This window comes from Bacillus sp. FSL K6-6540, from assembly GCF_038007545.1.
Window position 1 is genome coordinate 4,073,602 of sequence record NZ_JBBOXH010000001.1, and the last position, 115,343, is coordinate 4,188,944.

Genomic DNA, 115,343 nt, shown 5'->3' on the forward strand with positions numbered 1-115,343 from the left:
CGCGAAGCGCCATCGGCATGGAAGCCTTGGTCAGCTTTCGCAGCACGGCCGCCCGCATATCCGTTTTGGCCCGGGCAGCCATCTTCAAACCGATTCGTCCATTGCCATACGACAGCAGCGTACGCGCAGCCATGACGCCCAGCAGAATAACAAGAATGACGGCAACCGACGACAACGAAGCACGCTGCACAAATATCTTCTCCACCGATTCCGCGAGCAGCACGGCCTGGCCCACGATGGCGGCACCGAGCGCAAGCGACACGCCCCCCAGGAGAACAAGGGGTTTTCTTTGCGCCGACATTTGCTGGGAGATCAGTCCCGTTTTTTTCTTCATGATGACGCCCCTCCTTTAAGGCCGACCTCTGTATGTGATTTCACAACGCATCGGTTTATTTTTTGCCTTTTACATAATCCGCATCAAACAGGAATAGCCTGAAGACCAGGATAAGGGACGGAATCAGCAGACACAGTCCGCCGATAAAGGCGATCACCAGCGCAACGCCCATCGACTCATGCGTGGCACCGCTTTGAATGGTAATATACGGATCCAGAATATACGGATATTGTCCGATGCCATAAGCAAAAAAAGCACAGAAAAACTGAAGCATCACGCAAATAAAGGCCAGTCCGTAGCGCCGCCCGCTGTATAGAAGCCATACGGATATCATGAAAAAACCAACGGAAAGCGCCAGCAGCCACCATAAGTCCATCATGTTTTGAAAATGCCGCTCATTATGTTGAGAGAGATAAATGAATGCCGTTAGCGCGGCAATGATGGTTGGCATGCTCCAGAACAGGGCATAGGTCCGCATCAGCTTGAGCGCAGGCTGGTCGTCCGCCCGGGAAGCGTAATAAGACAAGAACGAACCACTGATAAACAGCACCGATACAATGGCCAATGCGACGATGCTCCACGACAACGGGCTTGTCATCAGCGACAAGTACTCTAAAGAAACGGCCCCGCCTTCCTCCACGATAAAGCCGCCCTCGGAAAGGGTCAGTGCCACCGACAACGATGCCGGGATCAGCAATCCCGTGGCCCCGTATAAAAACAGATACACGATGTTTTCTTTGGAGCCGTAGTTCTCAAACGCGTAAAAGGACCCGCGAATGGCCAGCAGAATGACGGCGATGCTTCCCGGCACAAGCAGCGCAGAACCATAATAATAGGCCGTATCGGGAAAAAAACCGACGATGCCAACGAAGAAAAAGACAAAGAACACATTCGTGATCTCCCAGACCGGCGACAAATAACGAGAGATCAAACGATTGAGCAGATGGTCCTGCTTCGTCAAGCGGGCATAGAAGGCAAAAAATCCGGCGCCGTAATCGATGGAGGCCACGATCAAATAGCCGTACAAAAACAGCCAAAGCACGGAGATGCCTATCAACTCGTAACTGATCATAACGGCTCACCCTTTTTCCATGGAATGAATTTGCTTCTCTTTGGACAGTTCTTCAAGCTCGGCTTCTGCCGGCTTGTTACGGAATAAGCGCCGCAGCACAAAAATACACATGACGCCCAGCACGATATACAGAAGGAGGAAAAGGAAAAAGAGAACCCTCACATTCGGCGAGGAGGTGGCAGCTTCCTCAACCCGCATGTATCCGCGGATAATCCACGGCTGTCTACCGACTTCGGCATAGAACCAGCCCAGCTCTACCCCTAAGAACGCCAGCGGCGCGCTAAGAACAATGGCCCGAAGCAGCCACTTGTTGAGCTCGTTCCGTTTCTTCCACATCACGAACAAGAAATACAAGAACGCAACGCCGAGCATCACAAAGCCGATGCCGGCCATCATATCAAACAAATAATGCACGAGCAGCGGAGGTCGCTCATCGAGCGGAAACTCCTCCAGCCCCTTCACCTCGGCATTAAAGTCGCCAAAGGCCAGGAAGCTGAGCGCCTTCGGAATGTGAAGAGCCCCCATGACCTTCTGCTCGGCGTTCAGCCATCCCAACAGGATCAAATCCGCGCCGCGTTCCGTTTCAAAATGCCACTCTGCGGCCGCCAGCTTCTCCGGTTGATGCTCCGCCAAAAACTTTGCGGACATATCGCCGGCAATAGTGGTCAGCAAACTGAAGACCAGCACCGCGCCCATCATCAGCTTCAACGCTTTTTTGTAATACGCCGACGCTCCTTTTCTGAGGATAATATAAGCCGCAATGCCCGCCAGCAGGGCTGCCCCCGTCAAGTAGGCCGAGGATAATACATGGAACACCTTGGAGGGCGTTGCTGCATTAAACATCGCCTGCAGCGGATCAACCGCCGTAAAGTGACCGGCTTCCATAACAAAGCCGTCAGGCTGATTCATAAAACCGTTCACCGACGTGATAAAAAATGCGGACATGCTTGCGCCGGCTACAATGGGTAACGTTAGCAGCCAGTGAACATACGGATTGCGGAAGCGATCCCACGTGTACAAATAAATGCCGAGGAAAATGGCTTCAAAAAAGAAAGCAAAAACCTCCATGAATAATGGAAGAGCGATCATGTTTCCTGCCAACTGCATAAAGTTCGGCCATACCAATGCCAGCTGCAGGGCAATCGCCGTTCCGGTTACGACGCCGACGGCCACGGAAATGACAAATCCTCTCGTCCATCTCTTGGCCATAAGAATGTAGTGTGAATCCTTCTTTCGTATGCCGACGAATTCGGCAATTGCAATCATTAATGGAACACCGACGCCGACCGTGGCGAATATGACATGAAATGCCAAGGTCAACCCTGTTAACCATCTGCTCCACAGCACCGTATCTACGACCATGCCAGAATGTCTCCTTTCAAACGCAATTCATTCGAATCGGGTCAAACCCTAACCTATACTTACCCGATATTCAAAGGCTATTATAACGAAGCATGATCACAAATGAATCACGACTGCGCTCCGTTCATGAAAGGATCGAATCTTTCTGACATCTCGGTGAAAAACAAGAAAACCACTCGTTCGAGCCATTGCATTGTCAGACGATACATGGTATTCGCGGCAGTGGTATATAACCGAAAAAGAACCCCATTTCTAGCCCACATGAGCGGGTCAAGAAACCGGGTTCTTACAGGTACAATTTTATTCGAGATGACGGATAACCATCCATCTGTTGGTATTGCAAATTCATCCTTGAGCGGCTTCTTGTTTCTGTGAGCGCTTAGCCTGTAACAATGCAAAGGTTATGAGTATAAATGCTGCGAGTGCCAGCATCGGTATGGTCAACCAACCGAACCAATTCAAGTAGTCGTCTATACAGGACACCGGCCCGCATGCTGCCGCGCTCAGATCGTGCGGAAGTTTTTGGATGACGATATGGTATGTCGATATCCCTCCCCCAATGAGAATCAGTGGCAGGACGTACGGCACGATATCTGTCTTTTGCCGGTACGCTGCGATTCCCAGCACAATGACTAATGGATACATGAAAATTCTTTGGTACCAGCATAAGACGCAAGGCGTAAAATGCCAAACTTCACTTAGAAACAAACTTCCTGTAGTGGCCACTGTGGCGACCGTCCATGCAAAAAACAACCAAACTCCGGTTTTGTTCATGGTTTCAAACTTCTTCCCTTCTATTGGTGTTTCGGCATCATATCGAAATGAACGTGATGACATTTCTCATTCTCGCTTAATTATAAATATAATAAAATGGCTCCTTTGGGCTATAAGCTGCTCTGGCCAGCTTGTTCTGTGAATGGACACATCATGTTAACGTATCAAGTAAACCAGCGAATAAAAAAAAGATTTTGCCGCTAATAGGGACAAAATCTTTTTTAGTTTGTACACTCCATTGAAGAATACCCACTTTGCATGTTCTATGCTTTTGTTACATACCTATGAGGGAAACTTATGCTTTCAGGTGAAGGAAGGGATAGAATGAAGACCAGATGGGGGATTGCTCTGCTGCTGATCTGCACGATCGCGGCCATCCTGATGTTTCGACAGGTTCAGGATCGTACTCCAACGGAGGATCTTTATACCGATGGACAGCTGCGTATGGAAATACAAACCGTTTCGTCTGCTGCTGAACCCATGCAGGAAACCGTTTTTGAGCTATTCGTGACCGAGCTTCCCGAGAAGCCGATTACCGATGCTGACATTGAACTCCACATCGCGATGCCGGATATGTTTTGCGGGGTGTTCCCCGCAGAGATCGTCGAATCCAAGCCAGGCGTTTACAGCGCGACGGCAATCCCTGTGATGCAAGGCCTCTGGGAGGCCGAAGCCGTTCTGCGTTGGGAAGATCGCCATGTCAAAGTAAGGACGTTGTTCAAAGTTCGCTGAGCTCCTCTTACCATAGCCACGGGTGAATGCCCGGTATCCAGCCATTGGCGCTTAGTCCTTTTAAAATAGACAGGATTCCCATCAGGAAAGCTAAAAATCCGCCGAATTTGCGCATGCCCCTGCGCCATTTTTTCGTCAGGCTGCCGGCAGACATCGCCACCACGAACAGGATCGGAAATGTCGCAAGTCCAAACACCAGCATAATCATAATACCTTCCAGGCCGGATCCGGATGCCGCTGCATTCATCTGCATCGCATAGGTTAAGCCGCATGGAAGAAAACCAAGCAGAATGCCGGTTAAAAAAGTCGCAAGCATCTCATAACGCTGACCAAGCCGTGCCAATTTATTCTGAAAAAATGGATGTCTCGGCAGATGAGCGTTATATATGGGCAATGTGTAGCGGCGAAAGGTCCACAGCAGAATGAGCATTCCTCCAATGATGCTGGCTGCTCCTTGGAAGCCGACAAAGCTGCCGGCCACATCCAGGAAGGAGCCCACCACTCCCATAAAACCGCCAATGGCCATGTAGGTGATAACTCTGCCCGCATTGTAGGCCAACACGGATTTCAGCGGAGAGCTTTGGTTTCCAAGTGCCAGAGAAGACACGATTCCCCCGCACATGACCAGACAATGCGGCGCCCCCATTAATCCTGCCAATGCCACTAACGGTAATCCGCTTCCGGTCAAGGCCATGCTCTCGCCCCCCGTTTTCCCCACAGCTGGAGCCGCAGCGAGTTACCGACAACCAGCAGCGAGCTTGCCGCCATTCCAATGCATGCGATGCGCGGGTCCAAATAACCGAATGCAGCCAAAGGTACGGTCAGGACGTTATACAATAGTGCAAAGAGTAGATTCTGATGAACATTCCGCATCGTATAACGACTCCAGGTGTAGGCTTCCGGAATTAGGGACAGCCTGCTTCCGATCAGGACGACGTCTCCTGCCTGTTTGGCTGCATCCGTTCCGCCGCCCATGGCGATGCCGACATCGGCCGCGGCCAGCGCAGCCGCATCATTGATGCCGTCGCCGACCATGGCCACGGAACGACCTTGCTGCTGGAGCTCGCGTATGAACGCAAGCTTCTGTTCAGGAAGCATGCCGGCGCGTACCAGCTCAATGCCTGTCGCGGAAGCCACGGTCAGCGCCGTTCGCTCCTCATCGCCAGTTACCATCCACACTTCGGCTTTTTGCTTCAGTTCTTGCACGACGCCTCGCGCATCCCGTCTGAGTTTGTCAGCCATATCAAACGTACCGATACATGTCCCGTTCATGGCTATATAAAGTCTTATATGACCGGAGGCCGCTTCCTGATGTAATCCAAACCTTTTATCCTCCGAAAAGCGAATGCCCATTTCCTCCAGCCATTTCCGGTTCCCCACGCATACGTTGTTTCCTTCCACATCGCCTTCCATTCCCTTTCCCGGCCGTTCGTGGAACGAGGCTGCTTCCGGAATGAGGACCTGTTGGTCTTTCGCCGCTTTCACAATGGCTTGCGCCAGTGGATGCATGGACAGAGAAGCTAGAGCCGAGGTCAAGCGAAGTACATCGGCGTCACGTTGTCCGGCCGCTTGGATGGCAACAAGCTGCGGCAAGCCTTCGGTCAGCGTTCCCGTCTTATCCAGCAATACGACATCGATTTGCCGCAACCTTTCCAGGGAGCGCGCCTCTTTGAACAGAATGCCCTTTTGGGCAGATGATCCGGTTGCAATCAGGATGGAAATCGGGGTTGCCAGTCCAAGCGCACAGGGGCAGGCGACCAGTAAAACAGATAACGCGTGACGCATTGCGGTTTCAGAGAGATCAGGGCCATGGGAAAACAATAGCCATCCTGCAAATGTTACCGCCGCACAGCCCAGCATAACCGGTACAAAAACCGCCGCAATGCGGTCAACCGTTCTTTGAATGGCCGGTTTGCTCTGCTGCGCGGCTTCGATCAGTGCAATCATCTGGGAAAGTCGGGTTTCCTTATGCTTCTTATCGACCATGATATGCAGACTCCCGACCAAACAACGGGTTCCGGCATATACGCGGTCTCCGCTGCATTTGGTCACCGCCGTGCTTTCGCCTGTCATCATCGATTCATCCGCATCCGCCGTTCCCGAATGAACCACACCGTCAACGGATATCCATTCTCCGCTCTTCACCACAATGCGGTCCCCTGTTTGTACCTGATCTGCCGTAATCCATTCTTCGCCATGCTGTCGCAATACCCGAACCAGCTTCACCTGAAGCGAATATAAGGCACTCAGTTGTTTCAGCGCTTTTCCCCTGGCCATGGTCTCTAGCCACTTGCCTAACAAAACCACGGTCATAATCATGGCAATCGTATCGAAATACAGGGTGGGGTGAGAGGAATCGTGTGCGGCATGAAACATCGCGTAGTGGCTGTAGAAGTAAGCTACGGACGTGCTGATGGCAACCAAGGTATCCATGTTAGCGCTGCGATGGATGAAGGCTTGATAAGCGCCGTAATAAAATGGATAGCCCACGCCAAACTGAAGAAACGTCGCAATAAGTAATTGAAACATGGGCTCCATGAATACATTCGGCGTCCATGGTTGAAACCACATGAAAATATGGGCCAGCATCGCCCACAAAAGCGGAATGGACAAACACGCAGCGATCGCGAAACGGGTGCGATAGGCGCGAGTTTCGGCTTCTATTCCTGCTTGGGGATGCGAGAGCTTGCCCGTTGCCTTATAGCCGAGCTTTGCAATTTTGGCGGTGATCGCCTGCATTCCAATTTCCCTCGGTTCGTAGTGAACGGTAGCCCGAGACAAAGCCAAACTGACATGAACAGCTTGAACCCCCTTCTCCTTGCGAAGCGCTTTTTCGATTCGGGTTGCGCAAGCCGCGCATGTCATACCACTTACTTGTAATTGCTCCAGTTTCATATTCGCTCACCTCCGGCGCTCGTTCATGGGATCGCTCGTCCATAAATTGTATGAAGGTGTTCGAATATTAAGAATAGCTATAAAGAGCCATCCAGCTTCACTAAAATGGCTGCATCCGGAAAAAAGAAAAAACCCCCTTTTTTCAAGGGGATTTTCTAAGGGCTGCTATTTTTCTGCTACCGCCAAAACGTTGTACAGTTTGCCTTATCCAGCATATTAAACTCGATCATTCTCTCCAGCAATGAGAAATCAACCGGACGATCCCACCGAATGCGGACAAGCTCCTTGGTGTGATCATAGCCGGCCTGGACGATTTCATCCGAAAATTGATGTATCCCTGCCTTTTCAGGGGCAACCGCCAAGTGAGGTTTGGCTACGCTAAAGCCAATGATAAATGTGCCGTGGTCGGTGAACATTGGCTGATTCCACGCCATTTTCGGCATCAGATTCGGAAATTTCTCAGCGACCCACCCCAAAACTTCTTCGGTTCTCGCCCGATGCTGCGGGTTATCGATTTTCGCTAAAAAATCTGCAAAAACCTCCATGTTGTATCCTCCTTCTATAAATGACGCCAGCTTATGTGGCGATCATGCATAAGCTATTCACTATCCACGATTTCTCTGTTATTCATGGATTCCGCTCTCTACGATCAGTACATTCAATTGCTAATATCCAAAAAAAGCATCCTTTTTGATATTCCGCTTGGACACATTCTTACTTTGCAAGTACGCAGTAACCGACTCTACCATGGACTTCGGTCCCGCAACCAAATACTTGCCATGTCCCTTATGCCGGGCGATGAACTTGTCGATTTCCTGATCTAAATCATTTCTTGAATCAAGATAAGATACCTGGATCGAAGGATGATTAGCGATTGCATCAAGTTCATCTTTATACAGATAGGACTTCTTGCTATCTAAATAGAGAAGGTGTATGGGTTTCAACTCACCATTCCCGGCTGCCGCCTGCTTTAAGATGGACCGAAAAGGCGTCATTCCGATTCCGGCCGCGATCAGGAGCGAGGGGCTCTCAGGATCCAAATGAAAGGACCCTACAGGACCGCCCATTTTCAAATGCATGCCTGGTTTTAATTCCAGCAGCGCCCTTTTGAAATCGCTTGGGTTGTCCCCGATGCGCGTTGTTATGTTAACAACGTTCTCTGTGGGAACAGAACTGATGCTGAATGGCTTTGTAGCATTCTTCATGGTTTTATGCGTAATGCTGAATAAACCGTATTGCCCTGCTTTCCATGTTAAATCGTGTCCTTTTTCGAATGAAAAAGTGTACACATCTTCCGATTCTTTGCTGCTCGCTATAAATATCAATTCCCGCTTTTGGAATATGGATAGAAAATCTTTAATAAAACCCATGATCTCACCCCTCGTTACATCAAGTATCTTCCCGTAATCGACTGCTCCGCTAGAGTGATCTGCGCCGGCGTGCCCTCGAACACCACTTGTCCGCCCTTGCTGCCTCCGTCCGGTCCCATGTCGATGATCCAGTCCGCTTGGCTGATCACCTCGAGGTTATGCTCGATGACAATTACCGTATTGCCTGCGTCCACAAGACGGTTCATGATCTCCAGCAGGTGGCCGATATCCGACATATGCAGACCGGTGGTCGGCTCGTCCATCACGTAAATGCTGCCTTTCTTATGCAGCTCGCTTGCCAGCTTGATGCGCTGGCACTCCCCGCCCGAGAGCGTGCTGAGCGGCTGGCCGAGCGTAATATAGTTCAATCCCACATCGCTCATGGCCTGAAGCTTGCGAACAACCTCTTTGAGTTCAAAAAAGTCCAGTGCCTGCTCCACCGTCATCTCCAGCACTTCGGCAATCGACTTGCCGTTCAGTTTGTACTCGAGTACCTCATCCTTGAAGCGTCTCCCCCCGCACACATCGCATGGCAGCTTTACGCTGTCGAGGAAGGAAAGGTCCGTATACAATACGCCAAGCCCTTGGCAGTTCTCGCAGGCTCCCTTCGAGTTGAAGCTGAACAAACCCTGGTTCACCTTGTTCGCCGAAGCAAATGCTTTACGAACATCATCCATTATGCCCGTGTACGTGGCTGGATTCGAGCGCGTGGATACGCCTACCGCCGATTGATCGATGACGATTGCATCCGGATGCTGGCTGAGAAATACTTCGTTGATCAGGGTGCTTTTGCCCGAGCCGGCGACACCCGTAACAACGGTCAGCACTCCGGTCGGAATATCGACGCTCACGTTCATTAGATTGTGCAGTGTGGCATCCTTGATGGGCAGCTTGCCGGATGGCTGCCTGCAGTCGTGCTTCAACTGGAGCGGCCGCTTCATATGGGTCCCTGTTAAAGTAGCAGACTCCAGAAGTCCGGAGTAGCTTCCCTCATATACGATGGTACCGCCGCGGCTGCCGGCGTAAGGCCCAACGTCGACGATATGGTCCGCCACCTTGATCACATCGGGATCATGCTCAACGACAATCACGGTGTTGCCCTTGTCGCGCAGCTTCTGAAGCAGTTCATTTAACCTGTGTACATCGCGGGGATGCAAGCCAACGCTGGGCTCGTCGAAGATGTAAGTGACATCCACGAGGCTGCCGCTCAGATGCTTGACCATTTTGACGCGCTGCGACTCGCCGCCCGATAAGGTATCCGTCTCGCGGTCCAGCGTCAAGTAATCCAAGCCGATATCCAGCAGATGCTGCAGACGCTCCGTTAACGATTTGATGATCGGTCCCGCGATCGGATCATCGATCTCGCGTATAACGCGGATCAGTTGGCCCACTTCCATGGCGGACATCTCCGCAATGTGGAGTCCATTGATTTTGCAGCTTAGCGCCGCTTGGCTGAGTCTTGCGCCAAGGCAGCTGGGGCACGGACCCTCCGTGATAAATGGCATCACGGCTTTCTGCGTGCGTTCGGACTTCGTTTTCACATCCTGCTTGATGTATTTGTTGGTGAACTTCTCAATGACGCCTTCCACCGTAATGTTCGTTGCCTTACCGGCGAAATCCATCTTCACTTTTCTTGCCTTGGCATACAGGAGATGCTCCAATTCCTCATCGGAATAATCGCTCAGCTTTTTGTCCGGATCAAAATCACCCGATTGCAGTATCATGTTCCACTCCCAGCCGTTCACCGAATAGTCCGGCAGCATCAACGCGCCTTCATTTAGCGACTTGGTCATGTCCACCGCCTTGCTCATGTCGACGCCAAGCTTGCGACCGATTCCGTTGCATTCCGGGCACATGCCTTGCGGATCGTTGAAGGAGAATAGATGCGCGGGTCCGATATGGGGCTGACCCACTCGGGAGAATAAAAGACGGAGAATGGGAGAAATATCGGTAATGGTGCCCATCGTGGAATGGGAGCCGCCGCCAAGCCGCTTCTGATCCACGATAACAGCCATGCTCAGATTCTCGATTGCGTCCGTATCCGGCTGGGGAACACGGGGCAGGAACGTACGAACGAACATGCTGAAGTTCTCATTCAGCAGCCGCGTGGATTCTGCGGCGATCGTATCGAAGACAATCGACGATTTGCCGGATCCGGATACACCGGTGAAGATCGTGATCTTCCGCTTGGGAATGCGCAGGGATACGTTCTTAAGATTGTTTTCCCTCGCACCCGAGAGCACGATATACTCCTGATTTGTTTCGCTCATGCATAACATCCTTCCGATATGGGTGATTTAAGCAATTTTTCAAATGAATCGTCCAAGACTTAAACCGGCTGCAAGCAGCATGCAGCCGGTTATATCGATGGGGGCCAGCAGGGTTCGATCAACGTCCTCTATTCATTTAGCGCTTGGGAGAGGAACGTAATATGGATGCGGTTAATCTGACAATGCCTTTTCAAGCTTGGCGACCCATGCACTCCATCCATGCTTAGCCCCCTCGAGCCCATGAACGTTGGAAAATCCGATTTGTTCGAGATGGAGGTTAACCTTTCCGCCTCCTAAATCCTGAAGCGTCAAGGTAACCGTATGTCTTTCCTCACCGGTGGCCCAGGTATAGGATAGAAGATTCGGCTCGTCCACGATAAGCACTTCGCCTTCAACAATCCCATCCCACCATTCTGATGGCTCATGGCGAAACTGAAATCGGTGCCCTACGACGGGTTTAAAATCATTTTCCGTGATCCACTTGGCAAGCTGGTTTGAATCCGTGATGGCTAACCACAGCTTCTCGATCGATGTCTTGAACGGAAAATCCATAGACAGTGTTAAGCTCATTCATCTTCCTCCTCTAATAGCTGGCTTAAACGCAGCATGTTGGCATTCCAGTACTTGTTGTAAAAAGCCACCCAATCTTGAACTTCTCGGAGTGGCGAGGCGTTAAGCCTGAAACGCGTTTCTCTGCCGACTTTTCGGTCATGTACCAGATCGGCTTCCTTAAGTATTGTTAAATGCTTGGACACCGCAGTACGGCCCATGGGAAACTGTGCCGTTAGCTCATGCAGCGGCAGCTCATCAGCTTCCGCCAACAGATGGATCAGCTGGCGCCTGGTCGGGTCTGCAATGGCGTTAAACACATCGCGAGACTGGTAGTTCTCGTTCACAACACCCTCTCCTCCATATTACTGCCGAGGGACAGCCGTTCATTTTCCATCCCTACAGAGTGCGGCCCTGCGGACGAGCGTTCGCGGGGCGAGTCCTTGCGAATCGAAGCAGAAAATAAACGGCAAACTTAAAGCCCTTATCCTGCCACGCGTCCATGAAATGGAGTTGTGTCCGTCTGATCAAAGTGTAACCCTATCATGGATAAGCTGTTCCTCGGTGCTGAATTTCTACTTTTTCGATATTTTCAATAATCGGACACCATTTAGTGACATTTTGATTATAGGTCACCATTTGGTGTCATGTCAATCCATCGGGCTCGGGATTTTTATGATCGGAAAAGTATAAAACGAGGCAGTGGAATTCGATTCCACTGCCTCGTTTACTTAGGTCAACCTAAAGCGGATCAGGTTGAGTGTGCCTTTTATTCGAGGGGGCAAACCAACCGAGAAGGGCGATCGCGACCAAGACCCCGTAGAAAACGACGGTCCAGCCTGTGCTGTGCGGGAAATGATGAGCCAACACGCCAATATCTTCATGGGCCAGGGTGATCACAGCGAGCTTGACGCCGACCCATGCCACGATGGCATATGCCGTGGTCTCCAGTGCCGGCCGTTGAGCAAGCAGCTTCACAAACCACGTGGCCGCGAATTTGATCAGGACAAGCCCTGCGATCCCGCCAAGCACGACAACCAGGAATTGTCCTCCGTCCATCCCGCCGAAATCCGGTAGCGGCGAATCCGGGAGGCCCAGTGCCAGAGCCACAGCAGCAAGAATGGAATCAATCGCAAACGCGAGATCCGCAACCGCAATCTTTCCAACGGTCGGCCAAAAGCCTTTTCCCGCGGCATCTTTCTTTATGTCCTCGCGAATATTTTTGTTTTCCTTGCCGAAACGGGCTTTGATGATGTGCTTTAATCCGAGGTATAGGAGATAAGCCGCTCCAATCGCCTGTATTTGCCAGACGTTCGCGATAAACGATATCGCAAACAGGGCGGCGAAGCGAAATACAAAGGCCATGATGATTCCGTAATTGATGGCTTTCTTCTTTTGTTCCTCCGGTAAGTGCTTCGCGATGACCGCCAGCACAAGGGCATTATCCGCCGATAATAAACCTTCCAAACCGATAAGAATCAGTAATGCCCAGGCATACTCCAACCAAAGTGATTCCAACGGTACTTCCCCTCTCTTATGTTAGAATGTTCAGGACCCATTTGTTGCTTTCAAGCTCCACGTTTCAGCTAATGAATTTTGATTGCACCGCTGCTCCCTGTCGTTATTACGTTGTCAAGTAATGTCTCGTTTCATTCATTAGGCATCATAATAAAAAAAATTGTATAGGTTATGCTATTTTGAAACAAAACGCTTCGCATTATTCGGCGGTCCATAACATCAAACCACATTTTGGGCTGATGGTAACATCACTTGATCGAACATGGATCGATATGCTCGGGGGTCAAATCAGGGCCGGGATCTGCTTCATTATAATAACTACACCCAATGGCTAATAACTACAGCCGGCCTTTGGGCCGGCTGCTGTACATCGATTGATATCATCAAAGGATACTGGAATCATGTTCTACAAAACCCATGGACCTCTCTCATTATGGTTATCTTTCACTAGCGCTTACTTGACAGTAGCGTTGAATCCTTGGGCTCTTTTGATTTCATTTTAATGCCCAACAGGATGAAGATGACATATATTACGATCGCAACCGAATCGACTACCGTGTCCGTTAATGACGAAACATTTTGAACTGCCGTTATGCCTAAAATGACCATCAGTCGTACGATCAGCAGCGATACAATCATCCATGCAACGGCCTGGATTTTCGATCCTTCGCCTTGGAATGCCATGCAAATGAACGCGATACCGAAGACCAGATTCTCCGCTGTGATGATATGCCAGACATACGTGAATATGATCTCGGAATCCAAGGCGATCTCGCTCGCGTGAAGTGTCGGCAGTACAGCGGATTGCCCGTTCCAAGCATGCGTAATGGCAAATAGTACGGCAAGGATACCGGCAATTAAATAATATGGATTCTTAATCTTCATGTCCAAGACATCCCTCCTCGGATATTCCATTCTCCTTCCTGCGAATCGTTTGGTAAATCTCGCGAACGAACGCTGCCAGCCGCCGGTCGCTTTCATGATTAAGGTCCCTTAGCGTTTCAGCTGCTAACTCAAGCAATTGACTGACCTTTTCCAGATGAGCAATCTTCTCGCGCGTTTCCGCATTCTTGGCATCAAGGAACGAAGCTACCTTCAGGCATTCTGCTGGGTCAACCTCCTCCATGCCGTGGAATCGAAACTTCCCCTTGATTTCGTTCAGCGACAAGTCAGCAAACTGTAGGATTTGAATATTCATCAAATCCATGAGGTCCCTCCTCGAATACCTGCGGTACCGATTGTCTTCCCGGGCCGGCGATACGATTCCAATTCGGTCATAGTAGCGAAGTGTATCCTTGGGAATTCCAAGGATCTGCGAAACTTCTTGTATTGAATATAATGGTTTCATGCATTCAAAATAACATTGGAGTAAACTCCAGTGTCAAGTCACTTTTTTACGAGTTCACCATTACCTTATGTCATATCTAATCTAGACTTACTAGTGCAACCATGATCAGAAGTACAAATAACTACGTGGAAAGGATTGTTGAGGATAAAAAAGACTGCCGGTACCTTTCACCGGGCAGTCTTTTGATTTCCAAGTAGTATGCTCTCCAACCTATTCGCTGGACAGTTCCTTGAGCGATTTGATTTTACCATGGGGATGCTGTTCTTGCTTACGCGACTTCCAGGCAGCTTCTTTCCTTCTCTTCTGGTGAGCCATGACAGATATCCTCCTTTGGAAACAGAGATGTATACTACCATCTTATATTGTCATTCCCCGGCTTGGTTCATTCATGAAAATAGGATGCACAACACCACGCGTTCTACTCGCGCGAAGCCCAAGACCTTCAAGGCATTGAGAAGCTCGAATCGAATTGCTCATCTCTCAATTCCTGCTTGGTCCTTTAAACGCATGTCCTACGCTGCTTGTTCCGTTTATAATGGAATAAGGACAACCCGCCGTTACCGGAAGAACGTATGCAACCCGCACTCGAATGAAAGGAGCAATCATGGACAACAAACAAATGCGCATGTTGAAAAAGCTGTATCACCATACCAATTACAACTATGACCGGGAGCGTGAGGTAAGCGTATATAATACAGAAACACTTACTGCGGCAAAGCAGGAGCTGCTGGAGGCCAGCAGATGGGTCGCAAACGATCCGCAGTATATTCGGCATGACGAAATCTTGGGCCGACTGATCGAGCTGCGTTCGAACGTTCGCTTGACCTGGTCCAGCATTGGCAATGCCTTTGTTGCAGGGGTGGGTGGAAGCTGGCCCCGAGGCATATCCACGCTGGCCAGTTATCACGCCATGATTCATGCACGCCCCCACGCTTACCAGGAACCCGAATGGCTTCGGGCTTGCAAGGTCTGTGGCTTCAGCCACAGCCATGAAGGATGGGACAATCTGTCTTACATACGTTACGAGATGCATTTGGGCAACAATTACAGCGGATCAAGCTTCGGCGCATACGTGGATATGGCCGAGTTGGTCGAACTGCTGGAGCAAGAGCCCGTTGAGGCAACGGACAATGACAAGCACGCCTTCAGACAGCTGCTGCAGAGCTTGGACCGGGCCGAGGCTGGCGAAACGCCAGGGCAGTATGAGAAGCGGTTAACCGGCGAAAAAATCTTGAAGGGTCACGCGGGCATTCGCCGTGGCATGCTCCAGGCGCTAGCTAGGGTGGGCGTGCTCCCCAACCGCATCCTGGAGCTCGCTCCGGACCGCTGGACGGACACAGCAACAATCATCCATGCCGAGTTTGCACTGGACAACACCAAGGGCCGTTCCGACATGGAGATGCCTTGGGCTGGCTGGCAAGGCAGCATGGGCGTCGATTGGAACAAAGCCCGCGCGATTTTCGGCGATTGGGTTTGAATGATCGAGACAGGAGGTTTCCTATTAATCGCTGCAGGAAACCTCCTTTTTGATCATGGCGACTTCTGTCCCGTATGATCCATCGATGATAAAACGGTTTGTGGCTTTTAGTTATTTAAAATAGGCATTTCACCCAGCAGTTTCTTCAAATAGATAGAATCCCATGGCAGATGCTCCGTGATCCCTAAACCCACGACATCGGTCTCTTCAGACAGTTCCTTCAGCAGATGAAGCAGCTGCGGCAATTGCATGGTTCCCTGTGGAGATAAATTGAAGGGTTCTTCAGGATTGGCGAACAGCAAAGACCTGAATGCCTTGGGATCAAGCACGTCCAGATCGAGGTGAATGGCCAGGTGCTTAATTCCGCGTTCTTTAATCCACGCTTTAATAGGCGCAGTACTGTTCTTCAACTCCTCGGTGCCAGCAGTTCGAATGCCCAGCCTCTGAATCATGTCTGTGTCCTGCTCCGCAAAACCGATGCCTAGCTTTTGGAATCCTTCCGAGATCACCTTGGCTTCTTGTTCGGTAGGCGTTGCTAATCCTGCAATAAAGACGTTCTCGGGTTTTAGAGGGATGTTCACATGTTTGGCAAACTCCTCATCCCCTTCTCCCAACAGATTCCCAAGCGGTACCGTATGCCCGTTGTCATAGCCTACATACCTCACCAAATCACTGTGAGCATCGATCCAGATTAAACCTAACTCTCCGTCGTATCGTTCGTTCAAATAGGCAAAAGGAGCTTGTTCGACCAAGCAATCACCGCCAAACATGACAATGCGATCCGGCTTATGTGCATGGATAAGATGATGAGCCGCCTTTAACTGTTCGAGCAGCTGTGTTCTGCCATTCATACCGTTCTCGTTTACAAGAGGCGTTCCATCATAGGTTTGGACGGGAACATGGATAAGGGGTTGATCATTATCCGGAGCCAGCCAAGCAAGCAGTTCGGCTCCAAAAGAGTAGTTGGGGTTGTTCCCCCCTTGCCATTGCGGCATTAACAGGCGTATCGTTTTCGTTTTTTTAGTCATGCTGTTGTCTCCTTTACTTCAAAGTAAGGTTAGTATAGACTGAGCACAAATAAAAAAGTAGTACGCACTTATTTGAAAGGTACTACCCGAAAGGATAGTGTAAATATGAGCATGGCTGAATTTAAAGGTAAAGTTAAGAATATTCAAGATACGCCTTTTGGTTATACGGTGTCCGTGATCGGCGGCAAATGGAAAATGGTCATTATCTACCTTCTTGCAGAAAACCAAACGGTCCGCTTCAATGATCTGAAGAGACAGATCGGCGCCATTACTTACAAAACATTGAGTTCGCAGCTTAAGGAATTGGAGGCGGATGGACTCGTGAAACGGAAAGAATACCCTCAAGTCCCCCCTAAAGTCGAGTATAGCCTCACGGATAAAGCGGTAACGCTATTACCCGTTTTGGAAGGGTTATGCGAATGGGGAGTAAAGAATCAATACGATTAAAATCGGAACGGCTGGCTCCTTGACTACGCTCCGCGAACGACCCGAAACCCTTGATCCGGGCCAAAGCCATTGGCATCGAATTTGCCTCGGAACGAGATCTCGTTGTTGCTGACGTCGCCGATCCAGCCGCCGCCCTTCACCACCCGAAAGATGCCGCTCTGGCTGTTCGAGTCGCCGTACCAGTCCCAGCACCACTCCCTAACGTTGCCTGACATATCGTATATGCCTAACTCGTTGGGCTTCTGGGTGCCGATCGATTTGGTTTGATTATGGTTGTTCTCGATGATGGGCCAGTTCCAATCTCCGGATAAGTACTGATCTCCGGCGTTTCTCCAATACCATGCAACCTCGTCGGCATTATGGCTTCCGCTGTATGCGTAACCCTTGCTCGCCTGGCCACCGCTTGCAGCATATTCCCACTCCGCTTCAGTAGGCAGCCGGTAGCCGTCAGCTCCCTCATTGATCGTTACGGTCCATTTGATATGATCATTATCATTCTTATTATTTGCGTCTTTTTCATCCTTGTGGATGTTGTAATACGGTTCGAATCCTTCCTGTATGCTTCTTCGATTGCAGTACTCCACAACGTCATACCAACTCACCATTTCAACCGGCAATTGATCCCCTACGAATTCCGAGGGATTGCTCCCCATGACTTCCTCCCACTCTTTTTGAGTGACCTCATATTTGCCGATATAAAAGCTCGATACCGACACGCTTTGTCCAGCGTAGTTGGACTTGTTGTTCTTAATAGGCCCACCTTCTACGAACACAAGATCTTCCTTCTTATCAGGTTTATCCTGCGAACAAGCACCGATCACAAGCATTGCTGCTATAAAAAGAAACAAGCATAGCTTTCTCATGGATAGATCTCCTTTAAGCTGATAGAAGAACCGATAGAACCGATAAGTCATGCCCCGGTTCGCAACTCGCCTCCGGCAACGTCGAAGGCCGCTGCTCAAACAGAGAACGGCCTGCAACGCATCCGGATAACGGATTGGTTAGGATGACGGCTTACTTATGATTGATGGTTGATTACCACACCGTTACGTTGGAGCTCCCGCTGCTTTGATAGCCCTCTGTCGCTAACACCTGGTAAGACCAGCTGCTTCCCAGATTCATTCCTTTGCTTGCCCATGCGTTCACGTGGTTGCTGAACGTGATGCTGGAGTTTACGCCTGTAGCTCTCTTCGATTGCCGAACGCTCCAATACTGGGCAAATGTTTGTGTGCCGTCAATCGAGGGCGCGTTGTATCGCATTTGACAGCGGTTACATAAAAATTAACAAATTAAATATGATGTATAGATTATCTTGGTAATTATAGTAAGTAATGGGTTACTCCGGATATTCAGTGATAACTTGCCTCTAACCTTGCCGATAACATAAACAAAAAAAGCCGCGTTTCCCGCGACTTATGCATACTTATATTTTGTCCCTATTCGATTGAGCTCGATTCTTCTTAATGCAGACTTGCCTAACACCTTACATATTTGCGTTTAAATCCGATCTTCCCTCTCTCGATCTCTTTTTGAATATTGTCGGAAGCCAGCAGGATGCTGCTCTTCTTCTTGTCCCTTTTGATTTCGACTGGGCCGACGGCCTTCGCGATTTCTACCGCCTTATCATGGCTTGGCAAATAAGAAACCCCTACGGTGTATATAAAATTGTTCATCGCGGATTTCGTTCGTTCAGGGGAGTCGTGGATCGTGTTTTTCACCTGTTCGAGCATGCTCTCGATCTTGACGGTATCAAATGCAGCGTCCGCACGATTACCCAAAAGCCAGCAGTAGCAGCTCCAGCCTGCCGACATTTTAAGCTCTTCACCGCTAGCGATCCACTTATCGGCAACTGTTTGAGCAATTTCTGTTTCGGCCAAAGTCACGGCAACCACATAATCTGACAGCATATAAAAATAGGCACGATCTATCCAACGATCGAAATCTGCTTCCGTCATGATCATGGGGTCTGCAATAATGCCGGCAAAATACATCGCATCATAGTTGCCGGTGGCGTAAAGCTGCTCTGTTAAAGGTTGATTTTTCTTGATTTTCTTTGCTAACGGCTTCATTGCGCCAGTAGCAACCCCAAAAAGCGGCTCGTGTGCACCATTGCTCATATAGGTTTTTTTAATCCGTTCCTTGCCGAGTGCCTCCAGTTCCTGCATAACCACGTCGAATTCCAATATAATCCACTTCCTTTTTTGTACAGTATTCATTAGTAAATCACGTAGATATCCGGGTAAGGATGGAAATATATTAATTACGAAAAATTATATCATAAGTCGGCTTGTGCAGCCTTACAACCAAAGTTAACCATGATGCGTCCTTTCTCTTTGAACCCCCCCCCGCTTCTCCTTATGGTGGACTGAGCCCATCTTCATTGACAGGTATAGCCGTCAATGCTAGAATTCAACGTATCATTGATGAGGAGGCTTGTGATCTATGTTACATTCCATGCGGATAAGATAAGCTGGCCATAAAAAGCGGATTTTCCAACCACGAATGTGGGCTTTTTTTGAGCTGCTTATTTCCTGCGTGTGTAGACATGGATTGCGACACGGTTAGCTTTTTTGCTATGCCTTTGTATCGCCATCTTCTCTCGTTATTCATGCAGATTTAAGCCCCATTGTGGACTCGAATCTGTATTTTTTATTGCCAAAAAACAGCCGGACAATAAAAAATACAGGGAGAATGGACATGATACAACAAAATTGGAAGCGAAATTTCTTTACGATCTGGGCAGGTCAGGCGGTTTCACTAATTACGAGCGCCGTCCTTCAAATGGCTATCATTTGGCACCTAACCGAGACTACAGGATCAGCTATGGTGCTTTCCATGGCAACCATGGTAGGTTTTTTGCCTCAAGCCGTTTTGGGAACCATGATCGGTGTTTTGGTTGACCGATGGAATCGGAAATTGGTTATGATCGGTGCAGACCTTATGGTAGCAGCCGCTGGTGCTGCCTTGGCCATGGTCGCATTCTTCATCGATCTACCAGTATGGGTCGTAATGATCGTGTTATTTGTCCGTAGTATCGGAACGGCTTTTCACACGCCTGCTTTGAGTGCCGTAACGCCTTTGCTGGTACCGGAAGATCAATTAACGAAATGCGCTGGGTACAGCCAATCGGTACAATCTGTGAGTTATATTCTAAGCCCAGCTATTGGAGCTTTCCTATATGCAACATGGGAATTAAACGCCATTATTGCCATGGATGTATTAGGTGCATTGATTGCCAGCTCCACCGTGGCCATGGTTGCTATCCCGACGCAAGTTACGGCGGTCGAAGATGTTAAAGGTAAATTTTTCGAGGAAGTAAAAGAAGGATTTCGTATTTTCCGGGAATCCAAGGGGTTGTTTGCATTGCTCTGGATTGGTGCGCTGTATATGTTTGTCTTTATGCCAATCAACGCATTGTTTCCCTTAATGAGCATGAGCTATTTCGGCGGGACGGCAACCCACGCTTCGATCGTAGAAATCGTCTTTGCTCTTGGAATGTTGATTGGCAGCTTGTTGCTTAGTGTTTGGGGCGGCTTCAAGAACCGAGCGATGAGCATCATTTTTTCCATATCGTTGATGGGAATTGCTTTGTTCATTTCCGGCCTGCTGCCGATCCACGGCTTCCTGATCTTCGTTCTGTGCAGCGCATTGATGGGCTTTTCAAGCCCGTTTTACAATGGTGTACAGATGGCCCTGATTCAAGAGAAAATTCAACCTGAGTATTTAGGGCGTGTATTCGGCTTATTGGGCAGCATGATGTCCTTCGCCATGCCGATCGGATTAATCGTGTCGGGTATATTTGCTGATCGAATTGGAATTCATACGTGGTTTATGTTATCTGGGCTATGCATCATAGGAATTGCAGTTCTATGCGTGCTGCTTCCATCTATCCGAAATTTAGACAAATAAATATGAAATGAGGCAAATTCTTATGAGATCCATCCATTGGTTCTTCTTTATTTAAACCTCTCTTCTTTAATCGCAGGCGATCCTGCGAACAGAAACTGCGATTTTTGAAGGAGGAATCCATATGGGATTTTTGATAAAAGCAAAAGATATGGTTGTGGAATATTCGGGGCGCGATGTACTGGACATTGATGGACTGGAGCTTTACGACTATGACCGAATCGGTCTCGTAGGCGCGAACGGAGCAGGTAAAAGCACACTGCTAAAAGCCTTGCTGGGGGAAATTCCTTTGTCCCAAGGTACTGTCATTCGGGAAGGCAACTTCCGTTATATTCCCCAATTGGATGATGTCATTGTACAGGAGATTCAAGATTACGCTTTAATCGGCAAGCTGGGAATTGAGAGCTGTGAAGCGGAATATATGAGCGGCGGTGAAGAAACACGGCTAAAAATAGCACAGGCCCTCTCCGGAGAGGTGCACGGAATTTTTGCCGATGAACCGACGAGCCACCTGGATCGGGATGGCATAGACTTTCTGGTCCACCAGCTTAAATATTACTCCGGCGCCTTACTCATCATCAGTCACGACCGTTATTTCCTTGACCAGGTCGTCGACAAGATCTGGGAGTTGAATGAGGGGAAAATCACGGAGTACTGGGGCGGTTATTCCGATTACCTGCGCCATAAGGAAGAGGAGCGGCATAGTCAGGCTGCAAAATATAAGCAATTTACTGCGGAACGGGAGCGGCTGGAGAAAGCCATTACCGAAAAGCTTAGCCAGGCTCGAAAAGTGGATCAAAAGGCTAAGGGCGCTTCACGAAAAAACAGCTCCGAAGGCGGCGGCCGCCTGGCTCATCAAAAATCGACGGGCAGCAAACAGAAAAAGCTCCATAATGCCGCTAAAAATATGGAGCATCGAATCGAGGCACTTGGTGAGGTGAAACCTCCTGAAGCCATGCGATCCATTCGTTTTCGGCAAAGCAAAGCTTTGGAGCTTCATCATCCGTTTCCGATTACAGGGAAAGACATTTGCAAACAGTTTGAGGGCAAGGAAATTTTCGAGGAGGCCACCTTCCAGTTTCCATTGGGCGCCAAGATCGCGGTCACCGGCGCGAATGGATCCGGGAAAACGACGCTTTTCAAAATGATACTCCATCGTGAGCATGGTATTTCCGTATCCCCTAAAGCGGAAATCGGCTATTTTGCCCAAACGGGTTACAAATTTGACCGTGATCAAGGGGTTATGGAGTTCATGTTGGAAGACAGTGATTATGAAGTGCCGGACATCCGAGCCGTTCTGGCATCGATGGGATTTTCTCAACAGGACGTAAGAAAGTCTTTATCCGTGTTGAGCGGCGGAGAAATCATGAAATTGCAGCTTGCCAAAATGCTGTTAGGACGGTACAACATCCTGCTGATGGATGAACCCAGCAATTTTCTGGATCTTCCTGCGGTGGAAGCGCTGGAACAATTGATGAAGCACTATGCGGGAACGATCATATTCATATCGCACGATGTCCGTTTGATCGAGAATGTAGCCGATACCGTATATGTAATCGAGGACAAAAAAATCATTCAGAGGGCTTAATCACCGTTCGGGTCTTCAAGCGGATGATAGGGTATGTTGTTTCGCTGTGTAAACCGTTTGGCTTAGGGCAGCCTTTTATGGCGGGCCCTAAGCCTTTTTGCGTTTAATTAGGATGCTCCATTTTTATTCCAGCTGGTCTTCGTCCATTCGATATTCTAAAATATCTCCGGGCTGACATTCCAAAGCCTTGCAAATCGCCTCTAAAGTCGATAATCGAATCGCTTTTGCCTTTCCGTTCTTCAATATGGAGAGATTGGCCATCGTGATTCCAACCTTCTCCGAAAGCTCCGTAACGCTCATTTTTCGTTTAGCCAGCATCACATCGATATTGATTATTATGGCCATGTCGTTTCACCTCAGATTATTAAGTCGTTTTCCGATTTGATATCGATAGCTTCTTGTAACAGTCTTTGAAGGACGGCGGCAAAAACGGCAATCACCATGGAGGCGAAAATCAAGACCAATCCGATCAAGATGATGCCCGGGGCATCGTCTTTCTCCGCGACAAGATAGAATAGCGGCAGGCCAACCACGAACAAGCTGCTGATTGTGATTGCACAGTATTTTATAATTTTTAAAGCTCGTACAGACCATTCCGAGAACGCCTTGTTCTTATCAATATAACTTAAAAGCTTAAAGGCTTGATACAGCGCATAGTAAAACGGGATCGCCGCGGCATAAAAATCGATGAATACGAGATATTTAATATAACTCATATCCGGATACAGCTCGGCAGCAAAATTCGCGATCTCCGGCACCAAAAAGATGCACAAAGCAAGAATCGGAATACCGATAAGAATAACAGCCACCTTTAAAAAGAGCGTTGAAACTTGTTTCATCAAGAGCACCTCACTTCGATATTTTCATTTTTGACTTTAACATATAATTTATCGATTTACAATAAATCATTATTGTTTTTAATTATATTATTGCTGTTACACGATTTTATTCTGCAAAAGAAAAAAAAGCATTCTTCATTAAGAAGAATGCTTTCATCCACAAGATGTTACCGGAACAGGGATTCAAAGACGCCTGAAGCGAAATCGCTCACGATTTTATACTCCTTGCCGTATCTTTTATGCTTGCTCGAATGGTTATAAATCCGTATATGGTCTGGACTATAAACGACTATTGTAAAGGTCGGGCCGTATTCGGTACTCAACCGGATCTCATATTCGTCGCCGCTGTGATCCCTTACGCTGTTCTTACGCAGTTTGAGTTCCGAGAAGCCGTTCACGATGCGATCAATCTCCGCTTGATCCGTCATTTTCATCTGCTGCTCGTTCGGGCGGTTCCGGTTTCTTACAATGTCCAGCTCACGGATCGAGCCGGAATCCTTCAGCTGATCAAGGACCAACTCCTTGAACGAGGTGCGGTTTTGACTTGCCGAATATGCCGTCGCGCTAAGCAGGATCAGGACGCAAATTGCCAAAAAGACATACCAAAAGCGCTTGCTCATCCGCATCTCCTCCCTCGTGGTAAGTCATTAAATGACAAGATTGTTTTCGAGTGTCTCGGCAGCTTCTTCCATAACTATACCAAAATACTAGGCATATCGTTAGGCAAAACGACTCTAAAAAATGGCTCATGATAAGCAGTTGTTGAACCCGTGCGTTTCATTGCGATGCCTCATGCCGAGTTGCAATACCATTGTGGTGCTCTATAGGAAAAAACAAAATAACAGACGGAGGGAAGTCGTAAGACTTCGCCCCCGCCTGTTAGAAGATGTGAATTGCACTCCTGCAACCGAAATAAATAGCCGTATCTCCAGTTAAAAGCATGATCTGTCGAAGTATCAATTTACTCCGGCGTTCCTTGGGTCACGCCATGGATATAGGTGAGCCAAGGGGTATCCAAGGCTCCTTGTCCCGGGTTATAGGTGAAAAAGTACTCGACGGTGTCCCCTTGCTTCAGATTGTTTACAGGGTAAGTATAGTTGCCGTTCCCCGTTGGGGTCATGGCTACGTTCAGCTGCCCGCCGTTATTGATCTTGTAATGCAGATCGGCAAAGGTAGCGCCGTTGATATAGAACAGCAGGTCATTGCCGATTTTTTTCAGTCCCCTCACCTCATCGCCGATGACAATCACGGTGGATGGCGCCGGTACCACCGTGATCGTGGAAGAAGCGGTTTTCTGGCCGTCGACGGTCGTAGCCGTAACGGTTGCCGTACCCGGAGCGAGCCCCGTCACGACGCCTTCCTGGCTCACAGAGGCAGCACTCGCACCCGAAACGGTCCAAGTCACCTGCTTATTCGTTGCATTGGAGGGCGCTATGCCGGCGTTTAACTGAAGACTCTGACCCACTTCCACCTGTGCGGTGGTTGGATTCAGCGTGACGCCGGTAACCGGCACATTTCCGGGATTTCCGCTGCCATTTTCTTTATAAACCCGCACATAATCGACCTGCATCGTAGCAGGAATATCGGACGGATTCGGGGAAATGCCGCCGTCAAAATTTCCGCCCAGCGCCAGATTCATGATGAGGTAGAAAGGCTGATCGAAAGGTGCGTTCGGATTGTTTGGCGCGGCCAAGGAGTACCATTGTTCATTCGTCACTTTGAAGAAAAACTTGCCATCCACATACCATTTGATGTTGTCCTCTTCCCATACGACGGAATAGACATGATAATCATTGTTGATGTTCTGCCCTTCCGGAAAATGGTATTCCCCAGAAATATGTTGGTTCGCCGGCCATGTTCCACCGAAGTGTACGGCACCGCTCGTCGAACCAGGCAATCTCCCTCTTGCTTCCATCACGTCGATTTCGCCGGATGCTGCCCATGTTCCGTAAGGGCTGTCTTGCGGCAGCATCCATAGTGCCGGCCATACGCCATTGCCTGTCGGCAGTTTGGCACGGAAGTCGACTCGTCCGTACTTCAAGGTAAAATGATTCTTCGTGTTAATCTTACCGGAGGAATATTGGGCATACCGGTTTGGATCCTGCGGAAAAGACTTAGGATCATTCAATGCGCGGATGTTCAGCTTCCCGTCCTGCACGAACACATTTTGCGCACTATCGGTATAATGCTGCAGCTCCGCATTGCCCCAGCCCCAGGTGTTAGGATCATCATTAAGATAATAACCTTGTTCATAGTTCCATTTGCTTGTGTCCAATGTCGTGCCACTAAATTCATCCTGCCAAATGAGATTCATGCCTTGGATGGCCGGGTCGCTTGGTGTCCCGATCGCAATATCCTCTTGGTCGCTTACATCCGGACGAGGAGCATCCGGATTGCCGATCAACGTGTAGTTGACGTAATTGCTGCCCACGCTGCCTCCCTTTTGTCCGTTCAGTGGATAGCCGATCCGGATCTGCATATCTTCCTGGATGGGCTGAAACCACAGGCCATAAATATAATCGGCCCAATATCCCCATTGATTCGCATCGGACATGTTGTTATAACCATTGGCAGCGTATGTAAATCCGCTCTGGCCGGAATTCCCCAGCTCAACCCACTGCCCGTTGATGTTAATCTGGTATACGAAATTATCAAGCTCCTTGCCTATCGGCGCTCCCCCGTCAATCTTAGGCAGCGGAATGCCGATAGAACCGTTAGCATCTGCCGTAAAGGTCGTTCCCTCATAAGGCGTAATGACATACGAATTTCGTACGGCTTCATTAAAAGTGATGGTATACACGACGTTAACTCCGGACGTTTTCGATTCCAATTTGACGTGGATCGACTCCGTTACGGTAAACCAATACCCGCCGCCTCCGTCCGTGAATTGTCCGAAGTTTTGGTCATAGATCCAGCCGCTTGCAGCGTTGTTGTCGATGTCAATCCAAGCACTGCTGTTAACAGGCTTCACATACACCTTCAAATCATCAGCGACGGCTGCATAGGTCACGGCCGGATCGTTATTGAACGTAGGGTAGGTAAAACCGGCGCCCCCCGTAAAGCTTGCAGTAATCTGCGGCCCTTGGGTCGGCGTCATGGCCGTGATCGTGGTTTTGTTAATGTTCTGAAACACCAGCCTGTAATCCAGGGTAACCCCATTCGCTTTCGAGTACAGCTGAATCTCCGTCGTTGCAGAAAGCGTGAACCAATAACCTGTAAATCCTCCGTCGCTCCAATGTCCCCAATTCTGATTATAAATAAAGCTGCTCACACTATCGATATCGACCCAGCTGCCGCCCACTTTCACTTTGACGCCCACGTCTTGGGCTACATCATTCCAAGTAGCTGCGCCTCCGTTGAATATGGGCATAACAAAGCCATAGCTGGCCTGTCCGACTCCTGTTTTGGAGATGACCGGTCCGTCAGCCGCCGAAAAGTAATCCATCGAGGTCACCGTAGTATCTGCTGCCTCGACCTTCGAAGCTGGCCATAATCCGACACTAGCCAGCATGACAACCGCGAAGAACAAACTCAATCCCTTTTGCAAGTACCGCCTTTCCGTCGCGTAAGATCTCTTCATGAATACCCTCCCTTGTTCATATTGTGTGCTCTCAGCAATAGCACCTGCAGGAAAACGCTTACAGCTGAGGACGTCTTCATTCTATCGAATTCCTAATCTGATGAATAGGTTCCATATTTAGGGTAAGGTCTCAATATTTTGGATAACCCAAATGCAAAGACTTGGCTACTGTCAGAAATTCGCGAATCATGGTGCGTAGAGTTATTTTCCATACGACAATGAACAGAAGGCTGCCTCTTCGGCAGCCTTCTGTCTTTTGGATTAGTTGACATAATATTAATTGGGTAAACTTTAAAGCTCATGATCGCCTGATATCAATTCCCTCATTTTTCTTGCCCTAATAGAAAAAGGAGCTGTAGACCTAATGCTCATCAGCTCCTTTTTCTTGTAGCACCAACTTTGTGGTTATCATGTGGAGGACGCAAACAATTACGTCCCTTGTTTCGCTTGCTTGCTCAAAATTCGGTTCACTTTCTCGGCGCTCAGCCACATGAAGATGAGGAAGGCAAGGACAACGGAAGGGAACAATCCGATGCTTGTCTGCGAAGCGACCAATCCAAACATGGGGGGAAGCAGCGTGGTCCCCGTATAGGCGACGGCCATTTGATAACCCATCAGCTTGGCCGAATGTTCTTTTCCGAACCGAGAAGGCGTTTCATGAAGAAGTCCAGGATAAATGGGCGCAAGGCCAAGTCCAATCAGCATAAATCCCGTCAGAGAAAAGGAAGCACTAAGAGGTAGCACAAGGATAATCCCACCTAGAATGGTGATGAGCTGTCCATAGCGGATCAACAGACGATTGCCAACCTTCAGCGTGATAAAGCCGGTAATCAGTCTTCCTAGCGTAATACCTCCGTAATATAAAGAAATCCATATGGCAGCCGTATCGGCTGAAATATGTTTAGCACCGACAAGGTAACTAGCTCCCCACAACCCCACCGTGGTTTCGACTCCACAATAGAATAAAAATGCCGTAAGCGTTGGTTTAACGCCTCTGATTCGAAATATGCCTGCTTTTACGATCTGCTCCTGTTGGCGCTTTTCATTATCGACTACATTTTCGGTTTGCGGCCGGTCAATCTCCTGCATTGCTGCGACGCGTTTCCATAAAGGGAGCGTAATGAGCAAAATGATTACGAGCGAGAACTGGATTATGGATACAGCTGTATATCCGCTTCTCCAAGAATTATGATCTGCAATGTAAGAGGACATAATAATGGGCCCCATTGTTGCCCCGACACCCCAAAAGCAATGTAACCAGTTCATATGATGCGCCTTATAATTCTCAGCAACATAATGATTCAAAGCGGCATCCACAGCACCCGCCCCTAATCCCAGTGGAATGGCCAGAACGACAAGCCATGCCATAGAGGGAGCCAAGGAGAAACCAAGCAGTGCTCCTGCAGTCAGGAAGCAACTGAACAGGGTGATTCTCCCTGTTCCTAACCGCTTTATCATAGAGCCGCTTGCCAGACTAGAAACAATGGTTCCTCCTGCAATAACCATGGACACGATGCCTGCAGAGCCGACGGAAGACCCAATGTCGGGCCATATCACCGGCCAGGCCGATCCAAGTAAAGAATCGGGTAGTCCCAAACTAATAAAAGCCAGATAAATGATAATCAAAAACCAGGTTGCCAAGTGTACACCTTCTCCCATTATAAATGCATCGTCTTCACTAAATAAACTATCTTTATAAAGTGTATTTATTTAATATGCAGCAGCATCTTTTTTTTGTCAAGATTCTAGACGCAAAAAACCCCGGAATTTCAATTCCGAGGGTTCCGGTCAACTGCAAGATCAAGGGTCGGTTCCAATTCTTGCAGGGTTAGCCAGCGCATGCCTGCTTCAAAGTCCTCTTGAAACGTCTGCTTCAACACCACTTCAGGATAAGAAGGCATGGGATGTTGAAGCCGATAAGTTTCCCAAGCCTGAGACCAGGCATCTGCCTCCATTCGGTATTGATATATCACGATTTTGTCAGGTGCCAGGACGGCATTAACAGTATGTATGATTTTACACACAGCTTGCACAAACTTCTCCGTTGTCATCTCTTGATTCCAATCCAGTCCAATGGGCAGAAATTTGATCTCGCCCGACATGCCGTTCTTCCCTTTAACGATCCTCCCATCGAGATAAATAGCTAGGCCAGGCGGATATTTCATAGGAAAGTACATGCCTAGCACGCACTGGTCACCTTCCAAATCCTCCTTCATCGAATAACCGCTAATGGCTGCATTCACATCATTCTCGACCATTACGGGCAGCCCGAATTGAGATTCGATCTCTTCAATCATGCGAAACCCGGTTAATTCTCGATGACTGCTTACCGTAATTTCTCCATTGACGGCCTGTCCCGGAATGCCGATGCCAATCACCTTGATGGAGGGATAAAGCCCAATGTAATGCTCAATGATTTCATAGAAGCGCTGTCGATCGAATACAGGCATGGTGTACTCTTCTTTAGCCAACAGATCATTTTCCAAATTGACGACCGTTGCCGAGATCAGCTCTTCTCCCTGTTTCTCCTTCAAATAAACGACAAGAGCCAGGCTGAAATTATAATTATATCTATAGGTAAGCGCGGGCCTCCCGCCGTTGGACGGAACGATATCGTCTTCAAACAATTCCCCAAGCTCATACAGCTCCTTGACCAACGAATTCACCGTAACCACACTCAGCTTGGTCAATGAGGCCAATTGGGGCTTCGTCGCCGTTTCTACTCGCTTCATGGCTTTGCGGACAATATTTAAATTGATTTCTTTCATTAAGTTAGCGTTTGCTTTTTTCATAAGCCCCCCCTGCACACATGTATCATCTTAATCTATGTTATCCCTATGATATACTACTTTACCTGGTATACAAAACGGCATAATTATGCGTTAAGAACAAAAAAACCGCATATGTCATGCGGCTTTCATGTTACTGAGATGAGATCCGGTAAATTAATTCGGTGAGGCTTCTTCCTGCGGCAGCGGCATTCCCGCTTCAACCAATCGCTTATTGCGCATGAAGAAAACCGTAAGCACGAGCATGAACAATCCGGTACCGACCAGCAGCCATTCGATTTTGACCACGTCGGCAAGCGGACCGAATATCAGCATCCCGATGGGCATCATGGAAGTCGAAATCATCCCGAAGACACCGAATATACGCCCCAGATAATTTTCATCCACCTTCTCCTGCAGCATGACAGTCGTTGGCGTATTAAATATGGGCATCGCTACTCCGAATACAGCCATGATGGCCAAATAAATCCAGAAAACAGGCACAATGCCGAGCGCAAACGTGGACACGGCCATGACGAAGCTGGCTATAGCCATCGTGTACACTTTATTATTAAAGCCGCCCCAGGAAGCAATGATCCCCCCTCCAGCCATCATGCCGACGGAAAACGCGATTTCGATTGCCGTCAAGCGCCATACATCGTCCCCGAAGCTGCGGGTAACCTGCAGCGGGGTCAGAAAGGCTGCAGGCGCCATAAGCACGAAAAAAAAGGCGAAGAAGATAAAAAACGACTTGAGAAAAGCAATGCTGTTTAATGTAGACCAAGCCCTCTTTGAAGTCGTCCAGATAACCCGTGCTTTGCGTGTCCGACGCCTTTTTGTGCAGCGGGATTTTGAGAAAGACAAACAATGTAAAGATCGCGATCGCAGCCGTAACGACGTCGATAAAAAAAATCGCTTCGATCGTTGCTACGGTGAGCAATCCCGCGCTGACGATGGGCGCTACGAACATGATCAGCGCTTGTAGGCTGCCGTTAATACCGTTTACTTTCGTCAGCTTATCTTGCGGCACGATTTGAGGCAATATGGCTCCGACCGCTGGAGTCTGAATGCCGGCCCCGAGCGCGCGTACGGCGGAAATGATAAACAGCAGCCAAACCGCCTGATAGCCAAGCATAAACGTAATGGCCAACATCAGCGTAACCACCGCGATCATAGAATCCGCGATCATAATGAGCGTTTTACGGTTGAAGCGGTCCGCCCATACCCCGGCAAAAGGCGACAGCAGGAACGTCGGAATGAATCCGCAAATAATATACAGCGTCATCATGATGCCCGACTGCGTCGTCAGCGTAATGTGCCACATAATGGCATATTGAACCAAGGCAGACCCGAACAGCGAGAGTGTTTGGCTGCTTAAAAAGAGAATGATGTTCCTTTTCCAATGGATTTTCTGGGCATCTTCGGTTTCTGACATCGTCCCACCCTTTCGTATGATCTCGCTCACGCGAATTACACTCATTATACCGTTTAACGTTAGGCGACATTTCTTTTTAATTGCTCATTATGGATTATCTACGATCCATATATCCTACAGAATATTTCTAAGTTATCCTATAAAACGCTTGATGAAAACATGTATCGCCTTTTCTTATTTGCTGCCGCGCTCCACCTTGCGTTCCGTCAGAAAGTAGAGCAATGCCAAGGCCGGAAAAAGAACGCCTAGCCACATCGCCGCTTTCCAGCCGCCCATAGCGTATGCCCATCCCCCTGCTGCGGAGCCTATGGCCCCGCCGGCAAAAAAGATCGCCATATACAAGCCGTTCAGCCGGCTCCGTACCTCGGCTCCCAAAGTGAAGATCGCGCGTTGTCCCAACACCAAATTGGCGGACACACCCATATCCAGCAGGATGGCGGCAAGTACCAGGATCACGATAGAGAGCAGAGAACCGCCGGCAAACACAATCGGCAAAAGTCCGGATAGTATCACCAGCACGATGGCAATTCCGGTTGCGGGCCGGATCAGACCCTTATCCGCAAAGCGGCCGGCAAGCGGTGCGGCGGCCGCGCCTGATACTCCAGCCAAAGCAAACAACGCAACGCCTGCAGAGGAAAAGTGATACAGCGGACTTGTTAATACAAGCGGAACCGTTGTCCAGAACAGGCTGAACATCCCGAACAGAAAAGCGTGATACAGCGCCCTGCGACGTAGTATCGGCGTCGTTTTCAGCAGCCCCAGCATGGATGTGATGATTGCAGGGTATTTATCGGTTGTTTGCGGCTTCCTTGCCGGCAGTACTTTGATCAAAACCAGAGCCAGCACGAAGAGAATGGCGGATGACATCATAAAGATAGCGTGCCAGCCGAAGTAATTTTCCACCAAACTCGAAACCGGACGGGCCAGCATGATTCCTAACAACAGTCCGCTCATGACATTACCGACATTGCGTCCTCTCGTCTCCTCCGGGGAGAGATGCGCTGCATAAGGGACCAGGATCTGGGCCGCAACGGACCCCACGCCGATAAACAAGGAGGCGGCAAGAAACAGAGCGGCGTTTCGGGCTGCGGCGGCAAAGATTAAGACGACGGCCGTCAGCATCAGCAGCGTAACCACCAGTTTGCGATTTTCAAGCAAATCTCCCAAAGGAACGATGAACAGCAAGCCGATCCCGTAACCGATTTGGGTCAGCGTGACGATAACTCCTGCGGCTCCTGAAGATAATCCTATAGATGAACTGATCGACTCAACTAAAGGCTGCGTATAGTAAAGATTGGCAACGATCAAGCCGCACGCAACAGCAAGAATCAGCATAATCCAGGGGGACGCGGAAATCTCCAACTTGCCCTTTGCATTTCCATTAACATTCATGAGAAGCACTCCTTTTATAAAAATGATAGTGTAACTATATTGGAACGTTCATTCCAATATGGGAATACGTTCCCTCTCCGTGCTTAAGCAAGGGGGATTTAATCGGAATGATCGTTCCAGAATGATGAAAAAAAGCTCTACAGCGACTCGATAACGGCGTTCATCATGCCGCGGACTTTATCGCTGTCGCTTTGGATCCTGGCCATCACGTTGATGCTGTGATTGAGATTAAGCAGCAGGAACGATAACATTTTTATGTCTTTCTCGGGGGAAATTTCACCCGTTTCCTGTCCCTTTTTTAATTTCTCGTAGAACAACTGCTCGAGCTCCGTAAAGCTCTGGCGAATCGTATTCTGCAAGGGCTCATCCATGGCATCCAGACCCACGGAAGCGTTCGTAATCAGACATCCGTTCGGGTAAGCTTCACCGTGCGTCGCAAACGCGTTCGTGATATGCAGTTCAAAATATTGGCGGATCCCGGCGATCGCAGAAGGGGCATGGTTCATCAGATCGCGTTTTTTTTGCGACATTTTTTTGTATTGCTGGATGGCCTCATAATAAAGCGTTTGTTTATCCTGAAATGTTTCGTACATGCTGGACCTGCTTAATTCCATCGCTTGCAATAAATCCGGTATGCTTGCCCCCTCGTACCCTTTCTCCCAAAAAACGATCATCGCTTTGCGAAGCACCTGCTCACGGTCAAATTCTTTGGTCCGTCCCATTCATACCTCCTCCTTCTCAACACGAGTATAGACTATTTGGAACGAACATTCCAGTATTTTTTCAATCACTTATTTTCACCGTACCTCCATTCGAAGCAAAATAGATGGGGTTTGTCACTACCGCCATCGACATGCCATCCGCCTGTCCGAACTGTCGCCAAACCTCTGCCCGTAAGAAGCTTCTATGCTTAGCGTCAAACGTTAGTATAACTTCACCTTCCGAGTCCACAGCAATCTCTTCCTCAAGACCCCGCTCGCTGTACAGGCAAATCAGATCGCCCGCCATTACATCATCCAGTTGAACGACCACCTCGCCGGATTGCTCATATGGCACTTCATCTCCAATGCCGTAGTCACCGCACTGAAGGTTGGCAAAAGGGCCTTCAGGCGAATTGGTAATCACGACGCGGCCTTCCTTAATACCGTTCAGGACGCCCTCCACCGTTTTTGCATCGGTCCAGACCCATACGCATGGCATCGCATGCTTCACATTGGAATCCGGTCGATGCACATCGCTTCCGCCTACGGCTACCAGCCGTCTCCCTGCGACAAGCTGTTCCTGCCACCAAGAAAGCGCGCGTCTGTTGTGCTCTCTCCATGGCCCGTTCCAGATTTCTACCCCGTCGTAATCCACATCGAAATCCCACTCCCACGGGCAGTGATCACAGTGCGTATGGTTCAGCACAATCTTGGCCCCCCGCTCGCGGGCGACTCGAAACTTCTCGTGAACATCGGATATTCCCGATACTCGAAAATCATCCATGGGGCTCGTCACGCCAAGGAAATTACTATGACCATAATTCGTCGTAAACTCCGTACCCGGTATCATAAGCACCGAGGTCCCGCGCGGATAAGCAAAATTCTGGCTGCTCGTATTATGATCGGTCATGGCCAAAAAATCGCAGCCCAGGCTTTCCATGATGGCCGCATTTTCTTCCAACGTATAAGACCCGTCGCTATGAACGCTATGCGTGTGAAGATCTCCCTTCAGCCACCGCCATGCTTTGTAGGTAAACTCGATTTCGATCGTGACCAAGCAACCCTCAGCGGGCACCTTGTAGGCATTATGGAGAATAGCCCACTCTCCTGGGGCGAGCCGTCCGGGCAGATAACCCGGGGTGGCTGTATTGAGACCGATATTGAATTCCTGACGAGCCCCTCCACTCCAGCCTCTTACTCTCTCAGCGTCACGTATCCCTAGATCAATGACCGCTTTGGCGGTGTCGCCGCCATGGGAATCCACCTGATAGCTTACGTGGATTTCTTCGACATCCGGTGGCATTTGGAACGGAATTTCAATGTACGAGCTTTGTTCCGAATGCTCAATGTATCTTTTGTAAACCGATGTGGTCCTCCGCTCGATTTGTTGTGTCATATTGCTTCCTCCTCTTCTCTGCCTATTCTTTATTTGCGCCGACAAACATTCCTTTGACAAAATACTTTTGCACATACGGATAGATGATGATGAGCGGGAGCAAGGCAATGACAATCCCCGCCATTCGGACATTGGTCGTGATCATGAAATTGCTCGAGGTCGAATCGGTATCGACGATGAGCGATTTCAGCGCGATTTGCAGCGTATATTTGGACGAGTCGTTGATATAAAGGACGGCCGGCGTGAATTGGTTCCAGCGACTGACGAACTCAAACAGCGTAACCGTTGCCAGTCCTGCGCTCGCAAGCGGCAAGTACATCGTAAAGAAGATCCGAGGATCTCCGGCTCCGTCAATCCGGGCAGATTCCGACATTTCGTAAGGAACGCTCAAAAAGAAATTTCGCATGAGGATGACACTGAATCCGGATACGAAACCTGAAAGTATTAATGAGGACAGCGTGTTAAGGAGTCCTAAATCCTGATTCACGATATAGAGCGGTATCATGATGGCCTCGCTTGGAATCATCATCGTTAGCAGGATCGCGGATAACATCCACTTTTTACCGGGAAGTCCTTTCTGTATCAGGACATAGCCCGCCATGGAACTTAGGAAGACATGACCTAAGGTACCGACAACGGTCACAATGACATTGTTCGTAAAAGGCAAATAAAGCTTCATGCGGTTCCATACGGTGGAGAATCCCTCGAGGCTGAATTCCTTGGGCCAGAATACGATCCCCGGCTGCATGGAAGCAAAATTGGATGAGAATGCAAGCGCGAGTGTATTTATGAACGGAATAACCATGGTCAAAACGAGCAGAAGGAGGAACAGAACATTGATCGTATCAAACAAACGGCCAGGCAAGCTAAATTTATTCGTTGATTTCATATACCGACTCACCCTTCATCGTAGCGGATCACCGCTCTTGTTACATACGTCAGCGTGAATGTTGCCAAAATCACCAGGAAGCCGGCCGCCGTTGCTGGTCCAACGCTAAATTCCAATATCCCTTTTTGATAGGTGTACATCATTATGACGTCAACTTTCTTGGCAATGGCGCCATTACTCATCACGAATATTTGATCGAACAAACGCAGGATCCCCAATACATTTAACATGATGACCACTTTCATGGTGGAACGAAGCATCGGAACGGTGACGTAACGGACCTTCTGCCAACGACTGGCGCCGTCCATGCTAGCAGCCTCATACAACGAGGGATTAATGTTCACGATGGCGGCCAGGTACATAATGCAGGTATATCCCATCTCCTTCCAACCTGAAGTAAGGATCATGACGATGCGGGCATAACGATCCGAAGAGAGGAACCCGACCGACTGGCCGCCGAATAGCTGAATGATCTGGTTCACGATGCCTGTATCCGGAGACAACAGCAGAATCCACATCCCGCCTACGACCACCCAAGAGAATAAATGAGGTAAATAGACAATCATCTGGGTCATTTTTTTGAACCAGGCGGAAGCCACTTCATTTAAGGAGAGCGCAAGAATCAGCGGCAAAAAGAAGTTGATGATAAAGCCTCCCGCGCCGATCACGATCGTATTTTGAAAAACTTCCCAAAACACCGGATCCTTCAGTACCCTCAGATAGTTATCGAAACCGATAAAGGGCCGGTCTCCGATCAGCCGGTAATCTTGAAAGCTGATGGCAAGTCCCCGGGCCAGCGGATAAAAGGAAAAGATGAGGAAATAGGCCAGGATGGGAAGCATCATAAAATATAAGGTTTTGTATTTGAATATGGCTTTCACGGAAATTCACCACCATGATCGAAAAATAAAGAGGGAGCGGCGTGATCACCGCCCCCTGCTCTTAAAGCTTTAATCGATATACCCGCCGGCTTTAAGTGCTTCCCGCATTTTCTTTACGGCGTCGGCTGCCGGCATCTCGCCCATGATCGCTTTGAAGGAATGTTCATTGATGATCTTCTCGGCATCTGCCCAATGGGAAGGCGTTAATTCCAAAGCAGCGTATTGATCGACGAGATCCTGCGCTTCCTGCACGCCCGGCAGTTTACCGAAAGGCGCTTCGACATTACGGTTGTACCAGAAAGGAACGCCATGGTCGGAAGCATGCTCTTTGCCGGTTTGCGTCAGCGTAAACTTGCCGTTGTCAACCGTGTAATCCACATCCTTGATGCCTAAGCTGCCAAGGGTTATCCCTTCCTCGGAATGCCACCATTCAATGAATTCGAAAGCTGTTTTCGGATGCTCCGCATTAACGGGTATAACCCATACGTCCGGATCGCCCCTGCGCAGCATGTGGTTGCCGTTCGCATCGGCTGCACCCGGCAAGCCCTTCGCTTCGAATTCCGTATTCGGGTCTTGTTCATGGCGCGTGTTGTTCAGCATGCCGACCCAAGCGTCCCAATACGTAATCATTCCGACGCGGTCAGCAAGGAACAGGTCGCGCATTTTACCGGTGTCATTCGTGGTGAAGTTCGGATCCAGAATACCTTCCTCAAACAGCATGTTCAGCCATTCATAAACCGGGATGGCCGCATCCGTGGAATACGGAACGTCCAGCTTGCCGTCAGCGGTTTCGACATATCGCTGTTTCAGGCCTGCGGCGCTGAAGAAGCCCTGCAGTTCGTACATGCCGGCCGTGCTGAGTCCGTACGTGTCTTTTTTGCCGTTGCCGTCCGGATCTTGTTCGGTGAAAGCTTTGAGGACGTTGTAGTAATCGTCCAGCGTTTCAGGCTCGGGCAGGTTTAATTTGTCCAGCCAGTCCTTGCGAACGATCGGCATCGTTCCTCCTTGGTACTTGGTGAACACGCCGTAGATCTCGCCATCCTTCGTCTTGACTTGTTCCCACTCCTTGGCGGGAATGACATTGGGATCCGAAAGCACCTTGGAGCCGTTCACTTGATCGGTCAACGGTGTAAGAATTCCTTGATCCATGAACGTGGACATTTTCTCTTTGCTGATCTGCAGCAGATCGAACTTTTCCCCGGAAGCGATGGCTGCCAGCAGCTTCTGGTCATAGTCGGCAGCCGGCTTGTTCATCGTAACCTTGATGCCGGTTAGACGCTCGATTTCCTGCTCGAACTGCGTATTCTCTTCAGGCGTTTTGCCGCCGATGACACCCGTCATGATTTTGAGCGTACGTTCTTCAGCATTCGATGCAGCTTGGGACGCGGCATTGCCGCCTTCCTGTGTACTACTGCTGCCTGCGTTCGGGGAACAACCCGCAAGCAGCCCGCCGAACAGAGATACAGCCATGATTGCACTCATGATCTTGATTCTTTTTACCAAGCTAACCACTCCTTCATTGTCGTTAAGAAAGAAATTTGCAGGATTCCCTCACAACCAGCTGCGCGGGTATGATGATTTGCCTGTGGATACGTTTATCGCTTATTTTCTCGAACAACAGCTTGGCTGCTTCCGCTCCGAGCGTCTCTGCCGACAATTCCACGGATGTCAGCTTTGGATTCATATCCTGTGCCAGAATAGCATCATTGCTGAGAGCGATGACCGATAGCTGTTCGGGTACCTCGATATCCAGCTCCCTGGCAGCCCTCAGCACGCCAAGCGCCACTCGATCCGTATCCGTTATGACTGCCGTATAATTCATGTTTCCATAAGTGTTCATGATGGACATATATCCGTATTCCGTGCCGTTGGCATGCAGCTTGTGGTCATAGTACATTACATACTCTTCAGGCATCGGCAGGCCGTGTTGGCTATAAGCCTCCGCCAAGCCAAGCTTTCGATCAAAGGACACGGTCATATCGGAGGATGCATTCAGGAAGAGAACAGTTTGATGTCCGCTCCGGAGCAAATAATCTCCAACCGTTTGAGCCACGTTTGTATTGTTGTTATCTACGTAACTGATCGTATCGTCATAAGGATCCGACCGCCCCACCAGCACTAAAGGAGTGCCCATCATCAGGTACCGTTGAATTCGCAAATCATTTTTTCGCGGGTTGAGCAGAATGACGCCATCGACAGGATCCTGCGAATATAAAGTGGGATCCTCCTGCTCGGGCAAGGTGTCCAGAACTAGGCGGTACCCTTGCTTGGAGCATTCCTGGATCACACCGTTAATCAACTGAGTATCGAATGCCGTCATCGTCCCATCAGGCGGGAGAGGTATCTTGAGGCCGATGCTCATCGTCCTCTTGATCGCCAGGCTTCGGGCCAGGTGATTCGGGAAATATCCCAGCTCTTGGGCTACCTCTAATACCCGCTCCGTCACTTGTTGGCTGATCGGCCTTTTTTTGCTGAACACACTGGACACGGTTCCCTTGGATACTCCAGCCATCCTGGCAACGTCATCAATGGTAGCCATCTATCGTTGTTCCTTTCTCTAGCAGAATCTGATGGATTGCTGGATCATTAAACCGGTTTAATAACCCTACGTGATTGATTTTAAAAAAGAATAATTGAATAGAATGCAGGTTTATGTTAATTGAAAATTAAATCTTAGGAATGAAACTCGTTTCTTTTTGGCAAACCAAAAAAGCCGCCTATCAGGCGACTTGATATGCACGTATATGATAGAAAAGCTATCCCTACTGAGCTCAATTACCGTTAAAGTTTATCCTTCCCGTGCATCTCCTAGGCTTTCTTTGAGCGCATCGCTTTACATTGAGCAATGCTTTGATCGTTCATGAGTTTGAGGTATTCGTCTGACTCTACGGCGTAGATTGCGACTTTCCCTTCAGCGTCATGATGAATCCCCCAGCCATAGCGCTTGCCTAAGGACGAGGTTCGGAGACAAGGCTGCCCTTTCGAAAAAAACTTCTCGCGAGCGGCTGCTCTTTCCGTTTCCGGAATCTGATTACGCTCGGCAAACACTTCGAACAACACATCTTCTTGCGTGTATCGGTAAGGGTGGTTCGACAGCAGCTCATACTGAATCACCGGTATGGTCTTAGACTCGCCTTTATCCTGATAAGTTTCCTAATGTCCTGGAATGAATAACAGCCTCAATCCGTCCTTCCGGGAAATTGAGACTGTTATGTTATTGAGGCAAAAGAATCCGAATCTCATTCACCCGTATAATATCTAATCAAAGCCTGCGTGCCTTTATCCTCAAGCCCCTTCTCGGCCAGCTGGCTGTACAGCGATTCGGCTAGGGACAAGCCCGGCGTAACCAAGTTCATCGCCTTAGCGGATTCCAGCGCGATTCCCATATCCTTGATGAAATGCTTGATATAGAATCCCGGCTCCAGATTCCCGGCAATCATGCGCGGAGCCAAATTGCTAAGCGACCAGCTGCCCGCCGCTCCGCTCTCGATGCTCTTGAGCACGGTTTCGGGATCCAGCCCGGCGCTCTCCGCATAGGCCATCGCCTCGCAGACTCCCATCATGTTAGAGGCAATGGCGATCTGGTTGCACATCTTCGTATGCTGTCCGGCGCCGGCTTGCCCTTGATGGACGATATTGCTTCCCATCGTCGACAGCAGCGGCTGCACCGCCTTGACGTCTCCCTCTTCCCCGCCGATCATGATGGACAGCCTCGCCTCACGTGCCCCCACGTCACCGCCAGAGACCGGAGCATCCATGGCATGGAGCCCTTTCGACGAGGCGGCTTCATAAATGCGGCGGGCAAGCAGCGGACTGGACGTCGTCATATCGATCAGATATGCCCCTTCCCTGGCATGCGCCACCAGCCCGTCCGGCTCCAAATAGAGTTCCTCGACATCCTTCGGGTAGCCCACCATCGTAATGATTACGTCGCAGGCCTGCGCCAGCTTGGCCGGGGTATCGTGCCATACGGCGCCGTCCGCCACCAGCCGCTCCGCCTTGGAGGCGGTTCGCGTGTAAACGTGCAGCGGGTAGCCGGCTTTCCGGATATGCCCTGCCATGCTGTGGCCCATTACGCCCAAGCCGATAAACCCTACGGTCGTTTGAATCGGTGCGATTGTCATCATGTGATCCTCTCCTTTTATTCTATATAAGCCTGAGTCTGTAAAAGCAGTTTTCCTATCTTACCGACAGCCGATACTGCCGTGGAGACATCTGTAGGAATCGCTGAAAGGCCCGGTTCAGGTTTCGTTCGGAATAACCGACGATTTCAGCAATCTCCGTGACCGTGTAATCCGTATCCTTGAGCAGCTGTTTCGCCTTCTGCACTTTGAAGTTCATGACGTATTCAACAAAGGATATGCCCATCTCCTTCTTGAACAGCCGGCTGAGATACGACGGGCTCACCCCCACCAGCTCGGCACAGTCCGCCAGTGAATGAGCACCATCGGGATGACGGCAGATATGGTTACATACCCGCTGAACGATCAGGCGGGTGGATCGGGTGCGCAAGTCATGGCTGATTTCCTGGTACAGCGGGAACAGCACGCCGATGAACCAGTCATGCATTTCGCGGGAGGTCTGGTTCTCCTTCAGCTGGTCGAACAGGTTACCCCCCAGCAGCTCCAGCACGCCGGGACCTTTCTCCTCCATCGACTGGACTATGGCCGAGAGCAGCACGTAATAGCTCTGGGAGGTCACGTTGTACGATTCCGACACCCGAATACGCCGGGAAAATTCATGAAGCGACGCCTCGGCCTGCGAAAGATCCCCGTTCCACAAATATTCGATCATCTCCGATTCGATATCCTTCGGATACATGAACACGGGATTACGCTCAATGCGGATCATGTCTTCATAAAACAGTACGGTATCGGCATCATGGAACAGGCGATATTGCAGAGCAAGCTGCGCCTCCTTATAGGATTCTGCCGCCCGGGGCAATGTTCCAGTATTGCCGATGCCGATGGACGCGGAAAAAGAAAGATAGCGCGCCAGGGACTGGCTGACGGATTCCGCATAACATGCGAGGAGGCTGCGGAACTCCTGGGAGGAAGCCCCGGGCTCTCCCGGCCTCAGGATCGCCGCCGCTTCACGATCCTCCCGGTCCACCACGTAGCCCTCCAGCTGCCGGTTGTTTGCCAGCAGCTCGGACATGACGTTTTTGACCGCAAACACGATGACCGGACCTTCGTTAGGCAAGAATCGTTTTTTCACCGGATTCTCGACTTTCACCACCATCGTGGCATATGGTCCGCTCATCGGGATCTTGTGCTTCGCGCACCCCTCCTCCAGTGTGCCGGACCGCCATGAGCTTCCGGACAGCAGCAAACGCTGCAGAAACCGTTCCCGTAAATCCGGTTGAATTTTTCGAATGTAGCTGTTCAGGGATTCCGCCTGCTCGTTTAAGTAGCTGAGGGAGGAGCGGATGTATTCGATTTCATTCTCTTTGACGGAGCTCTCCGCCCCGCTCCTGCCGTTTCTTCTCAAATGCTCCCCGTAACGGAGGAGCTGCTGAATCGGATTGTACGCGATTTTGGACGAGAACCAGGTGAGCAATACCGCGATCAGCATGAAGACGGTCACCGACATGACGATCAGGACGCGGATCCACCTCAATTGCTCGATCATCTCCCGCTCCGGCATCCGGGACACGTATAGACGGCCCATAGACGTCTTGTAAAAGGCGATCAGTTCCTTGCCGTCCTCTCCGGTCATCACGTCATGGCTGGACGTTTCCCCGCTCTCTACCAAAGATCCCAAAATGGGGTCTTCATCCGCGGTTTTGCCGATCTCGCTGCGTCCATCCGTATGCAGCAGGACCCGGCGATCGGAGTCCAGAATGGCCAGCGACTGCTCCTCCAGGGAAAGGGAGTAATTGTTCAAAAGGCTGCGAAGCGATTCCTCTTTCACGTGTATGAGGATGGTGCCTCTCGGTTGGCCCTGCACCATAACGGGAAGATGGCGGACGTAAGAGACGTATCCGTTCTCCGACGACTTCGGGAGGTGCATCCACCTCGCTCCCCCTTCCCTCGCCAGGGCTTGCTCAATATCTTCTTTCCCTTTATACCCGTCCAGGTGGACCAGGCCATAGGAATGCGACAGCAGCAGCCGGTGACGAACATCGTAAAACAGGATGTCTTCGATCAGGTTATTGGTATTTTTGTGCAGTTGAAACAGCTTGAGCATATCCAATTGCTGCATGTAGTCCGTCTCATATTCGGGATTTTCCAGCGCGCTGCGAATCAGCGGACCGCTGGCAAGCTGAAGCGATTCATGCTCGATGCTTGTTATGATATTTTCGACGCGGTCCTTCAGCTGCATCAAGGAAGCCATATTATTTTCCTGGAACTGGACCGTCAGCTTTTTCATGGAGAAATGATAGTACGCGCTTCCGGCTAGGATCACCGGAATTACGGCCGACAGACATCCGAGCCAAATCAGACGCTTCAGATAGCGGTTCGCGGAGAACCAGCGGAGGAACGATGCCTGAATATGCTGCCAAAGAGACTTCACGATTTATCACCTCCGGTTCCCGCGGCAGGAACTGCCCTGCGGATCACTGTGCCATCCGCAACTCTCTACGGATGATCCTACACCTGTTATACTTCGTCCTCCCGCTTCCTCTATCCTTCCCCAACAGCGTTAACGGTGGGATTCAGCGGGATCCGAATGCACTCCCAAACCTCCAGCCGCGGCAGGGTGAAGTTCAATTCGTCGTTCGCTGCGAATCCTTCTATACAGCCTCCGCCGATCAACATCTCCAGTTTAAAGCCGCTCCCTGTAGGCCATCTAGTCCCCGGTCTCAGCCGGACCTCGATGTCGTGCAGAGGCAGCGCCACTGCAAGCGGCCGGCGGCCGGCTCCGTTCACGAAGTGGAGCAGCAGATCACTGCCGCTTCGGAACAGGGTCGTCTGCAGTCCGGGATACGAAGTCGTTACAGACAGCAGCGGCCTCCCGTCAAGCAGGTGGTCAATCGCGTTAGCCAGCAGCATCTCATGCTCGGGCAGCCTGAATTCGCGGAGCAGTTCGCCCAGCGAGAACGCGAAGTACATGGCGCGGCCCGCTCCCCACGAATGCTCCAAAGCCAGCGGCAGATCGGTGCGGGAAACGGGCAGCGAAGCCCGCTCCGGCGGCGCCCCCACGCTTACCGGCGGAGAAAACGGCGGTACGAGCGTCGCCAGTACCCGAACCGCTTCACTGTGCGGCTGAACATAAGCGACATGGCCGCGGTGAGCGATCAGCGCCGTCGTATCCATTCCCTGCTGAAGCGGGTTGATCTCGCACGGCAGCTCCTGAAACCGCAAATAGGAGGCAATCAGGTATTCGCTTTTGAAGGCTTCCTCCGAAATGCCGAGCAGGTCATGGAGCGGCTTGACGTCGGCATCGGCTGCAGTGGAAGGAAGTGTCCCTTCCGTTAGCAGTTGTCCCCCACCATGTACGTACGAACGCAAGTCGTGGATCAAGGACGGGGTATATTCCGTTCCTTCGGGAATCAATACAACGCGGTAGCGGTCCAACTCCCAATCCTTCCTGCTCTGGGGAAGCAGCACGTCAAACGGGATTTGCCGGTTGATCATCGTTTCGGCCCAACTCTGCGCCTCGCCGCGCTCGTTCCAGAGCAGGGCGGTTTCCGCAGCCGATACGGCTCCGTCCATATAGGCATCCAGCTTGGCGGCATGATGATTCAGCTCGGCTACGGTTTTCAAAATCCGCTTGTCTTCGATCGTATCGGGTATGCCCGTGACGGAGTGCCAGATCTGACCGCCGTTGGCCGGAATTTGAGCCAGCCAGAAGCGGTATTCCGCTACCGGAAGCCCGGTATGGCGCCAGTCCATGCCCGGGCAGGAATGCACGATGCCAAACGGAGCCGGCCTGCCCGGAACCGACCGCCCCACCTTGATGCTGAGAGCCGGCTTCCAGAATTCAGGGATCAAGGCATGGCCGAGCGAGAGTACGTCCTGCGGCTCCGTACACAGCATATCAGTGATCTGAACGCGCTTCGACAGATTGTCGCGGTGGAGGTTATAGTATAGAATCATGGGCACCTCCGGCCTCTCCTGCTTGATCAGGTCATGCATCGCTTTCATATTGTCATCGAAACATCCTGCAGCAAAATCCGGCTCCAGCTCCTGCGGGGAGTCCGGGAGGTCCTTGCCGTACCGTTCCGCGTATTTACGCCTGCATCGCTCGCATCGGCAGAACACATAACCGGGGTTATTAAAAAAAATGCCATCGATCGGATACCGCGACAGCGCTTCGCGGAGCACCGGAGCGGCAACATCCGCATTGCGGTAGCCGCCGTTGATGCAGGTGGACATCAAGAGCGGCCACGGTCCGGGCCGTTCAGCCCCGATGATCTCCGGGCGGCCGCCCTCCTTGCGGACGAACCATTCCGGCCTTCGGAGGTACACGCTGTCATCTGCTTTGCTGAAATCGAACCGGGCAATAAATCGAAGCTCTTCAAGGTGGCAGGCCGTGATCAGTTCCCCGAGCAAATCGCGCCCCTCCGGGAGATATCCGTTCACGGTATGGTACGGAACCTGCGTGTCATACCAGGCATATATGCCGCCTGTATTGAAGACCATCGCATTCGCCCCCATCTCCTTCAGCTGCGCGGCAAGCCGGGGCGGGTCGATGCAGGCGGTATCCTGGACTTGCATATTGGGCTGGATGACGCGCAGCGGCTTGTGCCACCAGAAGCGTTCCTCATTAACCTTCGTCATTGCCTTACCTCCTTCTCATTTCAAACTGGCAACAAACGGGCGATTCGCTAGGCGGAGACAGCCGGTTTGAACAGAGGCTTCAACGATGCTGTCTCCTCCCGTTCTTCAACATATTCGCTCCAGAATGCGAGACCGCCCGAGCCGACTGTCCGTTACTCCCCGTTGAACTGCTTGTATGCTTCGGCCATTTGTTGGTACGCTTCCTGAATGTCCGGCTGGTTGTTCAGCTGATCAACGTATGCGCGGAACTCCTCCATTGGAATATGCCCGACGATAGCCTTTGTCACCATGGAAGCATATTCGTCGCTGTATTTAGGCCATGTGCTGCGCCAGCCCTCGGACGTGATGACGCGATAGTGGTCGATTTTTCCGATCTCGTCGTAATTTTCCACCTCTTTGATTTTGGCATCGTTAAAGGCTTTATCTCCGGAAGCGCTGATCACCTTGCCCCACTTGGCATAAGCCAGTACGCCCGCTCCCTTGCTCGTCGTATTGACTTCTTTGACCCCTTGTTCCGTCAGCACCTTCTGCCCGTCCTTTTCGGTGTAATGGACGCCTTCAATGCCGTAATAGGCAAAATCGGTCATTTCCTGGGACGCCGTCTGGTCGAAATATTTGAGCAGCTGCTTCACCTTCTCCTCCGGCACCTTCTTGGAGATGTAGAACCCGCCGGCTACGCCGGTTTCCAGGCCGACCGCATAATCCCCTTTCGGTCCCTTCAAGGTCACGTTCAGGATTTTGGCATCAGGCTGACCGGACTTCTTCATCGCCTGCTCCCATTCATGATCCCACCAGATCGGACGTCCATAGGAAGCGGCGCGGTTCGTCTTGAAGAGCTCCTCCGCCTGGCTTTCCTTCATGACCGCGTATTCCTTGGACATCAGGCCGTCCGCGTACAGTCCGCGCAGCCATTCCACCATCTCGATGTACTGAGGCGTAAGGGACGGGCTCATTAGCCCGCCATCATCGGTATAGGTCGGATTGTATACGCCGAAGCCGGCCTGGAATGATGCGGGCGGGTTATTGATATATAGGAGACCTACCGTATCCTTCTTCCCGTTGCCGTCCATATCGGCATCGACGATCTTCTTCAACGCTTCTTTATATTCGTCGAAATCGGTAGGGATCGGAATGTCCAGCTGCTTCAGCCAGTCCTCTCTTATTTTCAACCCGCCGTCGATCCTGGACCGGGACCGCGGCACCGCATAGATGCTCCCCTCCACCGACAAATATTTCAGTGCATCCGGGGCGAGATTGCTTTTCAGGTTCGGATACTCGCTGAGATCCCCGAGGAACGGCGTCAAATCCCAAAACGCGCCGTTCTGGATCGCCGTAATCAGCGTGGGGCGGATCGGATTTTGATAGGCCACGACTTCGGGCAGATCGCCGGAGGCCAGCAGCAAATCCAGCTTCGTGTCCAGATCGCCCGACGGCACCCATTCCACGTCCAGCTTGACGTTGGTGCGGCGCTCCCATTCCTTCCAATAGTCATTGTTCATGTCGGGGATCTCGTTATAGAGCCCGGCAAACATTTTGATTGTCATCGGCTTGCCGTCATTGCCTTCTGCTTCCGATCCTCCGGCGTTCTGCGGTTTCTCGCCGGCCTGCCCCCCGCAGCCTGCCAGCATGACGACGGCCATGAGGGCCGCGAGCCAGAGCTTCCAGCTGCTATGCGAGCTTCCCTTCTTCGATGTGTTTTTCATGTAAACCCCTCCTTATGGATGCTCATCATCCATGTATTGTTCTTGAAGCAGAGTTCTATCTCCTTCCCGCCAATTTGCGGTAGGATAACGCTTTCAATCCTACCGGCTGCATATCCGATGCACAGGGCATCGATGCGCCGTTTCCTTCCTCAACCCTTAATCGACCCGAGCATCACCCCTTTGGCAAAATGCTTTTGCAGAAATGGGTAAACAACCAAGATCGGTACCATCGCTAGTACAATTGAGGCCATCCGGATGGTCTCTTGCGGCACCACGTTTTCGTCGCTTGCCCCGGCCTGGGCCACCGCCACCGAATTGGAATCGATGACCAGCGTTTTAATCAACAGCTGAAGCGTCCACTTGCTGGAATCCGATAAGTAAATCAAGGCGTTAAAATAGGCGTTCCAATGCCCGACCGCAAAGAACAGGGTGAAGGTGGCGATCGCCGGCATCGACAGCGGGATTATCATTCGCAAAAACACGCCCATATCCGAGCAGCCGTCCATTTTCGCGGAATCCTCCAATTCGGATGGAAGCGAATCCAAGAAGCTTTTGATAACGATCAAGCTCCAGGCGTTGGTCAGGCCCGGCCAGATCATGGACCAGTAGGAATTCAACAGGCCTAGTTCCTTGACCAGCAAGTAGTTGGGCACGATACCCGGGCTGAACACCAGCGTGAAGATGACGAGCCCCATTACCCAGCGATTCCCGGGCATGGACCGTTTCGTCAGCGCGTAGGCCATCGTAAAGGAAACGACGATGTTGAGCGCGGTACCGACAACCGTAATGAAAACGGTGCTTTTAAACGCATTCATAAAGCTGTTGGTCGATAGAATGTACTTGTAGGACTCCAAGGACCACTGCTCGGGAAACAAATAAAATTTAAGCGGAACATAGACCTCGGGATCCGTAAAGGAAACGCTGAACACGTATAGAAACGGAAACAAGCATGCGACCGAGAACAAGGTGATTAGACTGTAGTTGATCCAATCGAACAAGCTTAGCCCTTTTTTTCGGATAACGAAGCTCACGCGGAATTCCTCCTTTCGTTTAGCATAATGAGTATTCGGCAGACGCCTTTGGTGGCTTAATAAATGCCTTCATGGCCGAGCCGCTTTACGATTTTGTCGGCGGCCACGATCAGGACGAGCCCCACCAGCCCCTTGAACATGCCGACCGTCACCCCTATGCTGATTTTCCCTTGAAGAATGCCGTGCGTGTAGGAGTACGTATCGAACACCTCCGCCACCGAGCGCACCAGCGGATTCATCATCAGCAAAATCTGCTCGAAGCCAGTGTCCGCCATGCTGCCCAGCCGAAGAATAAGCAAAATGATGATCGTTGGCCGGATGGCCGGAAGCGTGATATGCCAGATCTGGCGGAACCTGCCCGCCCCGTCCACGACGGCGGCTTCGTAACGCTGGGGATCCACGCTCGCCATGGCCGCCAGGAAGATAATCGTTCCCCATCCGGCCTCCTTCCACATGCTTTGCGCGGTCAGAAGTCCCCAGAAGTAATTGGGATTGGACAGAAAGGAAACGGTATCCCTGCCGCTTTCGGCAATGAGTTTATTGACGATCCCCACGTCCGTCGACAACAGAAAGAACGTCATGCTGGCCACGACGACCCACGACAGGAAATGAGGCAGGTAAACTATGGACTGGTTCAGGCGCTTAAAGCTCTCATGCCGGATTTCATTCAGCATCAGGGCCAGCAGTATTGGGAGCGGAAAATGGAAGATCAGCGCGATCATATTGATCGCAAACGTGTTCCGCAACATAATATAGAAGTTGGAGCTCGAGAACAGATCCGCAAAGTGCTTAAATCCAGCCCATTCGCTTCCGGCAAAGCCAAGAAACGGATTATAATCTTTGAAGGCCAGAAGCAGCCCCCACATCGGAGCGATTTTGAACAGCAAGAAGAAGAGCAGCCCGGGCAACAGCAGCAAATAAATGATGCGGTGCTTGACGATGCGGGACGCGAGACTGCCCGGGCGAAGCGTTAGGCCCGGCTTGATGACCCTGCCGGCCCCTTGGGCAGGTATAGCAGATTTAGGCTTTGGCATCGCTGGTGATCAGCTCCTTTCGATCGCCGACAGGCACGGCCTGAAGCCAAACCGCTTCATAACGGCCGATTTGCGGCAGCGTCACCGTCACGCGATCTTGCGAGGTTTCCACCTGCGCATCGGATTCGGCACGGAGCAGCCTGCCCCTCGCTACCGCGTTTCTTGGCAGCTTCCACTTTTGCGGCCAAGACCCCGACGCATTCGCTACAGCGGTTTCGTCCACGCGATCAACGCTCAGTTCCACCTGAACATCATATAACGGAAGCGGATTCATAAAAGTCGTCCCGTTATATCCGGAGAGATTCAGCAGCTGAACCAGGCATCCGCCCTCCTTCAAACGGTGAACGAACAACTCTAGACATGGAGGTGCGTTCGTAGTAGCAACCCGATTCGGCACGATGTCATGTAGAACGTCCGCCATTACCTGCCTGTAGTCCTCGAACCCGTGGCGATAGTAGAGCTCGCCTGGATTCCAAGGCATATACACGCCGGTTCGGACCGTTCCCTGCTTGCCGACCCGCCTGTGCAGCCCCAAACCGTAATCTGCTCCGATGCGGTGGCCGTAGGCACGCTCCGGCGGCCCGAACGTGGACGGTTCGATGAATGGCAATCGGCACTCGGTCGTATCCGGGTCAAAGGCAACGCGGGCAAAGCTTCCGCCCGCGACGATCCAGTCCCGGCCATGGGCAAATCCGGGGAAATGCGACTTGTCCGAAACGTCCAGGTATGCGCCCGGCTCCGATTGTTTCACGCCGGCGAACGAGGCCGCGAACCATTCCTTAAGCAGCTCCGGCTGCCGCTCCAGCGCGCTTCCCGTTGCGACCAGCACCGCGCCGGCATCCGCCGCCCGATGCAGCGCTCGCGCCGCCGCCACCGACAATCCCTGAACGCCGGGAAGAATAACCGCTCGCATATGCATTAGTTTGGACTCCATGGCCACCAGCTGTTCTTCCATCACCACATCGAAGAGGACGTGCTCTTCCTTTAGCATTTTGAACATACCTTGATACTCCGCTGCTGCTTCGGGGGCCGCTGGCTTGACGAGCACCGCTTCAGCCATGGAGCCGAGCTGTCCGAACAGTTCCTCGTGCTCCGCATGGTATCTGAAAATATCCTTTACCGTTTCGAAGCTTGCCCGGTCCGGGTATCCTTCGAATGCCCCGATGATACAGAAATCCAGCCCAGATCCGCTTCCGATGCTTTGATATAAACGGATCGCATTTTCATTCTCGGATACTCCTGTGAATCGGTAGGTCAGGTCGATGGCGTTAATGCTGCAGTTGCTGACCAGCTTGTCATCCCAGCTGTCTTGTATGGACGCAACATTCTCCGAGGCTGAATACAGCCAAGGCTGGCCGCTCCTTTTCAGCGACGTATTCGATTCCTTGCGGACGATATCGACCCGGTGTGGGTGATACGTGCTAATGGCCACATCGGACCGCAGCGACTTCACGAATCCGTGAATGCGCTCCAGCATTTCCCTTGACGTCCGTTCCTGGAAGGACCGGTACAGCTCGTGCATCGGATGTTCGGGACCGGTATACGCCAGCAAATCTTTGCCGGTTACTTCGCGAAACCGCAAGCGGCAGTTTGGGCAATAGCAAGGACCATAGAAATTCCCGCTGTAATCCCAATGCTGGTAGCCGAACATATTGAAGAAAATCCCATCCACCGGATAACGCTCCAGCACTTCTTGAATACTCTCCAGCGACTTCACCTGCTGATAGGCTCCATTCAGGCACGTATGAACGATGCCGTGATAATTGACCTCCCGCCCCTCACGGTCCCGGTAAAACCATTCGGGATACCGCATCCACAACGATTCATGCGCTTTACTGAAATCGAACCGTGCAATAAATCGCAATCCATTAGCATGGGCTTTTTCTACCGCTTCCCCCAGAAGGTCCTTGGTTAAATAAGGCGTTACATATTGATGCATAAGCGATGATGGATAGAACGCAAATATGCCCCCTGCATTCATCATGAGCACATTCGCTTGGAACGACTTGAGCTCGCGAATCAAAAGATCCACATCCATATCGGCGTCCGTCTCGCGAAGATTATTTTGGATCAATCGGAGACGGTTCGTTGACCACCATTTCATCCCCATTCCCTCCTTTGCTTGTGGTGTATGTCTACCATAATGAAGCTGAGGGCAGCAGAACAGGGACAATTCTTGCATGAGCACGTTAGGAAAAATATGTCCGATCCGGCATGGGGCGATATCCAGCGCGAGGTCCCCTATACCTGACTGAGCCGCAAAGTAAGAACAGGAGTTTATTGGTCATTTCTTGTTTGGCAGGAAAACTGCAAAAAATGTCCCGTTCCAACATTCTCTTGTACGGCGGATTATGTCTGCATGATCGATCGAGTTTACGGTTAGGCATCCAAACGATGGGTATGTATTTTCTTTGTACTCGCAACAAAAAAAACTCACCCTTGGGTGAGTTTTTTCAATCATGCGCGGGTAAGCGAGAATACGTCTCCGGCTACGATCATGCCAGATTGATGCCTCGGATCGCTTCCACGTTTACTTTCGGTTTACGGTCTTCCGTCAGCAAGCCGTTCACTTCCTGCTGCACGTCCGTAATTTGCGTATAACAGAACCCGCACACATAAGGCAAATTCTTGATCGCTTGTGTGATTCCTTCGTACCGCTTCAAGAATTCGTCCTCGCTGCGGACCTGATTGCCGTAGCCCCAGCCTTCTTCGCTTGTAAAAGCGATGCCGCCGTATTCGCTGATGATGACGGGCTGGCCCCGATAGCCATATCCCTGCGCGAATGGATAACGGTGTGTATTATGCGCGATTTGGTTGCCTAACAGCGCATCCTTGTCCCGATACCGCTCTTCCAGCATAGCACCGATTTCTTCATAATCATGGAGCGTAATGATATCCGAAACCGTATGTTCCCAGCCGTCGTTCACGATCACCGGCCTCATCTGGTCGAAAGCCTTGGTCAGATGATAGATCGATTCCGTAAATTGCTGCTGCTTGCGGTTGGTCGATATATCGGAAATTCCCCAAGACTCGTTGAACGGCACCCAGGTGATGATGGAAGGATGGTTGTAATGCTGCCGGACGACGTCCATCCACTCTTGCGTGAACCGCTCGACCGCATCGTCTCCGAATTCGTAAGTCGACGGCATTTCCGACCATACTAACAATCCTTTGCGGTCACACCAATATAAATAACGGGGATCCTCCAGCTTCTGATGCTTGCGCACGCCGTTAAAGCCGAGCGCAAGCGTTTTGTCGATGTCTTCCAGCAGCGCTTCCTCAGACGGAGGCGTCAGATGCGTATCGCTCCAGTATCCTTGATCCAGCAGCAGCCGCTGATAAATCGGCGTATGGTTCAAGATGATTTGGTCCCCTGCGATCCGAATGCTCCGCATGCCGAAATAAGAATAGGCGGTGTCGATCGGCTTTCCGTTTTGCTTCAGAATCATCTCGACGTCGTATAAATTCGGATGGTTCGGATGCCACGGCTTGACTTTCCATTCGCCCACGGCTTCGTTTACGACGCTTACATCGACCGTTACCGTTCCGCGTTCCACGCTCGTTTCCGTCGAACGGATCAGCTTCCCGTCAAACCGGATGATGGTCTGGAGGGTTAACCCGTCGTAGCCGTGCGCGGCATTGCCCAGTTCATAGCCGAAATTCGCCGACCCGCGTTCCAGTTCCGGCGTTATCTTCACCCGGCTGATGTGAATCGGATTCACGTATTCCATCCATACGGTTTGCCATATTCCGGTCGTCTGCACGTACCAACACCCGAAGTTGTCCTTCATCCATCGCTGCTTGCCGCGCGGCTGCGTACAGCTGTTGCCGTCCACGACTTGAACGGTAATCCTGTTCTCGCGTCCAAACTCGACTGCTTCCGTAATATCGAAGGAAAAGGCTGCGTATCCGCCTTCATGCATGCCGATTTTGCTGCCGTTGACCCACAGGGTCGCCGCATAATCGACCGCTTGAAAATGCAAAATGATCCGTTTGCCTTCTGCCTCGGCAGGTACGGCTACACTACGTTCATACCATACGCAAGGATGAAATGTTTCATCCGCGATGCCGCTTGCTTTGGTCTCGTACGCAAAAGGCACCGTGATTTTTCGGTCAGCCTGAAGGCGTTCGTACCACTTGGCGCTTTCTCCTTCCAGAGCATCGTCGAAGCGAAAATCCCATTCCCCGATCAGATTTACCCATTCCTCGCGTATCAATTGCGGTCTGGGATAGTCCTTTATATATTTGTGCGAGCTAGACATTATGTTCCACTCTCCATCTTCTGTTAGTTTATCGTTTCTATTTGGTTCCTATGGATTCCACCGTTAAATCGCCAAGCCCGATCTGTTCAGCATGAACCGATCGAATGCCGACCCTCCCCTGCATGAAGGCCTGGGGATCGTCATACGTCAGGACAGGCTCTTCTCCATCCTCGACGAAGACGCGGATCGTCCCGTGAACTGCTTCGATGCGCAAGCTGACGGGCTTGTTCCGTTCCAGCTCAACTTTGATGCTTTGAAGCAGCTCGGAATCGTAATTATGTTTGTACAGTTCCAGTTTCGTGGCGGTGACCGCGAGGAAATATCCCATCAGCGAATCGCTCACTTGATCCCTGAAATCCGACTCATTTGTCACCCGGAAGAGTAAGCCCGCTTGACCGGACGGATCATCGCCCAGCGTTACGGTCGTCCGGATGCGGTAGTCGGACCAAAGGCGGCTGCCTCCATACATCTTGGCATCGGCATCGGCTGCTCCGGCATAACTTCCGGCGGTTTCGTTCCAACGGCCGTGAACATCCTCGGAACTTGCTTGTTCCAATAAACGTTCGATCTTGAATGCTTGATCATCGACCAGCTCGAATTCCATCGTTTTCCACTCCAGCTGCCCATTGTCCAATTGAATGGCGAGGCTATGTAATCCCTTTTCGAGCTTTAGGGATCCTACCCGAATTTTTACCCAGGGTTCGCTGCTGGCGTCATGGCTGCCGTCGATTTTAAAGCTTCCGGCTTTTTGATCGTCCACGAGCAGCTTAAAGGCTGCCGGCCCCGCGTCAGCCTTGACCGACAAGTCCAGCGCATAGGTGCCCGATTCCGAAACGTTTACTGCATAACGCAGCCAATCGCCTTTTTCCGTAAGCGCAGCCGAATAGCTGCCATCCTCCGCCTGCCGAATCGCCGTTCCGTCCGAATGACGCCATGCGCCGGTTTCCGACGGTTGACGAACCGCATACCCCCTGCCTTCGCCGCTAAGATAATGCACGGCTTCCATGCTGCCGGGAAGCGGCTTGGCCGTTTCGAAGTCACTGCTGCCGTCGGCTTGATTCGAGAATGCGGTATACGACAATCCCGGTACGCCGTTATCGTACCGATACCCGATACGGCCAGGTCCGAACGTTTCCGAAGATTCATCCAGCTTCACAACGCCGTCCAGGTAGACCCGAAGCCGCTCGTTCCCTCGTTCGATACGAATCGTGTGCAGTTTAGACCAATCCGTATCTTCCGGAAGCTCCGCGGTGGCGAGCACTTTACGGTTGCCATCCTCCATCCTGCCCAAGGATAGTCGGTTTAGTTCCGGTTCGATTTCGGCGAACCCGAAACGGTTGGCCTCCTCATAGGCAAACAATGCGGCGACCCGCGTCTTTGACGGCACCAAATTATATTCCGCCGTATAGATGCGATCCGTGCTCTCCTTGCTGATGATTCGAGCGCTTCCTTCCGATTTCTCCGACTCCCACCGGTTCTCATCGATGGCGTCTGCGTCCAGCCGATCGGCAAAGACCGGCCCTCTCGGGATAGGCTGATCGTAATTCGTAGGACCCAGAATCTCCATCTTGTCTCCGTTGAATACCAGCCGGTCGATGTTCATGCGCCGGACAGGCGGGCCTTCCTGAGATCTTCCCGTCAAGTTATGATAGACGAGATAATAGGAATCCAGATCGGGTCCCATCACCGTCGAGCTGTGGCCAAGCCCGTAAAAGTCCGGCTTAGTGCTGATGACGAGCGGATTGTTGGCCGGAATGTTGTACGGACCGAGCGGCGAGTCATGCGATACGGCATAATGAATACGGTAGCCTTTGCTGAATACATGATTCCCGGTATATGTCATGTAATAGGTACCGTTCCGCTTGATGATCATGGACCCTTCCGTCCAATGCCCCAGATAGGGCCCGGGAATCGTCTGACCGACGCCGAATTCGGCGGGTCCGTCCATCGGAACGCCGACAATGCCCGACGATCCAGCATGGGTAAACAGCCAGGAGCCGTCATCGTCGATAAACACCGAGCCGTCGATGCTCATCCCGACGTTCTCGGAGATTCTTTCGAACGGGCCTGTCGGCGATTCGCTTCGGAACACGTAATGTCCCCTTCCCGCCGGAGAAGTGTATAGATAGAACCACCCGTTCGAGTAAATCACTTCGGGGGCATAGGCCCCGGTCGATACGGGATCTTCCGTCACAAGCCCCGCATAGCTCCAATCGACCAGATTGTCCGACATCCAAGCCTTGATTCCCGTCCGATGATCCTTAGTGCTCACATATAGATAATAGCGGCCGTCATGCCGCAGCACATACGGATCCCCGTTGCCGTAATCCTCCCATTCTTCCTCCAACGACGGAAAGGGATTGGCATACATTTCATTGTATATTTCCATATCGACCGCCTCCGGTTTCGTGGTTGTATCGCATCCCGATAATGCCAATCCGGCCGCTAAACCTAACGCTCCGATACAACATGCGATTTTTGACAGGCGCGGCATTCTTATCGGCATGCGCCTCACCCCTTGATTCCGCTGATTGCCATCGATTCGATAAAGTATCTTTGGCAGAAAAAGAACACGATGATCACCGGCACCATGGAAATGATGGCTGCGGCCATGATCATCGGATAATCCGACTGGCCGATGTACATCGCCTGCATGGAAGCGATCAGCACTTGAATCGTTTGCTTCTCGGGCGTATGCAGGTAAATCAGCGGGCCGAGAAAATCGTTCCAGATGCCCATAAAGCCGAGAGCGGCTTGGGCAGCGAGCGCCGGCTTCATGATCGGCAGCGCGATTTTGAAGAAGATGCCCGGAAAGCTGCAGCCGTCGATCTTCGCCGCTTCGATCAATTCAGTCGGCATCGCGCTCTGCAAATATTGGCGTATGAAAAAGATGACGACGATGTTGCCGAACAGGCCGGGTACGATGAGCGGCAGCAAGGTGTCTACCCAATCCAGCCTGGAAAACCCGATATACTGCGGTATCATTACCACCGAATACGGAATCATCATCGTTCCGAGCAAGCCCATGAAGAGCATGCCTTTGTAAGGGAATTCGAATTTGCCGAATGCATAGGCCGACATTGCGGATACCAGCATTCCTATGGTCAGGACGATCACCACGATGATCAAGCTGTTCATGAATCCATGCAGCAAAGGCGACTCCAGCCAAACCTTCGCATAGTTGCCGAACGTGATCGGTTCTGGAATCCATTGCGGAGGAATTTCGAATACGTTTCGCCGATCCTTCAACGAAGTCGAGATGGTCCAGATGAACGGAGCGATCATAAAGATCGATCCGAAAAGCAGCAGCAGCAGCGACCAGAGGTCCGTCATTTTTTCCCGTTTCACAGATTTCCCCCCTAGTCTTGGTAAACCCAGCGATTGGAAAGCTTGAATTGTATAAGCGTGACAACAAAGATGAGAATGCCCAGCACCCAGGCAACCGCGCTTGCATAACCCATGTTAAAGTACTGGAACGCATGCTGGAAAATATAATAGACCACCGTGGCCCCGCTATATTCAGGCCCGCCGTCTACCGCCAGCACGTAAATTTGGCTGAACGACTGGAACGCCCCGATGATGCCCATGACCACGACGAAAAAATGAATAGGCGTGAGCAGCGGGATGGTAATCCGCGTCAGCTTGTGCCATGCGCCAGCGCCGTCGATTTCCGCGGCTTCATAATACGTCGAGGAGATGGATTGCAGTCCTGCAAGGTACAGCACCATGTTTCCGCCGATGCCGCTCCAAAGCCCGATCAGGATTAACGAAGGCTTCACCCACTCCGGCTTACCCAGCCAGTTAGGGCCGGCAATGCCGAAAGTTTCCCACAGAAAATTGTTGAGCAAGCCGTAATCCTGATTTAATATCCACTGCCACAACAGCGATACGGCGATGACCGGCGAAATGACCGGAAGATAATAGATCGTGCGCATGAACGAGATGCCGGCGAATTTACGGTTCATCAGGATGGCCAGCAGCATCGAGAGCACCATGCCGATCGGAATGCCGATCATTAAATAAATCGTATTGTACATCGATTTGTACACTTTCTCGTCGCCCATAAGATCCTTATAGTTTGCGAGTCCCGCCCACTGCGGATCGGATAGCATATCCCATTTGTGAAAGCTGATATATATGGAGAACAAGATCGGCACAAGGCCGAACAAAAGAAACCCGAGAACCGGCGGAGCGACGAACAGATACAACCATGCCAGTTCTCTTCTGCGATACCCGCCAAGCTTGGTACCCATATTCCATTCCACCTTCGCCAGTATTCGATTGATCAGGACGTCTTGATACGGCGGGAGGCGCCGATATCCATGGCTGGCGCCCCGCCTGCTTCATTATTTATTGCCTTTGTCGTACAGCTCCTGCATCTTCGGCTGGATTTGGGCCGTAAAGTCTTTGGCCGACATCTCGCCGTTCCATACTTTACTCGCGTTCTGATTGAACGTATCCATCCATTGCGTATCCTTGGAGAAAGCTATAACGTTTGGTCGTCCGTAATCTTGGATAATGTCCAGAAAGACTTGGCGCGTCTGCGGCCCTTTGTCCATTTCCTTAAATTCGCCTTCGGCCATGTTGATCAGGTTGGGAACCGCCTGGCCGAGCTGGTAGTTTTCGCGCTGGCCTTGCTCATCCAGCGATAAGAAGGCGGCCAAATCGAACGCTTCCTGCGGGTGCTTGGATTTTGCCGATACGGCAAATCCCATTGAGCCGAGCCAGGTCGCCGTTTGTCCCGTGTTCGGGCTTGCCGGCCATGCCGCAATATCCCAATCGAAAGGCAGCTCCCAAAATGCCGGCTGATCCCACGGACCCATCGCAAACATGCCTAGCTGGCCGTTAATGAAGCGCGTATACGCATTCATCGCTTGTTCGGCTTCCTGATTCGGGCTGACCTTATACTTCAAGTTCAGGTCGGCAACAAATTGCATCGCCTCATAGAATGCGGGCTCGTTGACCTTTACCGTGCCGGTGGCGTAATCGATGTATTCGCCGCCGTTGCCCCAAACCGCCGATTCCAGACTGTAAGCGCCTACACCATACTGTTCAGGCTTTCCGTCGCCGTTGTTGTCGACCGTCAGCTTCTGGGCAGCTTCCAGCATGTCGTCCCAGGTCCATTCTCCAGCCGTGGCGGATGGATACGGCACGCCCGCATCGTCAAACAAATCCTTGTTGTATACGAAAGCCCACGGACCTACGTCCTTCGGCAGGCCGTACAAATCGCCCGCCCCGACCTTACTGCCGTCAAAACGATAGCGGTCCATGGCCTGCTTCCATACGTTATCGGGATTAAACAATGACGTCTGATCCAGGTATGACTGGATGTTGAGAAGGGTGCCGGCTTCAGCGAAACGGTAAAACTCCGGACCGCCGACATAGAATACGTCCGGCACTTTGCCTGAACTGATCAGCGTTGTCATCTTCTGCGAGTATTCGCCCGGAGGCACCGAGGTGTATTTAACCGTGACGTGCGGATACTTCTCCTCAAAGGAAGCGATCAGCTTTTCGAAAATCTTTTTTTCGTTCGGATTGCCGTGGCCCATAAACTCAATCGTGACGGGTTCCTTCTGGTCCGTACCGGTGGACGCTTCCTGACCTGGCTTCGACGCGTCCGGGTTGCTTGAAGCAGTCCCTCCGTTTGATCCGTTGCTGCCCCCGCTGCAAGCGGATAGCGCAAACACCAGCAGCAGCATCACCATACCTGCAAATTTGCTTTTCGTTTTCATGCGATCCCCCTCTTCTTTAACAAATGATTTAGTTGTAAGCGCTTTACGGAATCATAATAACTTATATTATTATAATTTTATATACTATATTTATTATAAAATTAGTGGTTTTCAGTGGCTTCACGGACGAACCTTTCATTCGTTTACCAGCATGACCGGCACCATAATCCTTCTTGCCTCAAAGGCTCCTTCAATTTGCTCGATCAGCAGCTCTACGGTCAAGCGGCACATCTCCTCCTCGTTTTGGCGGATAAACGGCACGTGCGGCAGATCCGGCGGATCGAACGTAATCAGCTCCAGATCCTCCGGTACGCGCTTACGGGATGCAACCGCCGCTTTATATGCACTTCGGCATAGCTCCGTATTAGCTGTAACGATGCCGGTAATTTCGGGATTCTCGCCTAAAAACTCCCTGATTTTATCGACGGAGTTGCCCGAGGCGATCTCCTCTAACGGGATTAGGCACCATAAGCTTTTGTCGATCGACATTCCGCGTTCCAGAAACGCCTGTTCGAACCCTTGGGCTCTCTCATCCGTCACGGTATTCGTAATCTCCGGTGAGATGAACGCGATGGACGAATGGCCATTATTAATTAAATACTCTACGGCTTCCTTAGTACCGTTTATGTTGTCCGAGCTTACGCTGTACGTCTTGATTTCCTTCAGAAACCGGTCGATCAGGACAAAAGGGAAGCGGTCCAGCGACAGCCTTAAAATCGAATCGTTGTATGTCTCGTTTTCAACCGGAAAAATGATAATGCCGTCCACCCCCTGGTTCAAGAAGGACGAGATGACTTTGGACTCCTCGAGCTGGGATTCTCGCGTAATTCTCAGCATCAGCTCAAAGCCGGCGGCGGTCGCATATTTCTCGATGTTGTCCAAAAATCGCTGGTCCACTTTCGTTTTCATCGTGGGCAGTACGAGCCCGATCCGCCCGCTTCTGCCCGGACCTGCCGTCCATTCGCCTAACTGATCGAGCGCGGAGGCGTTCTCCGGCCTGCTCATCACGAAGGTTCCCTTGCCCTGGATCCGGACGAGCAAACCTTCCTCCATGAGTCCGACCAGCGCGTTTTTGCTTGTAATTTGACTGACGCGGTAACGTTCAGAAAGCTCCTTCTCGGAAGGGACCCGGTCCCCTTCCCGCAGCTTGCCGATGGCGATCAGCCGCTTGATGTCTTCCTGTATTTTTTTATATAGCGGCAACGATTTCAACGCGCATCACAACCTTTATATTGTAAATAGTATATTTAGTATATTATTATAATATAACTTTCGAAATGTAAATATAAAACTGTACAAACCCGTGATTTGCCTCAAAATATACGAAAAAAAACGGCTGAACGAAGTTCAGACCGTTTTCACGATGATATTTCTCCTGTGTATCAAGCCAGTATCCTGGATGAACGGATCATTCCGGCCAAATCCATTGGACCGGGACGACCTCCCTTCGAGGCTCGTGCTTACCGGCCAGCTGTTCCGACAGCAGATCGACGGCACGCCGGGATACTTCATCCGGTTGCTGCCGGATATAAGGAATGCCTTCAATATCCGGATCGTCAAAGGCGGCGAGCTGCGGTTTGCTCTCCGTCGCCGGCCAAATTTCCCGCATGGCGTAATGGGCATAGCGGGCCAGCTCCGCATTCACGCAAAAGACCGCGGTTACATCACTGCAGCCCTGCAGAAAACGAAGGACCTCCTGCGGTCCGTGTCCCTCCTGAATCGTAACCAAATCCAGCAAGCACCATAGCCTTTTGTCTATCGGCAAGCCCTGCTCCAGAAATGCGGCTTCGAAGCCTTTGGCTCTTTCGTCCGTAACCGAATTCGTAATCTCCGGAGACAGGAAGGCAATGCGCCTGTGCCCCGTCGCAAGCAAACCGGATATGGCTTCGCGTACGCCCTCGTAATTATCAGAGCTGACGCTATAGGTCCGGATCTCCTTCAAAAAACGGTCGACCAGCACCAGGGGGACCTGATCAAGCGACAAACGCAAAATGGCGTTATTGTAGCTTTCCTGCTCGACCGGAAATATCAAAAAGCCATCGACTCCCCGTTCCCGGAACTGCTCGATCGCCCGGGATTCTTCCTCCTGCGATTCGCGTGAGATACGGATCAACAGATCATATTCTCTTTCCGCGCAGTAGCGTTCCAGGCCGTCCAGCAGCTGCTGGTCGATCTTGGTTTTCATCGTTGGCAATATGATCGCAATCGTTTTTTTCATATCCGTCCGGGGCTGCGGTCCTTCCGAAGAGCCCTGCTCCCTAACAAAGGTGCCTTTTCCCCGGTAACGCACCAGAAAACCTTCCTCCACCAAACCGTTGAGCGCGTTTTTGGATGTGATCTGGCTTACGCCGTACCGCTGAGCCAGCTCCTTCTCCGACGGTACCAAGGCACCTGCCGGAAGCTCGCCGCTCTGAATACTGCGCCGTATATCGTTCTGTATTTGTTTATATAACGGATGCTCCATGTCATACCTCGCTTTTTACGACTGTCCAAACTGAAAAATAATATATATTTAGTATATCTTAATTTATACTAACTGCGATACAATCCAATTTAGAAAGCGCTTTCTAATCTGGATTGGAAGGATTGTTGCTTATGGAACGGAACAAACGCTTTTGGAAGAGACCGCTTGCCTTTATCGTGATGCTTGCGCTTGCTTTAACGTCATTTCCGTTGTCGCCGGCTCATGCGGCCTCATCCGGTATGGCATGGGCTTCGCAGAAGATTGCAGTCTATACGCCGCCTTCAGGCGGCGTATGGTATCCTCGGCTGCTCAAGCTAACGCCGAGCGAATGGCTCGTATCGTTTGACACCAACGCCGGTGGTGGGAACACGCGTATCGTAGTCTCCCGGACGCAGGACGGCGGCTACACTTGGAGCAATCCGGCTACGGCCGTCTCAAGGAGCGCTGGAAATGTTGGGAACGGACAGATGATGAGGCTGCCGAGCGGAGAAATTTGGTTAGCCTACCGTCATGTCGTGCAGAACGGCTCGACCTATGATATCCAGCTAAACGTCCGGCGGAGCGTCGACGGCGGGTATACTTGGAGCGATTTGCCGGGCGGCTTGATCGGAAGTTCAACCGCCTCCAGTTTTAAAGGTCTGTGGGAGCCGCATTTGGAAATGATTAACGGCACGATAGCCGTCCTTTATGCAGATGACAATCCGGCGACGGTAGGTACGACCGGGCGGCAAAATTTGTACATGAAAACGTGGAACGGAAGCGGCTGGGGCAGCCGAATTACGGTCAGCGACGGCGTTGCCGCGGGTTCTCGCGATGGCATGCCGGTCATCACGCGGATGCAAGACGGCCGCTATATGACCGTATTCGAAGCGTCCGACGTCGCAGGACACCCTTTTGTCATTAAATATAAAATATCCCCGGACGGCTTGAATTGGTCGGTTCCGCGCCAAACGCTGTACGTGCCGGTCGGCAACGGCAAAAAAGCCGGTGCTCCTTTTGTCGTAACACTTCCCGACGGCCGTCTGATGGCCGCATTCCAAACCGATGAGAGCAGCGCCAATACAGGGGATCCCTACACTTCGATGTTTACCATGATCAGTTCCGACAACGGTGCGACATGGCAGTACAAAACCAACGTTTTTCCGGTATCCGATACGAAGTCTTCCAATTGGAACTCCCTGATGACCGTCGATTCGACCCGCGTCGCAGCCGTGACGAGCGCGACTGATCCGGTTAGCGGAATCTATCTGCGCTTTGGCTATACCGTTACTCCTTCGCAGACGAATCTCGTTAACAATCCCGGCTTTGAAACGGCGAACGTAGCTGGCTGGACCACGTACGGCGACGATTACCCGAACCGCATCCTGATTCACGGAGCCAATGACGGCGTCGGGCTTCCCGCGGCGGAAGGCTCTTACTTTGTTGGACTTGCGGGCACGAGCGGGCCTGCAACCGCCTACGTCGGCCAGACCATTACCGGTCTCGATAACGGTACGTATACGATGAGGGCCCGCATGCGTAGCAGCGGAGGCCAGAACAGCTGCGTCATGGAAGTGAAGGACTATGGCGGCGGGATGCGCCAAACGGGCTGCCCGGTCACGACGGCGTGGACGCCTGTCACGATCTCGAATATCCAAGTGACGGCGGGCAAGGCAACGATCGGGTTTTACGTGTCGAACTCCTCCTCTTCCCAATGGGCAGATATCGATCAGGTTGAGTTTTTTCGGAACTGAATGAGGTCAGCTCTCTGCCGAATCCCATCCGGGTCAAACAAACATTGGCAAACTGTCGTAAAGGGACACGCCAGCTAATAAATCCATGAAAGCGAATAATGAAAACTAAAAAGCCGCTCTTAGCGGCTTTTTAGTTTTCTCTTTTCCCAGTCAGTCTGACAATCATGATGGTTCCCGCATTTCACGCCCTTCTTACATCTCCTCTAATGTTGCCTCCGCCACAAGAAACGTGGTCCCGTCGTATTCATAGCGCAGCCGGACCTCTGCCGGAAAGTTGCCCGGCGATACCTGGATTGGCACCGAAGCATAGAGGGTGTTTTCTTCCACGGAATACCTGACAATGCTGCCAAGTGCGGGCTGGTCCAGCCAAAAACCGGCGTCCTCCTCTTTGTATTCAAAGCTGCGGGTTACGCCGCTCAACGTAAGTTGAAATATCCTTTTCCCGTCTTCCGCCGTCATATGGTAGCTTAGTCTGGATTGTGACGCAAGGACCGGGTCGGCTGCCATCACTTCGATGAGATCGTCGGTAAGAAGTTTCAATGCGGATTCGCGCATCCCTGTTCCGTAACCGGTTGTCAAAACGATTGCCAGTATATCCTTCTCCTTCCCGCTGCTGCCTGGGGACAGTATCGCGGTTTCCGGATAATAGGATTCGTTACTCACGCTGCTCCAATCTGCAAAGGTTCGTTCCGTGTCGCCATATTGAACATTGATCGAACGAATGGTTCCTGCCTCTTTGAACAGAGTACCCGTAATCTTCAGATCCAAGGCTGCATCTTCCTTTAAAGTAACGGTTGTTCCTTGATCGTCTCCAGCCTCGAAATCGTCCCGTGGTGTTCCCGTTTCGTCAGTGCTTATTAGTTGGATTTGCGAGATTCGGCGGGTATCATTACGAATCTTAACATCTATCGTTTCCTCATATACCATAGGGATCGAATCCCGGAGCAGCAGACGGAGCTTGTATACCGTTTGTTCAGCATCTGTCGTAATCTCGTTTACGTATATTTCATAAACCCAGGGACTGGACACATCATAGCGTTCAAGCGGCCATTTCACCTCGGGATGCTCCCAGATGTCCGGCGTCGGGCCGCCCCAGATGCCGATCTCCCGTTTCAAAAGCGCTGTCGCCAGCGCCACGATCGTACGGTCGCTCTCCTGCGAGACTTCTCGATCCGCAAGGTTCCACCAGTCGAAACCGCCTCCGGACCCGGATACGAAGCTGGATTGAAACGTCCCACCCTTGGATACAGCCGGACTTGGGCTTACCGGATTACCGTTAGGCACGGCCTGGTAACCGAACCAGATTCCAACCCCGAACAAGAGCAGCACTACGGGAACAAAGGCACCGATAGTTCGGATCCAGTCCCTGCGGAATCGTTTCTTTTCAACAACCTGAAGACGTTCCTCCACGGCCTCCATCATGTCAATCCGGAAACGCTGGTTCTTAAATGGCGGATCAGCCAGCCTTCGATTCCAATCCGGTCTCCAATCATTCATCCTCGATCGCTCCTTTCCATGCGGCGGCCACCTTCTGTTTGGCCCTGTAAATTCTGGACTTTACCGTGCCTGGCGAAAGGCCTGTAATGGCGGATATTTCATCTATGGATAGCTGATGATGCAGACTAAGCACGAGCGGATCTCGAAATTTAGCTGGCAGCTTCAGTACCTGCTTCCACAATTCATCGGCCTCTGCCCGTTCCAAATATTCCGCTTCGGCTGATGGCGAAATTGGAGTCCGCATGGCCCCCTTCTGCCCGGTGCCGGGAGATTGCTCGCCCATCAGCACCACTCTGCGCAGGAACGCTCGCTTCAGATAGGAAAGCGCGGTGTTGCGCGTGATTTTCAAAAGCCAGGTCTTGACGGAAGCCTCCCCCCGAAAGGAAGCAAAATGTTGATAGGCTTTAATAAACACATCCTGCGCGACATCATCCGCCGTGTGCGTGTTTCTAGTTATGGCGAAAGCATAGTTCCAGACGTCCTCCCCGTAGGATTCCATAAGCATCCGAATGTCCGAAGTTTTCAGCTCCGCGGAATGCTGCATCTGCATTTCCTTCAAAGCAGTTCTCCCCCCTCACCAAAACAGACTCCGTACGGTCGATGAAAGTTCCCGAAATTATATAAATTTGCATAGGTTCATACATATTGGTGCATTGTAGTAATGCAGCTTTTTACAATGGATATATCATCACATGGAGGGATCATTTTGGCAAAGAGCAAACAACAACAGGAAGCACATGGGATCGGACAAGTCGAGCAGCAGCTCAATCATCAAATGGAGGCTGCCGAAGAAATTCAAGGAACGTCGAATTTGGACCGGGAAATCAAAAAAGCCGCTAACCGGCAGGCTGATCCATTGAATGACCTTTCGAAATAAGGAGAATTGTCATGAATAAACAAAGAGCGATTGAAATTTCGGAATCGGCCATTATGAAACATGTAACTTATCAGGATACCCCCATTTATATCCAGCATGTGAATGAGGATGAAACCGCTCGGGTCTATCCGATCGGCAACTCGGAGCAGGAAATGACCGTCCCTTTATCCAGTCTCACGGAGCATCCGTAAGATAGAAGACATACCCTCTATAGCCCCTTCAAACCTTCAATAAAAAAACCCATCCAGATTCAGCGGATGGGATTTTTTTATTGCTAAAACGAAATATGATTCACGCCTATTCCTCCCAGATGATTTGGGTAATGATGGTATTCGTTGTCGGGATCAGAGCGCCTGTATTCATAGGAACCTGATAGAACATCCATGTTCGAACGGAGAATGCCGCTGTCCTGGTGACTTCTTCTCATCCGGCTTCAAATGGCGATTGACAGCTTCAACCAGACTCATTATGCTAGGGGCGTAATCGCTGTCATGGTTCATATGAAGATCCGGGCGGATGGTTGAATGAATAGGGGTGTTGGGGGAAATGAGAAAGTCATTGCATTTTAAGTCGAATGGCACATTTAAGATCGTACAGTTTACCGATACGGAGTTTTGTGAACCGGATGAGGAAGAATTGCAGATGAAGGCCATGATGAAGAGAATACTGGAGAAGGAACAGCCGGATTTGGTGATTTATACCGGTGATGTCATTGCAAGCAATAAAAGTCCGAATCCCATTCAAGCTTTTAAAGATGCGGTATCGGTCCCCGAAGAAATGCACATTCCATGGGCCGCCGTATTCGGCAATCATGATTCCGAAGCTGCTGAAATGACACGTGAGCAGCTGCACTATCTCCAGCTATCACATCGGTATTGTTATGCACAGCCCGATCCGCCGAATGTCCATGGGGTAGGCAATTATGTGCTTGAAATTTTGGATAGGCTTCACCAGCCAGCTGCCGCCTTGTTTTTTCTGGATTCGGGGAGCTACTCACCGCTTGAGCATATGCGGGTTGGACTCTATGACTGGATACGCCGAAGTCAGATCGCATGGTATACGGAAGCGTCTCATCGTCTGACCGCTCGAAACGGAGGTGAGCCCCTCCCTTCACTCGGCTTCTTTCATATTCCTCTGCCGGAATACAATGACATCTGGGAATTCTCGGTCTGTTACGGACAGAAGTTAGACGCCTATTGCTGCGCACCGCTCATCAATACCGGATTTTTTGCAGCCATGCTGGAAATGGGCGATATCATGGGAACTTTTGTTGGCCATGACCATGGGAACGATTTCTGGGGGACGCTGCATGGAATCCGTCTTTGTTATGGTCGTACGTCCCGCAATGCTTATCTGGATCGACCTTTTCAACCTGGAGCAAGGGTGATCCAATTAACGGAAGGCCAGCGGAGCTTTGAAACATGGCTTCATCTAGAAGATGGAACCATCGTTCATGATCAGCCTGCGCATTTACCCGAAGGGCGCGCTCTTAAGATCGAATCGACTTAGACTGAATTGTCTGTATCTATTTAGATCGCACTAAAAGGCGGTTAAAGTTTTGGATACAAAAAAAAGGGGATGCCCCAAAAGGTCCATGGACCTGGGGCGCCCCCTGTCTGTCGTATGATACTGCGTGTAGTGAATAAGAAGTTACGTGTCCTTCATTGGTACATGTTACCCTCAATCATCGTCCACTGCACTTGATACCTTTCATCCATCAGAACGAGATCCGCATCGTAACCGACCTCGATTTTTCCTTTGCTATATAAACCTAGAATATGGGCAGGCGTTGTTGAAGCCATGCGCACGGCATTCTCCATCGAAATGCCGTTGGCTTCGGTCAGACGCAACGCTTCATTCATAGTCACGGTACTCGATGCTAAAGTGCCATCCGCAAGCCTGGCGATCCCCTCGGAAACGGTGACCTGATGACCACCAAACATATAATTTCCATCACCTAATCCCATCGCCTGAAGCGCATCCGTAATAAGCACCATGCCTTCCGGCCCTTTGAGACGATGCATTAATCTGACAATGGCCGGATGAAGATGGACTTGATCGACAATCGCTTGCAGGCTTACATGCGGTTCTTCGAACGCGGCTACAATCAGTCCGGGATCTCGATGGTGAATCGGTCTCATGCCGTTAAAGCAATGGGTTACATGACTCGCTCCGGCTGTAAAAGCCAGCTTTGCTTCCTCGTAAGTGGCATCGGAATGAGCTACGGCGATCACAACGCCCTGCTCTTTCAGGAAGGATATAAGCTCCAAGCCTCCAGGCAATTCCGGGGCGATCGTTACCATTTTAATGAGCGAACCCGCTTCCTGAAAAATCAACTTCATTTCTTCCAGATTCGGGTGGCGAAGATATTTCTCGTTTTGCATTCCTTTACGCTTCGGATTCAAATAAGGGCCTTCCAAATGAATGCCGGCGATCCTTGCCCCTTGTTCTCGTCCGATGACAGCTTTTACGCTGCGGATCATATTCAACAAATCCTCCATCGTTGAACTCACGGAAGTTGCCAGAAACGAGGTGCAGCCGGTTGCCGCACAAGCGCGTGACACTTCTTGAATGCTGTCCTCGGTTCCATCCATCATGTCATAGCCATTGGCCCCATGGATATGAACATCAATCATCCCCGGTATAAGCCACATACCTTTTCCATCAATCCGTTCATCTTCGCCTTCGATGGTTTCAATTTCTTGCGTTGGTTCTATTCTCTTCAACTTTCCGTTCGAAATCCAAACCGTTGCAGAAGGAAGTATTTGATGAGGCAGGTGGACTTTGACATGCTGAATGATTTTGTTGTTCATGATTGCTCAACTCCGTCCTGTGGGTTATGAGTCTGACATTCTATGAGCGTAATATTTTTCTGGTCTAATATTTCTTGTATGTCAACGGGAATCGATTGATCGGTTACAATAATATCCACATGATCAAAGTCCAGCTTGAACCTTGATTTCACCGTGAATTTGGTATGATCCGCAACAAGTATGACCTGATCCGAGCGCCGGGCCATTTCCCTCTTCACCCGGACATCTTCTTCATATGGATAATAGAGTCCGTCTGGCCGGATTGCCGTTGCACCGATGAACGCTTTGTCGGCACGGATTTCACTTATTTTATCGATGACGGAAGGACCGTATAATAATCGATTTTGGGTATGCAGATAACCGCCGAGCACGTAGATGCTCAGATCTTCTCGTTTGGAAAGTATCCCTACATTATCTATGGAGTGCGTAACCGCTGTTATCTGTTTCGCTTGAATATGCTCCGCAACAAATTGTACGGTCGTAGATACGTCCAAAAACACCGTTTCGTGGTCCCGAATCAGTTTAGCGGCATGCTCGCCAATCACGTTCTTGCCCGCGGGCTCATCAACAAGTCGTTCCTGATAAGAAGTCAGTTCCTTTTGCAGATCAGGCCAGGCTACTCCTCCATGTGTTCGAACAACCACTCCTTCTTGAACTAATCTGACAATATCCCTGCGTGCGGTATCCCGCGACACTTGAAAAAACGAGCAGATCTCGCCAACACTCATCGTTTTATGTTGTTTTAAATAATCCAGGATTTTTACGAGTCGTTCCTCTTGGAACACATCTCATCCCTCCCCTGTTTAAGCATTCACATCATATTTATAAGTATATATAAGTAATTAATAACAAACAATAAGTATTTATAAGTTTATTCATGTTATTATAAAAACTAAAAAAACCACGATCATCATGGTTTTTTTAGTAGACATATGTTAGCTCTTCGACATTTCCCGCTCCGGTAATCGTGATGTAAGTCACTACTCATAGCTTGGATGAAGATAGACTCCTTCTTGCCTGAAGCAGCCCCCTTACCGTCGATGCATAGAACCCGTTAATAAGTAAATGACTGCTGGATTGTACCAATCCGTGCACTTAAATATTGATTTTCTTGATATCTCATATTTTCGAACGCCTGCACAGCGGCATTGGCTACATCGATGTCTTGTGCGCTAGTTCCTCCGCTTACACCAATGCCGCCGACAACCCTGCCTTCGTGAACGAGCGGAATCCCCCCGCCAAGGATGACGACTCTACCCTGATTCGTTGTATTAATGCCAAATGTTGCTCCGCCCGGAAGCGCAGATTGCGCTAAATTCGCCGTCGGCATTTGCATCGCTACGCTGGTCCACGCTTTGCCAATGGCAATATCGATGCCTGCTATTCTCGCGTTATCCATCCGATGAAAAGCAATGAGGTTCCCCCCTTCATCGACGATCGCTACATCAGAATTAAGACCCATTTGTCGTGCTTGGTGTTCAGCAGTTTCCAATAACTTCTTAGCCGCAGTTAAAGTGAGTTTGTACATGGTAGCTCTCCTTTGCATAGAAGAAATACTACATTATATTGCCATTGCCTATATAGGTGAATTGCCCACTACCAGTACTTCCGGAATGCTTATTAAAGAAATGTCTCGGACACCCATACAAAAAACTTTTCCTTCTCTTCAAATTGCGGATAATGGGCAGATTGATCAAACGCGATAAACTCCTTCTGATCGGCTTCGAGCTTATCGAAAAATTCTTTTGCTGCATGGGAGGACGTCATATAGTCATAATCGCCCATGATAAAGTAGCAGGGTATTTCAAGTTTCGTTACAAGCGTTGGCAGCGGATGTTCTATAACTTCCTGCAACAAAACCTTTTGAGAAAAAGATATTCCGACGTTATATCGAATAACGTCCATTAAGTTATACTCGCTGCTTAATAGCATCCCAAGACTATTGCCGTCGGGACTGTCAATAAGTCTTGAAGCTCCGCCATATTGAATGACATAATTTCGTGGAGTGAACATTTCGCCCTTTTTGATTTTATCGGTTAGTCCTTGCAGATATAAGACGTCTTCCGCGTTGCCAGCCTGTTGAGCTTGGCTGATTAAGTAGGTCAAGCTGTCGATCTCGCTTGTTACGGTATCCCCCATCTGACCAATCCCCACGTAAGCCTCATATTTTTCGGGTGCCTTTTGGGCCGCCTGTGCAGCAATGTACGTGCCATAAGAATGTCCCATGAGGATTACCTTTTCTTTGCCCAGGCGCTCCGAAACATAATCCGTTATAGCCAATAAGTCATTTACCAGCAGTTCCGATGAAAGATCAGCGTAATCCTCAAAAAAATGATAGGATTTTCCGCTTGCCCTTTGGTCATAATGAACAACCGTGAATCGGGCTTCCAACAGGTCCTGATATGTATCGACATATGGTATCTCCGGGGCTCCAGGTCCACCGTGTACAAATAGAATCACAGGATTCTCCTTGTCATTGCCGCGTATCATCATTTCTTGCTTGCTTCCATTGATCTCTACTTGTTCTAATATGCTAATACTATTTTCGCCTTTGATGGACGATGTCCATGTAGGGAAAAATAGGGCTGTTATGAGTAGCGCTATCAGGGTTACTCCGGTAATTTTTAATATTTTTTTCAATTTTCTCATGATCTTAGGACACCTTTCTGCTAAAAGTTTGAAGTAAATGCTGAAGATTCAATGTAGGATGTCATACATCTCATTGTACCTTAGGCTTGTTTACTCCAAATCCTTCCTGAGGCTGAATTGGACCTAGACCCGAGTCGAAGAAATCGGCGACATTAGAACAACGCTAATAACAAAAAAAGCCGCGATGTCCGCGACATATTTGGCACCATGTTGAGTTCCTCCCCATTTGAATGAAGGCTGTGTACTCCTGGTGCAATGGCTATTCGACTAGTGCATAGGCAAATGCTGGTCCCAACCGTTCGATAACTCGATCCAATTGTCCGGTTAAATAAGGCGATACCTCACCCAGCCCGGCTAAAGCTTCTAACAAGGGGAAGGTTTGCCCGCCCCAAGGGCCATGTGGATCATGGACCTGTCTGCCGATCCGCAAGCCATCCGTTTCGATGTAAATCTTCAACCGTTCCACACCTTCCACAAACAGGTCGACCGGCAGCGCTTTGTTTCTGCGCCGGGACCATTCTGCCAAGAAGGACATCCCGCGTAGGATATCATATTCAAAAAAACGCGGAAAGCACGGCTTCAGCCAATCCATATCCAGAACGCCGCCATGCTGTTTCGAACACACTAGACGATGCTCGATCAAATACCGGGCGCCTTCATCTAAGAAAGCGGCTTCCTGTTCGGTGAATTCACGGTCTGTATGCCATAAGATCGCTTCCAGCGGGGGAAGCGTTGAAATGATAGAGCTTTTTTTTGAATGAATGTAAGCTTCCGGCTCGCAGTTCAATCCGCCGTCTGGCAGTTGATGCTTTAAGAGCCATTCACGAATCCAGGGCAGCTCCGTGTCCACATCACAGCCATATGCTTTCAGAATCATATAGAATACGGCAAGTTCACAATGGCAGCAATCCATCTTCAACCGGTCACTATCTTTGGTTGGCTGGTCATCGGCTGTAATGACGAAGGTCCGCCAAACCTTGGTTTCGAGTAGATGTTTAGCCCTGGCGATAACCGATTCCGGGATCAGCTTCACCTCTCCCATTTCGTATAGAGCGGCCATATGCCACCAAGCGCCATCCCATTTATGGCGGCTGTTCTCGCCGTGAGCCGTCTCCCATTGCGAAGTAGATTCAAGGAATTGGATTGATTCTTCAATTGCCAAACGGATTCTCTGATTAGATTCCATTCTACATCTCCTTCTTGGACACTTTCCGGTTCACGCTTCCGTCATTCGGATTTCGATTTCCTTAATCACCCTGGCTGGATTGCCCCCGACGACCACATTATCGGGTATGTCCTTGGTATCGGGGCATCCACTTCCTAATTCAAGTGTCTGTTAGCCCGGCTAATGAACATTGCATTTTCATTTTTAGGATCATGTCGGAAATTTCCCTTTAAGATAGGAGTTCCATAGGTTATTGATAAATTCAATCTGAACGTTGTTCTCCAGCGCCGTGGAAATCAGGCACAAGTCGTCGGATACATAACCCGCCAGTTCAGCATTCCGGGTGATCCTGAACGTTTGCTTGAATGCATATTCCCGAATATCTCGGGTTGTCTGACTTTCAGTGGGACTAAGTTCATGCAATTTCTCGTAACTTGAGTTCCATGCCGAGTCAAATTCATGCGTGTCCCGCGCATCTAATTCGGCATCCCAATCCACTTCGTTATCGCAGACCTTTTCAAAAAAGCTGCCTGCGCTGATCGTCGAAAACATCTTAGCCGCTGTCATCAAGACTTCCCTCCTCCTTATAGGCTATGTGCCGATATACAGCTTCTGGTCTGAGAAAACAGCCGAATACCCTAATCTGTACAGCTCGAAATACGGCGCGAACGGGTCGCCTTTTAGCCCGTAACGGTGCCACTGCAAATAGTAGGAGATCCAGTATTCGCAGGCAATCGAATAATAAGCCTCATCCAGAATCTCTATAGGCTCCTCTTCATTTTTGTGCTCCATAATCACTTCGGTCAGCGCCTCATAGACATCGGGATCATATGAATCACGGACGGTGTCTATTTTCCCTGGAGGAAGAAGCTCGATTTTTTCGATTCCATCCAGGTAGGCGACTGCATCCGCTGCACGTTCCCATTTCGCAAAAGTATCCAGCAGCTGCTTTAACTCCCGAATAAACTGCTCGCCATACCCTCTCAATACATCCTCGGACTCCTCAGCCCCTTTGCCGTTAAAATAGGCCGGCACTGTTCCTCCGGTAAAATCCTCCGGGTCCAGCATCTCGTAAATCCGGGAGATCCGCCGCAAGTAAGCATGTCCATCCTCAAGCGGCTCAAAGGTGGCCTCCACCCCTTTTCCGCTAGGCATATACATTTGAAAATATCCATATAACGCTGCTTCTTCAATCACGGCCTCATCGGAATCTGCTTCTTCATCCATCAGGTTGAGCAGATACCGTGCATACGTCTGCTTATCCATATGTCCCCTTCTCCTTCTCGCCGTTATGCTCGTTATTAAGGTTCTGGTATCGAACGTTCACCGACCGAATGCTCCTCAGCTAAACACGTTACTATATTAACACACAAATCTCCTTTCATTGGCTTCGGTTAACAATGGGCCATCACCTAAGACGGCTGTGTTGATAGGTTCGTCTCTCTCCAAAGGTACGCGCTTGCATCGCAGGAACAAAAAAGTCGCCAGATTGGCGACTTTTTGTCATGAAAATTTCCGTTATGGTTGGCGGAGGTTCAACCTACCGTCATATCCTTGATTCAATCAGGACCATTCACCAATGAAGTCTTGAATGCGCTGCTCCGCTTCCGAACGCTTCTCTTCGGTAATCGTGTCGATTTTAGCTTTATTCAGGTGTTTGAGCGCATCATTCAGGTGTTTCACGGCCTGTTCCTGCTTCCCTTGCTTCTGCTTCAGCTCCGCTTGTTTCAGCGCATTGCCGATCTGCTGGCTCAGGGAATGACTGATAACGCCTTGTTGCTTCCAGGACTGAATATCGTCCATCAGAGACCCAATCGTATCCGATGCTGCAGCATCCGACACTTCAATCTTCATCAATTGCGTATCGTTCGTGTAATAAATATCGCCGTCGTGTCCGAGATTCACATGCTGGGATTCCGCCAGCGTCTGATGCTCCATCGTTTCCGGGTCAACCACGGTGACGTGACCGGCAAGCGTCAGATACATGAGGCAGTCCTCGCTCCAGCGAATGTACACCGGACGCCAGTTGCCGTATTTCTCCACGCCTTCGTAAATCGTTTTGCTTTTTACGATTTCCTGGGTGTCCGGATCTACGGCAAAGAGCGTTCCGTCGTAAGCCGCCCATAGCAGTCCGTCCGGACCGAAGCTGGTTCCGCTAATAATATGCGGCGTAGGAGAAGCACCTTCAATAGAAGGAACCCATTCCTTCTCCACCTTGCCCGTCGCGATATCCCAGACAAACATTTTGGCAGCCGGTTCGGAAGGAGTGATGCCCAGTCCGCCGGCAACGGTGGTTGAGCCATATACCTTGCCGTCTTTTACCGCAATGCCGACAATCGATTGATTGTTGATGACGTTTTTGTATTCGGTATACTGGCTGCCGTTCGCCGGATCATAGATCGTCAGGGAGCCGCCCAGCTTGCCGTAGTCCGGAATGGTGCCGATGAACAGTTTACCTTCCGCTGCTCTCATGATGAACGGACGGTCCTGACCGGTAATTTTGAACAAGCTCTTGCGCTGGGTCGGATTTTCCGCATTGTATTCGAAAATATCAGCACCCGGATATACGCCCATATACATCTTACCGTTCATGGCGACCATGCCCTCCGACTGACCCATCGGGAAGGTTTCGAAGGTTCCGGTGTCGATGGAATACGCGGACCCTGTGCCGCCAGGATAACCGCTGATAAACAGCCGTCCATCCGGACCGGTCTCCATGGTTTGAACAGGAATCGGGTTGCCCTTCACCGGATAAGGTACGGCTTTGACCTGCTTGGTCGTCAGATTCATGTAAGCGACGCTGCCTCCGAATTGAACGGTTGCAAGCGAAACACCCGGAAGATCCGGATCGTTCGGCACCTCCACCCAGGCCGTATTGCGCAGGAACGTTCCGTACACGACGCCGGTGTCAACAGCAGCAAGGGTATTCAAATCCACTTCCATCAGATGGTTATTCTGAACGAAATAGATTTTATTGCTGCCCTCGGGCCCGTAAGAGAGGCGGATGCCTTTATTGTTCAGATGGTAGGTATCGCTCCATTGCTGCAGCTCCAGGTCATAGAACAGAAGCCCGCTGTTGCCTTTGCCGATGCCGGCAACCAAATATTTGCCCGCAACGTCCAGCTGGTTCACCATGCCGATGTCTACCGCTCCGTTATAGGACGGAAGCTGGATGGTTTCCTTCTCACCAGTCGCCACGTTCACTTTTACAATGCTGCCTTCAATCCCGATGCCGACATACAGATATCCGCCATGATATGCCGTGGAACGGCTGTAGCTTTGGCCCGTGCCTACGATGCCGTAGTCCTTCATTTCCCCTGTAGCTGGATCGTAGCGGCCCGCTTTCGCATTCGGGTAAGAACCGAAGTAGACACGGCCCTGTTCATCGTGGGACAGGCCGTAAACAACCTGCTCACCGATGCCGCCCAAATTTTTCAGCTGTTTCGTGACCGGAGAGTAGGCGTACAGCGTGCCGTTGCCTCCGATATACACCGTGCCGTCCGGGGTCGTCAAATGCGTCCACGAGCTTTCGGAACCCGTTAGCGGATGCGTGCTCAGCACCTCTTTGGTTTTCAGATCAATGACATGAAAAATAGCCGGCTTGCCGGACACCGTCGTATAAATAACCTCCCGTCCGTCCTGTATGCCAAAGGCCCCGTCATATATGGCAACGCTTTGCATCGGGGAGCCCAAATCGATAGGGTCGCTGTAGGTTTTGCCGATTTCCGCCGAGGCGCTTGCCGGGAAGAAAACCGCAGTCAGCAATGTGACGCAAATGGTGAGACATAGATGACGGAGTCCCTTCTTCGCTAGAGGTTTGCTGTGGGTAACGTTCATCAATTCATCCTCATTTCTGGTATGGAGTGTACTGCCAAAATCAATCAAATGGACCGACCTATAAGGGCAACTCTGTTGTTCATGCTTCTCTGGTATTTATGTAGTTCGTATGTTTGCAAAGAATTTAGCATACACCTACCTGTCTGTCAACTGGTTCTTATCTGGTTATCCATAGAGAAAACGATAACTCAAAAAAAAGCCGCGACCTCATCGGTCGCAGCTTTCGTAGCCATTTAGGTCCCTGCCGTTTTCCTGCTCAGCACGGATATCAGTTCCCCTTCGTCTACAAGGTAGGAGAAGTATTGCTTCAGCCGTTCCCGGAACAACAGCATCTCGTCCAGGCTAAGTCCTACATCTCTGCAGGTCTTATACAGCGGGGCAATTTCTCGGTGCAGATTGAGGCGGGACGGCCGTCCTTCCATCTCCGGATCTACGTTCTCGGTGATGTAACGGTTCGCCGGAATGCTGAAAGTATGCCTGCGAATGTATTCCTGCACTTCGTCAGAGACTAGGAAATCGGCAAAGCTCTGGGCCAGCTCCCGCTCCTTGGAGCACGCGCTGACCCCGATTCCGGTGCCCAATAGCAGGGTTGTCCCATGATCAAAATGCGGCAGAGGCGCCACGTCATACTCAAAGGTCGCTCCCTTCAGCTGGTTGAGCAGATAATAGGTCGTCAGAATGACAGAGACCTTTTGCTCGCGGAACAGCTTCTCTGCTTCAAAAGCGCCTTGGGCCAAGGCCAGCGGGAACATGCCGTCCTCGTGAATCAGTCCGCGAAGCCAAGACAGCCCCTCGACCGCACGGCCCCACGAAGCATCGATCTCCGCCTTGCCCCTACGCTGCATGAGGAATATCGGCCAGCGGTTCAACGAGTACAGTTGCAGAGCCACGCTGTAGCGCCCGGGGCTCCTCAGCTCACGCAGCATTCGCTGGAGATCGTCCCAGCCCCAACTGCTGTCCGGCTCGAACTGGCGCTTTTCCCGCAGATGCTCTTTATTGTAGGCCAAGAGCACGGGAGAATGAATGAACGGCTGCGCCGCCAGCCGGCCTTCGGCATCCATGAACGGGCCGTGCAAAAAAGTATATGTAGACGCGCGCGGCTCCTGACGGTGAAACAGACCGGTACTGCCGTTCTCCTGAAAATGCATCATATCCTGGATGTTGACGGACAGCACATCCACAATGCCAAGCCTCATCAGATTGGCGATGCTTTCCGGATGTTCGTAGGGAAGGTCCACAATCTCCACGGCTACCTCCGGATGCCGCTCCTGAAATAAGGCGAGCACATATTCCATTTCGGCCTCCGCATATAGGGAAGGATACAAACCGAAACGAATCTTACGGGTTTGCCGGGAAGCTGCAACTACCTGGGTGCCTACACGGGGCACCTTCACGATCAATTCTTCCTGAACCAGCTGATCCAGCGCCTGCCGGACTGAATTTTTGCTCAGTCCATACAGCTCGATCAGGGTCATCTCCGATGGTAGATATTCGCCTTGAGCGTAAGTGCCGCGTTTAATTTGTTGGCGCAGGTCAGTGACCATGTGCTTCATTTTATTTTGATACGTATACCGGTCGGATTTAGCCATATGAGACCACCTTTATTTACCATAACTGGTTTGCTGCATCAATCCATTCTTATAGTATAATCACTCTTCAGCTCGTTTGGCAAAATGAAATCCTGTGAAAGCTGTATCCGGGCAGACAATCGTTGAAATAACAATACTACAAAAAAAAGCCGCCATGATAGGCGACTTTACACTTCAACGTATTTTTCCGATATCGTTTTAAGTAAAAATGGGATACTTCCGGGCATATTGTTTGGACACCCGGTATAATTGCTCGATCTCCAGCCGTTGGGTGGCACTGAACTCCTCATGATTTCTCGAACGGCAGCGATAGTTTGTCAGTATGCCCTCCAGCATGAGGTAATACTTGGCATTCACCGGGTAGAGCTGCTTCTCAAGAAATGACGACACACTGAGAAAATCAGACAGTTCCCCTGCCGCTTCCGGTTGGCTTTCCCAATTCCGGAACAGCCATGCATACAACTCGGGATGGAAGTTGGCCATCACGCCGCTGAAGCCGAAAGCGCCGAGCCGGTAGCTGTCCAGAAGCGTCGCCGTATTGGCGTTGAAGATTTTCAGGCCTCCGCCCTGGACCGCCTCGAGTTTATCCCCGATCAGCTGCAGGTCGCAGCTCACGTCCTTGATAAACCGGAAGCGTCCGGTATAGGAGCATTTCTTCAGCATCTCGGGCGTCAGAAGCCGCCGATACGGGGCTGGACACTCATATAATCCGAGTGGGACGTGTTCTGGTAAACGCCCGAGCAGCTTATCGAGATTCGCCAGCCACACATCATCGGATTCCTCAGCAGCGGCAAGCCTGTTCGTGATTAGGACAACGGCGTCGACGCCGGTTTCAGCCATGGCGTTCAGCTCCGTTACTTGATCCTCAAACGCATCCGATACATGACCCGATGCAATGACCGGTACCCGGCCGGCAGCCTTCGCTTTGACGAAGGCTGCTATCAATACGCGCTCCTCCAGAGTCAATGTATACATTTCGCTGGATTGACATACGGCAAAGAGTCCGTCTGCCCCCCGTTCGATATACCAATCGATAAGGCGCTCCAAGGCCTCGTAATCGACATTGTTCTGCTCCGTAAACGGCGTTAGCATAACCGGCCAGTTGCCGTCGGTGATGATCTGATACATATGCATCCCCTCCTGAATGGTTCGTATCATGGGTTGTACTTTATTCTTTTGCAGTCAGTATATTTTGCGGTTCCCTTCCTTCGAATATATCCAGCAATGCCTGAGCGGTAATCATGCTGACCCGCGTATACGTCTCGAAAGTCTCGGCTGCGGTGTGCGGCGTCGTTATCAGGTTCCCGATTTGCAGAATCGGATGGCCGGGGGTTACGGGCTCGGACTCGTAGACGTCGATGGCCGCCCCGGCGATGACTCCAGTCGACAGCGCCCGTGAAAGCGCCTGTTCATCCACGACGGCTCCTCTCGCGGTGTTAATGAAAATGGCGGATGGTTTCATCCTGGCAAAAGCCTTGTCATTCATAATATGGTGCGTCTCTTTCACGCTGGGTAAATGCATGCTGATGATATCGCTATGCGCCAGCACATGCTCGAAACTTGTCATTGTAACGTCGTATTCCGACGCTTTAGCTGTATCTGGATATTTATCATAAGCGATAATCTCGACATCAAAGCCCTTCAACTTCTTCGCGGTGAGCTGGGCGATATTCCCGAACCCTAGAAGGCCGATCGTTCCTCCAGCAAGCTCAGAACCGACAAAACGTTCCCAGCCGCCATTCTTCGTCGATCGATCCAGCGCGGGAATGTGCCGACGGACCGAGATCATCAATCCGATCGCCAGTTCGGCCACCGCGTTGGCATTACCTCGTGGTACATTGGTTACTTGTATCCCATACTTCCTGGCAGCCCCCAAATCGATATTGTCCACGCCAACGCCGAAACGGGCGATGCCTTGAAGCCGCGGCGCAAGCTTGAATACCGCCTCATTCCAAGAATCCACGCCGGCAATGACGCCGTCGACCGATCCCACCACTTCCTTCAGTTCCTCGAACGTCAGCGGACGTCCGAAACGATTCTCGATGATCTCGCATCCATGGCTTTCGAGCAGCTCCTTCGCATCCGCGCACAGTTTGGAGTAATTCGTAGCCGTTACTAACACTTTTTTCGCCTTCATTATTTAACTCCTCCTACCGTCATTCCGCTTACCATATATTTCGATGTAAACAGATACATCACGATGACCGGAATCGATGCAATAATGGAGCCACCCATCAGGGGTCCCCACGCGAAGACGTCGCCGACGATCATATCCGACAATCCCAGCGTGATTGTCTTGTCAGCGCCTTTTGTGACAACAACCAATGCATACAGATATTCGCTCCAGCATAACGTGAACGAAAAAATGAAGGTAGCCGCAATGCCCGGAGCCGATAACGGAAAAATGATCTTGGTCATCGTACGGATTCGCGAACATCCATCGATCATGGCCGCTTCCTCGATTTCGTCCGGGATGGATCTAAAATAGGAAATGAGCATCCACGTAGCATACGGAATCGTGATCGTCGGATAAATCAGCATGAGACCGTAGATGGAATTGTTGATGCCGATGGCCGTCACCAGCATGTACAGCGGGATAAACAGAACGGCTCTAGGCATCAGGTACGCATACAGAATGCTTTTGGAGATGAAGCTTCTTCCTCGAAACCTGAGCTTGGAGATCGCATATGCAGCCAACATGCTGACCGTGATCGAGAACAAGGATACGATCAATGAGACGAACAAGCTGTTTTTGATATTCGTCATAAAGCCCTTTTCGTTGATCAGCTTATCGTAGGCGGTTCCGAGAAATTCCTTCGGCCAAAACGTAGGCGTCATGGAATAGATCTCCCCGTTGGATTTGAAGGAGGTAATCACCATCCAATATAAAGGGAAGAGCGCGAATATTAGCAGCAGCGCGAGCGTCGAGTATACCGTAATTTGCTTGCCGAGCGAATTCTTCATTAAGATCACTCCTTACTTGTCGGACGCCAGCGAACGCTTGGTCACATAATGGATCAGCATGATCAGCGGCGGCAGCGTAATGAGGGAAATCGCAATGGCTTTGCCGAGACTCATGTTCAGAAAGCCGACGGTATAGCTAAGCGTGGATAACACCTGCGTGCCATTGTCTGGACCGCCGCGTGTCAGCAGCCAGATAATCTCGAAGTCGTTCAGCGTCCATATGGTGGTGATGACGGAAGACAGAATGGTCACTTCTTTTACCGAGGGGAGCGTCATGTAGAAAAAGCGCTTGATCGCTCCCGCTCCATCCAGCATAGCGGCTTCATACATCTCTTTGGACACCGTCTGCAGGCCGGCCAATATGGCAATGCCCATAAACGGAATGCCCCGCCACACGTTGACGAGAATGACGGAGAACATGGCCAGGTCCGGTGTGGCCAACCAGCCGACGGGACTGTCGATGAGCCCTGTTTTGAGGAGCATGGCATTCAGCACGCCGCCGACGTCGGAATAAATCCATTGCCAGGTAAATACGGAGACGATCGTGGGAATGGTCCACGGAAGAAACAGCATCACCCTGAAAAAGTTTCGAGCAACGATATTCTCGTTGAGCACGAGCGCCATAATCATCCCGAAGACCGCTTTCAAAATGACGGCCACCATCGTAAAGACAACCGTATTCCATACCGCCTTCCAAAACACGGAATCGGTAAATAGCTCCGTATAGTTTCGCAGGCCGATGAACGTTTCGGGAACGCCGACCACTTTATTCGTCAAGCTAAGATAGACTGCCCAGCAAAAAGGGAGCGCCATGACAGCCAGCAAATATATTAGCACCGGACTCATGAGAAGATAAGCCAGCCTGCTGCTTGTATCACTTCGTTCCCGCCTAGGCGCCCGGGTTTTCCCCGGTGTTGTTTGGACTTCCAAGCTTTTCATTGAGAGCACCTTCTTTCTGACGCCTCAGGCTCATCCGCAGCCACGGACCTTGTATCGATGCCTTGTAATCGAACTGCGGAGCCTGATGCGCGGTTAAGTCATAACCCTACTTCGCGTATACCGCCTCGATCTTGCTCTGTAATTCGTCCACTGCTTGTTGAGCCGTGAAGCCGGAATCCAAAAGCATCTTTTGGAAGACGTCGTTGACATATCGAAGGTTATAAATCTCTCCAGCCTTCGGGTTATACTTCGCAGGGTATCCAAGGAAAGCGAAATGTGCGATGGAGTCGACGAATCCTTTGTTCTTCTCCTCCTGCCATACGGATTCGTTTGCCAGGTCTGTGTAAATCGGACCGGTCAATGGAGCTCCATTCTGCACCCACTGGCCGTACCACGCTTTGTCCGTCATATATTCGATGAAGGATTTGGCAAGCTCCTTGTTCGCAGATGCCTTGAATATGCCTAGATTGTTGCTAATGCCAGGCACTACCGCTCCCTTCGGTCCTGCGGGCAGCATGGCGATCCCCGTATTCTCGTACAATTCGGGATTATCGTTCTTGATCGTCGCAGCCAAGCTGCCGACGTTGAAGATCATGGCCGACTGGCCGCTTAAATACGATTTGTTGTTGCCGCTGTCATCCCATCCGATGGAGCTCGGAGGCGTTACCTTATCTTCGATGAAAATGTCCCTGATCAACTGAACCGCCTGAAGAGTTTCCGGCGAATTCACCGCTACATTCTTGCCGTCCTCGGTATCGAGGGAACCTCCGTAGGACCAGATGATCGCCCGGGTCAGCCATTCGGCATCGGAATTGCCTTTCCCGTACCCGAGTCCTGCGCCGTATATCCCTTTGGAAGAATCCGTGAGTGCCTTCGCCATTTCGCGGAATTCCTCCCAGGTTCCAGGCGGCTCGCTGTAACCCGCTGCCTGAAGCATGTCCTTGCGATAGTATAATGCCGTGGACTCGGTCCAGAACGGCACTCCGTATAACTTGTCCTCGAACGTCACGGAGGTTTTCAGGCTGTCCTGTATTTCCCCGTTTGCGTTCTCCACGCTGCCCACAACGTCGGTAACCTCCTCAAGAACGTCCTTGGCATAGAATTGCCCAACTTCCTGGTAGCCGAAGAAGGAGACGTCCGGCGTAGTACCCGATTCGATGGCTGCCGACCATTTCGGATAAAAGTCCTCGTACGCAATAAACTCCACGTTGACATTCACGTCATGCTCTTCCCCGAACTGTTTTGCCCTCTCTTGGATCATCTGGTTTTGCTCTTCAAACATCTGCTTCTTCATCCAGAATGTCAGGGTTTCCTTGCCAGGCTCGGCATCCCCTGATCCGCTGCCTCCCGTTCCCCCTACGCTGCATCCTGCCATCAATATCATGACTAAAGCTGCCGTTACCCATCGTATGGAGTTTTTCTTCATCTTCATCATGTTCACCCCTCAGCATATAGTGGAATGTCCTTACACCATTCATTGTAAGGGCTTCATAAACAGGGTTAAATGATATAGGCTTAACATCCGCTCTCCTTACTTAACATGATGCTGCAATCGAAAGCCGCGGCCGAATGAGACAAAAAAAGCCCGCTTCCAGCCCAAATGCATGGCTGAAAACGGACGGTAATACAGGCTTTATTACGGCATTCCGGTTTCCAAACTGTTTCGGTATTCTTGCGGCGTCACGGAATAATACTTTTTGAACACCCGAATAAAATAATTCGGGTTGTGGTATCCCAGCTTCAGGGCAATCTCGAAGTTTTTCAAGGAGTGGTCGGCCAGCAGCTCGGCCGCCTGCTCCATTTTCAACCGGAGCACATAATCGCTCACGTTGAATCCGGTCTCCATTTTAAAGAGGCGGGACACGTGAACCGGATGCATATACATATGGTCCGCGATGGCTTGCAGAGAAATATCCTGAGACAGATGATCCCGAATGAACCGTTTCATCCGGGACACGGCAGCGCTCCTGTCGCTGCGCGTTGCCTGTTCGGCGCTTGACTCCAGTAGAGGCAGAACTTGGCCCACCCATTTGCCGAGCGTGGCCGCTGTCGTGCATTGCGAGAGTCCCGTTACATCCGCAAGGGACGCTCCGACGATATCGGCCAGACTGCGTCCGTTCTTGTGCGCATATGCGCTTAGCGAGGAATATATAAAGAAAAAGGCTTCGATTACATGCTCTTGCGATTGGCTGTGCGCGAGCGACAATTCCTTCAGGATCTGCTCAAGTTTCTCTTGGATTTGCTTCCAACTGCCGGATTCCAGCAGATGATGGAGCAGCGGAGGCTCATAACACTTTTGCAAGGAACGAACCGGATGCAGCTCCTCCTCATCTTCTGCGTAAACGAACATATCACTATGGCTGCCGATATGGCGGCGCAAAGCGAAAAGACTGTCTTGATACAGCTTTCGGACATCTTCCGGGAAGGAACCTCGCTTTCCGATCAGGACGGAGATTGTTCCTTTCAGGTAACGGCTGACATTCATCTGCAGCTGTGCAGCGAAATGCTTGAGCTCATTCTCCTCTGTATGCTCATGAGGGTGCATCCCCGCTATCGAATCATCGCTATAAGAAAAGCTGCTATCGAAGCCACTCGGGGATGTCGTCGAATCCTTCATTAGCGGTAACTTTTCTTGCGATATCAGGCTGCTTGTACTGCTAAGTTTATACTTACTGATATCTTCAAAAACAAAAAAGACGAGATATCCGTGTATGTCCCTGCATCGCCACAACCGAAACCGTTCCCCGAAGATCTCGTCCGCCATGTTACCAATCGCGTACTCCATGATGGAGGAGTCATAAGGACTCATTTCCGTCAGACGGTCCTCCATCCGTACGAGCATCAAGGCAGCTTGATTGCCGATGGCGGATTTCATTTCAAGCAGCTCCAGTTTTTCGGCCCAAACGTTCTTCGGTGATTTCATGCCTTGAAGCAGCTGATTCAGGAATTCGCCTCGAATTTGAGGCAGATTAGCTCGAAAAGCCTGAACCGCACGGTTGTAGGTTTCGCTGGACTCACGCTCCTGCCGCAGCGATTCCACAGCTCCGCCTACTTTCTCAAGTACGACTTCGTCGCTGACGGGTTTTAGCAGGTACTCATAAGTGCCAAGCGTAATGGCTTCCTTCGCGTAAGCAAAATCGGCATACCCGGACAGCAGGATCGTTTTGATATGCTTCCATTTTGATTTCGTGATCTCGACAAGCTCGAGGCCGTTCATCCGTGGCATCGTGATGTCGGAAATCATGATGTCGACCGGCTGCGTCTGCAGTATTTCCAGCGCTTCGAAAGCGGAGTATGCCTTGCGCACCTCATCGATTCCGATTTTCTGCCAAGGTATCGTATGCGCAAGCCCCTCTACCACGCTTGCTTCATCATCAACGATCAGCAATGTATACAACGTTATCCCTCCCTTCCCTACTCGGCATTTCCCAGCATATTTCCACGCGAAGTCCTCCTGACGGCGATTCTGAAAAGGCCAAGCCCGCATGTTTGCCGTACCGGGTGACCAGTCTCTGATGAATGTTCCATAGGCCGAATCCCCCGCTTTCGTTCAAAGGCTCTTCGACCTGTCGCTTCAGCTTGTCGATGATGCCTACGTCCATGCCCTGGCCGTTGTTGTCAATTCTGATCCGGCATCGACTCCCTTCGATTTCTCCGGAAATATGAATCATCGCAAAATCCAACTGATCCTCAACCCCATGGATGACGGCATTTTCCACGATAGGCTGAAGCAGAAGACGCGGAATCTCGAGCTGCATCATGCTGTCAGGAACCTCGATCTCGAAGGTTAGTCGCTGAAGCCGCAGCATCTGAATCGTTAAATAATTGTCAACCAGCTTCACTTCCTCTTCAAGGGGCGCGGTCGGTTTTTCCAGTCGCGTCGTGTACCGGTAATACTCCCCCAAGTTCAGGGCCATGGCCACGACAGCTTCCTTATCGCCAAGATTGGCCATGTTTTTGATGTAGAACAGGCAGTTATACAGGAAGTGAGGGTTAATTTGCGATTGGAGCTGCTTAAGCGTGGCTTCCTTGGATCGCAAAGACTCTTTGTACACCCGTTCGATGAGCTCCTCGATTTGCTCTGCCATGTTGTTGAAGGAGTGAAACAGATACATGAATTCGTTCTTCGGCACATCCTTCAGACGCGTCATGTATTGACCGTCCCTGATCCTTCTCACCGCATGAAGCAGGCGGGAAATCGGACGCTGGACATTGCGGTACAACAACAAGGTCAGCAGTAAGACAAGAACAAGCAGGAGCGATACGGAAATATAAAAGAGGACGCTGCTTAAGGTGATTGGGGAATATACGCTGTCCAGCCGGACGAAATCCACCAGATACCAGCCCAAACTGCTGGACAAGACGTAATTCATTACATATTTGCCCTGCCCCGATTGCACGATTCGGCTGCCCTCTTCCCCAAGCTGCAATTCGTTCAGGGTGCCGGCGGCCATTCGTATCGTTTCTTCGACCGATGTGCTGTTGGCAATAACGGTTCCGTCAGGTGCATACAGGAATGGCTCGCTGTCCCCGTCCTGTTTCAACCGATTCAGCATATTGACCAGATTCTGGTCGGTGAAACGGACCTCCACGATCAGATCCTGCGAAGAAGCTGACGTTCTCATCCAGCTAAAAAAAGCTTGTCCTCGCGAATCCCGATGATAAGTCCAGTTCTGCTTATGGGCATGAGCCAAGTATTCGGCATCATACCTTGCCGACAAGTCGGTGGTCAGCAATTCACGATACTGCGTCAGGTACATTAGGATTTGGCTGTCCCAGCTGCTAGTTGCAATCTGCATATTCAACATATCCGTGATCCGCTGCTGGCTGTCGATTCGTTCCATGGGAGTGCTACCTGAGCGCTCCGCCAGATAACTCTTAATCCCGTCATCATTGCTCGCGATCACCGAATATTTCGTTAGCTGATCGATCATGGTGTCCATCTGACTCATGAAAAACGTCAGTCGGTTCCGCTGGCCCTCCTCCACAGCCGAACGGACGACGTTGATGCTGACCTGATGGGAGTAGGCATACAGCAAAATAATCGGAATAACCAGGACCGCCAGCAATGTTGTAAGCTTGGCAAACGTACTTGTTCTTAACCGCTTCATCAAAAACATACCCCCGTGTCAGAGCGATTCGCTCTACTTCTCGCTGTCGATCAGTTCTTGCAATTGAACGTTTGCCGACTCGGCAGCAATTCCGACATCTTCGCCGATAATTCCTTTCACCACGATACCGCCGATAATGTCCCGTGCTTCCTTCACGTGAATGACTTTTGGACGGTCGTAGCTCATTCCGATCGGAATGGATTCATTGATCACCGGAATCAGCTCATCCGGAAAGCCGGAGATTCCTTCCTTGTCATGCCACAGCGAACTCCGCGCTCCCGGATTACCGATCTTCTGGGCTTGCAGCACCATGTCCCTGCCCGAAGCCCACTCGATGAATGCCCAGGCAGCATCCTTGCGGGCAGAATTCGCATTGATGCCAATGGCCCATGCAGTGGTGCTATACGGCTTGCGACCGGCATCACCTGCCGGAAAGAGCGCATAACCGATCTTCTCCTTAGCTAATCCCGATTGCGCTAGCAGGGAGTAGATCGCGCTGGCATCGGTGAAAAATACCGCCTTTCCTTGCGCAAAGAGATCTGCGGATTGCGGCCAGCTGTAACTAAGCGCATCGGGCGGTCCATAGTTTCCGAGCAGCCTTACGTACCGCTGAATCCCCTTGAGCGTTTCCTTTGTGTTCAATGCCGCTTTATCTGCGCTTAGAAAATTCCCGCCCTCGGAGTAAACGAATGACGATAGCTGGGTTACGAGAGCGCTTCGCTGCCCTCTAGCGACAAATCCGTACATGCCATGCTCGGGATCATGCACCTGTTTAACCGCTGCTTCCAGCTCATCCAAGGTCTGCGGGACTTCGATCCCTTTTTTCTCTAGCAGGTCCTTGCGATAGTATAGAATCTGCTGCTCCGTCGATAGCGGGACGGCAAGCAGTTTCCCGTTCACCGTTACCGATTCCAGCGCCGTTGAAGAGAAATCGGCGAAGTCGTAACGCGGGTCCGATACGGCATACGATTCCAAGGGCGTTAACCAGCCGTTATTCTCATACAGACTTAGCTCTTCCAACGGCCGGATCATGAACACATCGGGACTTTCGTTACCTACCGTCATCTGTACGAACATCTTTTGGCTGAGCTGCTCATTGGTCAACGCTTGAAAATCCACCTTGATACCCGTCTGCTTCTCAAATTCGGGGAGATGGGCGCGAAGGATGTCCGCAACCGGATTTTTAGCCATATATGCGGTAATCCGCACATTGTCAAACGGGCGTTCCGGTTGGTGCGACATTCTGCTGTCGGCCCCGTTCCTCCCCGCCATGCATCCGGCTGCCGACACCATGATGACGACAATCCATAACACCATGCAGAAACGTCCTGCAAACTTCATAACTTCCCCTCCTGTCAGTCGGTCATAAATCGATATTAAAGCGTTTACAATGGAGAAGACACTGAAAAAATTTAACATATGGTATACATATTTAGCCTTTCATGCATGGCCCTAATTCTCATTCAGCATTACGACAGACGAAATGGCCCTCTTTATCAAAGACTATTAATAGAAAAAAGCCGCTGATCTCATTCCGATTAGCGGCTTAGAAATTCACCTATTCTGCTTTCTCTTCATAGACAACGACGGTCTGACTTTCCGATTCCCACTTGACGGTAGCATTCAAGGCCTCGCTTATAAAGCGTACGGGCACATACGTATTGCCCTTTGTAACGGTAGCTGGGGCATCCAGCGAAATTTTCTTGCCATTGACGGACGCTGTTTTACTGCCAACCAGGAGTTGGATGCTCACCCCGTCCTTCGAGACGGTGATGGAACGCTTTTCAGGATTCCATATAACCTCAGCCTCCAAAGCCTCGGCTATGGCGCGAAAAGGAACATATGTATTGCCTTTTTTGACAAACGGTTCGGTGTCCGAAGCTTCGCCGTTCACATACAGCTTAACCCCATTCTTTTTACCCGCCTTTTCACTGAGCTTTCCCATGGTTTTGTAAAGATCCAGGTTTTTAAAATTTGCTTTGATGGCTTCTTCTTGCAAATACACGGCTTCAGTCACGCTGCCGTTTGTTTCGAGCATGTCCGCTGCCGCTTCTAACGCCTTGTCCTTTTCAATAATGGCCTCAAGTTGTTTTTGTTGCTCGTCCGTTAACTCGGCCGCATATTCGGTAAGCAAAATATTGGCTAGAACGGCGCCTGCCGGTTTATCCTCAACGTTTTGAATGGCATTTAGCAAACCTTTGTATCCTTTGTGTCCTTTGTTCTTGGAATCGACTTTATCGGTGGAAGGGTCGTTTGTTTTCTCTGTTTCCGGCGTTGTGGATTCCTGAACTTGGTCCTCTTCTTTGCTGGACTTATCAGAGGAATCGACTTCCTCGGTTTGCTGCTTGTCATTACGAGTTTCTTTTTCTTTTGGTCCCTTTGGCGATGCCGCGTTACTTGTCTTGCCGGGGGGCGTGTTGCTTGGTTTGGCTGAGATCGTGCCTGCGGCGGTCGCAAACATCAGGGCCGCGCTGGTTAGCAGGATGACAGTTTTTTTCATGATAATTCCTCCTGAATGATCAGATATGCATGCTCCATTCTTTATCGGCAGAGAAAATAGACTTCAACAGATCATCGAAAAATTTGAATGATGCCGTGAAAATCAAAAAGCCGCCATGATGGCGACTTTTCTTGCACATCTATTTTGTTATCATCTGCATTCATATTGATAATAATCTTGTGCATGCACGGCTTGAAATCCAACCGACTCGTATAACCTCAGCGCATGGTCGTTTTTCGTTTCGACTTCCAAGTGCACCGAGTATCCGGCTGAGCTCTGTTCCTTCACGATTCGTCGCAACGCTTTTCTGCCTATTCCCCGGCCTTGATACTCCGGCAATATGGAGAAACCATAGATCCACGCCTGCCCCTCTTCGCGGCTGACTCGAAACTTCCCGACCGTTTCTTCGTTTACCTCAATCATGAACATACCCGTATTATCAGCAAAATGATGGCTCTCCATCGCTCTGGCATCTTCTTCGTCCAATCCGAATGCTTCCACGGATAAGCGCACGCTTGTTTCATAATCTTCCAATGTTGCCTGCCTCAGCAGAATACCGTCCGAATCCTCAAGCGGCATTTCCTGCCACGTCATTTGATGCTCCGAGAAAGCATGCTCCGCACCTAGTTGATGCAAAAATGCCTTTGCCGCATCGGATCCCGCTGGCGCGTTCAACAAGATTTTCTTGTATCCGGCGAGTTTTACCTGTTCCATTCCGAGATGAAACAATCGCTGGAAATGCCCCTTTCGTCGTTCGGCAGGCTTTACCATGCCGCATATTTCGACGGTCGAGCCAAAAGGATATAGCCCTAGAAACGCTACAAGTTCGTTTTCCTCGTAATGAAAAAAATCCAGATTCTCCGTGTTGCGTTCTCTGAGCATTTCCCAATTCAGCTTTAATTGGACATGGTCATGAAGCTCGCACTCGCTTTGCAATTGTTCAATGTCTTTTAGCTGTTGTGTCGTTAGCATGTTATCTCCTAATCGGTTCTGAATGTAATTTACGGTCTCGTGCTATTTCAAAATATGGGATAATACGGCTACCGGCTTCCGGCCGGTGATCAGCTGTTGGCCATCCGTATAACCCTCTTCGCGTCCCTCAAGCTCTTGGATGAGGACCGAACGCCAATAACGGATTCGTTCCTGCCGATTTTCGTCCCCGATCGCGTTGTGCAGCTCATTGGGATCATCAACCAGATCGAAGAACTGCTCCTTGCCTGTTTGGGAGAACCAGATGTATTTCTCCTTCCCGTCGGTAACCCAATGATTGGACTGAAGCCCTTGAGCGTGCTCTCCATGAAGATGGGGACGCCAAGCCGGCTTGCTTCCCCCGTCCCTTCCTGCTGACGCTAGTCTCCAGATGCTCTCGCCTTCGACCGTTTCCGGTATAGGCACGCCGGCCGCTTCCAGCAGCGAGGGCATGATATCCCGCATTTCCACGACATGATCTGAAACCATACCGCTCTGCAGGCCAAAACGGTTGCCGGGATCGCTGACGATAAACGGCACGCGGGTGCTGCCTTCGTACGGAAGAGACTTTCGGAATAAATGATGGTCCCCCAGCAGCTCGCCATGATCGGAAGTAAACAGGATCACCGTGTTGCCTAGCTCCCCATATTCGTTCAATGATTGCAAAAAACGTCCGATTTGGTGATCGATATGCGTGATCAGGGCGTAATAGGCAGCCATCGCTTTACGTAGGCGGCGTTTCGGGACCAGTCCCCTCCCCGTTATAGGGGAGTACCCGGACAGATCCGGATCCTCCGTCTCCGCCCAATCGCCAACCGGAGGCTCCGGAATTTCGGCATCCTCATACAGATCCAAGTAGGCCTGCGGAGGGTCGAACGGAGGATGCGGCCTGACGAATGACATCCACAGGAAGAACGGCTTCCCGGGATCCCGTCGCCGCAAAAAATCAATCGACTGCGTTACCACCCAGTTCGTTGGATGCTGCATTTCCGCCAAATGCCAAGGACGAGCGACGGTTGATGAATTGCAGTCCAGACCAAGATCGGTCATATCGGCGCCCGGCACCCTTTCTCGCAGCCACTGCAAGTAATCGTCAACTTGATCGTAATGCTCCAACATCGGAATGCCGTGGTTATTGCGGTTGTGATGCAGGTAACCATCGTGAAGCATTACGTTGTGGAACCCCAGCAGATTGCGTGCAGGGTAAACATGCATTTTACCGATACACTGCGTGTGATAACCGGCTTTAGCCAATTCCCCCGGCAGCGTCTCCTTGTAATTCCACGGGACGCAGTCTTGATAGCCGACGCGGCCATGAGCGCGCTGAGACTGGCCGGTGAAGATCGCCGCTCTTGCAGGTACGCAGGTGGGTGTGGCAGAATACGCACGGCTAAACCTTACGCCGCTCCTTGCAAGCTCGTCCAGATTGGGCGTTTCCACCACAGGGTGACCTGCTATGCTAAGGCAATCAAAGCGCATCTGATCGACCGTAATGAGCAGCACATTCGGCCTTTCCTGGCGTTGAGTCGAATTCATCCTATTCCCTCCTCGGCATGATACTGATATCTATTTGATCATACCTTGTTGCTGAGGGTTGTCAATTGCTTCCTTTAGAAGCTGCGATTCTCCCTATACATACGACGGAATCTCCCGATCCCCGTTTCCTAATCTGTTTAATACGGCAATCTGCAGCTATTTGTTTCGCAAAAACATTAAAAGACCTGATTGCAGACGGATGTGCATCCTATCTGGCAATCAGGCCTAACCCTTTCCTCACTCTGCGATTATTCGTAACGTCCCCGGATGAATTACAACAGTTATGAATCCACCAATCCTTACTCTGCTTTACTTCTCCGTTACGTCTACGTTTTTGCCATAGGCTTCAAGCTGCGTTAATGCCGGAAAAAGCGCCTCATCGCCTTTGATCAATCGTTTGAGCACCAACCATTCCACTTTGCGGGGTTGAATCTCAAAATACTGGATGCTCCGGCTTTTCACGGGATACAGCTGCTCCGTTGAACCGTCGGAGAATGCAATCGTGACTTCCTTCCACCAGCTGTCATGAGGAAAATCGCCGCGTAAAACAAGACCGATCCGGTCAAGCTCAACCATTCGCCCGAAATCCAGCGTCAGCTCCGCATCCGCCTGCTGGTTAATTCCCCAGGATTGATACGGATACGAGCCATGATTGCAGTTGGCATAAATGCCGTCGATCGCATTGCGCGCAAAGAAGGTAGGATCATTTCTGGTTTCTACGTTTGCGTGAGCATGCGGATAAGCGTTGGAATCATGCTTCTGGTCATGGGTATTCCATGCCAGATTCCGATATTGGGTAATTTCGCTCTCCGTCGCATAGCGTACCGAAACATAATGTTTTGTCCCCGTAAATGCCTTCTCTGGATAGGCTTGCTTGTACGACAATGGAACTTCGTATTCCCAGCTGGTGCCCTTGACATATACCAGGGACGGAAAGAGTGCCTCATCCAACTGTACCACCAAATACCGATTCGGGTGCTCCGTCGTAATTCTAAATTTGTCGCCGGCGGCGTACTCCAGCTGTTGACAAGCCAGGTAAGTGAAATCCTCGCCTTCCCGCTCCATCACGCGGTCATGGGAGGATTGCGAATGACGGTCACCCTCCACCCTCACGTTCTGTTCATGATCCAGCAACTCAATTTTGATGCTTGGCATGATTCTTCTCTCCTTGTTCAAGACATATAATGAACTCAAATGGATTTATATGAACCCATATAAACATTATACATCGAACGAAACGAACAATGCAGCTTTTTCTAATTGTCATGGCCAGTAAATTCGGATGTTTTCATTCAATGTGTTATTAGCCTATACCATGGGCTGTTGCTCACCATATGATGTATGGTGCCGGACCGCATTCCATGATTATCGTTAGCATAAATTCAACGGATTAGGAGCTGTTGTTGGTGAAATCACAAACGAAACTGACCGGAAGGGTTATTTTCCGAGGAGATCCAGGTTACGATTCGGCTCGTAAGAATTGGGATCCCCATACGAACAAATTTCCCAAAGTGTTTGTTTTCGCTCAAAAGACCAAAGATGTGGCAAACGCTATCAAATGGGCTCGTGAGAATCGTGTCCCCATTCGTCCAAGAAGCGGAAGACATGCGTTGGAAACCAATCTTTCACAGGTAAACGGAGGCATTGTCATCGATGTCAGTGAGATGAACAAAATTAAGCTGAATAAAAAAAATGGCACCGTGATTGTCGAGACCGGCAACAGAGTGGGGAGAATTGCAAACACGCTTGCAAGGCAAGGATTCATAGCCCCCTTTGGCGACAGCCCTACGGTCGGGATCGGAGGAATTACGCTCGGTGGGGGCATAGGACCGCTGCAGCGTACCATTGGCCTCATCAGCGATAACCTGATCAGTCTGGAAATGGTGGATGCCAAAGGTAACGTGATCAAGGCTAATAAAAAACAAAACGCCGACCTTCTGTGGGCATCCCGCGGCGGTGGCGGCGGCAACTTCGGCATTTACACCAAATATAAATTCAACGTACGCCGTGCTCCGGAAAGCGCAACCGTGTATCGTATCACCTGGCCTTGGAATCAATTTGAAAAGGTATTAAAGGCTTGGCAGCTATGGGCTCCTTCCGTCGATACCAGACTCGGCAGCGAATTAAGCATTGGTCCGAAAAAAGGCGGCAATGTTTCCATGGAAGGGCTGTTCCTCGGGCCGAAAACAGAGGCAATCCGCCTCTTAAGCCCGCTCACGAGCGTCGGCACACCGACAATGAAAACCATCCGGCAGTTGCCTTACACCGAAGCTGTCAACTTCTTACTGCCTCCTGATCCAGTGCTTACTCAAAAATTCAGCAACCAATTCTCCAGCGGTTTCGGCAGGCGGCCGTTCCCTGATAAAGCAATTAAGTACATGCGCGAATTTTTAGAGAAAGCGGAGGCAAATTCTACCGCGGGATTCTTCTTCCTCAATTGGGGCGGAGCCGTAAGCCGTATATCTCCTAAAGCAACCGCCTTCTTCTGGCGTAAAGCAAAATTTTATGTAGAATGGAATACTTCTTGGATCCAGCCTTCCGATGCCGCTAAAAACATCGCCTTAACTCGCAATACGCGCCGGAAACTGCAGCCTTATATCGTGGGTTCCTACATCAACGTACCAGACCAAGGGATTAAAAATTCCGGGCCGGTGTATTATGGCACGAACTATCCAAGATTGCGGAAAGTGAAGGCGAAATACGACCCGGAAAACGTATTTAACAATCCTCAAAGCATTCCCCCTGCCCGATAAGCACAGATCCTACAACAATAAACATCCATGATTATTTTTCAAGTGCAAACAGGGCTGCTGTTGTTCCATGAATCTGAGTCGTATCAAAAACAGGGATATTCGTATCTTCCTGTTTAATAAGAAGACTAATCTCTGTACAGCCGAGTATGACTCCCTGGGCACCTTGCTTCTGTAATTGGTTGATCACACGCAAATATTCGTTCTTGGATTGTTGAGAAATAATACCCAAGCACAATTCGTCGTAAATGATATGGTTGATAAGTTGTATGTCATCTTCATCAGGAATCAGCACATGTATGCCGGCTGCAATCAATCTTTCCTTGTAGAAATCCTCAGTCAGCGTGTATTTGGTTCCAAGCAAAGCTACGTTATCTATACCGCTTTCTATCAGCTTCTTCGAAGTGGCATCTGCAATATGAATAATGGGAATCTGGATTCTTTGCTGAATGATCGGAGCAACCTTATGCATCGTATTGGTGCAGATAACGATAAAATCCGCACCTCCCCTTTCAAGGTTTACGGCAACATCTCCTAAAATTTCTGCGCTCTTGCTCCAGTTCCCAACGGCCTGGCATTCTTCGATTTCTTTGAAGTCCACGCTGTATAATAAAATTTTCGCGGAATGCAGCCCTCCCCGTTGCTCCTTTACGACCTCATTTATAATCTGATAGTACATCACGGTGCTCTCCCAGCTCATGCCTCCGATGAGTCCAATTGTTTTCATCATTGCCTCCGTAAGATTCAATTTTTCCGTGTCATTACTCTAATGTAAACAGATGTTATGATCAACGCAAGCAGCAGCCGGCATAACTGGTCGACAAGATGGCCGTCGTGCCGAATGTCAGGAATCCGTTAATCATGGTGAGCAGCTGCCCTGGCGCCCACGCTCCCAGTGGATCATGGAATCAGATCAGCCGATCAGCATCCATTCAAAAAAAGGACACTGCCCAAATCAGGCAGTGTCTTAACTCTCTCTATGACTCATAATCAATGCATTACAAAGTCATGGCATGTCCATATTTCGCGAGGAAGGCTTCCTTAGCTTTGTAGTCCTTCATCACGCTGCCGACGCATCGCCAGAAGGATCGGTCATGATTCATATGCAAGAGATGACAGAGTTCATGAATGACCACATAATCAATGACATCAATGGGCGCCATCGCGAGGCGGTAGTTGAAGGTGAGATGCTTCGCCGAGCTGCAGCTGCCCCACTTCGTCCGGGACTCTTCGATGACAAAGGATTTCGGCGTAACTTTCAGTTGCTTCTGATAAATTCGGATGCGTTCCGCGATCACCTTCTTGCAGCTTGCGAAGTAAAATTTCTTCAGATCCCGTTGAAGCTCCTCTTCCGTTCGCCCGTCCGTTTCGATTAACTCATGCAGCGAATAATACTGCCCAAGATGAAGGAATTTGCCTTCATCCTCGTATGCCTTGACCTTCGGAGCCGTTCGGGCTGCCTCGATCGCATGCAATTGCTTCACGATTTTGCTCCCATGCCGCCTAACGGCGTTGATCACCGTCTCATCGCTTGTACGATTTGGTGCCTTCACCGTGATCAGACCCGATGGGTGGACATGGATCGAAAGCTTTTTGCGTGGACCATATTCTACATGACATTCGATTTGTAGTTCTCCTACTTGGATTTTCATCTATCACCAACATCGTTTCCGTAAGTTTTTTATTATCAGATGGCGGAAAGTCGTTTAAGCCTCACGATTGCATCTCGTTTTCGATTCGTTTCATAAAGTCTTCGGCCGCACTGTAGCCGAGTTGTTTAAGATACCAATTGTTGGCCGCCGCCTCGATCAGACTGGCTACGTCGCGCCCCGGCTGAAGCTGAACCTCGATATGAGGAATTTGGATGCCTAGATATTCCGTAAATTGAGGCACGGCCTCCAGCTCGTTGTTTAGGGAATTTTCACGCCAAGGCACCAGTTCAATGTCAAGCACGATTCGCGTCTCGTCCTGAAACGCCGTGCGCCCGTATTGACGCACAACATTGATCAACCCGATGCTTCGCAGCGCGAGAAACTCCCGTGTTGTCTCATTATGCGTTCCGAGAAGAGTCGAGGGGCCCAGCTTTTTGAGCACCACGATATCGTCCGCCACAAACCGGTGGCCCCGTCGGATAAGGGTGTGGGCCGTTTCGCTTTTGCCAATACCGGATTTGCCCCGGAGCAGGATTCCAATGCCGGATACATTCACGCATACCGCATGGATCGATATCTCCGGAGCCAGCGTCTTCACCAAATAACTGTTCAACTTGGCAATAAACTCCGTTGTCGTCTCGGTTGTCCGCAATAACGGGATTCCTTCCTGATTGCAGAATAGAGTCAGATAAGGGATCTCCTGCTGTCCTGAGGTGACAATAAAGCACGGCGGGTGATATTTGACGATATTCCCGATATGCAGTTTGCGTTCTTCTATGCTAAGCGTCAATAAATAATTAATCTCTTTACGGCCGAGCACCTGCACTCGCTCCATCGGGAAAAAATCGAAATACCCGACAAACTCCAGACCCGGTCTGTGCGTCTGCGCACGGGTAATCATTCGATCCATGCGATTGGCACCTGCAAGCACTTCCAAATGAAATAACTCCGTAAGACTTTGAACGGTGATCGACTTCATGTTGTTCTCCTCCTGCGGCTATAAGTGTTCCTGAAAAGGCCTGATCATTATTGCAGCATTCGGATATATTCAACGGCCGAGGGGTACTTTCCTGCAACTCATTGCTCAAAGGCTAGATGAACGACAGCCTCGCGCCGATTTGACCGATATGGTTAACGTCTGCCCACAAGATGAAATAAGCGTAGAACATATCCCCAATTTGGACAGGGCTCGGATATCTCACAATAAGGGCTGCTTGGTTATTCATCTCCGTTGGCTGGTCAGCTGACGGATAAATGAAGCACGCTTCTTGATTTTGTATCATAGTAGGGACAATCCTTGGAGAAGAACCGTAAGGCATTAATGGATGAAAAGCTTCGGAGCTGCATACATCGGCAATCCGGTCGCCAGACGAAATCGCGGATACCTGGAAGAAACCGTCGAAGCCCTCGTATCTCTCTTCACTGACCGGCCGCCAATTTGCGGGATACGGGAAGGACACCCGGTATATAAGGCTTGTGAACATGCTTTTCGGAACCTTCCTGCCACCTGGGGACCACTGCAAGGCAGTAATCCTGCCTCCGCTAACGACGTGGATCGGCATCTGTTCCCTGATATCGACGATCCAAAGCTGACTAGCGAATTCTTCAGCAGTGCACCCGGACAAATAGGCGATTTGGGCACCGTCCGGTGACCAATCGACGGGCGTGGCGAAACAGTTGGAAACTGCAACCGTCCTTTGATCCTGACCGGTACGGCTGTCAATCTGGATGAGCGAATAGTAATTTGGCTCGCTGTAGGCTGTTGCGCTGTAAGCGATGCTTTTAGAATCAGGAGACCACACGGGAAAATAGTTTTTCGCGAGTGGGCCGCCTTCCAATGCATAGATGGTGCCGTTTGCCAAATCCACCGTCGAAATCATGGAGATGCTTGCTCCAGGGGATGTATACAGCGCAAAGGTTCCATCCGGGGAAATCCGAACGTCGTGGAGCGGACCGTCCGTTAGATGTGTGATTTGTCTCCGTTCCGTGCCATCGGTCCGAATGCGGTAGAGCTGCGTAACCCCGCCAGAATCAGGAGACGCAAATAGAAGCTCCATGCCCGAAGGGAACCACTGGGCGTCCCTTGCTCCGGTCTCCGGGATGGAATAGCTACGATGAGAGGCCGTATCATAAATGACGATCCGATCATTCTTGACATACGCCAAAGACCGGCTATCGGGAGACCAGTCCAGCAGCGTGTACGGTTCGATTTGATCAATTCTGGCTACAGTGAACGATACGGTATCCAGCACATGGACCACATGGCCGATACCGATGAATGCGATACTCCTCCGGTCGGGCGACCAATAGGGAACCGAAAATTCCGCCCCGAGCGCTTGAGTAAGTTGAAAATCAAAACCGTCCTGAGGGCGGTACAGCCATATGTCGAACGATCCGCCGCGGTTCGATGTGTAGGCAATCCACTCTTGAACGATACCATGAGAAACAGTTTGCAAGGCCAACATCCTCTCTTGAATCATCTGATACTTCAGATATATTCAAAGGAGGACGGTTAGGCGACCGTCCCGGAACGCATTTATGAGCAGAGCTTCACCATAAAGCCGAAGCCTGGATCGGTAAATGGAATATGCTTAAGCGATGGGCGTTCCATTCGGCAGATCGAAATCCGGCTTCAGAAGCACCACGTCCCCCTGCTCCGGTACGCCGCCGAGCACAAGCACCTCAGATTGATAACCGGCAATGCGTCTAGGCGGGAAATTGACGATGGCCACGACTTGGTTTCCTACAACGCTATCCGCGTCATACCGTTTCGTAATCTGCGCACTTGTACGCTTGATCCCGAGCGGGCCGAAATCAATCTTCATTTTAATGGCGGGAACGCGCGCTTCCGGGAAGGGCTCTGCTTCCACGACCGTCCCGACGCGAATATCCAGCTTGGTAAAATCATCGATGGTTGCCATGCATTTAACTCCTTACAGGTAGATTATGGAACATGTTCATGTGCTTCGCGACATGAAATTTGAGTACCATCTTACCACCTGGTGTTATAGGCATTCAAGAGACAGATTGGTTTAGAACGTTCTATGACGAAGGAGATCAGCTTAGGTGTCACACGAGATGCCTGACTGGTCCCTCTAAGATCGTTGATCTTCCACAAGCCTCAGCCAATTCTGATGCTGCTTGCACACCTTTGCCCAAATCTGATCCCGTTCTAAAGTGGAGTAGTTGACGAGCGGCTCGTAAAATACGTCCGCCAGGATCTCGAACCACTCCGATTTCGACGAGACCTCTACGGTGTCCAGCATGCTGCCGTTCCATTTTCTCCAAATGCAGCCTTTGAGCTCGTTCATGCCCACATCGTGCCGCTGCCTGACAACCAATAGATCCATCCATGGGGATTCCGGCGATCGGCTGTAAAAATCATGATTTGTTTTAAATAATTCCAAGCTGCTTACAACCTCAGGCGCATAATCTACCCCTACATAGGAATATTGGGGATCATGAATCAACCGCCAGCCCTGATCCGTTATGGCGGACGGCTCAAGCACATACGTGAACGGCCCCTGTTCATATTTCCCGAATTTCAATGGGATCGGCTCCCATGGCATATCCCCGAGACCGACGTCGACAAGCCAAGACTCTTCTTCCCCAAGATCTTCGTTCATGAGGCTGACCGTTAACCCAAGATGGAAGCCGTTAATCCGTGGCTCTTGTCCTAACGGTTGTACGCCGGCCTTATGCCAACTAACCGCATACCCCAAGGCTCGAAGAAGAGCGGTAAAAGCTCCATTCAAATGAAAACAATAACCGCTTCGTTGATGGATCAGCAGTTGTACCGAATTTTGGATATCCAAGGGAGTCGGTTTCCCGGCAAAAATATCCAGGGTCTGCCAAGGAATTCTTGCCACGTGCGCTTGATGCAGCTCGAATAAATATTCCTTTGTCGGAGCCTTGATTTCGGATATTCCTAATCGGTTCAAATACGCCTTTACCTCGCTATGCGTGATCATAAATACCTGCTCTCCTTCTCCTGTTTTAGCTTATCATAACTAACAAATTGACCTGCATGGAATGGTCAGTTTGTTGGTGTTATAAAAGACAGGAGGGTTCCCGAGTGGTTAGTTCATGTTCCAGGCTTTTTGCAGCAGCCGAATGCCCGTTTCCATTTCGGACGCATTCAAGCTGGCAAATCCCAAGTATATCCTCGGGTACTGTCCAGCGTCTTGACGCTGGTTTATCCACGTCTTCCGCAAGTCGTATACTTTCACGCCGGCTTTCGCAGCCTCCTGAATCAATTCCTCCGAGGTAGCTTCTTTTTTGACGAGCAGTTGAAGGTGAAGCCCGGCATTCTGACCGGTAATTTCAACATACTTGCCCAGATGAGTTTCAATCAGCTCGATCAACCGGTGATGTCTTTTCTTGTACAGGTTACGAACTTTGCGAATATGGCGGAACCAATGTCCCTGTTCGAAAAAAGCGGTCATCGCCCACTGCTCCACACGCGATGGAGCAAAAAACACCTCCTGCTGCATTTGGGTCAACTGATGCTGCAATGCCTGTGGAAGAACCAGATAGTTCATTCGCAGTGCGGGGGTGAGCACTTTCGAGAAGGTGCCGGCGTAAATCACCCGTCCTTTATCGTCCAATCCTTGCAGCGAAGCAATCGGCTTGCCCTGGTAGCGAAACTCGCCGTCGTAATCATCCTCGATGATGTATGCATGTTTAGCATTCGCCCACTCCAGCAATCGTTCCCGCTCCGGATACGGCATAATGCTTCCCGTCGGGAATTGGTGAGATGGCGTTACGTACACGAGCTCAGCATGACTCTGCTCCAATCGGTCAAGCGAGATCCCCTTATCGCCAAGCGATATCGGAAGAATCTCGCAGCCATTCAGCTGAAATTGATCCCGTACCAGGCTGTAACCCGGTTCCTCAACGGCAACATGCTTCATCCCTTTCAGCATCCTGGAGAGAAGGCCTATGCTATATGCCGTTCCGGCACCAATTACAATTTGATCCGGCGTTGAATTGACTCCTCTGGAATTCCGCAAATATTCCGAAACTACGCGCCGAAGGGCGTATTCACCTTGTGGATCCCCATACAATCCGATCTCGAATAAATGGTGGTCCAGCGCTTCCTTGAGCATTTTATTCCAAATTCGTACCGGAAAGGCAGCTTGATCTAATCGGGTTGGATTGAAATCGATGACATTGGGATTGGTGTGCGCATGGGAACGCATGACTGACATCGCGGTCATGGATGGCGGCTGTTGATGCTGTTGGGAGCATGAGAATTCCTTGTAGGGATTTATGACATAAAGCCCCGACCTCGGTTTGCTGATCACATACCCTTCTGCCGTCAGCATCTGATAAGCCGTCTCGATCGGCGTCTTGCTTATATTGAGCTGAAGCTGGAGGGATCGTACGGATGGCAATCGTTGCCCGTCTGGAATTGCGCCATTTCGAATACCCTCACGAAGTTGAAGGTATAACTGCTGATATAGCGGAAACTCGCTTTGCTCGGGTAGAAGGATATCAAACAAAATGGACCACCTCAGGCTTTTTTTAATATGAATTCAAGACCCACATTCTCAATCTGACTTGCATAAACAGCTCCAAAGTGACCATTTCTATGTGGTCAAATATATTCTAAGCTAGCTATAGGCTGAATGTACACTAAAACTACCTGTTCAGTACGAAAGGACGAATGAGCCAATGACAACGCTTATCCATCTTCGGCACAAAATAGGGCAAGGCATATCCCCCCGTCAATTTATGGAGGGCATGAGGAGCCTGGAAATGAAACTGAGCCGAATCCCCAATACAAAGGAACAGTTAAAGCAAGTCTATGACCGCTTTCAATGGGACGACCCAGAAATTCAACGGTTCTTCGCTGAACGTAACGAGCGTGGCCAACTGCACTGCCTTGTCCTCTGTACGGATTGGTGTCCGGATGTGATCTGGAATGTTCCCGTCTTGTTCCGGGTAATGGAATACAGCCGCATACCGACCGAAGTGCTCATCATGGAAGAGCATCTGGAAACGATGGATCTCTTTCTTACGGGCGGTGGCCGCGCTCAACCGATCGCTCTCTTCCTTAATGCGGCAACCGGCGCGGTTCTTGGACAATGGGGCGCACGACCGGCATACATCCAAAACGTCATGGACGAGTTCAAAAGAAAACACGCTGATAAACAAGCCGATTCATATCAGGAACAATTGGATCAGGTCTACACAAGGATCGGTGAACTCTACCATGACGGGAACGATTACCGGAAGGTCATGCTTCAGGAGCTAAAGGAGCGGTTTACTTCATTCGCATGAAATGGAATCGCACCGACTGCGGTTCGACATCGACATCTAGGACATATACAAGGTAACGTGCGATCAAAACCTTCTATAGTGAGCATGAACGTAACTTAACTCACACTCCCACTGCTTAAATCTTCCTGAATATGTTATCATTACTATCGAAAGCGCCTAATGGAGTTGTTGTGTATACAACGGCTTATTAGGGTAAGTAATTAGAAGCTTTCCATGTATAGGAATTCATTAACTGAGTGCAAGGGAGAGAAACATGGATGACAAAAAATGAAGCTCAGCGCCCGTCCCGCGTCGTGATCATCGGTACAGGCGCTGTAGGAGCAACGACTGCGTACACCTTATTCTTGCGGGAAAGAGTATCTGAACTGGTATTGATCGATGCCAACCATGACAAGGCTCTTGGCGAAGCCTTGGATATGAACCACGGCCTCCCTTTTGCCGGCGGGGTGAAACTTTGGGCTGGAGATTACAGCGATTGCAAGGATGCAGACATCATTGTCATTGCCGCAGGCTCCAACCAAAGACCGGGCGAGACGCGAATCGATTTATTGAAGCGGAATACGGCCATATTTGACGATATTATTCAAAATATCGTGAAATACAACGATCACGGCATCATTCTCGTGGCTACGAATCCGGTTGATATTCTGTCTTACGTCACATTGAAAAAGAGCGGCTTCCCGGTTAATCGGGTAATCGGTTCCGGTACCCTGCTCGACAGCGCCCGCTTCCGTTATTTGATCGGGCAAAACAAAGGCATCAATCCGCGCAGCATTCACGCCCATATCGTCGGCGAACACGGCGATTCCGAGCTGCCGCTCTGGAGCATCGCCAACATTGCCGGTATCGGGATCGATCTGACGGACGATGAAAGAGAAGATATCTTTGATCGTACCAAGAACGCCGCATATGAAATCATCAACGCCAAAGGCTCCACTTCCTATGCTATCGCATTGGCGCTTGACCGGATCATCGTCTCCATTTTGCAAAACGAGGGTTCCGTTCTAAATGTGTCCACGCTGCTTACAGACTACCATGGCGTGTCCGACGTATATCTAGGGGTGCCTTGCGTGGTTGACCGCACCGGCGTGCGGGAAATTCTCAGCCTTGAGTTTAACGACGAGGAATTGGCCCAATTCCATGCTTCCGCTAACAAACTGAAAGAACAGATTTCCAAAATCTTCGAATAACCCAAACAAGGCTTTCCGGATGAACGTTCCGGAAAGCCTTGTTTTATTTGGCATGGCATCCGTACACGACGAGGCCCGCTTGCTATCCATTCGCTGCATAAATTGAGAATGCGCTGTATATCAGAAGCAGTCCCATACATACATTGAAGATGCGTTCATATCGGGACAACAGGTTCTGGAACAGCGAACCGCATAGCGCCCAGGTCATATTGGCGCAAATGCCAACGATGGTGAGCAGTATCGAGAATAATAACAGCTGCACATGGGTTGCTGCGATTGGCATCACGAAGGTCGATACGGCCGTAATCCCGTATAAAATGACCTTCGGATTCATGAATTGAAATATGAATCCGAACGTAAAGCTGTTAAATCCGCCTGGCTTATCATCTGCATCCCCCTGCGGCCTGCTTCGCATGATTTTTACGGCAAGATAAATCATATACAGGAAACCGATCATATTCATAACCGATCGAATCTTCGGGATGTATTGATACATTGCCAAGTTGAAGTAGCTGGACAGCAGCATAATGATCAAACACCCGGCTGCAACCCCGCCGATAAAGCGCATCGTTGCTCGAAAACCGTAACTTCGTGCGTTGGTCATCGAAATAATGTTGTTGGGACCGGGCGTAAATGAAGCTACAATGGCATAGGTCAACAGCGGAAGGATAAACAAGCTCTTAACTCCTTTCTTGTTTGTATGTTATAGTGATTGTAATCGGTCGTTATAGCGACCGTGCGTTATCATTATACAGTATGTATGTTATAACGTACAATATGTACAGTATAGAGGTGAACCAACATTTGAAGCCCATCAATTTGATATTGGCGAACAATTTAAAGATGCTCAGGGAGCAGAGAAAGCTGAGTTTGGATAAAGTCGCGGAAATGACCGGCATCAGCAAGACGATGCTGGGTCAGATTGAACGCGGGGAATCGAGCCCCTCCATAACCACCGTATGGAAGATTGCCAACGGATTAAAGCTTTCTTTTTCGTCGTTGATCAATGAGCCGCATTCCGGTACCGTCGTAGTATCACGGGAAGAGGTGCAGGCACTGGTTGAGGATAACGGCCGCATTCGCATTTATCCGTATTTCCCGTATGAAGACGGGCGGCGCTTCGAGATGTATTCATTAGAAATGGAACATGGCGGTTATTTAAGTGCAGAGGCCCATATCGAGGGTACGGAAGAGTTTATTACCGTTTTCGATGGTGAGGTCACCATTCGTGTCGATCATGAGGAATATACGGTAAAGCAAGGTGAATCCATCCGCTTCAAGGCAGACAAACCACATGTCTATCATAATTCGGGTAATACCCTGAACCGGTTAAGCATGGTGATCCATTATTCCGGATCATGATGTCGATGGAAGAACAGCAACGGCACCCTTTTCATGAAGGGTACCGTTGCTGTTTTGAAACTGTTGTATTATTAACGTTTTACCGACGCAGCGAATTTGCGCTGACCACCCCATACCGGGACAGCAGCTTGCGGCCGAGCAGCCCCACGGCCCGGTCTGTCAGGAACCCCATTAACCCCAGGCAGATCAAGCCGACAAATATCCAATCTGTACGGAAGAACAATCGTGAATTCCATATAAGATAACCAACGCCTTCATTGGATGCAATCATCTCGGCCCCGATAATCGCCATGAACGAGGTTCCCATGGCAAGCCGAATGCCGGTGAACATGAAAGGGACGGTTGCAGGAATGACGACATGCAGCACAATCTGCCATTCGGACGCCCCCATGCTGCGGGCGGAGCGGATCTTATCCTCCTCAACGGATAGAACGCCCGTCAGCGTATTCAAGACCACGATGAAGAAGGTTGCATACAGAATAAGCATGATCTTCGATGTCTCCCCGATGCCGAACCAGACCAGAAACAAGGTTATGAACGCAATCGGAGGAATGAACCGAATGAAATTGAGGAAAGGCTCGGCGAAAACACGGATTGGTCCGACCTTCCCAATCATGATTCCGACCGGGATCGCCAGCAGACTGCCAAACGTCCAGCCAAGCAGCACGCGGTACGAACTGATTCCGATATATTGAATCAAGGTGCCGTCCGTCAACAATTCGTATCCGCCCTTTGCCGTATAGACGGGACCGGGCAGAATTTCCGGGCCATACGCAAGGGACAGCAGATGCCAGACGCCAAGTCCTACCATCCATAACAGGATATGCAGGGACCATTTTTTAAGATGATTGCTCACGGGAACGCCTCCTCACTACTCGTCAAAATGCGATTGGATTTGGTTGTGCAGGGCATGGAAGGCCGGGTCTGACAAATCTCTCGGGTATGCAAGCGGCACCTCATAGATATCCGTTATTCTCGAGGAAGGTCCTGCAGACATAATGCCGATGCGTCCTCCCAGCAGAAGTGCCTCCTGAATATCGTGCGTCACGAAGATGACGGTTTTGTCCGTATCCTGCCATATGCGGACCAATTCCCTTTGCATCGTGCGTCTTGTCATCGCGTCCAATGCGCCGAACGGTTCATCCATGAGCAGGATCGAGGGATCATTGGACAACACCCGTGCCAGTTGTACCCGTTGTTTCATGCCGCCAGACAGTTCGCGCGGATATTTGCTTTCATGTCCCGCAAGGCCCACAAGCTCAATAAATTCGCCGGATATCTCCCTTCTCTTCTCAGCTGGCATCCGTTTCATGCGGAGGCCGAACTCCACATTCTCCCTAACCGTCAACCACGGAAACAAGGATGAGTCGGCTTGCTGAAATACGACGGCACGATCCTGGCCGGGGCGCTCCACTTCCTTTTCCCCTACCCTTACTTGACCTGATGTCTTGGAGACGAAGCCGGCGATCAGACTGAGCAGCGTCGACTTCCCGCACCCGCTCGGTCCCAGCAGGACGAAGAACTCCCCGCCTTTAACCGCCAGGTTGACGTCCTGGATAATATAATGTAAACCGCCTGCCGATGCTGATGCCTGCGTGTAACTTTTATTCAGCTGCTCAATATGGATTTCATTCTGCCTTGACGCTGCTCTCATTTTCATCATCTCCTTACTTCAAATCAATGACTCGATCCGGGAAGGCTGTTCTTACCAAATCCAGATTCAATTTATCATTCAGCTCGAAATCCTTCTCGATGATACCGTTAGCGACCATGTATTCCTTCTGTCCCCGCAATCCCGCATAGGCTTTGTCCGTAAATCCAATGCTCCATGGATTCTTCGGCAGATCCTTTAAGGTCGCTTCCTTCGGCTGCTTGACTTCTTCGTACATCATATCCGCTGTTTCCTCCGGATGGGCTTGGGCATAAGCCGACGCTTCATCCAGCGCTTTCAGAAACGCTACGAATCCTTCCTTGTTGCTGTTGATTAATTCATTTGAAGCGATCAAACCGGTGCCAAGCCTTACCGGCGTCTTCGACATATCCGATAGCTCTCTGGCTTCGGCAAGGGCACCGAACTTTTCGTTCAGCACTGCTCCATATACCCATGCGGCGTCAATTTCGCCTTTTTTCAGCGCCACGTAGGCCTCGTCGAAGCCTCCTTGCCCGATCAGCTCCACATCCGACAATGCAACCCCGTTATCGGCGAGATAAACATCCCACAGATAGGGAATGAATGTGCCTCTGGAGAAACTCAATTTCTTGCCCTTGAGATCGGCAGCGCTGGCGATCTCTTTACGGACGAACAGTTTCCATTCGCTTGCGCTCAAATCCGTGGCTGTTCCGGTTGAGGCGAATATAGAGTAATCGCCTTTGCTAACAGCATTCAGGAGTGGGAAGTCTGCACCAAATGCAACATCCACCTGCTTAATAAACAAGGAGTTCACGCCTTCGGCCGGCGTTGCGAAGTTCACCAGCTCGGCATCAATCCCGTGTTTGTCGAAGATCCCCTTGCTCTTAGCTATACGAAACACCGCATTCGTGGAAATATCGGCGATTTTCAATTGAAATTTACTCTCTTGACTGTCACCGCTGGCCTTACCGCATCCGCTAAGCAAACTCATTGCCAGCGTCGATATCAGAAACCAAGCATGCCATCGTTTCAAATAAGGTCTACGCATCGCGATCCCTTTCTTTCTGCGTTATTTCATCGGTCCTGGCCACGCATAACGCCCCCTCCCCATAGGAGATCGTGCCTTCTACTTCCACGGTCGTAACGGCACCTCTCCGTGCGGCACCTGGCAGGCGGTAATCTGCCACATCAAGCGGAGCAATCTCGGTCTCTATGGGCAATTCAAGCTGTGGCACCCATTCATAAGGAACCCGGTATGCGCGGTAGACCATATTAGAGTTGCGGATATTTTTATAAGGCGATATATATTCCCATACCAGTTCAAATTCTCTTGTCACCTCGAATATTCGGCCGTCGGCCCCTTCGGTAATCAAGGTGTTGCCGTTGGGCAGACGCTGTGCTGAGCTGATATACGGACTGTAGAAGCGGTAAGAGTCCAGCGGAGCCTGAAAGCCGGCCTCTGTGGGCGTATACTGCCATTCAATCTCTAAGGTTACGGGATTGATTTCCAGAATTCGCGAATGGTCGCGCCGCGCTATTTTCAAGCCATCTGCCGCTTCCGGATTCGGCTTTCCGTATCCGCCCCAGCCGCCGTTGTCGAAGATCAGAATATTGCCTTCGCCCGGAAGTCCCTTCGGTATGAGGTGAGCATGATGCTGGCCGATAATCCAGCCAATATGCTTCGTTTCCTCCGTGGAATAGTCGGGGCCAAGCTTCCAGACAATGTTCCCGGTTTTTTTATCGATGATGGCAATAATGTTCGTTTCCCGTGCATCCCAGATGATATTATCGGGATGGAAGCGTTCGTCCCCCGCATCATAAAACCGGTTAGGACCAAGCACAGATACCGAGTTAATATGCATCCAATCGCCGGCATGGGCTCCGAAGCCGCGGGTATTCGGATCACGGGATAACGCTAGCTTCGCGTCCTCATCAAACCCGAGTTCATCAAAGTGATCGCTAACCGCCCATTCCCAAATGACATTGCCTTCCCAATCCACTTCGATGATCGTATCGTCCAACAGTTCGATGTCGGAAATTTCGGGACGCTTCACATTTTTGTGAGCAAGAATAAGCGTATTGCCGGAATCTACCTTCGGATCCTGCCCGGGTACATAATAACCGACGGGATTGCCCTCCCGCTGGTAATCATGATGCTGGCGAGCCATCCATTGTGCCGGATGACCCGGGTCCTCTATGTATTCATAACGATCGAATTTCCAGACGATATTGCCTTCCCAGTCGACCTGTACCAGATTGGTTTCATCCTGAAACCCGTATTTCGGATCGCGCTCTGAGGTGCTCCCAAGCACATAACCTCCGGGAAAGAGCTTGTTCGGAAATCCCCGAAGCCCTTTCCATAAGTGAACCTCCCTGCCGTTCATGTCAATCAGGAGGGCGCCGGTATCCGCGGCTTGATAAATCGTGTAGCCGCTCCACGCCTTCCCCGGCTGATATACGGTTGTACCCGTTGGATAAATCGTTGGATGTCCCATCGTTCAACTTCCTTTCTGATATAAATTTTAGTAAGAAATGAATTTGTTCGAGCGTTTCAGTGAGCCTGGATTGCTTTGATCAATTGCTGCCGGCGTATCGAAAGATGGGCGGGGCGGCCGAAGCACGAAATCCGAGAAGCCCTCCAGATGATCGTTCAACCGTTCAAAATAATGGATCAGATCCCGCAGCTCTTCATGCGAGAATATTCCGAATATTCGTTCGATCGAACGCCCGCCTATGTATTCGTTACGCTTCACCATTTCTCTTCCAGCATCCGTGATGTCCAGCACAATCGATCTCCGATCGCTCTCGCTCCGTCTTCTCACCGCGAACCCGCAAGCCTCAAGTTTATCGCACAAGGCCGTTACCGCTCCGGACGTAAAATCGAGCTGTTCCGCAAGCTCCCCAAGCTTCTGCTCCCCATCCCGCAATATGGTGTTCAGGATCAACAAACCTGGCAGCGATACGCCTTCTATCGAGATTTTGTCACGCTCCTTGACAAATCTCCGCACCATTTTGCGAAAATGCCAATCCGCCTCTTCCATTAATGCCCAATCCGCTTCTTCCATGCCGCTCCTTCCTGTGGAACGATAGCCTCAGACTCCAAGCCATAATCCGTAACGATGTCCGGAAAATACAGAAAGACTCCCATTTCCCCTTCCGTTAAAATAACGAAATCGAGTAAACAGGAGCCTTTGGTAGACCAATCGGCTGATATATCGTTCAATACTAAGATAATGAATAATCATTTAATGAGGACTGAATGAATTTGCTTGTGGCTAGATTAAACCAATTAATACCACCTGTCAAGTAGGAATTAAATATATATTTAAACCATCAAAACAAAACCCCGCACTAGATGCAGGTTTCTCCAAAGCCAAGCATATTGATATTGCATAAAGGTTGTTCCTCTTCTTTGTCGATAGGTCTCGAAGAGGATGCAAGAATAGGCTGCATGTCGATTCAGAAAATCCTATAGAAAAAAGCCGTCGAGACAGTTCCTCGACAGCCTGCATGCATCCATATGTTTGAGCTTGCTGTTAACATGCAATCTCATCTACCTTAACCCGATTTTAATAAATGCCCGCTTTCTTGGAGGTTTGCTGAATCCCGTCGGTTCCATGAACCACCGTGTTTCCCCAGCCGGTCAGGTTTCCGCTTGGCCCTACAGCCAGATCCAGATCGTTCAGCTCCGGGCTGTTTCCGTACCAGGACCAAGCCAGCCAGCCCACTTCCTTCTGCTGTCCGTACTTCATAATAGCAATCTCATCGACATCTGCGCCTTGATGATAGCCGCCGAACTCCCCAATGATTAAAGGCAATCCTTTGTTTAAAACATCGTCCATTTTCGTTTTCACCGTAGCGGCATCCTTACCGGCATACTCATACATATGGATGGAGAATACCGTATTCTTCAGTTGATCGGAAGCAAATACAGCGGCTCCCTCATCCACGATGGATTGCGGGTATTGCCCCCATCCGGCTGCATCAACGATCAACGTATTCTTAATGCCCGCGTTTCTTAATTTGGGAATGGCCTGCTTATAACCATCGGCCCATCCGCTGCTGTTCCAATTTCCATACCATTCATTGGCAATATTGACGATGACGCGGTCTTCTTTTCCGATCAATGCCCCTTTGATGCTGATCCAATAGTCGACGGCCGCTTCAAGGGAAGCATACTCATCTTTGCCTGTCGCATCATGCACCTCCAGAACGGCTATCATTTGATGCTGCGACACCAGCGAGATGATACTGTTGACGGCGTTCAGATCATCCTTGATCCATTGCGACCCGTTCGACAAGACGACTCGTACGGTATTGGCTCCCGTTTGCGCGATAGCCGGAACAGCCGCGTTCAGATCATTCTTGTACCAGGTGTGGGGATGATTTACACCCCTCATCACAAAGGCTTTGCCCGTTGAATCATACAACTTGGTACCGTTTACATAAAATCCTGTGGCTGCTTCTGGTCTGGGAAGTCCACCGCCTACTGACACAAATGCCAAGATCGCGACTAGAATAGACTTCCATCCCTGCATCCATATCAACATCATCTTCCTCCTTCTGGATTCATATCATTTGATTTCTAGCCTCGACACTAGATGATGAATCAAAACCGAAGTGTTTAGAGTGTTCTTAAAGGCCGATAATATTTAGGTAATCGTTTAAGTAATAATCCGAATTTTATATGCCTCACCTTCACCTGTCAATGGTGTATGCATGTTTATAATAATGTTGCGTGCAAAAGATTTCGTTGACATCGAACGATGCTCTTTCTTAAAATACTTTCTAAGGTTAACGATAACTTAATAACGGAGGCTTTATATGACAATGACTTTACATACCCTGGGTTCTGAAATCCGAAAAGAATGGCTGGAGCATATCCTGCCTTTTTGGGGAGGATTGAAGGACGAAACCAACGGCGGGTTTTACGGCCAAGTGAACGCCGATTTAAAGATCGATGAACAAGCAGCCAAAGGCGGGATTGCCTGTTCAAGAATTTTATGGAGCTTTAGCGCAGCCTATCGGACGACGGGGCACGAAATCTACGCAAAGTATGCCAGGCATGCCTTTCAATTTCTCGCGCGCCACCTCATTGATCGCCAATATGGCGGACTGTATTGGATGGTAGATTACAAGGGAGTCCCGACAGATACGAGGAAACATATCTACAATCAAGCGTTCGGCGTATATGCATTAAGCGAATACCACCGCGCTTCCGGGAACCAAGAGGCATTGGATCTGGCCAAAGAGCTGTACCGTCTGATCGAGAGTAAGGGGTATGATGCGAAACGGCAGGCCTACAAGGAAGAGTTCGACCGGGAGTGGAACGAGCAGCCCAACGAAATGCTTAGCGGCAACGGCGTGGTCGCGCATATCACGATGAATACGCATATTCACGTCCTGGAAGCTTACTCCACGCTTTATCGGGCTTGGCCCGAGGCGGTGGTCCGAGAATCGCTTCATAACCTGCTGTCCATTCTGTACCATCACATTTTCGATGCTGATCGGAGACGTTTAGGGGTGTTTTTTGACAAGGATTGGAACCCGCTCGTGGATGTCACTTCATTTGGCCATGATATCGAGGCCAGCTGGTTGATGGATGAGGCGCTTGATGTCATCGGAAGCACGAATCCGGATTATAAGCGCATGGTTCTGGACTTGGCGAATGCCGTATCTGAACGGGCCGTGCAGCAGGATGGTTCGCTCATGAATGAGCAAGAAGGCTCACATCTGGATACCTCCAGAATCTGGTGGGTCCAGGCTGAGGCTATGGTCGGTTTTTTCAATGCCTATCAGCGTACGGGAGATATTCAACTTCTTGAACAAGTCTTCAGAATGTGGAATTATACGAAAAAAAATATTATCGATTCCCGCCCGGGCAGCGAATGGTTTTGGTCCGTCAATGAGAACGGACGGCCGGATCAGCACGAGATGGCCGGACCATGGAAATGTCCGTATCATAACAGTCGATTTTGCTTGGAAATCTTAAATCGAATCGAACATGTAAGCAGCAAGCTCTAACAGAATAACAATCAGAAATGCGCCTTCGCCTTTATTTGTCTCAGACGAGCAGGTATACTGTACTTGGATCATGGAATGATTGCATACATACTCGGACAGATGGTCTACTTCGACTGTAGATAAAAGGAGACAAACGCGATGAACAAAAACATAACGATGAAGGACATCGCGGAGGAAGTTGGCGTCAGCACGGTGACCGTCTCGAAAGCCCTGAACGACAAGGAAGGCGTAAGCGACGAGTTAAAGGCAAGAATCAAAGCCATCGCCAGCGAAATGGGCTATCGGGTGAACACCGTTGCCAGGTCCATGCGCGAAGGGCTGACTTACAACATCGGCGTTATCATTCCCGAACGTTTTACCGGACCCGACCAATCGTTCTATCTGCGCGTCTATCAAGAAATCTCCAAGGGATTGGAAGACTACGGGTATTACGGCATACTTCATATTTTAAGCAGCTCGGATGAACAGACCTTGCAGCTGCCGCGCATCTATTATGATCGCAAAGTGGACGGATTCATTCTACTGGGACAGATCAGTAAGCCTTACATCGAGATCATGCACGCCATCGAACCGCCGATTCTGTTTCTGGACTTCTACGATGACCATTCGGATATTGACGCGGTGGTTTCGGATAATTTTTACGGTGCCTATGAACTTACCAATTACCTGATCCGGCAAGGACATCGCAACATTGCCTATGTGGGCAGTTTGCATGCCACAAGCAGCATTCAGGATCGGTTCCTGGGTTACTATAAATCGCTGCTGGAGCATCATATCGCTCTTCGGCAGGACTGGGTAATCAACGATCGGAATGAGTACGGCAATTATCTCGACATCGAGATTCCGGATGAATTGCCAACAGCTTTCGTATGTAATTGCGATCAGGTCGCCTATTTGGTTGTGCAGAAATTGCAAGGCATGGGTTACCGCATTCCCGATGACTGCTCCGTCGTTGGTTTTGACAACGATATCTACGCCACGCTGACCGTGCCGCACCTGACGACGGTTGAAGTCAATATGAAGCAGCTGGCTCAAACGTCGATCCAGTCCATCTTAAGCAAAATCAGCACCCCTGATACCATATTCGGCAGAATTGTGGTGAAGGGCAAGATCATCTATCGTTCCTCCGTCGCCAAGATGTAAACCCCTCCCACCATCAAACATGCCCCGAACCACGCATCGTGCGCACAGGGAGCAGTGCGCACGATGTACAAAACGATTGCAAAAGAAAAGACAGCTGCATGGATGCGGCTGTCTTTTAAATTCGCGAAAAATTTTCGGCTATTTATTTGCTTGTCTTCCACGTTAGCGCAGGTCTCGTCAAAGAATAAACGGCACAAACCAGGGACACGATGACGATCCCCCCGCCGACCCAGGCCGTGCTGGCTACGGTGCCTCCCTGCTCTAACACGAGCCCCCCAATGGCAGAGCCCAATGCGATACCGATTTGCAGCGCGGAATTGTTAAAACTTTGCTGGATATCGGACGAACCCGGATCCACTTGAATCAGATAATTCTGCAGAGGAGGAGCCAGGCTCCAGCTCAATGCCCCCCATATCATCATCACGATTAAAAACACGCCAATCGAAAATGTGGATAATGGAAGCACGAACAATACCAGCATGAATGACGTAATGATGATCACGATGCTCTTATGCGATCCGATCCGATCCGCAAGCGCGCCGCCGAACGCCCCGCCGCCGACGGCGGATAGTCCGAACAGGAAGTAACAGATGCTGATCCAATAAGGGCTCAGACCAAGCTCCGATTCAAGAAACGGCGTGAAGTACGCATATATGGTGTAATGCCCTGCAAGCATGAACAAGGTGGCCAGATGCGCACCGGCGATTTTCATCTTGCCCAGCGCCTTGATCTGAACGGATAACGGCGTAACATTTTCAGGCTTGATCCGGTCCAGGAACATATAGATCAAAATCATGGAACCGATCGACAGGAAGCCGATACCCAGGAACAACACCCGCCATCCGAAAGCCTCGCTGATCAGGATGCCGAGCGGCACGCCTAGTACCAATGACGAACTAATCCCCATATAGATAACGCCCAAGGCTTTAGCGCGATGTGCAGGCTCAACCACCTTGGCGGTAATCGTCAAAGATAACACGATAATCAACGCCGTACTCATCGCGGTTAAGATTCTGGCTGCCATGAGCAGCGTAAAGTTCGGGCTTACATAAGCCAGCAAGTTACCAATAAAGAAAATAAACAAGGAAATCAGGTAAAGCCGTTTGCGCTCCACTCTTGCCGTCAGCGCAAGAAGCACCGGTCCCGCTATCGCATAGACCAGGGCGAACACGGTAATCAGCTGACCCGCCGTACCGAGCGAAATATGCAAGTCGTCCGCAATGAGCGGCAGTATCCCACCAACAATAAGTTCAACCAGCCCGACGGATATCGTCGATATCGCTAGGATTAATACTTTCAGATTCATCTGGAATGAAATCCCCTTTCTTCGATGTCATGTTTATAATCAACAAAAAAATCCTGATTACAAAAAATGAGTAAACATTTTCTGTAGTCAGGATTTTCCGGTTCCTGGTAGAGACCCTCAGACCATATTAATGAGGTTATACATTCAAATAAAATATTCAGTTGCACAACAATCGTTGATTAATTTATCACATCCGTTACGAAAGATCAACCTCCCATGCAGGATTCCAGCAAATCTCCCACAAATGCCCGTCCGGATCGAGAAAATGACCGGAATAGCCTCCCCAGAAGGTGTCTTGTGCCGGCACGGTTACGGTCGC

General features: G+C 50.4%; 99 protein-coding genes, 4 pseudogenes and 1 riboswitch (2 of these 104 only partly in view). Of the genes and pseudogenes, 15 read left to right on the top strand and 88 right to left on the bottom strand.

The annotated features are described in order from the left end of the window. From cydD to MHH82_RS17860, 4 genes are all read right to left on the bottom strand, one after another. A protein-coding gene (gene cydD, locus MHH82_RS17845) for a thiol reductant ABC exporter subunit CydD (RefSeq protein ID WP_340967095.1) crosses the window boundary here: on the bottom strand, positions 1 to 334 show its start. It extends 1,487 nt beyond the left edge of the window; only the first 334 of its 1,821 coding nucleotides appear in the window; its start codon is at positions 332 to 334; its stop codon lies beyond the left edge, outside the window. A gap of 55 nt (positions 335 to 389) precedes the next feature. After that, entirely contained in the window at positions 390 to 1,406 is a 1,017-nt protein-coding gene (locus MHH82_RS17850) for a cytochrome d ubiquinol oxidase subunit II (protein ID WP_009592515.1), read from the bottom strand. Between the two features lie 6 nt (positions 1,407 to 1,412). Then, on the bottom strand, positions 1,413 to 2,768 hold the full coding sequence (locus MHH82_RS17855; protein ID WP_340967101.1) for a cytochrome ubiquinol oxidase subunit I: 1,356 nt from the start codon (positions 2,766 to 2,768) through the stop codon (positions 1,413 to 1,415). Between the two features lie 345 nt (positions 2,769 to 3,113). Continuing rightward, positions 3,114 to 3,542: a disulfide oxidoreductase gene (locus MHH82_RS17860; RefSeq protein ID WP_340967103.1), complete on the bottom strand. Its 429-nt coding sequence runs from the start codon at positions 3,540 to 3,542 to the stop codon at positions 3,114 to 3,116. A gap of 324 nt (positions 3,543 to 3,866) precedes the next feature. Between MHH82_RS17860 and MHH82_RS17865 the strand changes: the two genes are divergently transcribed. After that, on the top strand, positions 3,867 to 4,274 hold the full coding sequence (locus MHH82_RS17865; RefSeq protein ID WP_340967105.1) for a FixH family protein: 408 nt from the start codon (positions 3,867 to 3,869) through the stop codon (positions 4,272 to 4,274). 7 nt (positions 4,275 to 4,281) lie between these two features. Here the strand turns inward: MHH82_RS17865 and MHH82_RS17870 are convergent, their stop codons facing one another. The 11 genes from MHH82_RS17870 to MHH82_RS17920 form a co-directional block, all read right to left on the bottom strand. Next, entirely contained in the window at positions 4,282 to 4,968 is a 687-nt protein-coding gene (locus MHH82_RS17870; protein ID WP_009592514.1) for a sulfite exporter TauE/SafE family protein, read from the bottom strand. Further along, positions 4,959 to 7,169 (bottom strand): heavy metal translocating P-type ATPase, encoded by a 2,211-nt coding sequence (locus MHH82_RS17875; protein ID WP_251496539.1) that lies wholly within the window; start codon positions 7,167 to 7,169, stop codon positions 4,959 to 4,961. Before MHH82_RS17875 ends, MHH82_RS17870 begins: the two co-directional genes overlap by 10 nt. A gap of 176 nt (positions 7,170 to 7,345) precedes the next feature. Next, on the bottom strand, positions 7,346 to 7,714 hold the full coding sequence (locus MHH82_RS17880) for an iron chaperone (protein WP_145038230.1): 369 nt from the start codon (positions 7,712 to 7,714) through the stop codon (positions 7,346 to 7,348). Between the two features lie 120 nt (positions 7,715 to 7,834). After that, on the bottom strand, positions 7,835 to 8,539 hold the full coding sequence (locus MHH82_RS17885) for an FAD-dependent oxidoreductase (RefSeq protein ID WP_251496544.1): 705 nt from the start codon (positions 8,537 to 8,539) through the stop codon (positions 7,835 to 7,837). A 14-nt stretch (positions 8,540 to 8,553) separates the two neighbouring features. Continuing rightward, a complete protein-coding gene (locus MHH82_RS17890; protein ID WP_340967112.1) occupies positions 8,554 to 10,809 on the bottom strand; it encodes an excinuclease ABC subunit UvrA in 2,256 nt (751 codons plus the stop codon). Positions 10,810 to 10,980: 171 nt separating this feature from the next. Next, positions 10,981 to 11,379, bottom strand: a complete 399-nt coding sequence (locus tag MHH82_RS17895) for an SRPBCC family protein (RefSeq protein ID WP_340967114.1) — start codon at positions 11,377 to 11,379, stop codon at positions 10,981 to 10,983. Beyond that, positions 11,376 to 11,705 carry an ArsR/SmtB family transcription factor gene (locus tag MHH82_RS17900; protein WP_009592507.1) on the bottom strand — a complete coding sequence of 110 codons (330 nt, stop codon included), beginning with the start codon at positions 11,703 to 11,705 and terminating at the stop codon, positions 11,376 to 11,378. Before MHH82_RS17900 ends, MHH82_RS17895 begins: the two co-directional genes overlap by 4 nt. 394 nt (positions 11,706 to 12,099) lie before the next feature. After that, entirely contained in the window at positions 12,100 to 12,876 is a 777-nt protein-coding gene (locus MHH82_RS17905) for a TerC family protein (protein ID WP_009592465.1), read from the bottom strand. Positions 12,877 to 13,323: 447 nt separating this feature from the next. Then, complete coding sequence (locus tag MHH82_RS17910) at positions 13,324 to 13,761, bottom strand: hypothetical protein (RefSeq protein WP_340967116.1); 438 nt, start codon at positions 13,759 to 13,761, stop codon at positions 13,324 to 13,326. Beyond that, positions 13,751 to 14,224 (bottom strand): MerR family transcriptional regulator, encoded by a 474-nt coding sequence (locus tag MHH82_RS17915; RefSeq protein ID WP_340967118.1) that lies wholly within the window; start codon positions 14,222 to 14,224, stop codon positions 13,751 to 13,753. The genes MHH82_RS17910 and MHH82_RS17915 overlap by 11 nt, the downstream gene beginning before the upstream one ends. Positions 14,225 to 14,434: 210 nt before the next feature. After that, a complete protein-coding gene (locus tag MHH82_RS17920; RefSeq protein WP_015735743.1) occupies positions 14,435 to 14,539 on the bottom strand; it encodes a DUF6254 family protein in 105 nt (34 codons plus the stop codon). A 289-nt stretch (positions 14,540 to 14,828) separates the two neighbouring features. On the opposite strand from MHH82_RS17920, the gene MHH82_RS17925 reads away from it, so the two are divergent. Continuing rightward, on the top strand, positions 14,829 to 15,701 hold the full coding sequence (locus tag MHH82_RS17925) for a hypothetical protein (protein ID WP_340967119.1): 873 nt from the start codon (positions 14,829 to 14,831) through the stop codon (positions 15,699 to 15,701). Positions 15,702 to 15,808: 107 nt separating this feature from the next. On the opposite strand, the gene MHH82_RS17930 is transcribed toward MHH82_RS17925, so the two are convergent. Continuing rightward, the gene (locus MHH82_RS17930; protein WP_251496556.1) at positions 15,809 to 16,729 is read right to left on the bottom strand and encodes an arginase family protein; all 921 of its coding nucleotides are present in this window, start codon (positions 16,727 to 16,729) and stop codon (positions 15,809 to 15,811) included. A gap of 105 nt (positions 16,730 to 16,834) precedes the next feature. On the opposite strand from MHH82_RS17930, the gene MHH82_RS17935 reads away from it, so the two are divergent. Next, complete coding sequence (locus tag MHH82_RS17935) at positions 16,835 to 17,176, top strand: winged helix-turn-helix transcriptional regulator (RefSeq protein ID WP_015735746.1); 342 nt, start codon at positions 16,835 to 16,837, stop codon at positions 17,174 to 17,176. A gap of 23 nt (positions 17,177 to 17,199) precedes the next feature. Here the strand turns inward: MHH82_RS17935 and MHH82_RS17940 are convergent, their stop codons facing one another. From MHH82_RS17940 to MHH82_RS17950, 3 genes and pseudogenes are all read right to left on the bottom strand, one after another. Continuing rightward, positions 17,200 to 18,039 carry a formylglycine-generating enzyme family protein gene (locus MHH82_RS17940; RefSeq protein ID WP_340967121.1) on the bottom strand — a complete coding sequence of 280 codons (840 nt, stop codon included), beginning with the start codon at positions 18,037 to 18,039 and terminating at the stop codon, positions 17,200 to 17,202. A 172-nt stretch (positions 18,040 to 18,211) separates the two neighbouring features. After that, positions 18,212 to 18,433, bottom strand: a pseudogene (locus tag MHH82_RS17945) (glycoside hydrolase family 11 protein); the annotation flags it as partial. Positions 18,434 to 18,651: 218 nt separating this feature from the next. Further along, a complete protein-coding gene (locus MHH82_RS17950) occupies positions 18,652 to 19,341 on the bottom strand; it encodes a DNA alkylation repair protein (protein ID WP_445661994.1) in 690 nt (229 codons plus the stop codon). Positions 19,342 to 19,873: 532 nt separating this feature from the next. Between MHH82_RS17950 and MHH82_RS17955 the strand changes: the two genes are divergently transcribed. Then, positions 19,874 to 21,085, top strand: a complete 1,212-nt coding sequence (locus tag MHH82_RS17955; protein ID WP_251496564.1) for an MFS transporter — start codon at positions 19,874 to 19,876, stop codon at positions 21,083 to 21,085. 121 nt (positions 21,086 to 21,206) lie between these two features. Then, positions 21,207 to 22,670: an Msr family ABC-F type ribosomal protection protein gene (locus MHH82_RS17960; RefSeq protein ID WP_340967125.1), complete on the top strand. Its 1,464-nt coding sequence runs from the start codon at positions 21,207 to 21,209 to the stop codon at positions 22,668 to 22,670. 123 nt (positions 22,671 to 22,793) lie between these two features. Here the strand turns inward: MHH82_RS17960 and MHH82_RS17965 are convergent, their stop codons facing one another. The 29 genes and pseudogenes from MHH82_RS17965 to MHH82_RS18105 form a co-directional block, all read right to left on the bottom strand. Continuing rightward, positions 22,794 to 23,015: a helix-turn-helix domain-containing protein gene (locus MHH82_RS17965; protein ID WP_015735752.1), complete on the bottom strand. Its 222-nt coding sequence runs from the start codon at positions 23,013 to 23,015 to the stop codon at positions 22,794 to 22,796. An 11-nt stretch (positions 23,016 to 23,026) separates the two neighbouring features. Next, on the bottom strand, positions 23,027 to 23,509 hold the full coding sequence (locus tag MHH82_RS17970) for a DUF2975 domain-containing protein (RefSeq protein WP_015735753.1): 483 nt from the start codon (positions 23,507 to 23,509) through the stop codon (positions 23,027 to 23,029). Positions 23,510 to 23,676: 167 nt separating this feature from the next. Further along, a complete protein-coding gene (locus MHH82_RS17975) occupies positions 23,677 to 24,129 on the bottom strand; it encodes a hypothetical protein (protein ID WP_340967130.1) in 453 nt (150 codons plus the stop codon). A 341-nt stretch (positions 24,130 to 24,470) separates the two neighbouring features. Then, complete coding sequence (locus tag MHH82_RS17980; protein WP_340967132.1) at positions 24,471 to 27,089, bottom strand: family 16 glycosylhydrolase; 2,619 nt, start codon at positions 27,087 to 27,089, stop codon at positions 24,471 to 24,473. Positions 27,090 to 27,518: 429 nt separating this feature from the next. Beyond that, a complete protein-coding gene (locus tag MHH82_RS17985; RefSeq protein WP_340967135.1) occupies positions 27,519 to 28,730 on the bottom strand; it encodes an MFS transporter in 1,212 nt (403 codons plus the stop codon). 128 nt (positions 28,731 to 28,858) lie between these two features. Beyond that, positions 28,859 to 29,881 carry an ROK family protein gene (locus tag MHH82_RS17990; RefSeq protein ID WP_251496572.1) on the bottom strand — a complete coding sequence of 341 codons (1,023 nt, stop codon included), beginning with the start codon at positions 29,879 to 29,881 and terminating at the stop codon, positions 28,859 to 28,861. Between the two features lie 153 nt (positions 29,882 to 30,034). Next, positions 30,035 to 31,337 (bottom strand): annotated as a pseudogene (locus MHH82_RS17995) (MFS transporter). Positions 31,338 to 31,466: 129 nt separating this feature from the next. Continuing rightward, positions 31,467 to 32,684 carry an MFS transporter gene (locus tag MHH82_RS18000; RefSeq protein ID WP_015735758.1) on the bottom strand — a complete coding sequence of 406 codons (1,218 nt, stop codon included), beginning with the start codon at positions 32,682 to 32,684 and terminating at the stop codon, positions 31,467 to 31,469. A gap of 137 nt (positions 32,685 to 32,821) precedes the next feature. Beyond that, positions 32,822 to 33,406 carry a TetR/AcrR family transcriptional regulator gene (locus MHH82_RS18005; protein ID WP_340967137.1) on the bottom strand — a complete coding sequence of 195 codons (585 nt, stop codon included), beginning with the start codon at positions 33,404 to 33,406 and terminating at the stop codon, positions 32,822 to 32,824. Between the two features lie 61 nt (positions 33,407 to 33,467). Beyond that, the gene (locus MHH82_RS18010; protein WP_340967139.1) at positions 33,468 to 34,781 is read right to left on the bottom strand and encodes a CehA/McbA family metallohydrolase; all 1,314 of its coding nucleotides are present in this window, start codon (positions 34,779 to 34,781) and stop codon (positions 33,468 to 33,470) included. Between the two features lie 22 nt (positions 34,782 to 34,803). Beyond that, positions 34,804 to 35,670 carry a carbohydrate ABC transporter permease gene (locus MHH82_RS18015; RefSeq protein WP_015735761.1) on the bottom strand — a complete coding sequence of 289 codons (867 nt, stop codon included), beginning with the start codon at positions 35,668 to 35,670 and terminating at the stop codon, positions 34,804 to 34,806. An 8-nt stretch (positions 35,671 to 35,678) separates the two neighbouring features. Beyond that, positions 35,679 to 36,551 carry an ABC transporter permease subunit gene (locus tag MHH82_RS18020; RefSeq protein ID WP_009592462.1) on the bottom strand — a complete coding sequence of 291 codons (873 nt, stop codon included), beginning with the start codon at positions 36,549 to 36,551 and terminating at the stop codon, positions 35,679 to 35,681. A gap of 69 nt (positions 36,552 to 36,620) precedes the next feature. Then, positions 36,621 to 38,063, bottom strand: a complete 1,443-nt coding sequence (locus MHH82_RS18025) for an extracellular solute-binding protein (RefSeq protein ID WP_445661973.1) — start codon at positions 38,061 to 38,063, stop codon at positions 36,621 to 36,623. Positions 38,064 to 38,076: 13 nt separating this feature from the next. Further along, on the bottom strand, positions 38,077 to 39,090 hold the full coding sequence (locus tag MHH82_RS18030) for a LacI family DNA-binding transcriptional regulator (protein WP_340967145.1): 1,014 nt from the start codon (positions 39,088 to 39,090) through the stop codon (positions 38,077 to 38,079). 269 nt (positions 39,091 to 39,359) lie between these two features. Continuing rightward, positions 39,360 to 39,683, bottom strand: a pseudogene (locus MHH82_RS18035) (DUF6157 family protein); the annotation flags it as partial. 107 nt (positions 39,684 to 39,790) lie between these two features. Further along, positions 39,791 to 40,678, bottom strand: a complete 888-nt coding sequence (locus tag MHH82_RS18040; protein WP_435367955.1) for an NAD(P)-dependent oxidoreductase — start codon at positions 40,676 to 40,678, stop codon at positions 39,791 to 39,793. Positions 40,679 to 40,730: 52 nt separating this feature from the next. Continuing rightward, positions 40,731 to 43,067, bottom strand: coding sequence for a helix-turn-helix domain-containing protein (locus tag MHH82_RS18045; protein WP_340967148.1), 2,337 nt, complete (start codon positions 43,065 to 43,067; stop codon positions 40,731 to 40,733). Positions 43,068 to 43,177: 110 nt separating this feature from the next. Continuing rightward, entirely contained in the window at positions 43,178 to 45,277 is a 2,100-nt protein-coding gene (locus MHH82_RS18050; RefSeq protein ID WP_340967150.1) for a hypothetical protein, read from the bottom strand. Between the two features lie 152 nt (positions 45,278 to 45,429). Further along, positions 45,430 to 46,980, bottom strand: coding sequence for an extracellular solute-binding protein (locus MHH82_RS18055; RefSeq protein ID WP_015735768.1), 1,551 nt, complete (start codon positions 46,978 to 46,980; stop codon positions 45,430 to 45,432). A gap of 149 nt (positions 46,981 to 47,129) precedes the next feature. Beyond that, positions 47,130 to 48,011: a carbohydrate ABC transporter permease gene (locus MHH82_RS18060; protein ID WP_145038186.1), complete on the bottom strand. Its 882-nt coding sequence runs from the start codon at positions 48,009 to 48,011 to the stop codon at positions 47,130 to 47,132. Between the two features lie 56 nt (positions 48,012 to 48,067). Continuing rightward, positions 48,068 to 49,045: an ABC transporter permease gene (locus MHH82_RS18065; RefSeq protein WP_251496589.1), complete on the bottom strand. Its 978-nt coding sequence runs from the start codon at positions 49,043 to 49,045 to the stop codon at positions 48,068 to 48,070. Continuing rightward, the gene (locus MHH82_RS18070) at positions 49,032 to 51,149 is read right to left on the bottom strand and encodes a family 10 glycosylhydrolase (protein ID WP_340967152.1); all 2,118 of its coding nucleotides are present in this window, start codon (positions 51,147 to 51,149) and stop codon (positions 49,032 to 49,034) included. The genes MHH82_RS18065 and MHH82_RS18070 overlap by 14 nt, the downstream gene beginning before the upstream one ends. A 391-nt stretch (positions 51,150 to 51,540) precedes the next feature. Continuing rightward, positions 51,541 to 53,307 (bottom strand): glycoside hydrolase family 2 protein, encoded by a 1,767-nt coding sequence (locus MHH82_RS18075; protein ID WP_340967153.1) that lies wholly within the window; start codon positions 53,305 to 53,307, stop codon positions 51,541 to 51,543. Positions 53,308 to 53,344: 37 nt separating this feature from the next. Next, positions 53,345 to 55,813, bottom strand: coding sequence for a family 43 glycosylhydrolase (locus MHH82_RS18080; protein ID WP_340967155.1), 2,469 nt, complete (start codon positions 55,811 to 55,813; stop codon positions 53,345 to 53,347). A 5-nt stretch (positions 55,814 to 55,818) separates the two neighbouring features. Continuing rightward, on the bottom strand, positions 55,819 to 56,655 hold the full coding sequence (locus tag MHH82_RS18085; RefSeq protein WP_015735774.1) for a carbohydrate ABC transporter permease: 837 nt from the start codon (positions 56,653 to 56,655) through the stop codon (positions 55,819 to 55,821). 11 nt (positions 56,656 to 56,666) lie between these two features. After that, positions 56,667 to 57,560 carry a carbohydrate ABC transporter permease gene (locus MHH82_RS18090; protein ID WP_015735775.1) on the bottom strand — a complete coding sequence of 298 codons (894 nt, stop codon included), beginning with the start codon at positions 57,558 to 57,560 and terminating at the stop codon, positions 56,667 to 56,669. Between the two features lie 93 nt (positions 57,561 to 57,653). After that, positions 57,654 to 59,039 (bottom strand): ABC transporter substrate-binding protein, encoded by a 1,386-nt coding sequence (locus tag MHH82_RS18095; protein WP_340967158.1) that lies wholly within the window; start codon positions 59,037 to 59,039, stop codon positions 57,654 to 57,656. Between the two features lie 135 nt (positions 59,040 to 59,174). Next, positions 59,175 to 60,251 (bottom strand): GntR family transcriptional regulator, encoded by a 1,077-nt coding sequence (locus MHH82_RS18100; RefSeq protein ID WP_340967160.1) that lies wholly within the window; start codon positions 60,249 to 60,251, stop codon positions 59,175 to 59,177. Between the two features lie 196 nt (positions 60,252 to 60,447). Continuing rightward, positions 60,448 to 61,503 carry a GntR family transcriptional regulator gene (locus MHH82_RS18105; RefSeq protein WP_015735778.1) on the bottom strand — a complete coding sequence of 352 codons (1,056 nt, stop codon included), beginning with the start codon at positions 61,501 to 61,503 and terminating at the stop codon, positions 60,448 to 60,450. 131 nt (positions 61,504 to 61,634) lie between these two features. Here MHH82_RS18105 and MHH82_RS18110 point away from each other — a divergent pair, with 131 nt between their 5' ends. Further along, entirely contained in the window at positions 61,635 to 63,236 is a 1,602-nt protein-coding gene (locus MHH82_RS18110; RefSeq protein WP_015735779.1) for a hypothetical protein, read from the top strand. Between the two features lie 192 nt (positions 63,237 to 63,428). Here MHH82_RS18110 and MHH82_RS18115 read toward each other — a convergent pair whose 3' ends face one another. Both MHH82_RS18115 and MHH82_RS18120 read right to left on the bottom strand, forming a co-directional pair. Then, complete coding sequence (locus tag MHH82_RS18115; protein WP_015735780.1) at positions 63,429 to 64,733, bottom strand: hypothetical protein; 1,305 nt, start codon at positions 64,731 to 64,733, stop codon at positions 63,429 to 63,431. After that, positions 64,726 to 65,292: an RNA polymerase sigma factor gene (locus MHH82_RS18120; RefSeq protein ID WP_036660795.1), complete on the bottom strand. Its 567-nt coding sequence runs from the start codon at positions 65,290 to 65,292 to the stop codon at positions 64,726 to 64,728. The genes MHH82_RS18115 and MHH82_RS18120 overlap by 8 nt, the downstream gene beginning before the upstream one ends. A 147-nt stretch (positions 65,293 to 65,439) precedes the next feature. Here MHH82_RS18120 and MHH82_RS18125 point away from each other — a divergent pair, with 147 nt between their 5' ends. The 3 genes from MHH82_RS18125 to MHH82_RS18135 all read left to right on the top strand — a co-directional run bounded on the left by MHH82_RS18125 (position 65,440) and on the right by MHH82_RS18135 (position 67,119). Then, on the top strand, positions 65,440 to 65,610 hold the full coding sequence (locus MHH82_RS18125; protein WP_015735782.1) for a hypothetical protein: 171 nt from the start codon (positions 65,440 to 65,442) through the stop codon (positions 65,608 to 65,610). A gap of 11 nt (positions 65,611 to 65,621) precedes the next feature. Next, positions 65,622 to 65,801 carry an H-type small acid-soluble spore protein gene (locus MHH82_RS18130; RefSeq protein WP_009592545.1) on the top strand — a complete coding sequence of 60 codons (180 nt, stop codon included), beginning with the start codon at positions 65,622 to 65,624 and terminating at the stop codon, positions 65,799 to 65,801. Positions 65,802 to 66,156: 355 nt separating this feature from the next. Then, complete coding sequence (locus MHH82_RS18135; RefSeq protein WP_340967163.1) at positions 66,157 to 67,119, top strand: metallophosphoesterase family protein; 963 nt, start codon at positions 66,157 to 66,159, stop codon at positions 67,117 to 67,119. Between the two features lie 152 nt (positions 67,120 to 67,271). Here the strand turns inward: MHH82_RS18135 and nagA are convergent, their stop codons facing one another. The 22 genes and pseudogenes from nagA to MHH82_RS18240 all read right to left on the bottom strand — a co-directional run bounded on the left by nagA (position 67,272) and on the right by MHH82_RS18240 (position 92,837). Further along, the gene (gene nagA, locus MHH82_RS18140; protein WP_340967164.1) at positions 67,272 to 68,423 is read right to left on the bottom strand and encodes an N-acetylglucosamine-6-phosphate deacetylase; all 1,152 of its coding nucleotides are present in this window, start codon (positions 68,421 to 68,423) and stop codon (positions 67,272 to 67,274) included. After that, entirely contained in the window at positions 68,420 to 69,208 is a 789-nt protein-coding gene (locus tag MHH82_RS18145; RefSeq protein ID WP_340967166.1) for a DeoR/GlpR family DNA-binding transcription regulator, read from the bottom strand. The genes nagA and MHH82_RS18145 overlap by 4 nt, the downstream gene beginning before the upstream one ends. Positions 69,209 to 69,477: 269 nt before the next feature. Then, complete coding sequence (locus tag MHH82_RS18150) at positions 69,478 to 69,951, bottom strand: GlcG/HbpS family heme-binding protein (RefSeq protein ID WP_015735786.1); 474 nt, start codon at positions 69,949 to 69,951, stop codon at positions 69,478 to 69,480. Between the two features lie 92 nt (positions 69,952 to 70,043). After that, entirely contained in the window at positions 70,044 to 71,072 is a 1,029-nt protein-coding gene (locus MHH82_RS18155) for an alpha/beta fold hydrolase (RefSeq protein ID WP_015735787.1), read from the bottom strand. Positions 71,073 to 71,331: 259 nt separating this feature from the next. Further along, a complete protein-coding gene (locus MHH82_RS18160) occupies positions 71,332 to 72,258 on the bottom strand; it encodes a hypothetical protein (RefSeq protein ID WP_145038161.1) in 927 nt (308 codons plus the stop codon). Between the two features lie 30 nt (positions 72,259 to 72,288). Continuing rightward, positions 72,289 to 72,390: pseudogene (locus tag MHH82_RS41675) on the bottom strand (acetyltransferase); the annotation flags it as partial. Positions 72,391 to 72,447: 57 nt separating this feature from the next. Further along, complete coding sequence (locus MHH82_RS18165; protein ID WP_015735789.1) at positions 72,448 to 72,804, bottom strand: hypothetical protein; 357 nt, start codon at positions 72,802 to 72,804, stop codon at positions 72,448 to 72,450. A 24-nt stretch (positions 72,805 to 72,828) separates the two neighbouring features. Next, entirely contained in the window at positions 72,829 to 73,503 is a 675-nt protein-coding gene (locus MHH82_RS18170) for a hypothetical protein (protein WP_015735790.1), read from the bottom strand. 297 nt (positions 73,504 to 73,800) lie between these two features. Continuing rightward, positions 73,801 to 76,074: an FIMAH domain-containing protein gene (locus tag MHH82_RS18175; protein WP_041622012.1), complete on the bottom strand. Its 2,274-nt coding sequence runs from the start codon at positions 76,072 to 76,074 to the stop codon at positions 73,801 to 73,803. A 233-nt stretch (positions 76,075 to 76,307) separates the two neighbouring features. Further along, the gene (locus MHH82_RS18180) at positions 76,308 to 77,663 is read right to left on the bottom strand and encodes an extracellular solute-binding protein (protein WP_015735792.1); all 1,356 of its coding nucleotides are present in this window, start codon (positions 77,661 to 77,663) and stop codon (positions 76,308 to 76,310) included. A 198-nt stretch (positions 77,664 to 77,861) separates the two neighbouring features. Then, positions 77,862 to 78,791, bottom strand: a complete 930-nt coding sequence (locus MHH82_RS18185; protein ID WP_340967176.1) for a dihydrodipicolinate synthase family protein — start codon at positions 78,789 to 78,791, stop codon at positions 77,862 to 77,864. A 40-nt stretch (positions 78,792 to 78,831) separates the two neighbouring features. Then, a complete protein-coding gene (locus MHH82_RS18190; protein ID WP_340967178.1) occupies positions 78,832 to 79,800 on the bottom strand; it encodes a phosphoglycerate dehydrogenase in 969 nt (322 codons plus the stop codon). Continuing rightward, complete coding sequence (locus MHH82_RS18195) at positions 79,800 to 80,627, bottom strand: carbohydrate ABC transporter permease (RefSeq protein WP_015735795.1); 828 nt, start codon at positions 80,625 to 80,627, stop codon at positions 79,800 to 79,802. Before MHH82_RS18195 ends, MHH82_RS18190 begins: the two co-directional genes overlap by 1 nt. Positions 80,628 to 80,639: 12 nt before the next feature. Beyond that, the gene (locus MHH82_RS18200) at positions 80,640 to 81,566 is read right to left on the bottom strand and encodes a carbohydrate ABC transporter permease (protein WP_015735796.1); all 927 of its coding nucleotides are present in this window, start codon (positions 81,564 to 81,566) and stop codon (positions 80,640 to 80,642) included. 106 nt (positions 81,567 to 81,672) lie between these two features. Beyond that, positions 81,673 to 83,001, bottom strand: a complete 1,329-nt coding sequence (locus MHH82_RS18205; RefSeq protein WP_340967181.1) for an ABC transporter substrate-binding protein — start codon at positions 82,999 to 83,001, stop codon at positions 81,673 to 81,675. A gap of 201 nt (positions 83,002 to 83,202) precedes the next feature. Then, the gene (locus MHH82_RS18210; protein ID WP_145038148.1) at positions 83,203 to 84,963 is read right to left on the bottom strand and encodes a response regulator; all 1,761 of its coding nucleotides are present in this window, start codon (positions 84,961 to 84,963) and stop codon (positions 83,203 to 83,205) included. Further along, positions 84,941 to 86,677 (bottom strand): sensor histidine kinase, encoded by a 1,737-nt coding sequence (locus tag MHH82_RS18215; protein ID WP_015735799.1) that lies wholly within the window; start codon positions 86,675 to 86,677, stop codon positions 84,941 to 84,943. The genes MHH82_RS18210 and MHH82_RS18215 overlap by 23 nt, the downstream gene beginning before the upstream one ends. A 33-nt stretch (positions 86,678 to 86,710) precedes the next feature. Then, the gene (locus MHH82_RS18220) at positions 86,711 to 88,018 is read right to left on the bottom strand and encodes an ABC transporter substrate-binding protein (RefSeq protein ID WP_145038146.1); all 1,308 of its coding nucleotides are present in this window, start codon (positions 88,016 to 88,018) and stop codon (positions 86,711 to 86,713) included. A 217-nt stretch (positions 88,019 to 88,235) separates the two neighbouring features. Beyond that, positions 88,236 to 89,177 carry a copper amine oxidase N-terminal domain-containing protein gene (locus MHH82_RS18225; RefSeq protein ID WP_340967186.1) on the bottom strand — a complete coding sequence of 314 codons (942 nt, stop codon included), beginning with the start codon at positions 89,175 to 89,177 and terminating at the stop codon, positions 88,236 to 88,238. Between the two features lie 150 nt (positions 89,178 to 89,327). Beyond that, entirely contained in the window at positions 89,328 to 90,149 is an 822-nt protein-coding gene (locus MHH82_RS18230) for a GNAT family N-acetyltransferase (protein WP_340967188.1), read from the bottom strand. Between the two features lie 42 nt (positions 90,150 to 90,191). After that, a complete protein-coding gene (locus MHH82_RS18235) occupies positions 90,192 to 91,682 on the bottom strand; it encodes an arylsulfatase (protein WP_340967189.1) in 1,491 nt (496 codons plus the stop codon). A 309-nt stretch (positions 91,683 to 91,991) separates the two neighbouring features. Next, the gene (locus MHH82_RS18240) at positions 91,992 to 92,837 is read right to left on the bottom strand and encodes a discoidin domain-containing protein (RefSeq protein ID WP_145038142.1); all 846 of its coding nucleotides are present in this window, start codon (positions 92,835 to 92,837) and stop codon (positions 91,992 to 91,994) included. A gap of 251 nt (positions 92,838 to 93,088) precedes the next feature. On the opposite strand from MHH82_RS18240, the gene MHH82_RS18245 reads away from it, so the two are divergent. Next, positions 93,089 to 94,435 (top strand): FAD-binding oxidoreductase, encoded by a 1,347-nt coding sequence (locus tag MHH82_RS18245; RefSeq protein WP_145038140.1) that lies wholly within the window; start codon positions 93,089 to 93,091, stop codon positions 94,433 to 94,435. Between the two features lie 31 nt (positions 94,436 to 94,466). On the opposite strand, the gene MHH82_RS18250 is transcribed toward MHH82_RS18245, so the two are convergent. The 7 genes from MHH82_RS18250 to pdxR all read right to left on the bottom strand — a co-directional run bounded on the left by MHH82_RS18250 (position 94,467) and on the right by pdxR (position 101,588). Further along, on the bottom strand, positions 94,467 to 95,159 hold the full coding sequence (locus tag MHH82_RS18250; RefSeq protein ID WP_036660809.1) for an aspartate/glutamate racemase family protein: 693 nt from the start codon (positions 95,157 to 95,159) through the stop codon (positions 94,467 to 94,469). 271 nt (positions 95,160 to 95,430) lie between these two features. Next, the gene (locus MHH82_RS18255; protein WP_340967193.1) at positions 95,431 to 96,084 is read right to left on the bottom strand and encodes a M48 family metallopeptidase; all 654 of its coding nucleotides are present in this window, start codon (positions 96,082 to 96,084) and stop codon (positions 95,431 to 95,433) included. 61 nt (positions 96,085 to 96,145) lie between these two features. Continuing rightward, the gene (gene hprK / locus MHH82_RS18260; protein WP_015735808.1) at positions 96,146 to 97,063 is read right to left on the bottom strand and encodes an HPr(Ser) kinase/phosphatase; all 918 of its coding nucleotides are present in this window, start codon (positions 97,061 to 97,063) and stop codon (positions 96,146 to 96,148) included. Between the two features lie 112 nt (positions 97,064 to 97,175). Next, positions 97,176 to 98,549, bottom strand: coding sequence for a hypothetical protein (locus tag MHH82_RS18265; protein ID WP_340967196.1), 1,374 nt, complete (start codon positions 98,547 to 98,549; stop codon positions 97,176 to 97,178). Positions 98,550 to 98,675: 126 nt separating this feature from the next. Further along, positions 98,676 to 99,005 (bottom strand): chaperone CsaA, encoded by a 330-nt coding sequence (gene csaA / locus MHH82_RS18270; protein ID WP_015735810.1) that lies wholly within the window; start codon positions 99,003 to 99,005, stop codon positions 98,676 to 98,678. Positions 99,006 to 99,179: 174 nt separating this feature from the next. Then, entirely contained in the window at positions 99,180 to 100,055 is an 876-nt protein-coding gene (locus MHH82_RS18275; protein WP_340967199.1) for an arylamine N-acetyltransferase family protein, read from the bottom strand. 108 nt (positions 100,056 to 100,163) lie between these two features. Beyond that, the gene (gene pdxR, locus MHH82_RS18280) at positions 100,164 to 101,588 is read right to left on the bottom strand and encodes a MocR-like pyridoxine biosynthesis transcription factor PdxR (protein WP_036660813.1); all 1,425 of its coding nucleotides are present in this window, start codon (positions 101,586 to 101,588) and stop codon (positions 100,164 to 100,166) included. A gap of 256 nt (positions 101,589 to 101,844) precedes the next feature. On the opposite strand from pdxR, the gene MHH82_RS18285 reads away from it, so the two are divergent. Both MHH82_RS18285 and MHH82_RS18290 read left to right on the top strand, forming a co-directional pair. Beyond that, a complete protein-coding gene (locus MHH82_RS18285; protein WP_445661974.1) occupies positions 101,845 to 102,369 on the top strand; it encodes a thioredoxin family protein in 525 nt (174 codons plus the stop codon). A 257-nt stretch (positions 102,370 to 102,626) separates the two neighbouring features. Continuing rightward, positions 102,627 to 103,559: an L-lactate dehydrogenase gene (locus MHH82_RS18290; protein ID WP_340967204.1), complete on the top strand. Its 933-nt coding sequence runs from the start codon at positions 102,627 to 102,629 to the stop codon at positions 103,557 to 103,559. Between the two features lie 82 nt (positions 103,560 to 103,641). Here the strand turns inward: MHH82_RS18290 and MHH82_RS18295 are convergent, their stop codons facing one another. Then, on the bottom strand, positions 103,642 to 104,235 hold the full coding sequence (locus tag MHH82_RS18295; protein ID WP_036660816.1) for a LysE family transporter: 594 nt from the start codon (positions 104,233 to 104,235) through the stop codon (positions 103,642 to 103,644). A gap of 128 nt (positions 104,236 to 104,363) precedes the next feature. Here MHH82_RS18295 and MHH82_RS18300 point away from each other — a divergent pair, with 128 nt between their 5' ends. Continuing rightward, positions 104,364 to 104,921 carry a helix-turn-helix domain-containing protein gene (locus MHH82_RS18300; protein ID WP_340967207.1) on the top strand — a complete coding sequence of 186 codons (558 nt, stop codon included), beginning with the start codon at positions 104,364 to 104,366 and terminating at the stop codon, positions 104,919 to 104,921. 79 nt (positions 104,922 to 105,000) lie between these two features. Here MHH82_RS18300 and MHH82_RS18305 read toward each other — a convergent pair whose 3' ends face one another. From MHH82_RS18305 to MHH82_RS18330, 6 genes are all read right to left on the bottom strand, one after another. Beyond that, positions 105,001 to 105,777 (bottom strand): ABC transporter permease, encoded by a 777-nt coding sequence (locus MHH82_RS18305; protein WP_015735817.1) that lies wholly within the window; start codon positions 105,775 to 105,777, stop codon positions 105,001 to 105,003. A gap of 15 nt (positions 105,778 to 105,792) precedes the next feature. Continuing rightward, positions 105,793 to 106,575, bottom strand: coding sequence for an ABC transporter ATP-binding protein (locus tag MHH82_RS18310; RefSeq protein ID WP_015735818.1), 783 nt, complete (start codon positions 106,573 to 106,575; stop codon positions 105,793 to 105,795). 13 nt (positions 106,576 to 106,588) lie between these two features. Then, on the bottom strand, positions 106,589 to 107,599 hold the full coding sequence (locus MHH82_RS18315; protein WP_015735819.1) for an ABC transporter substrate-binding protein: 1,011 nt from the start codon (positions 107,597 to 107,599) through the stop codon (positions 106,589 to 106,591). Continuing rightward, entirely contained in the window at positions 107,592 to 109,046 is a 1,455-nt protein-coding gene (locus tag MHH82_RS18320; RefSeq protein WP_340967211.1) for an aryl-sulfate sulfotransferase, read from the bottom strand. Before MHH82_RS18320 ends, MHH82_RS18315 begins: the two co-directional genes overlap by 8 nt. 27 nt (positions 109,047 to 109,073) lie before the next feature. Then, positions 109,074 to 109,616: a MarR family winged helix-turn-helix transcriptional regulator gene (locus MHH82_RS18325; RefSeq protein WP_015735821.1), complete on the bottom strand. Its 543-nt coding sequence runs from the start codon at positions 109,614 to 109,616 to the stop codon at positions 109,074 to 109,076. 504 nt (positions 109,617 to 110,120) lie between these two features. Further along, the gene (locus tag MHH82_RS18330; RefSeq protein ID WP_445661995.1) at positions 110,121 to 111,101 is read right to left on the bottom strand and encodes a glycoside hydrolase family 5 protein; all 981 of its coding nucleotides are present in this window, start codon (positions 111,099 to 111,101) and stop codon (positions 110,121 to 110,123) included. A gap of 274 nt (positions 111,102 to 111,375) precedes the next feature. On the opposite strand from MHH82_RS18330, the gene MHH82_RS18335 reads away from it, so the two are divergent. Together MHH82_RS18335 and MHH82_RS18340 are read left to right on the top strand one after the other, a co-directional pair. Further along, entirely contained in the window at positions 111,376 to 112,575 is a 1,200-nt protein-coding gene (locus tag MHH82_RS18335; protein WP_015735822.1) for an AGE family epimerase/isomerase, read from the top strand. A gap of 138 nt (positions 112,576 to 112,713) precedes the next feature. After that, positions 112,714 to 113,718: a substrate-binding domain-containing protein gene (locus MHH82_RS18340; RefSeq protein ID WP_340967217.1), complete on the top strand. Its 1,005-nt coding sequence runs from the start codon at positions 112,714 to 112,716 to the stop codon at positions 113,716 to 113,718. Positions 113,719 to 113,860: 142 nt separating this feature from the next. Here MHH82_RS18340 and MHH82_RS18345 read toward each other — a convergent pair whose 3' ends face one another. Continuing rightward, a complete protein-coding gene (locus MHH82_RS18345) occupies positions 113,861 to 115,024 on the bottom strand; it encodes an MFS transporter (protein WP_015735824.1) in 1,164 nt (387 codons plus the stop codon). Between the two features lie 64 nt (positions 115,025 to 115,088). Next, positions 115,089 to 115,188: riboswitch (purine riboswitch) on the bottom strand. Between the two features lie 32 nt (positions 115,189 to 115,220). Further along, positions 115,221 to 115,343 carry the 3' end of a VOC family protein gene (locus MHH82_RS18350; protein WP_015735825.1) on the bottom strand. It continues 303 nt past the right edge of the window, so 123 of the gene's 426 nt are visible here — the last part of the coding sequence; the start codon falls outside the window, past its right edge — the gene reads right to left on this strand; its stop codon occupies positions 115,221 to 115,223.

Bases quoted from the DNA above. Each gene is read 5' to 3' on its own strand.
- MHH82_RS17850 (WP_009592515.1), bottom strand. From the start codon at position 1,406: ATGATCAGTTACGAGTTGATAGGCATCTCCGTGCTTTGGCTGTTTTTG.
- MHH82_RS17855 (WP_340967101.1), bottom strand. From the start codon at position 2,768: ATGGTCGTAGATACGGTGCTGTGGAGCAGATGGTTAACAGGGTTGACC.
- MHH82_RS17860 (WP_340967103.1), bottom strand. From the start codon at position 3,542: ATGAACAAAACCGGAGTTTGGTTGTTTTTTGCATGGACGGTCGCCACA.
- MHH82_RS17865 (WP_340967105.1), top strand. From the start codon at position 3,867: ATGAAGACCAGATGGGGGATTGCTCTGCTGCTGATCTGCACGATCGCG.
- MHH82_RS17870 (WP_009592514.1), bottom strand. From the start codon at position 4,968: ATGGCCTTGACCGGAAGCGGATTACCGTTAGTGGCATTGGCAGGATTA.
- MHH82_RS17875 (WP_251496539.1), bottom strand. From the start codon at position 7,169: ATGAAACTGGAGCAATTACAAGTAAGTGGTATGACATGCGCGGCTTGC.
- MHH82_RS17880 (WP_145038230.1), bottom strand. From the start codon at position 7,714: ATGGAGGTTTTTGCAGATTTTTTAGCGAAAATCGATAACCCGCAGCAT.
- MHH82_RS17885 (WP_251496544.1), bottom strand. From the start codon at position 8,539: ATGGGTTTTATTAAAGATTTTCTATCCATATTCCAAAAGCGGGAATTG.
- MHH82_RS17890 (WP_340967112.1), bottom strand. From the start codon at position 10,809: ATGAGCGAAACAAATCAGGAGTATATCGTGCTCTCGGGTGCGAGGGAA.
- MHH82_RS17895 (WP_340967114.1), bottom strand. From the start codon at position 11,379: ATGAGCTTAACACTGTCTATGGATTTTCCGTTCAAGACATCGATCGAG.
- MHH82_RS17910 (WP_340967116.1), bottom strand. From the start codon at position 13,761: ATGAAGATTAAGAATCCATATTATTTAATTGCCGGTATCCTTGCCGTA.
- MHH82_RS17915 (WP_340967118.1), bottom strand. From the start codon at position 14,224: ATGAAACCATTATATTCAATACAAGAAGTTTCGCAGATCCTTGGAATT.
- MHH82_RS17920 (WP_015735743.1), bottom strand. From the start codon at position 14,539: ATGGCTCACCAGAAGAGAAGGAAAGAAGCTGCCTGGAAGTCGCGTAAG.
- MHH82_RS17925 (WP_340967119.1), top strand. From the start codon at position 14,829: ATGGACAACAAACAAATGCGCATGTTGAAAAAGCTGTATCACCATACC.
- MHH82_RS17930 (WP_251496556.1), bottom strand. From the start codon at position 16,729: ATGACTAAAAAAACGAAAACGATACGCCTGTTAATGCCGCAATGGCAA.
- MHH82_RS17935 (WP_015735746.1), top strand. From the start codon at position 16,835: ATGAGCATGGCTGAATTTAAAGGTAAAGTTAAGAATATTCAAGATACG.
- MHH82_RS17940 (WP_340967121.1), bottom strand. From the start codon at position 18,039: ATGAGAAAGCTATGCTTGTTTCTTTTTATAGCAGCAATGCTTGTGATC.
- MHH82_RS17950 (WP_445661994.1), bottom strand. From the start codon at position 19,341: ATGCAGGAACTGGAGGCACTCGGCAAGGAACGGATTAAAAAAACCTAT.
- MHH82_RS17955 (WP_251496564.1), top strand. From the start codon at position 19,874: ATGATACAACAAAATTGGAAGCGAAATTTCTTTACGATCTGGGCAGGT.
- MHH82_RS17960 (WP_340967125.1), top strand. From the start codon at position 21,207: ATGGGATTTTTGATAAAAGCAAAAGATATGGTTGTGGAATATTCGGGG.
- MHH82_RS17965 (WP_015735752.1), bottom strand. From the start codon at position 23,015: ATGGCCATAATAATCAATATCGATGTGATGCTGGCTAAACGAAAAATG.
- MHH82_RS17970 (WP_015735753.1), bottom strand. From the start codon at position 23,509: ATGAAACAAGTTTCAACGCTCTTTTTAAAGGTGGCTGTTATTCTTATC.
- MHH82_RS17975 (WP_340967130.1), bottom strand. From the start codon at position 24,129: ATGAGCAAGCGCTTTTGGTATGTCTTTTTGGCAATTTGCGTCCTGATC.
- MHH82_RS17980 (WP_340967132.1), bottom strand. From the start codon at position 27,089: ATGAAGAGATCTTACGCGACGGAAAGGCGGTACTTGCAAAAGGGATTG.
- MHH82_RS17990 (WP_251496572.1), bottom strand. From the start codon at position 29,881: ATGAAAAAAGCAAACGCTAACTTAATGAAAGAAATCAATTTAAATATT.
- MHH82_RS18000 (WP_015735758.1), bottom strand. From the start codon at position 32,684: ATGAATGTTAATGGAAATGCAAAGGGCAAGTTGGAGATTTCCGCGTCC.
- MHH82_RS18005 (WP_340967137.1), bottom strand. From the start codon at position 33,406: ATGGGACGGACCAAAGAATTTGACCGTGAGCAGGTGCTTCGCAAAGCG.
- MHH82_RS18010 (WP_340967139.1), bottom strand. From the start codon at position 34,781: ATGACACAACAAATCGAGCGGAGGACCACATCGGTTTACAAAAGATAC.
- MHH82_RS18015 (WP_015735761.1), bottom strand. From the start codon at position 35,670: ATGAAATCAACGAATAAATTTAGCTTGCCTGGCCGTTTGTTTGATACG.
- MHH82_RS18030 (WP_340967145.1), bottom strand. From the start codon at position 39,090: ATGGCTACCATTGATGACGTTGCCAGGATGGCTGGAGTATCCAAGGGA.
- MHH82_RS18040 (WP_435367955.1), bottom strand. From the start codon at position 40,678: ATGATGACAATCGCACCGATTCAAACGACCGTAGGGTTTATCGGCTTG.
- MHH82_RS18050 (WP_340967150.1), bottom strand. From the start codon at position 45,277: ATGACGAAGGTTAATGAGGAACGCTTCTGGTGGCACAAGCCGCTGCGC.
- MHH82_RS18055 (WP_015735768.1), bottom strand. From the start codon at position 46,980: ATGAAAAACACATCGAAGAAGGGAAGCTCGCATAGCAGCTGGAAGCTC.
- MHH82_RS18065 (WP_251496589.1), bottom strand. From the start codon at position 49,045: ATGCCAAAGCCTAAATCTGCTATACCTGCCCAAGGGGCCGGCAGGGTC.
- MHH82_RS18070 (WP_340967152.1), bottom strand. From the start codon at position 51,149: ATGAAATGGTGGTCAACGAACCGTCTCCGATTGATCCAAAATAATCTT.
- MHH82_RS18075 (WP_340967153.1), bottom strand. From the start codon at position 53,307: ATGTCTAGCTCGCACAAATATATAAAGGACTATCCCAGACCGCAATTG.
- MHH82_RS18080 (WP_340967155.1), bottom strand. From the start codon at position 55,813: ATGCCGATAAGAATGCCGCGCCTGTCAAAAATCGCATGTTGTATCGGA.
- MHH82_RS18090 (WP_015735775.1), bottom strand. From the start codon at position 57,560: ATGGGTACCAAGCTTGGCGGGTATCGCAGAAGAGAACTGGCATGGTTG.
- MHH82_RS18095 (WP_340967158.1), bottom strand. From the start codon at position 59,039: ATGAAAACGAAAAGCAAATTTGCAGGTATGGTGATGCTGCTGCTGGTG.
- MHH82_RS18105 (WP_015735778.1), bottom strand. From the start codon at position 61,503: ATGGAGCATCCGTTATATAAACAAATACAGAACGATATACGGCGCAGT.
- MHH82_RS18110 (WP_015735779.1), top strand. From the start codon at position 61,635: ATGGAACGGAACAAACGCTTTTGGAAGAGACCGCTTGCCTTTATCGTG.
- MHH82_RS18115 (WP_015735780.1), bottom strand. From the start codon at position 64,733: ATGAATGATTGGAGACCGGATTGGAATCGAAGGCTGGCTGATCCGCCA.
- MHH82_RS18130 (WP_009592545.1), top strand. From the start codon at position 65,622: ATGAATAAACAAAGAGCGATTGAAATTTCGGAATCGGCCATTATGAAA.
- MHH82_RS18135 (WP_340967163.1), top strand. From the start codon at position 66,157: ATGAGAAAGTCATTGCATTTTAAGTCGAATGGCACATTTAAGATCGTA.
- nagA (WP_340967164.1), bottom strand. From the start codon at position 68,423: ATGAACAACAAAATCATTCAGCATGTCAAAGTCCACCTGCCTCATCAA.
- MHH82_RS18150 (WP_015735786.1), bottom strand. From the start codon at position 69,951: ATGTACAAACTCACTTTAACTGCGGCTAAGAAGTTATTGGAAACTGCT.
- MHH82_RS18155 (WP_015735787.1), bottom strand. From the start codon at position 71,072: ATGAGAAAATTGAAAAAAATATTAAAAATTACCGGAGTAACCCTGATA.
- MHH82_RS18160 (WP_145038161.1), bottom strand. From the start codon at position 72,258: ATGGAATCTAATCAGAGAATCCGTTTGGCAATTGAAGAATCAATCCAA.
- MHH82_RS18165 (WP_015735789.1), bottom strand. From the start codon at position 72,804: ATGACAGCGGCTAAGATGTTTTCGACGATCAGCGCAGGCAGCTTTTTT.
- MHH82_RS18170 (WP_015735790.1), bottom strand. From the start codon at position 73,503: ATGGATAAGCAGACGTATGCACGGTATCTGCTCAACCTGATGGATGAA.
- MHH82_RS18175 (WP_041622012.1), bottom strand. From the start codon at position 76,074: ATGAACGTTACCCACAGCAAACCTCTAGCGAAGAAGGGACTCCGTCAT.
- MHH82_RS18180 (WP_015735792.1), bottom strand. From the start codon at position 77,663: ATGGCTAAATCCGACCGGTATACGTATCAAAATAAAATGAAGCACATG.
- MHH82_RS18185 (WP_340967176.1), bottom strand. From the start codon at position 78,791: ATGTATCAGATCATCACCGACGGCAACTGGCCGGTTATGCTAACGCCG.
- MHH82_RS18190 (WP_340967178.1), bottom strand. From the start codon at position 79,800: ATGAAGGCGAAAAAAGTGTTAGTAACGGCTACGAATTACTCCAAACTG.
- MHH82_RS18195 (WP_015735795.1), bottom strand. From the start codon at position 80,627: ATGAAGAATTCGCTCGGCAAGCAAATTACGGTATACTCGACGCTCGCG.
- MHH82_RS18200 (WP_015735796.1), bottom strand. From the start codon at position 81,566: ATGAAAAGCTTGGAAGTCCAAACAACACCGGGGAAAACCCGGGCGCCT.
- MHH82_RS18205 (WP_340967181.1), bottom strand. From the start codon at position 83,001: ATGATGAAGATGAAGAAAAACTCCATACGATGGGTAACGGCAGCTTTA.
- MHH82_RS18215 (WP_015735799.1), bottom strand. From the start codon at position 86,677: ATGAAGCGGTTAAGAACAAGTACGTTTGCCAAGCTTACAACATTGCTG.
- MHH82_RS18220 (WP_145038146.1), bottom strand. From the start codon at position 88,018: ATGAAGTTTGCAGGACGTTTCTGCATGGTGTTATGGATTGTCGTCATC.
- MHH82_RS18225 (WP_340967186.1), bottom strand. From the start codon at position 89,177: ATGAAAAAAACTGTCATCCTGCTAACCAGCGCGGCCCTGATGTTTGCG.
- MHH82_RS18230 (WP_340967188.1), bottom strand. From the start codon at position 90,149: ATGCTAACGACACAACAGCTAAAAGACATTGAACAATTGCAAAGCGAG.
- MHH82_RS18235 (WP_340967189.1), bottom strand. From the start codon at position 91,682: ATGAATTCGACTCAACGCCAGGAAAGGCCGAATGTGCTGCTCATTACG.
- MHH82_RS18240 (WP_145038142.1), bottom strand. From the start codon at position 92,837: ATGCCAAGCATCAAAATTGAGTTGCTGGATCATGAACAGAACGTGAGG.
- MHH82_RS18250 (WP_036660809.1), bottom strand. From the start codon at position 95,159: ATGAAAACAATTGGACTCATCGGAGGCATGAGCTGGGAGAGCACCGTG.
- MHH82_RS18255 (WP_340967193.1), bottom strand. From the start codon at position 96,084: ATGAAAATCCAAGTAGGAGAACTACAAATCGAATGTCATGTAGAATAT.
- hprK (WP_015735808.1), bottom strand. From the start codon at position 97,063: ATGAAGTCGATCACCGTTCAAAGTCTTACGGAGTTATTTCATTTGGAA.
- MHH82_RS18265 (WP_340967196.1), bottom strand. From the start codon at position 98,549: ATGTTGGCCTTGCAAACTGTTTCTCATGGTATCGTTCAAGAGTGGATT.
- csaA (WP_015735810.1), bottom strand. From the start codon at position 99,005: ATGGCAACCATCGATGATTTTACCAAGCTGGATATTCGCGTCGGGACG.
- MHH82_RS18275 (WP_340967199.1), bottom strand. From the start codon at position 100,055: ATGATCACGCATAGCGAGGTAAAGGCGTATTTGAACCGATTAGGAATA.
- MHH82_RS18285 (WP_445661974.1), top strand. From the start codon at position 101,845: ATGAAACTGAGCCGAATCCCCAATACAAAGGAACAGTTAAAGCAAGTC.
- MHH82_RS18290 (WP_340967204.1), top strand. From the start codon at position 102,627: ATGACAAAAAATGAAGCTCAGCGCCCGTCCCGCGTCGTGATCATCGGT.
- MHH82_RS18310 (WP_015735818.1), bottom strand. From the start codon at position 106,575: ATGAGAGCAGCGTCAAGGCAGAATGAAATCCATATTGAGCAGCTGAAT.
- MHH82_RS18315 (WP_015735819.1), bottom strand. From the start codon at position 107,599: ATGCGTAGACCTTATTTGAAACGATGGCATGCTTGGTTTCTGATATCG.
- MHH82_RS18320 (WP_340967211.1), bottom strand. From the start codon at position 109,046: ATGGGACATCCAACGATTTATCCAACGGGTACAACCGTATATCAGCCG.
- MHH82_RS18325 (WP_015735821.1), bottom strand. From the start codon at position 109,616: ATGGAAGAAGCGGATTGGGCATTAATGGAAGAGGCGGATTGGCATTTT.
- MHH82_RS18330 (WP_445661995.1), bottom strand. From the start codon at position 111,101: ATGTTGATATGGATGCAGGGATGGAAGTCTATTCTAGTCGCGATCTTG.
- MHH82_RS18335 (WP_015735822.1), top strand. From the start codon at position 111,376: ATGACAATGACTTTACATACCCTGGGTTCTGAAATCCGAAAAGAATGG.
- MHH82_RS18340 (WP_340967217.1), top strand. From the start codon at position 112,714: ATGAACAAAAACATAACGATGAAGGACATCGCGGAGGAAGTTGGCGTC.
- MHH82_RS18345 (WP_015735824.1), bottom strand. From the start codon at position 115,024: ATGAATCTGAAAGTATTAATCCTAGCGATATCGACGATATCCGTCGGG.